This is a genomic window from Pseudomonas proteolytica (assembly GCF_007858275.1).
Lineage (GTDB): Bacteria > Pseudomonadota > Gammaproteobacteria > Pseudomonadales > Pseudomonadaceae > Aquipseudomonas > Aquipseudomonas proteolytica.
Genome location: NZ_VFEV01000020.1, coordinates 1 through 114395 on the forward strand (window position 1 = coordinate 1; position 114395 = coordinate 114395).

Genomic DNA, 114395 nt, shown 5'->3' on the forward strand with positions numbered 1-114395 from the left:
CGAAGCAGCCCCAAAACCAGCCGCTGCGGTGTATCTGGTACAACGCATTCGGCTTATTGGGGCTGCTTCGCAGCCCAGCGCGGGGCAAGCCCGCTCGCCACAACTGCGCTATCTGCCTGGATTTAGGTGTTGCGGCAAAGTTGTGTAGATACCGATGCTGCGATAGCGGTACATCGGCCACCCAAGCAGTGACTGAACCAGCGCTTTCGCGGGCAAGTCGCACCGCCGCTCCCACAGGGGGTATGCAGATTCAGACCTGGTTCACGTTGACCCAGCGCTCTTCCCGCGCAGCGAGGCGAATGGCTGTCGCCAGCCGTTCCACTGCCCACGCCTCCTCGAAATCAGTACCCGTCGCGCCTTGCCCAGCCAGTGCCATGATCAACTCCTGCACCTCCAGGGTCTTCAACTCGTTGTACCCCAACTGATGCCCCGCCGCCGGGCTGAACGCGGCATAGCCGGGCAGGGCGGGGCCGGCCAGTAAACGCTGGAAACTGTCTGCGCCAGCCCGGCATACCCGCAGTTCATTCAAGCGCTCCTGGTCGAAGGCCAGCGTGCCTTGTGTACCACTGATCTCGAAACTCAAATGGTTCTTGTAGCCACGCTTTAGCCAACTGCTGCTGACGGTCCCGCGCGCGCCGTTGGCAAAGCGCAGCAAGCCATGCACTTGGTCGTCGATCTCGATCGGCCGCCTCTCGCTACTACCAGGGCTGGCAGGTCGTTGACCGTGGACCGTCTGGCTGTCGGCACAAACGTGCGTGATATCGCCCACCAGATACCGCGCCATCGCCAGCAGATGACTACCGAGGTCCGCCAGGGCGCCGCCAGCATGTCCCACCTCACAGCGCCATGACCACGGCGAGGCCGGGTCGGCCATGAAGTCTTCACTGAACTCGCCCTGGAAACTGATGATCTGCCCCAATTCGCCCGCTTCAATCATCTGCCGCGCCAGGACGATCATCGGGTTGTGCTGGTAGTTGTAGCCGACCCGCGTCACCACCCCGGCCTCACGGGCGGCGCAGCGCATGGCGTCGGCCTGTTCCAGGCTCACGGCCAGGGGCTTTTCGCAATACACCGCCTTGCCCGCCGCCAGTGCAGCCATGGCCATGGGGTAGTGCAGGTGATTGGGGGTGGTGATGGCCACCAGGTCCACTTGCGGGTCATCGATCAGTTGTTGCCAGTCGCCATGGGCCTTGGCGAACCCCCAGGCGCTGGCGCAGCGTTGCGCGCGCTCGGTGTCGGCATCGGCCAGGGCCGCCAGCGTCAGGTCGAAGGGCAAATCAAATACCGTACGGGCGTTATTGAACGCCAGTGCGTGGGCACGGCCCATGAAGCCTGTACCGATCAGGCCGATTCCAAGTGCGCGCATGGCGATGGTCCTTTTGATTGTTATTTTCAGGAAGGCAATTAATAGAATAAAAATTCTTAATCATCAATACGTGGAATATAAATATTATTCCTTGTAGGAGCGAGCTTGCTCGCGAAGGTCGCCAACGATGACGCGGGGCTCCAGGCCCCCCGAGGTGCTCTGAGGGTTTTCGCGAGCAAGCTCGCTCCTACAGAGAAATGTACGAAGTCATCATTTCGGCGAATGCGGCTATATTCAGCCAGCAGGCAAAAGGCCTTCAGTTAACAAAAGATAACGTAGCGCCGATTGTCAGACGATTCGAAAGCCCGATAGGATGGCCCCTGCTTCCTCAAGGGGCTCTAGATTGCAGGTTTGCGCACTGCGAACACCCTGGAAGGTGTTACGACCTAACAATAATAAATGGGAGAAAGGTCTATGAGTGAGCCTGTCATGGGTGTGGGTTTTTGCCGCCCGCTCGCATCGCGCAAGGTCGCGGTGCTGGCTACAGCGCTCTCGCTGCTGGGGGTTGTCGCGTTGTCGACGGCTGCCCAGGCTGCAACCGAAGCCGCAGAACCTGCGGTATTTGCCATTGAATCGCCAAGGGCCGAAAAAGGCCTGATGATCGACGTCGTGCACGCCGGCAAACGCCTGGTGGCGGTCGGTGATCGCGGGCATATCCTTTATTCCGATGATCAGGGCGCCACCTGGGTGCAAGCCAAGGTGCCGACCCGGCAACTGCTCACGGCCGTGTTTTTTATCGACGAGCAGCACGGTTGGGCGGTGGGGCATGACGCCAAGATCCTCGCCAGCACCGATGCCGGGGCCACCTGGACTGAGCAGTTCAAAGACCTCAGCCGTGAAGCGCCGCTGCTGGACGTACTCTTCAACGACCCCAACCACGGCTTTGCGGTGGGCGCCTACGGTGCGCTGATCGAGACCACCGACGCGGGCAAGACCTGGACCGATGTCAGCGATCGCCTCGACAACGAAGACCAGTACCACCTCAACGCCATCGCCCAGGTCAAGGATGCCGGCCTGTTCATCGTCGGTGAGCAGGGCAGCATGTTCCGCTCCAGCGACGAGGGGCAGACCTGGGAAAAACTCGAAGGCCCCTACGAGGGTTCGCTGTTTGGCGTGATCGGCACCGCGCAGCCCAAAACCCTGCTGGCCTATGGCTTGCGCGGCAACCTGTTCCGCTCCACCGACTTTGGCGACACCTGGGAACCGGTGGCGCTCAAGGCCGACCGTGGCGCCCTGGAGTTTGGCTTGTCGGGCGCGACCTTGCTCGATGACGGCACCCTGGTGGTGGTCGGCAACGGTGGCAGCGTGGTGGTCAGCCACGACGATGGCCTGACGTTCAACGTATTCAACCGCCCGGACCGTATTTCACTGTCGGCGGTGACGGCGGCGGGCAACGGCGACTTGATTCTGGTGGGGCAGGGTGGCGTACGCGTCGCCGAGCCAACTGGCGCCGAACGCAAAAAACAATAAGAAGGCGGGGATAGAATGAGCAGTCATCACAACGATAAAGCGACCTTTCTTGAGCGCCTGATCTTCAACAACCGCCCGGCAGTGATCGTGATCTGCCTGCTGGTGAGCATTTTCCTGTTCTGGCAGGCCACCTTGATCCGGCCTTCCACCAGCTTCGAAAAAATGATCCCGCTGCAGCACCCTTTCATCGAAAAGATGATGGAACACCGCAACGACCTGGCAAACCTGGGCAACACCGTGCGTATCTCGGTGGAGGCCAAGGACGGTGACATCTTCAGCAAGGAGTACATGGAGACCCTGCGTCAGATCAACGACGAGGTGTTCTACATCTCCGGTGTTGACCGCTCCGGCCTCAAGTCCCTGTGGAGCCCCAGCGTGCGCTGGACTGAAGTGACCGAAGAAGGCTTTGCCGGCGGTGAAGTGATCCCGCAGAGCTACAACGGCTCGCCGGAAAGCCTCGACCAGTTGCGCAACAACGTGCTCAAGTCCGGCCAGGTCGGGCGCCTGGTGGCCAACGACTTCAAGTCGAGCATCGTCGATATCCCGTTGCTGGAGTCCTACCCGGACCCGCAGGACCAGGGCAAGTTGCTGGCCTTGGACTACCAGAAGTTTTCCCACGAACTGGAAGACAAGATCCGCACCAAGTTCCAGGAGCAGAACCCCAACGTCCAGATCCATATCGTTGGCTTTGCCAAGAAAGTCGGTGACCTGATCGACGGCCTGATCATGGTGGTGCTGTTCTTCGGTATCGCGTTCGTGATCACCCTGGTGCTGCTGCTGTGGTTCACCAACTGCCTGCGCAGCACGGTCGCGGTGTTGATCACGACGCTGGTGGCCGTGGTCTGGCAACTGGGGTTGATGCACTTCTTCGGGTTCGGCCTGGATCCGTATTCCATGCTGGTGCCGTTCCTGATCTTCGCCATCGGCATTTCCCACGGCGTACAGAAGATCAACGGCATCGCCCTGCAATCCAGCGAGGCCGACAACGCCCTGACGGCGGCGCGGCGCACGTTCCGGCAACTGTTCCTGCCGGGGATGATCGCGATTCTTGCGGATGCGGTGGGCTTCATCACCCTGCTGATCATCGATATCGGCGTGATCCGTGAATTGGCCATCGGCGCTTCCATCGGTGTGGCGGTGATCGTGTTCACCAACCTGATCCTGCTGCCGGTAGCGATTTCCTATGTGGGCATCAGCAAGCGTGCGATCGCCAAGAGCAAGAAAGACGCCAACCGCGACCATCCGTTCTGGCGCCTGTTGTCGAACTTCGCCAGCCCCAAAGTTGCACCCATCTCCATTGCCCTGGCCCTGGTCGCCTTCGGTGGCGGCCTGTGGTACAGCCAGAACCTGAAGATCGGCGACCTCGACCAGGGTGCCCCGGAACTGCGTCCGGACTCGCGCTACAACAAAGACAACAACTTCATCATCAACAACTACTCCACCAGCTCCGATGTGCTGGTGGTGATGGTCAAGACCAAGGCGGAAGGCTGTTCGCGCTACGAAGCCATGGCGCCCATCGACCAACTGATGTGGAAGATGCAGAACACCGAGGGCGTGCAGTCGGCGATCTCCCTGGTGACCGTGTCCAAGCAGATGATCAAGGGCATGAACGAGGGCAACCTGAAATGGGAAACCCTGTCGCGCAACCCGGATGTGCTGAACAACTCCATCGCCCGTGCCGACGGCCTGTACAACAACAATTGCTCCCTGGCGCCGGTGCTGGTGTTCCTCAACGACCACAAGGCCGAGACCCTCGACCGCGCGGTGCATGCGGTGCAGGAGTTTGCCAAGGAAAACAACAAGGACGGCCTGGAGTTTATCCTCGCCGCCGGTAACGCCGGGATCGAAGCGGCCACCAATGAGGTGATCAAGGAAGCCGAGCTGACCATCCTGATCCTGGTCTACCTGTGCGTGGCGACCATGTGCATGATCACCTTCCGCTCCTGGGCGGCGACCTTGTGCATCGTGCTGCCGCTGGTGCTGACCTCGGTGCTGGGCAACGCGCTGATGGCGTTCATGGGCATCGGCGTCAAGGTCGCGACCTTGCCGGTGGTGGCGCTGGGCGTGGGGATTGGTGTGGACTACGGCATCTATATCTACAGCCGCCTGGAAAGTTTCCTGCGTGCCGGCCTACCGTTGCAGGAAGCCTACTACCAGACGCTCAAGTCCACCGGTAAAGCCGTGTTGTTCACCGGCCTGTGCCTGGCAATCGGCGTGTGCACCTGGATCTTCTCGGCGATCAAGTTCCAGGCTGACATGGGCCTGATGCTGACCTTCATGCTGCTGTGGAACATGTTTGGCGCACTGTGGCTGTTGCCGGCACTGGCGCGGTTCCTGATCAAACCCGAGAAACTCGCGGGCCAGAAAGGCAACTCGTTGTTCGCCCACTGATCAGCAGCCCCCTGGGTCCCATAAACTGTGGCGAGCGGGCTTGCCCCGCGCTGGGCTGCGCAGCAGCCCTAAAACCCAGCGCTGCGGTGTATCTGTCATACCGCATTTGACCTACTGGGGCTGCTTTGCAGCCCAGCGCGGGGCAAGCCCGCTCGCCACGGCGGCCCTATGCGACTGCATAGCCAGGGTTTATCGCTCGAACGACAGAAACCAACGCTCAGCCAACGCCTTGCCAATCAACCCACGGTGTATGTCTACCACCGCCTGGGTGCCTTGCGCTTTGTCCAGCAGGGTGTAGTAGTTTTGCCGGCGTTGCTCGCGGGTTTTCAAGTGCGCGGTGCTGTACTCGGTCTTGGGGGTAGTCGCGGCGGGGTAGTGAAAGTGCGCGTACCACACCGGGTAACCTGCATTGTCGTTGATCGCGTATTCCTGGATGAAGTCCCGTCGCTCACCGCTCAATTGAAGACGCTCGCCCAGTTTCGTCACGCTGACCTGGCCTTGCGTGATCAGGTACTCCAGGTTGCCGTGGTTCGGCGGCAGTTCCAGGCATAATTGGCGGCGCAGCGCCTGGCCTCGGGTGCTCAAGCGCGCTGACGCCAGGTGCAGGTCGCTGGCCAGCTTCTGGTCGGCGGCGATGCGCGCGCTTTCGGCCTGGGCCTGGATCGCCCGGTCCAGCTCGCTGGCCAGTTTGTCGTAGCGCGAAGCCTCGTACTGCAGCACCTCTTCCACCTCTTGCGGATGCCGGGAGATTTTCCGGTAGTCCTCGGCCCGGCGCAGGTGGTCGTCCAGCATTGTCAGTAACTTGCGCGCCTCGCCCTTGACGACGCTGACGGCACGGGTGGTAAGGGCCGGCGCCGGCGGTGGGGCCTCGATAAACTCGACCCATTCGTCGCCACGCTGCGAGTACATGCCCAGCAACTGGTTGCTGACCTCGTCTCGTACCTCCACCACTTCCAGGCTGCCGACGGAGCTGACCTGGCCGATAAACGTGCCTTTTCTCTGGGTTTTTATGACCCGTTTCACCGGCCTTCCGGCGCTGACGGGGGGACGCTTGGGTGGGCGCCTTGCAGGTTGCGCAATGGGTTTGACTTCGTTGGCCAGGCGCTGGGCGGCGTTCTGGTAAAGCGCCTCGATCACCCCGATGAGCTTGCCGGTGTACATCGGGTCGAGCACTTCGGCATCGACAATGTTCAACCCCCGCAGGCCGTCCAGTGCACTGCCGTAGTGCTCCATCAGGCTCTCCAGCACACTCAGGCGATCGCCCGCTGAAAGCTCCAGGCTGTTGAGCTCACCGTGGGTGCGTACATGTTGCTGCAAGGGCGAGACGATACTGTCTAGGGCGTTGAACAACGGGTGGGCAAAGTCCTTGACGATCATGCGCTTCAAACCGCGGATCTGCAGGTCCTTGACGGCCAGGGCGGTGATTTCGTTCGGCCGGCCCTCGGTCAGGCGCTCGTACACGGCAGCGCCACTGGTGCCCAGGCCGAATAATTGCTCCAGCAAACGCTCCTGCAGTTCGAGCCAATGGATGGTGCGCTCGTTGATCTCCAGCAAGTGCACGAGGAACTGCTGATAGCCCGCTTGATCGCGCAGCACTGCCAGCGACAACGCGGGGCCCTCGATACCGAAACGCTGATAGGTGCGGTACAACGCCAGCCGGTCCTTTTCCGCGATGATCACGTGTTTACGGCTATTTTTGATGGTGTTTTCCAGGAGCGCCAGGGTGTCTTTGAGCGGTGGCGAGATGCGCAGCTCCTCCCGTTCCTTGAGGCTATCGAGGATCTGTTGGTACTCGGTGGTTTCCTCGTTGAGTGTGGCGTCGAAGTGCCGGCGGGCATTGGCCAATTGCACCTCGTTGGGCCGGGGCAGTTGTTCCAGGTTCAGCATGGCCTGCTGCGCCTGGTCCGTGGCGGCGATCAAGGCCCGCTGGCGCAACTGCATGCGCTGATAAGCAGCGGTCAGCGCCTCGATGCGCTGCGCCTTGCGCTGGCGTTCGGCAGCGATGCGTTTGGGCGGCATGCCGCCGCGCAGGCGCAACCGCGTATCGACTGTCCAGGCCCCGCGTTCATCGACCTACAGATAAGGGCCGCGCCGCGTGCTGTCGGCAGCATCGACAAGCACCACGCTGGCGTCATCCTCCAGGCTGACCCGATACAGGTCGCCATTGACCACGGCGTACCAGCGGTCCTCGACCGTATACAAGCCTTTGTATGGCCCGCTCGATTGCGGCGCCGGCAGTTTGGGAGGCGCGTCAACTTTGAAGGCCTGCAGGCGTGACAGCTGGTTGGGGGTGAGGCGATGACGGGCCTGGGTGAAGCTGAAATCCAGCGCGGCATTGTCGCCGCGTGCCATTTCCCCCGACAGTCCTACCGTGCCCTGGCGCACCTGCGCTGCAGGCGGCACGGGCCATGCGTCACTTTCACGGCGCCGCAGCGATGTGCTCAGGGCTTGCTGCCTGAGCGTCAGATCGAGGCTTGACCAAGCCTTTGCCGGCGCAAAGTCCAGCAGCAACATCGCGACGTTGAGCAACAGATCGATCGTTGCCTGCTCCTTGGCGCTGGTGTCGCCGCTGACGATGGTCTGGATGGCCTGGGTGAAGCTGGCAGTCATCGTCAGCAACCAACCCACGAGCATCGCCGGGCCGCGCAAGCCTTGCAGCAGGCTGCCGAACAACAGGCTGGCGCCCTCCATCAACACTTGCCAACGGCTCTCACGGTTGGAGGTCGATTCACGTTCGGCCTGGTCGACCAGGGCGCGGCTATGCTCGCTGAACAGGTACTGCATCAGCCGCCCGGTCACCAGGCACTGTCGCAACTCGTCGTTGATCCCATCACTGCCCAGGGTTGCCGGCGGTGGCGTGCGCACCGGGGCGAACTCGCTGCCCAGGCCAAACCGCAGATAGTGGGGCTCGCGGAACCCTCCGTGATCGTAGATCGGTCGCGCACTGTCCGACAGCCACGTCAGCACGCTGGCCTGCAATGCGCCGGGCTGCGCCATGGCCTCGAACAGCGCCGCGCGGCTGGGGTATTGCTGCAAGGACGTGGCGTAGAGCGGCCGGTACAGCAACAGCGGGCCTGGGGAAATGTTCTGGTATTCGATCAGGTACATGTTCTCGACTTTGTCTGCTGCCGCATTGGGACTGCGCAGCAGGGCCAGGTGCCGGATCACCACGGGGCGCTGGTCGACGTGCTGGTTGCTGGGGTCGGGCTGCATCAGCGCGGCGACCATGCGTGCGCCTTCTGCGCTGATGCCGAGCTCGTGCTTGAGGCTCAGCTCCAGGGCCAGCAGCGGCAATTGCAGCACCTGTTGCTCGCTGAACAGCCGTTCGCGCCGCAGCGCCTCGGGGCTGTCGCTCAGCAGTGCGTCCTTGAGCAGCAGGGGATAGTGCTTGCCAATGTCGACCCGCTCGATCAGGCCATCACTGCCCATCACCGCATCGGTGGTCAGCCAGGCCGGCAGGGTGTGTGCCAGGCGGTGAGTGAGCGCCACCTGGCCGCTGGGGCGTGCGGCGAGGTTGCGGATCGCCAGGTCTGTGAGGCTGATGGGCAGCCGTTCGACAATGCCGGCCCCACCGGGATAGCCCGCGGCGACGGTAAAGGTCAGCATCACCTCATCGGGGTGGGGCAGGGTGGTCAAGGTGGCCTGCGCCTGGGCGGCCAGTCGCCGTAACTCACGCTGCAAAGCGTTGACCGTATAGGTGCGCAGGTCGTCGATGCCGCTCAGGTAAGTTTCATCGCCGGCGCGCTGCTGCGCGCTGGCCAGCTCCAGGCTCAATTGCCTATAGCGGTAACGCTCCGAAGGCGTGGCGCGGCGCAAAGGCTCCGGTACGTGCGCGCGCAGGCTGTCCAGGTGGGCGTAGGGGGTTTGGTCGGTATCAAGGAAGTAGAGCGCCGGCTCCGTGAGTTCGGTGTGCAGGTTTTGCAGGCTGCGCCAGTCCTTGCCCAGGGGCAGCTTGAGGGCGGCGAGGTGTTCCAGTTGTTGATTGAGCAGCAGGCTGGCCTGATGCTCGAAGATCGAACCCTGCGGCTCGTAGCGGTGGGTGGTGAGAGTCTGCGCCACAAAGCGTGCATCCAGGCGCTGGCTCCAGGCGGTATTGAACTCGCCCATGGAGGCAAAGCACTCGACATGCCCGTTGGGCGCACACAGCAGCACCGGGGCGCGGCCATTGATGGGGCGCGTCAGGAGCAGATACTCCGACAACAGGCGGGTGGTTTGCCCGTTGTGTTCCACCACCGTCTCCAGGCTGTAGGCAATCACCGCCTGCTCACCGTGGCGGGCGATGCGCTGGGCGCGTTCGGGAAAGCTCACGAGCTGGTCGAGGGTTTGCCGCGAGGCCGCGTCCAGTCCCGACTGCTTCAGGCCGCTGGTGCGCAGGGTGTTCATCAGCCAGTCGCCGAGCCAGCGCCAGCGGGTGACGCCACTGGGGCCACTGGCATTCCAGTCATCGACCAGCGCGTCTTGCAAGGCGATGGGCAGCAGGGCGGGCAGCTCGCGGATCAGCCCTTCGATCACCTGCATGTCGATGTTCTGATTGAGTTCGGGCAGCTTCAAGCGCTTGGGTGGCGTCTGCGAGAGGTAAGGCAACAGCCCGTGACGTTCGCTGAAGTCCAGGTCCGCGCCACGGCCCAAATAGTCCTGAACCACGCTCATCAGTGGCTTGAACTGCCAGCTGCGGCTGGGTTGTGGCTCGGCAAGTTGGATTTGCTGCAGATCAAAGACCAGGTTGGGGTAACGCTCGCTGAGGTTGCGCTGCAACAGTGCCTGGACGGCGGTGGCGAGCGGCTGACGGCTGGCAAATTGCTGGCTGACCGCCTGGGCGGCCAGGGAAACAGGGGGCATGGCAGATTCCGTTCTGTGGGGTTGATAGACCCCAACAGTGGCGGTTGTCGTCGGGGCAGAGGTGGTAGCGGGCTACCCCAACCCCACGTGGAACGAGAAAGAAGCCAGGGATTGGCCTATCATCTGTTTTTTTCCAACAGATGACTGATTGTGATGACTGCCGTTAACCTGCCCACCGCCCTTGAAACCTGCAACATGCTCGAAATCGATGGCCTGTATACCTTTGATTTCAAGCTGGAAGGGTGCTTGCACATTGAGTGCATAGATGGCCGGGACAAGAAGCACTGGCGCTTTACTCCAGAACAGGTACTGGCCGCCGTCTTCGATGAAACCTTGCAAAGCTGGACCCTCACTAGCGACTCGGGCCAGCACCGCCTGGTGTGCATGAGTGGGATCAGTGGCAGCAACCACGACGAGGATGAAGACGATGCTGATGCGTAAATTCTGGCCTTTGCTGATGGCCGGCAGTGTGGGGGCGATGTCAGTCCAGGCCGCGCCGGCCCAGACCCACGAACTGCTGGTGGGCAGCTACACCGCAGGTGCCAGCGAAGGTATCTATCGGGTGCAGTTCGACAGCCGCACCGGGCACTTCGCCGGCCCTGCGGTGCTGGCCGCGAAGACGCAAAACCCGTCGTGGCTGACGGTGTCCAGCGACCGCAAGCGCCTGTTCGTGGTCAATGAAAACGGCCCCGGCCAGCAGGACACGGTCGGGCGCGTGAGCAGCTACCGCATCGACCCGGACAGCCGCCAGTTGCACCTTATCAATCAGGTGCAGAGCCTGGGCAACGAACCGACTCACTCCAGCCTGGCAGCCGATGGCCGGTTTCTGTTCGTGGCCAACTACAGCGTGCTGGAAGATCCGGGTGGCAGCCTGGCGATCCTGCCCGTAGATGCCGAGGGCAGGCTGGCGGCACCGGTGCAACTGAGTGCCCATCCCGCCAGTGGGGTCAACCCCGAGCGCCAGGCGTCCAACCATGTGCATTCAGTGGTGTCTTCGCCCGATGGCAAGTATGTGTTTGCCAATGATCTGGGGGCCGACAAGACCTTTGTCTATCGCTATGACCCCAAGGCCAATCCCGAGCGCCCACTGGTGCCGGCGGCCGTGGTAGAGCTGCCGGCGGGCAGCGGTCCACGTCACCTGCTGTTCAGCGCCGACGGCAAACACGCCTGGCTGACCATGGAGATGAGCGCGCAGATTGCCGTCTTCGACTATCAGGACGGCCAACTGACCCGAACCCAACTGGTGGACATGGCTGCCGGGCAACCGACGTCGGACAAGGCCGGCGCGGCGTTGCATGCCTCTGCCGACGGCAAGTTCCTGTATGTCAGCAACCGGGGCACGGCCAACACGTTGCTGGTCTACAGCATCGACCCGGCGACAGCCCGGTTGAAGGAAATCCAGCGCCGCTCCGTGGAAGGCGATCACCCCCGTGAATTCAGCCTCGATCCAAGCGGCAAGTTCCTGTTGGTCGCCAACCAGAAAAGCAACCAGATCGTGGTAATCGAACGCGATACCCAGACCGGCCTGTTGGGTAAAACCGTGCAGAAACTGGCGATCGATGCGCCCAGCGACCTCAAGTTCCTGATGTGACAATCCGCCACAGGCTCCGTGGTTCGGGGCCTGTGGTGTTGTATTAATCGTGGTGATAACAGCTACTGTTTCAAAGCATTTCTGCGTTCAACCCCCTCGGCGTAAGTTGGGTTCCAAGGCCTCCACGGGCCACCTGACCAACCGAACACAAGGGTTACCGCCATGAACTTCAATCTCTTCTCGATCATCGCCGCTTCCGCCGTTTCCGCCACCGTTGCCTTGCCAGCCAGCGCCAGCGTGGAAATCAGCAGCAAAAAATCCAGCACCAGCGCCTACACCCAGAAATACCTGCAGCAAAGTGCCAACTTCTATGCGGCTCTGGACCACAAGGTCCAGTCCTGAGTTGTGGCGAGGGGGCTTTTTGTGGCGAGGGGGCTTGTCCCCCGCTGGGCTGCGCAGCAGCCCCAGTAAGGACTGCCGAGTAGTATCAGGCACACCGAGGGGGCTGGTTTTGGGGCTGCTTTGCAGCCCAGCGGGGGACAAGCCCCCTCGCCACAAAAAGCCCTCTAGCCACAAAAGGCCCCATCACCACAAAAAGCTCTCCTGACCACAGGCTCAGCCCTTGGCCATGACCCCGGTAAACAGTGCCGACGCCAAAAACCGCTCCAGCCACTGTTGTAAACGCGGATAAGGCGCGCCAGCAAACCACTCCCGATCCACATGGGCAAACTGCCGCACAAACGGTGCCAGCGCCACATCGGCCAGGCTCAGGTGATCGGCCAGCAAGTAGTCGCGCTGCGCCAGCAACGCCTCCAGCCTGCGCAAAAATACTTCGCCCTCGGCGCGATAGTGTTCCATCGGCTGCGCTGGATAACGCTCGGCGTATTTATAGCGATTCAAGTGCACCTTGAAGACCAGGTCATTTTCTTCAATCAACCCTGCCATCAGCCCCTGCGCCGCGGGATCATCCTTGAGCAACCAGTCCTCGGGGTCGTTCTGCGCCAGCGCCCAGCGCATGATCGCCAGGCTCTCGTCGATCACCTGGCCGCCCACATTCAACACCGGCACCGTGCCCTTGGGTGAGAGCGCCAACATTTGGGCCGGCTTGGCCTTGAGGCTGACCTCGACAATCTCTACCGCCACCGCGCAATAGCGCAGCGCCATGCGTGCGCGCATGGCGTACGGGCAGCGGCGAAACGAATACAGCAGTGCCTCGCTCACTTCACCTCCAGGGTGCTCAAGCCATTGCCTTGGCGCTTGACCTGGATCTGCACGGGGATGCGCTCGTGCATTTCCTGCACGTGGGAGATCACCGCCACCTTGCGCCCCTGGGCCTGCAGGCCGTCCAGGGCGTCCATCGCCAGTTGCAAGGATTCGGGATCCAGGCTGCCGAAGCCTTCATCGATAAACAACGACTCGATCTTCAAGGTGCTGGAGGCCATCGACGCCAACCCCAGCGCCAGGGCCAGGGAGACCAGGAACGTCTCGCCACCGGACAGCGAGTGCACCGAGCGCAGTTCATCGCCCATCTCCGTGTCCAGCACCAGCAGGCCCAGCATGCTGCCGCCGCGCTTGAGGCGGTAGCGGCGCACCAGTTGACGCAGTTGCACGTTGGCGTGGTGCACCAGCAGGTCGAGGTTGTAGGCCTGGGCAAACTTGCGGAACTTGTCGCCGGTGGCCGAACCGATCAGCGCATCGAGCCGGGCCCAGCGCTGCCACTCTTCATAGGCCTTGGCGGTGGTGAGCGCCAGTGTCTGGTTGGCGTCCTGGCGTCGCTGGTCTTCGGCTTGTTGGGCGCGCAGTTCGGCGCAGTGTTTTTCGCCGCTGTCCAATTGCTGGTTGAGATCGGCCAGGGCACTGTCCAGCTGTTCGGCGTCGAGGTTGCCATTGTGCAAGGCCTGGTGGTCCTTGAGGCGTTGCTCGCGTTCCTGCAGGAGGACCTTGGCCTGTTCGATGGCCTTTTCGCTGTGCTGCACCTGTTGGCGCAGTTGGTTGACGCCGGCCTCGTCGAAGGCCAACAGATGGGCCAGGCCCGTGTCGTCCAACTCCGGATGCTGGCCACGCCAGTCGCTGATACGCGCTTGCAGCGCCTGCAGTTCGGTGTCCAGGGCTTGCTGGCGTTCCTGGCGGGACTTGAGGTCGGCGGCCAGTTGGATCAGCTCGTTGCGGGTTTCCTGCAACTGTTGATTGGCCTGGGTCTCGCTGTGGCGGGCCTGCTCCACGGCCTGCTCGAGTTGCTGCTGCCAGTGCTCAGCGCTGCTATGTGTGCCCAGCAGCGCGCTGAGTTTTTCCTGGGCGGCCTGCTGTTGGCGGGTCAGCTCGGTCAACTGCTGCTGCAGCACGGCCAACTGTTGCTGGCGATGTTGCTGGCGGTCCTGTTCTTTTTCGATGGCTTGCTGGCGTTGTTGTTGCTCGGCCAGTTCATCCTTCTGGTAGCCAAGCTGCTCCAGGCGCTGGCTGATCTGCTGGTCCAGCAGCATGAACGTTGCCGCTGGCTCCGTGCGCAGGCCGGCCAGGGTCTCGGCCGGTAGCAGGCTGGTGAAGGCATTGAGTTCTTCGTCCAGGCGTTCGCGGTCGCTGGCCAGTTCCCGTTGCTGGTCGATCAGTTGTTGGCGGGCTTGCTGGCTGGCGTCCTGGGCGGCTTGCAACTGCTGCTGCAGGCGCCCGGCATTTTGTTGCAGGTTGAGCAGGGCGCCCTGGCGCTGTTCGTCCTGGGTGATGCTCTGGTTGAGCTGGCCCAGTTGCTGCGCCAGCCAGGCGCTGCGTTTGCCGCTGTCCTGGTTGAACAGGGCGGCGCTCAACGGATGGGCCTCGAGGCTCGGCGCCAGGGCCTGGAGCTGGCTCGTCAGTTGTTCCTGTTGTTGCAGGAACTCCTTTTGCTGGGCGATCAAACCGCCGACTTCACCGCGCAACTCGGTGAGCTTTTCCTTGAGGCTATCGACGGCTTGCTGCGCACGGGCTTCTTCGTTTTCATCATGGCGCGTGAGGCTGTGCAGCAGGGCTTCGGGCTGGTGATACGGATGCTCGACGCTGCCGCACACCGGGCAGGGCTGCTCATCCTGCAATTGCCCACGCAACTCTTCGACACTGGCACTGCGCGCCAGGCGCTGGCGTTCCAGCAACTGCTTGGTCACGCTCAGGGTCTGCTCGGCCACCGCCAGCTCGGCCTTGGCTTGCAGGCCGGTCTGGTTCAGTTGCTCGCGCTGTTGTTGGGCGGTGGCTTGCTTGCGGGCCAGTTCCTGCTGTTGCTGGTCCAATTGCTGCTGGCTGTCCCAGAGCCGCGTCAACTCCTCGAAGGCCCGTTGTTGCTTGCGATTGTCCTTGAGCAGGCTGTCGAGCAATTGGATCTGCTCGGCCACGGCCTGGGGTTCGGCGCCGGCCTCCTGGTACAGCAGGTCCAGGGCAGTGCGCTGTTGGGTCCATTGCTCGCTGGCGCGGTTGGCCCGTTCCTCAAGCTGCGGCAGTTCGGCCTGGCCTTTGTTCAGGCGATTGCCGATCAGCATCAGTTGCTGCAGGCGATCGCGGTAGGCGTTCCAGGCATCGCTCAAGGGCGCGAGGGCGGCGCTGCTTTCAAGCTGTGCGGCCAGTTGTTGCAGGCGGCTGGCAACCTGCTGTTGCTGGGTGTGCAGGGCATCCAGGCTGGCCTGGCCCTCGGTGCAGGCGGTTTGTCCAAGCTGCAGTTGCTCGCTGCTTTGGGCCAGCTCGCGGGTCAGGCGGGCGAGGGTGCTGTGTTCCTCGAAGGCCTGGCGCAGCAACGGCGCAGCCTCGGTCTGTTGCTGCAGGGCCACGGCCAAGGCGCCGTGCGCGCTGGCTTGTTGCTGCTGCAGTTGTTCCTGACGCGCGTGCAGGGCTGTCTGCTGCTCTAGGTGCTGGCGGATCTGCGCGGCCAGGGGCTCCAACTGGCCGGTCAACTCGCTGTGCCGCGCAAAATGATGACGCTGCGGCGCCAGTTGCTCCAGGCGGCTCAAGTCCAGGCGTTGCGGGCCCTGGCTGTGCCACGCCTGTTCGGCCTGTTGCAGTTGCTCGACCGCACTGTGCTGGCGCTCTTGCCACTCGCGCAGTTCCTTGAGCCAGGTGTGTTGCTGTTCCAGCTGCTTGAACTGGGCCTGCTGGGTCTTGAGCTGTTGTTGAGCCGCGCTCAACTGTTGATCCAGCTCGGCGCGGGCCTCGGCCGGCAGCGGCGTGACACCTGTGGCCTGGTCCTGCAGCAGCTTGTGGGCGTCCTTGGCCTCCCGGGCCTTGACGAACGCGCGCTGCCCCAGTTGGGTGTAGAGCGCGGTGTCGGTGAGTTTTTCCAGCAGTTCGCTGCGCTCGTTGTCGTTGGCCTTGAGAAACGCGCTGAACTCACTTTGCGCCAGCAGCACAGCCCGGGTGAACTGCTCGAAATTCAGGCCCAGGGCCAGTTCCAGCTGGGTCTTGTATTCGGTTTTCTGGCTGGCCAGCAGTTGTTCGCTGTCCAGGTCGATCAGGCTCTGGCGGCTGTGTTGCAACTTGCCGCTGGCCTTGTCCCGGGCGCGGTTGGCTTCCCAGCGCGCACGGTAGCGGCGCCCGTTGACGCCGATAAAGTCGACCTCGGCATAACCTCCACCGGTGCCACGCCGGATCAGGGTGCGTGGGTCGCCAATGGAGATATCGGTATCGGCATCGGGCATTTTCGCCTGGCCGGTATCGCCCAGGCGTGGCACGGCGCCAAACAGCGCCAGGCAGAGGGCGTCGAGCAAGGTGCTTTTACCGGCGCCGGTGGGCCCGGTAATCGCAAACAACCCGGCGCTGGCCAGGGGCTCGGCGGTAAAGTCGATCTCGAATGGCCCGGCCAGCGAGGCGAGGTTTTTCAGGCGGATGGCGAGGATCTTCATGGCTGTTCGCCCTCCTGTTGCACGTCCTGGAGCAGCACGGCGAAATCCTTCAGGGTCTGTTCATCCACTTCACTGCCATAGCTGTCTTGCCAGGCGCGGCTGAACAGTTCCTGGGGGGTGAGCTGGTCGAGTTCGATCAGGGTGTCTTCGTCACTGCCATCGCTGCCGCGTTGACCGGCGTACTCGGCGGCGATGCGCACCAGGCGCACCGCCTTGCCCAGCAGGGCCGTTTCGATTTGCTGGCGCAGGTCCGGTTGCGGTTCGTCGAGGCGCACCCGCACTTCGAGCCAAGGGTGGCGCTGGGTTTCGGCGAGCAGGTCGATATCCGGCAGATCGGCCAGGGCCTTGAGGATATCGGCCAAAGGCGCGGCTTCCAGGCGTTGCAGGTTGACCGCGCGCGGAATCAGGAGAGGTTCGACGCTGACCAGCATTTGGCCCTGGAATGTCACGTCGAGAACCTGGTGCTTGTAGCCGATTTCGGAGAACGACAGCGGAATCGGTGAGCCGCTGTAGCGAATCCGCTCTTCGCCATTCACCTTTTGCGGCTTGTGCAAATGGCCGAGGGCAACATAGCCGACACTCTTGTCGAACAGGTTGGCCGGCAGCGCCTCGGCATTGCCGATGATCAGGCTGCGCTCAGAGTCTTCCGATACCGAACCACCGGCCATATGCGCATGGCTGATGGCAATCAGCGCCTGGCCTTTTTTGCGTTTGGCGTTGGCGGCGGCAATCAGCCATTCATGGACCTGGCCGATGCCGCGCAGGTAGTCATCACCCAGGTGCGCACCGGTCACTTCTGCCGGGCGCAAGAACGGTAACGCCAGGCACCACGCGGCGATCTTGCCTTTGGCATCCGGCAACGGGATCAGCAGGCGCTCGGCATCCAATTGCCCATCGTCCAGCCACAACACGCGGCCCAGCGCATGGGTACGCAAACGACGCATCAACGGCGCAGGCAGTTCGATACGCGAGCCGGAATCGTGGTTGCCGGCGATCATCACGATGGTCAGCGTCGGGTTTTGTTCATGGGCGCTGATGATGAAGTCATACAGGCGCTCCTGAGCCTTGAGCGGCGGGTTGACCGTGTCGAAGATGTCGCCGGCGATCAGCAGCGCATCGGGGCCATGCAGTTTCAGTTGGCCCAGCAGCCAATCGAGGAAACAGGCGTGCTCGAAGTCGCGTTCCTGGCCGTGGAGGTTTTGGCCAAGGTGCCAGTCGGAGGTGTGGAACAGACGCAAGGCGAACTCCGTGGGGAAGAGGTAAAGAGGGGAGGAGTTTACCTGTGTAGGCGCTGGCGTGCCTGAGAAGGCGGTGGGTCAGTTGAAAAAACTGCCAGCTGACACACCGCCTTGTCTTCAGGGCTACACAAAGCAAATGTGGGAGGCCCCACTACTTCTTCGAAGTAGTGCCGTCGCGCATCAAACTGGATACCCTGAGGCGAGCGGGCTTGTCGGAACGCCGCATCGCCCGCTCGCCACAGGGAGTTCGTCAGTGCCTGAAAGTTGTGTAGATACCGATGCTGCGATGGCGGCGTGTCAGTCGAATTTTGGTGTGTCTAATGAAGTGAAAACGGGACAGGTCTTTTAAATAGATCTGTCCCGTTTTTTTGCGTTTTTTTGACGTTGGCGGCGGCAATGAACCATTCATGTGCCTGGCCGATACCACGCAGGTAGTCGTCACTCAGGCGTGCTTGAAGTCGCGTCCCTGGCCGTGGAGGATTTGGCCCAGGTGCCAGCCCTATCTTTTTATAGGCACAGTGCGGCGTTTTTTCGAATGAGCTCATTTATTGAAGACTCCGATTATCAGACGAGTGGTCGACTTACCTGTCAGATATGACAGTAGACAGTGATTTTTCGGCAGCGCTTACTGTTAGTACTTGCCTACACCACGACGTGATTTAGCTTCATTACGAATGGAGCGGGCAAAGGCTAGTTCTTGAGCGTTGATACTAGCTATTTATTCACGCGACCACTGAGTCCGGTTGCTGATTGTAGATATTCTAATGTCTGGAGGTCTATCTTATGTCAATTCCTGTGGCAACTCATGTAACGATTATCGGTGAGGCCGTTGCGGGTGCAGTGGTCCGCGGTAGTTACTTTTACGTTAATGATATTCCCGAGCAGAACTCTATATATAGATGGTATATAGATGGAGCTTCCTTTATAGAGGCTAAAAGCCTTGACTTTCAAATACAGGCATCCCTCAGTGGAGCAAAAATCAGGTTTTCGGTAACACCAATGGATGAGAGTGGTGACATTGGTATAGAAACCTTCTCGCCGGAGATAGAGATCTCTGATGGTTATCAGAATATTACCGACGAAGAGCATCGTAATAGCTTTGTTTCCCAGCGGGGTCATTGTTCTTATTATGTGCCAGATCCTAAAGATAGAGTGTTTGTCGCTAGCGCACAGGCCTTTTCACTGACTGACGGGAAAACGCAAAGTGTTCATATCAGAGGGCGTGCTGATCATGCGGGTGATCCCCCGCAAGAAATACGCCAATACCTGAAAAATAATCCAGCCACGCGTATGTTTTCGACCGAGCGAGACTTTGGTGCACTGGTACCCGTGTTGGGCAGTACTAAGCGCCTGTTGTTGTGGGGGACTAATATGGCTAATATTCCCCCGCAGCTGGACTTGAATAATATTAAGTATGTGTATAGCAATCGTACGGCGGTCGCCTTTATTTATGACAATCCGGCGCCTGGAAAAAATACGATCGGCGCATTTGGCAATGCCGCGAACGGCGGAGTGGTCCCAGATGATATTCAGAGGAATCTGCTGTTCGATCCGCCTAAGGCAATCTATGCGACGGAAACCGCGTTTGCGGTATTGACTTACAGGGGAACTGTCTATGCTTGGGGTCAGGCTGCGGGCGGAGGAGTTATTTCTTTAAATGCTCAGAATTACTTAAGGACGATGAAGGTTGAGCGGATTATCAGCACAGCCGGTGCGTTTTGCGCGATTGGTCCGCAAGTCATCAATGACCCTGAAATCAAGCACGTCGTGACTTGGGGCGACGCGGCTAACGGCGGGGAAATTTCTGCCCAGGACCTGACTTACATTCTTGATCAGGATGGTGTTGAACAGGTCGTTGCCAATCGCAATGCTTTCTGCGCTGTGACGAAATTGCGCAGAAGAGCGATAAGTTGGGGGGCGGCAAGCTACGGAGGAACCATGACCGAAGCTGCACGAAGACTCGCTGCCGGAGGCAATATTCTTTTATGCCAAGGCTCTGCGTGGGCCTTTACCATGTTCAATAACTCCGGGCTGTCTGAATCTTGGGGCGCATCGGGTTATGGTGGACTTTCCGGTCACGAGTGTTCTGACGACGAAAACGACGCTGGGAAAGTATTTGAAAAAAGCGTTGAAAAGAATCGCATTGAAGCACTCTTCAAAGATATGCGGATCAATGATTGGTATCAACAACAACGGTCACCGACGCGCCACAGAGCAGAATGTGATCCAAGTGCTACCCCTGGTGCCAATTTAGGTGAAATTGTCACACCTAATGGCATCATCAATCTTTACTCTAATGACTCCAGCTTTTTCATGGTTGCGAAGGAGTCCGATGGGCGAACCAAGGACCTGTTTTCTTGGGGCCAAACCCTAGGAGGTGGAGCTATTCCACCGGCTACCCGGCAAGTCCTGATGGCCAGTCAAATAACGGATGTGCGCTGCACGAATGGAGCCTATGGCGTAATTAGCACACAAGGTTTTGTTGGTGGGGTGGTTTCCGTATTTGGTGGTGGTAATGCTTATCTGGATGCAGGGGAAGTTCCGGAAGCGCTTCAGGAATATTTGAGAGGTGATGTGAGTGGACTTTACGCTCTGAAGTTTATGCCGCCCTATTATCCTACCGGCTCAAGATCGCCCTCAGCATTTGCAGCCAGGCGAACAAATGGAACGTATGTTGTCTGGGGCGGCGGAGCGAATGTAACAGATGAGTTGTATGACCCGGCCGGTTAAGGGGGTGTATGTTTTGGACGGCGCTCTACGGCTTCCGTTATTTGAAGCCGTTGTAGAGAGTTGCCAACAGTTTGGATTGCTGTGATTGGAGAATTCAACATGAGCAATGTTAAGGAAAAGGCTGTTATTCGTGCTGTCCCCAGTGCAAGTGACGTAGAAATTGTGGGGGATATATTTGTAGGCGCCACTGTGCACGGCCTATATAAGTATGATGCTAATGGTGCCAGCCACGAAGGATTGTCACGCTTCTATTGGCATCTCAATGGTGAACGTTTATCTGATGAAGGGCAGTTGGATTTAAAACTCAGGCCTTCAGATGACGGTAAGTTTTTGCAGTTTTCGGTTGTGCCGGTGGACTCGGCAGGGACAACAGGTAGTGAGTATTTCTCACAGTTTTACGAGGTTCGCTCAGGTTTTCAGGGCATATCTGACGAGGAAAACGAGTGGTGTTATCTAAAACAGCGCGGTAATTTTTCATTCCACGTCCCGGAGCCCTCAGATAGAATATTCGTTTCCTCAGGCGGGGCATTTGCGTTGCTTGAGCCAACCAGTGGCGACGTTCATTTGGAAGGGCAGACCGGCTGGGGGTTACCCGTACCTCCTGAGATAGTTAACTTTCTAAAGAATAACAAGGCGATAAAATTATTTTCGGCAGAGTTTAGTTTTGCCGCGTTGGTGAATGTCGGCAGTACCAATCAATTGTTATGCTGGGGTAATACAATTCCATCCACTGCGCCTATTCTTCAAGGGGTAAAGTCGGTTTACAGCACTCGAAGTGCGTTTGCCGTCATTCTCGACAATCCTGCTCCCGGCGCAGACAGTATTCGTGCGATTGGCCCTGTTAATAATCCGGTCTCCACGGTTCCTGCGGAGATCCAGCGAGAATTGTGGTTCGATCCTCCCAAGGTCATTTATGCCGCAGATGATGCATTTGCTGTTTTAACTCAAAACGGCAGGGTTTACGCATGGGGGCAACCCAACAATGGCGGCAACATACCGCCAGACGTGCGGGCGCATTTGAATTCGATGTTTGTTACTCGGATAGTTGCATCGGCGATTTCCTTCTGCGCTATAGGGAGAGATGGCGACATTGCTGTCTGGGGGGCCGCTACCGGTGGCGGAAGCATTCCCACAGACCGATTGACGAGTATTCTGGACGATGGTGGCGTGCAATCCGTCATTGCCGCGACGGCGTCGTTCTGCGCCATCACGCGAAATAGGCGTAGAGCGGTCAGTTGGGGCAGGGCAGCTGAAGGGGGCGATATGAGCGCCAGTGCCGCTCAACTTGCCGCGCGCGGTAATATCATTTTGTGTCGGTCCGCCCGGTGGGCGTTTCTGATGGCTAACAGTAGCGGTCAGGCGGAGGCTTGGGGAGCCCCTCAATATGGTGGGGCTCCCTTGACTGTTCAAGAGAAGCGTCAATTCAGGCAGGTGTTGAAGGGGGCGAAAGCTGTACCGGGCTATGCCAGCCGGCGCGGCGAAAGCAGTCAGTCGCCAAGACTGCGCAGGAATGTTTCGTCCTCAGCCATTATTGTCGACGGGAATCTCAGCTTGTATGCCAACGACGTCAGCTTCTTTTTGCTGAGCCGTCATGATGACGGACGGACCAATGCAATCGTGTTGACAGGGTTGAACACTCATGGCGGCACGATGAATCCGGCGTTGCGGCAGACTCTGATGGCTAGCCTGATTCGTGACGTTTACTGTACAAATGGTGCGTACGGTGTAATCACTACGCAGGGCGGCACGGATGGGGCGGTATCAGTTTGGGGGGCCACACTGGCGATGGAAGATGCCGGTGAGATTCCTCCGGAGTTGGCTGAGTACCTGCGCAGCAACGTAACGGAGTTGTACTCGATCAAGCGTTTTCCCTACGTGGTCCTTCCACCGCCGCCGCCTCCCATCCCACCGCATACTGACCCTTCCTTTGCGGCACGTCGCACCGATGGCACTTACGTATTATGGGGTGGCAATGTAAGGAATCAGTATTTTGATCCGAGGGCAGCACAATAGCTGTGCTCTTCACCTAACAGTTATATAAACAACCCGCGGATGTCGCGGGTTGTTTATGTTCGTCAGTTGAGCATTTCACCTAGTTGGCAGGTTGCACAAATTGCATGCGGGGCATTTCCCGTATTTGGATCTGGTCGAGGGAAAAGGTGCTTGTCGCATTGATCGAGAAAGTTATTCTTACCTGGTGAGCTTGTGTGGGTGGTGTTGCAGGCGTTGTAAAGGTATGGCTTAACCTATCCCAATTTCGGTCCGGGGCCACAGCCCTGGTAACCGTCGTGTTGCCAAAGCTGATTTTGGCTGTCGTTTGTGAGGTACTACCGGTGGTTTTGCAGTAGAAGCTGACCTCGTATTGAGTGTTTGCCTTCAAATCGACGAAGGTTTTCTGCACGCCGGGTTCTATGGCCTCGAAGCTGTTTTTGGTTGCTTGCCAAATGACGTTTTCGGCGCCTTCAATCGTCAGGGCACCTTTGCCGTTAACGCTGTTCACCCATCCGTTCCAGTTGAAATTGTAGAAGTCGGTCAGGTCCCGGAAGTAATCGACACGTACGTTGTAGGTTCTCGTCGGAAAGGCTACGGCCAATGCTTTACTCAAGCTTTGACCGAAGCCTACCCACAGCTGAATGGTCAGTGTTGAACCGTCCATGAGCCGCTGGAGAGACTCAATGGGTGTGGGTGGCTGTAGTCCTCCGATAGCGTCAACCTCACCCAGGCGGTGAGAGATGTAGGTCATCTCATGATAGGCGTCGCCGTTGTTATAGATTCCCTGATATTCCATCCAGACACGGCTGTCGGGATGAATGAACGGCCAGACTGGTGTCAGGGTGCGAGCCCCTATTACCAACTGCGAGAGTGTCAGGTCTGCGGCGTCTCCTACGCCTTGGATAAATGGGGTGGGTAAGCCGGTAAGGGGCAGCAGTTCCAGATCTACGATTTCCGATGCATAGGGGAACGTGCCGCGGGTGAAGTGATATTGCACGCTGATACGATTGCCCCCTTCGCGAATGCCCTTGGCAATAATCTCCGGCGAAATGAAGGCGCGCACTTCATGGGTGTCGGGATTACCCTGTACTTGGATGGCATCGCTGCCAATCCCGTCGCTGCTCAACCACTCGAGCAGACTCTTATCGGTCGCGAGCATGGGCCGGAACTTAATAGTGACCCAGGTGCCCGCCAAGGCGGCCAGGGGATTGAGCCGATCCGGGTGCAGGGACGCACCTTCGATGATGGGCCGATCCAGCGTCACACCCTTGCCGACGGTGAGCGCCAGAACTTCTGAACGCAGCACCACCCGTGGTGGCCCGGGGCGCTCCAGGCTGTAGGAGATGCGCAGGCTACCGTTGTTGTTCTTATCGAGAATGTCACGGCTGACGGGATAGGGCAGTTCCTTGCCCTGCGTTGCGCCGTTGATCTCCAGGCTGCCGCTGGCGGAACCGCCAGGGCCGGAACCAATGCACGACCAATGCAGCGTATCGCCAGCGACAGTGTCGAGGAAAGTAAAGGTGACCAACACCTCGTTGCCGGGCACGTCAGTGGGGTCGACGTTGTTACCGATAGCCCCCTGCAGCCGTGGCTCCGGCATGTCCACCGTCCGCTCCCCGATCTGGACACCCAGCATCGCCGATTGACGGATCGCCAGCGCATTGCCGCCCAACAAATGAACGGCGCCATCGTTGGTTTCGTAATGAATCGTCGTGTGGCCCTTGCCGGTGAACGGCGCGAGCTCGGCCGCGGTGACTGTGTATGTGCCGCCCTGGGCACCGGCCAATTGCTCCTTGCGGTAGATAATGGCCTCGCCCCCACCCGCAGGTACGTGGGTGATTTTCAGCTCTTCCAGCCAGCCCGGATTATGCGGCTCGTAAACCGGAATGGTGACGGTGATGTTCTGACCTGCCGGAATCAAGCCAAGCTCAATAGGGCTGACGCTGGGGGGCGGCATCAGAACCGGGGTACCGACCACGGTAATCGTGATACTGCCGGATTGCCCGAGGAATACCCCGGCGTCAGTTTCCCAGCGGAATGACACCCGGAATGAACCACCGACCAATTGGCTAATGATGCTGGCATCGATGGAAATATAGGTAAATCCCAAGTTCTTGTCGGTCTCAGGCGCCTGCACGAAGGTCTGAGGAGTACCGTCGGCTAGTGTGCCGAACAGGGTAACGATGATCTTATGCCTGGGGTTGGGTGTCGGAACCGACCGCGCTGTATAGGCGATGACTTCGAAGATCGCGCCACTTTGGGTGTCGAAGTCGATTTGTCGCGATTCGAGTACGGCGCCATCCACCAGGAAAGTCGGAGCCTCCAACAGACTGGGGTCCAACTCGGCCTTCAGCAAATACGGCTTGGAGTACTGGTATTTTTCTCCGGAGAAGTTTTCTACCACATCCCGCACGCGAAAACGCAAGGTCAACTCGCCCTGTTGTCCGCCCTTATCGATGACCGACTTGGGTACAAAAACCCGTATCGGTCCCGTCCCTGCGGCTTCGGCAGGGCTCACGGTATGCAATATGAAAATGCCATCCCAGGACAATTCGATCACATCGTTTTGGCGAATGTACTGGTACAAGTAAATCAGGCACCACACGCCGGCAGCGACATCGCCTGCGCCAATGGTCGACCCGTATGCAAACCCTTCGACAGCCATGACCAGCCCGGTATGCCATTCGTTGCCAGGATCGGTATCGATTCCGCCAGGCCGGTTGATCTTGATCAGATAGCGTTCAGGTGGAGAGGTACTTTCGTTACCGCTGCCGGCCCGTCGCACGAGGCCGCTGCCCAGCACCTCGCCTATAGGCACTTTCTCCTCGGGTATTGCCAGGTTATGACGGGGCTGAGTCAGGTCGGTGACTACACCGTCGAATAACTTGTCTCCAAGAAAAAGGGCGTAATAATCGTTGATGTTCTGACTGGCCCAATTTTCAAACGCGAACAGCGCGTAGGGACGCACATGGCGAATGCCAAGGCCATGGATAGCGTTTTCAGGATGTGCGGTAAACTGCAGTGGCACCGAAGGGTAGACGGAATAAGGTCGGTCCAGGTCTTCCAGCCGTTGCGGCTCGGGGGTGGGGGGCGGTGGCCCGTCCGTTGTGCAGACGGCGGGACGCGAATGACCGGTAGGAAACCTTGAATGCTTGGGCATGATGAGCTCTCCTGGCTGAGGGGGAACGCGCCCTGGCTGGACGCGTTGGTGGCGAGGAAGATCAAACACCCGGAGGATAGGGATGGGTAACTGTCAGAAATGACAGTGACGACGAATGGTCACTGGTAGTGGCCTCCCTGGGGGTAGAGCGGTGGCACGTTAGTAGTGTGGCGGCGAATGGTTCGTCTATGGAGAAGAGGAAAAGGATCGGCGTTTACCTGTATTGCAGAACATTCTGCCCCAGATGATGCAGGTCCTATGTGGAAAGAGGCGTGCGTGCGATAGCGGTGGTCAGTCTGTTGACCCACTATTATCGGGGACAAGCCGCCTCCCGAAGGGCTTAAGCGGTGTGCGGTCGAGGATTTTGCGGCCATCGTGGTTTAGCGGGATGAGTGAGGTCAACATCAAAAGCTAGGAGTCCTGACCGCCGACCTGACTTTTGAAGCCTGTGCATACCCCTGTAGGAGCAAGCTTGAACTCGCGAACAAACGTCAACGATAACGCGTGGCTTCTGGATGCACGCGGCGTTCTTGCTGACACCATCGCCGGCAAGCCAGCGCCCATAGGGGTTGTAGTGTTGGCACAAAATTGTGGTTACTTCGGATACAGCGGCGGCAAGCTGGTGCTGTCTGCCACCGGCGCCTGTTCGCGTTCGGCCATGGGGATGGCCTTGACCGCGCGCCATAACTCTTCGCCCTGCCAATACTGGCCGCTTTCGCTGTAGAGCGCGCCATTCAACCCATCCAGCGCATCGGACAAGGGCACGAACCGCGCCGCCATGTCCGCCAGGGTTTCCGGTTGCTGGCGGGCCCAGGCATCCAGGGCCTGGCGCGTGGCCTGGGGGTCGTTGGCCTGGCTGGCGCGCTTGAGGTCGTCGAGCAAAGTCCGAGGGCTAGGGCCGGTCTGGGCGGCGCGCAGGATCGCCGGCCGTGAGCGGGCCCGCCACCACAGGCCGAAGCCGAGCAGGGTGGTGCAGGCGAAGAGCAGGCTGGTGAGCTGCCAGATCCACAGGCGGCCATCATCCGGTGCCGTGATGACCGTAGGCGTGGCCGGTGTGTCGACCACCAGGCTGGGGTTGACCGCCACTTGCAGGGTGCGGGCCGGCAGGCTGGTGCGTTCCAGATGGTCTTCGTGGGTGTTCCACCACACCACTTCCACGGCGGGCAATTCCAGGGCGCCGGCGCGGTTGGGCACCAGGGCCTCGCGGTCTTCGCGGCTGCCGATCACTCCGCGTTCGCTGTTCTGGTTGCTCAGTACCGGCTGGTCGGGGTAACGCCGCAGGCCGGCGATTTCGGTGCTCGGCAGCGCCGGCAACTGGGCGCTGGCCAGGCCTTCGGCCTTGAGGGTAAGGATGCGGGTCAGGGAGTCGCCGACCTGTACGTTCGCAGGTTCCGGGTTCCAGCTTTCCCCCAGGCTCAGGCTGCGGGCCGGCAGCCAGGGCGCGTCCGCTGGATACAGGGCCGGCTTGGGCTTGACCGTCAGGGGGATCTCGGTGGAATTGACATGCAGCAGCTTGCCAGGCCTTGGTGCCTGGGGCGCAGTGCCCTGGGCCGGGCGCGGTTCGACCATGGTGGCGCTGAACATCTGTGCGGGGATCAGCAATTGCCCGCTGTGTTGCGGGTAAATCCCGTAGCGCATTTCGATCACGCCATGGCGCACGCCGTTGATGACTTTCTCATAGGTGCGTGAATCGCCCACTTGCTCGACCCGGGCATCGGCCAACTGCAAAGGGGCCAGGCTGCTGTCGTCATACAGCGCCACCGAATGGTAGATGCGCACGGTCAACAGGGCCTGGGCCTGCACGTAGACCGTGTCCTGGTCGAGGCTGGCTTCGATGAACACCGGTTGCAGTTGGTTGTCGCTGTCCTGGCCCAGGGTTTCGTCCACTTGCAGGCTGATCGCCTGGGTCTTGAGTTCGCCCAGTTGCAGCGGTGGGATCACCACCGTGCCGGTGCTCTTGGGTTGCAAGGTGATGATCCAGCGGGTCGTCGCGTGGTTGCTACCGTCGAGGGTGGTGAGCTGGTTGATCTGGCGGGTGCCGCGTACGTCGAACAGCGGATCCAGGGGTGACAGGTCCGGCTTGCCGAACTGGGTGACGTCGTTGGACTCGATGGTCAGCTCCACCGTTTCCCCGGAATTGACGCGGCTGCGGTCGATACTGGCGGCCAGGTCGGCCGCCTGGGCGTGAGCGGCCCACAGCGCTAGCAATAAGACAAATGGGGTGCAGCGGCTCATCGAGTCTTGTCCTGATGTTGTTGCTGTTCGTACCAGAATTTGCGTCGCAACAACTCGCCGGGGTTGTCCGGGATCTGTCGCAGCCATTGTTCCAGGGCCTGGCGGTGCTCCTCGTCGAGGCTGTCGTTCGTCGGGCGCAGAGGGGGCGTGGTGGTCTGTTCATCGCCCAGTTCGCTGCCGGGTACTTCGTTATTGCCCGCAGGCGGCGGGGTGCCGGGCTGTTTTTCGCCGGTGCCCGCCTGGCCCGCGCCCTGGGGCGATTGCTCGCCGCCGCTGGTTTGCTGGCCATCGTCGCCTGGTTGCGCAGTTTGGCCGGGTTGGGTGGATTCGTCATCCTCGTTTTTTTCGGGGGCTGGAGGCTCGGGTTCCGGTTCTTCCAGCAACAGGCTTTCGACGAGGGCTTTGTTTTTAAGGGCCGGCTGCAAGTCCGGCTGGGCCTCCAGGGACTGTTCATACGCGTCTATCGCCGCTTCCAGCTCGCCAGCGCGGGCGAGGGCATTGCCCCGATTGTAGTGGGAGTAGGCATCACTGCCTTCGGCAAAGCGCCGGGCGGCCTCGGCGTAGTTGCCCGCTTCATACAGGGCCACACCTTGCCATTGCGGGTTCTCGAAGTGTTCGGCGGCTTCGGCCGGGCGTTTGTGCTTGAGCAGGTATTGGCCCTGTTGGTCGGGGCGCAGCCACAGGTCATCAAAGCTGAACGCGTAGCTGGGTTGCGGTGCGGCCAGCAGCAGTAGCGGCAGGCAGAACAGCCAGCCCCGGCGACCGGCGCAGGCGGCGAGCAGCAGCAGGGGCAGCAATAGCCAGTAGCCTTGGTCGGCCCAGGTGTCCAGCTGCAGGCGCTGGCCGTCGTCGCGCAGGGTTTGCGGGCCGTCCAGCAGGCCAAGGTTGCGCAAGTCTTTGTCGTCCAGGCGCGCCTGGCGATAGCGGCCGCCCATTTCACTGGCGAAGGCCTTGAGCGTCGGGCTGTCCAGGCGCGGGATCAGGATCGCGCCTTGCTCATCCTTGAGGAACTCGCCGCTTTCCTGGGTGACCGGCGTGCCTTCACGGCTACCAATGCCGAGGATCGACAGGCTCGGCGCCTGGCCTTGGAGCAGCAGGCGAATGCCCTGGCGCTCCTGCTTGGACAGCGACGAGCCAATCAACAGCAAGCGGCCTTGGCCGAGGCCGCCGTGCTTGAGCAGGTCCAGGGCTTTTTCCACCGCCAGGTCGGCACGATGGCCGGCCTGCGGCATGATCGAGGGACGCAGGGCATCCAACAGGTTGCGGCTGGTGGCCAGGTCATCGGAGAGCGGCACCAGCGTATGAGCGCTCCCGGCATACACGACGATGGCGGTCTGCGCATCGCTGCGCGCCTGCAGCAGATCCACCAGCTTGCGCCGCGCCTGCTCCAGGCGGTTGGGTGGGCTGTCGGTGGCGAGCATCTCGGGGGTCAGTTCCAGCAGTACCACCAGCGGGTCGGCGGGTTTCTGGCTGATCTGTTCAACCCGTTGCCAGCCGGGGCCGAGCAAGGCCAGCACGGCCAGCAACCAGGCCAGGCCCAGCAACAACCACGGCGACTTGCTTTCCCGACCATTGCCGCCACTGAGCAGGGCGGCATGGAAGGCGGGTGGCAGGATCATCTGCCAGCGCCCGGCGCGCTTTTGTCGATGCCACAGTTGCCACAGCAACCAGCCAAGCACGGGCAGCAGCAACAGCCACCAGGGACGAAACCAGTGCGGCCATAAAGCGATCATCGACGCCTCCGCAAGCGCAGGCGTTGAAGGCGTTGGCGCCATTGTGGGTGCTGTTGCAGGAAGTGGCCCTTGGTCGACAGTTTATTGAGCAGGCGTTGCAGGGCGTTGTCCGGCCAGCGCTCCTGGATCACCAGCAACAGGCTCAGAAACAGCGCCAGGGCCAGTGGCCCGCTGTACAGTGCCTGGGTCGGGCGGGCCTGGGTCGGTTGTTGCGCCACCGGCTCCAACTGGTCAAGGGTTTCCTTGATCGCTTGCAGCTCTGCACCGTCGTGGGCGCGGAAATACTGCCCACCGGTGGTTTGGGCGATGGCCTTGAGCGCCGGCTCATCCAGATCCAGGCTGGGGTTGAGGCCGAGCATGCCCAGGGTGCCGGTCTGCTCCGGGTTGGCGCCGATGCCGATGGGGTAGATCTTCACGCCTTCTTCGGCGGCCAGGCGCGCGGCAGTCAGCGGGTCGATTTCGCCGCCATTGTTGGCACCGTCGGTCACCAGGATCAGCACCCGGCTTTGTGCCGGGCGCTGCCGCAGGCGCTTGAGGGCCAGGCCGATGGCATCGCCAATCGCCGTGTTTTTACCGGCAATGCCGATGCGCGCCTCATCCAGCCAGGTGCGCACGGTGCGCCGGTCGAAGGTCAGCGGCGCCTGCAGGTAGGCCTGGCTGCCAAACAGGATCAGGCCGACGCGATCACCCTCGCGGCTCTCCAGAAAGTCCCCCAGCAGGTGTTTGACCAGGCTCAGGCGGCTGACGTCTTCGTCCTGCCACTGCATATCGGGGAAGTCCATGGAACCTGACACATCCACCGCCACCAGCAGGTCGCGGCCGCTGGCGGCAATGGGCAGCGGCTCGCCGAGCCATTCCGGGCGCGCGGCGGCGGTCAGCAGCAACAGCCACAGGACCACGAACGGTGCTTGTTGGCGCCAACCCGGCAGGTTGATGCGCGCGCGGCGCCGGGCCAGGCCTTCGAGGTCGCCGAGGAAGCTGACCTTCAAGGCCGGCTCGCCACTGTCGGCTACCGGCAGGATCAGGCGCATCACCCACGGCAGGGGCAACAGGGCAAAGATCCACGGCCAGGCGAACTCAAACATGCTTGCGAATCCACGTGTCGACGGCTTGCGTCAGGCCGGCGATGGCCTTGTCGTCGAGTTTGCATTCGGGTTTGTAGGTGCCTTCCACCAGCACCATCCACCGCGTCAGGCCGGCCGCCGGGCAGCGGTTGTCGAGAAACGCCAGCCATTTGCGCCCATTGAGGGTGTGGCTCTGGCTGTAGGGGTAGTCGTTGCGGCACAGGCGCTTGAGCAGGCCGTTGAGCTGCTGCAGCCAGGCGCCGGCCGGCGCGCCATCGTAGGGTTTGGGCATCAGCGCCAGTTCCGCGAGGGCGGCGATGCGCACGGGGTCCAGGGGTTGTTCGGCCCGGGCCAGCGGGCGTTTGCCCGGCAGAAAACGGCGCAGCCACCACAGGCCCCAACCCAGCAGGGGGATCAACCCCAGCAACAGCCACCAGCCGGGCGCCGGAGGCCAGAACCCAATGGCCGGCGGGGCAATCAGCGGTTGCAGTTGGTCCAGGCTGCTCATGGCTTTTTCACCGGGCGTTGCGGGTTGAGGTATTCGCGCAGTTGCTCGACCATTTCGCTCTGGGTGCTCAAGGGCATCAGCAATACCCGTAGCTTTTGCGCGAGCAGTTCCCAGCGGGCGATGCGCGCTTCGGCCTGGGCCTTGTAGGCTTGGCGCAGCTCGAAGTTCAAGGTGTCGATTTCCAGTTGTGCGCCCCGTTCGGCAAAGCGCAGCAGGCCGGCGGCGGGCAGGGCGTGGTCCAACGGGTCCGAGACGGGCAGCAGCAACAGGTCGCAATGGCGCGACAACAAACTCAGTTGTTGTTCAGCACCTTCGGTCAGGGCACGTTCATCGCAGATCACAATCACCAGGCTGCCGGGGCGCAGTACTTCGCGGCCACGGCGCAGGGCCATGCCCAGGGCATCGGCTTCGGGCCGGCTCTCGGTGTCGAGGCTCTGGTTGACCCGTACCAGGCGGTTGAGCAGTTGCAGCAGGCTTTGTTTGCTGCGTCGTGGCTTGATTTCATAGTGCTCGTTATCACCGAACACCAGGCCGCCGACCCGGTCGTTGTGCCCCAGCGCGGCCCAGCCGATCAGGCTGGCGGCTTGCGCTGCGAGAACCGACTTGAACATCAGCCCGGAGCCGAAGAACAGCCGGCAGCTTTGTTCGACCATGATAAAGATCGGCCGCTCGCGCTCTTCATGGAACAGCTTGGTGTGGGGCTCCTGGGTACGCGCCGTGACCCGCCAGTCGATGGTGCGCACATCGTCACCCGCCTGGTACACCCGCACCTGATCGAAGTCGACCCCGCGCCCGCGCAGCTTGGAGTGGTGCAGGCCGATCAACGGGCTGCGCTGGCTCGGCGTCGAAAACAGCTGCACCTCCCGCACGCGATGACGCATCTCGATCAACTCGCTGAGGGAAATACGGATTCCATCGCCGGCGTTCATGGGGCTCAAGCGACGGCAACGACGTCGAGAATGCGTTGCACCACACGGTCCTGGTCGATACCGGCCGCTTCGGCTTCAAAGGACAGGATGATGCGGTGGCGCAACACGTCGAACAGCACCGCCTGGATATCTTCGGGGCTGACAAAGTCGCGCCCGGCCAGCCAGGCGTGGGCCCGGGCGCAGCGGTCGAGGGCGATCGAGCCCCGAGGGCTGGCGCCGTAGGCGATCCACTCGGCCATCTCCGGGTCGAACTTGGCCGGGGTGCGGGTGGCCATGACCAGTTGCACCAGGTATTCCTCCACGGCATCGGCCATGTACAGGCCGAGGATTTCCTTGCGCGCGGCAAAAATCGCCTGCTGGCTGACCCGCCGCTCGGGCTTGGTCTCGCCATTGAGGGCTTCGCCACGGGCCTGTTGCAGGATGCGGCGCTCCACGGCAGCGTCGGGGAAGCCGATCTTGACGTGCATCAGGAAGCGGTCGAGCTGGGCTTCAGGCAGGGGGTAGGTGCCTTCCTGCTCGATGGGGTTTTGCGTGGCCATCACCAAAAACAGCGGCGACAGTTCGTAGGTACTGCGCCCGACGCTGACCTGGCGCTCGGCCATGGCTTCGAGCAGGGCCGATTGCACTTTGGCCGGGGCACGGTTGATCTCGTCCGCCAGCACCAGGTTGTGGAAGATCGGCCCTTGCTGGAACACGAAGCTGCCGGTTTCCGGGCGATAGATTTCGGTGCCGGTGATGTCGGCGGGCAACAGGTCGGGGGTGAACTGGATGCGATGGAACTGTGCTTCGATGCCTTCGGCGAGCTCTTTGATGGCCTTGGTCTTGGCCAGGCCGGGAGCGCCTTCTACCAGCATATGGCCGTCGGCGAGCAGGGCAATGAGCAGGCGCTCGATGAGTTTTTCCTGGCCGAGAATCTGCGTAGAAAGAAAGGTTCGCAGCGCGAGCAGCGCTTCACGATGTTCCATCGATGACGGTTCCTGGAAAGATGAGCCTGGGGCGTGTGAAAAATGCCAGGGCCTGGGGGGCTTACTTTAATGCATTGGAGGGGCTGGCGACTAACGAACCGGGGGGTATTTTTTGGGGTTTGTGGGAAAGGTCTGAGGTTTTTGGCGTCGATGAGGGCCTCATCGCGGGCAAGCCCGCTCCCACATTTGGATTGTGGCGCGTTCAAATGTGGGAGTGGGCTTGCCCGCGATGGCGATTTTGCAGCCGCCAATCAAGGCGTGCGGATGTAAGTGCCGGTGCCCTTGAGAATGTTCTGCAAGGTTTCTTCTACCTCGGCCAGGTCCGATTCCGGCGTGCTGTGCTTGATCTGCAGGTGATCGCTGCCGCCCAGCGCGTCCTTATCTGCCGCGCCAATCTCTACCAGCAAGGTGGTCGCGCCCAGGGTGATCTTCAAACCGTCCAGGGTCGAAGGTTCGTAGTCCCAGGTCAGCTCCACCTCGTCCTCATCCGGATAACGGGACAGCATGAACATCTCGCCATTGGTGCCGTGGCAGCAGAGCATGGCCATGTTGTCTTCTTCGTCATCGCACGGGGTGGCGAGCAGGTGGGCGGTGGTCAGTTGCATGGGGAATCCTGTGTGGGAGAGGGCGCAGCGTGGCAATTGTGCCATTGCGGCCGATTTTGTGCTGCATGCTGTTATGACCTCAGGGCCCGGATCAGTCATTTCTGGCACTCGCGGGCTGGAAAATAGCCTGTTTTGCTACCGGTTATTTCAGGTTGCACAAATTGCAACCGGTGCGCTGCGTGCTGATGACCGAATATGTCGCAGCATCGCAAGCAGGCCGCTTCCCACACTCGTTAAGCTGCGCAACGTATGTGCCTGCAGCGTGACGCTGACCTGCCCGTTGTACCGTCATCCGCCAGCGGCATGTGACCTCATTGTCTTGTCCAGCTTCACCCACCTGTCACCCTGATTCGTTTATGGTTACCGACGAACAGAAATGACGGTCTCCCCGCAAGGGGATAACACGCGACGCTTCCATCAATAACAAGCCCAAGCGGAGTACCACAGATGGCGTTCTTCACCGCAGCCAGCAAAGCCGACTTCCAGCATCAACTGCAAGCGGCACTGGCGCAGCACATCAGTGAACAGGCACTGCCACAAGTGGCGCTGTTCGCTGAACAATTCTTCGGCATCATTTCCCTGGACGAGTTGACCCAGCGTCGCATGTCCGACCTGGCCGGTTGCTCCCTGTCTGCCTGGCGCCTGCTTGAGCGCTTTGATCACACCCAGCCGCAAGTGCGCGTCTACAACCCCGATTACGAACGCCACGGCTGGCAATCGACCCACACCGCGGTCGAGGTCTTGCACCATGACCTGCCGTTCCTCGTCGATTCGGTACGTACCGAACTGAACCGCCGCGGCTACAGCATCCACACCCTGCAAACCACCGTACTCAGCGTGCGCCGTGGCAAGAAGGGCGAGCTGCTGGAAATCCTGCCCAAAGGCACCCAGGGCGAAGACGTCCTGCAAGAATCGCTGATGTACCTGGAGATCGACCGCTGCGCCAATGCCGCCGAGCTGAACGTGCTGAGCACGGAGCTTCAGCAGGTATTGGGCGAAGTGCGCGTGGCCGTGGCTGATTTCGAGCCGATGAAGGCCAAGGTCCAGGAACTGCTGGACGGTATCGACAACAGCCAGTTCGCCATCGAGGGCGAAGAAAAGGCCGAGATCAAGAGCTTCCTGGAATGGCTGGTGGGCAACCACTTCACCTTCCTGGGCTATGAAGAATTTGTGGTACGCGACGAGCAGGACGGCGGTCATCTGGAGTATGACGCCGATTCCTTCCTCGGCCTGACCAAGCTGCTGCGCGCCGGCCTCACTGCCGAAGACCTGCGCATCGAAGACTACGCCGTGGCCTACCTGCGCGAACCGACAGTATTGTCGTTCGCCAAGGCTGCGCACCCAAGCCGTGTACACCGTCCGGCTTACCCCGACTACGTGTCGATCCGCCAGATCGATGCCAGCGGCAAGGTCATCAAGGAATGCCGTTTCATGGGCCTCTACACCTCCTCGGTGTACGGCGAAAGCGTGCGGGTGATTCCGTATATCCGCCGCAAGGTCGCGGAGATCGAACGCCGTTCGGGCTTCCAGGCCAAGGCGCACCTGGGCAAGGAACTGGCCCAGGTGGTCGAAGTACTGCCCCGCGACGATCTGTTCCAGACCCCGGTGGACGAGCTGTTCAGCACCGTGATGTCGATCGTGCAGATCCAGGAACGCAACAAGATCCGCGTGTTCCTGCGCAAAGACCCATACGGCCGCTTCTGCTACTGCCTGGCCTACGTGCCGCGTGATATCTACTCCACCGAAGTGCGCCAGAAGATCCAGCAAGTGCTGATGGATCGCCTGAAGGCCTCGGACTGCGAATTCTGGACCTTCTTCTCCGAATCCGTGCTGGCCCGTGTACAGCTGATCCTGCGGGTTGACCCGAAGAATCGCCTGGATATCGACCCGCTGCTGCTGGAAAAAGAAGTGGTGCAGGCCTGCCGCAGCTGGCAGGACGACTACGCGAGCCTGGTGGTCGAAAGCTTCGGCGAAGCCCACGGCACCAACGTGCTGGCGGACTTCCCCAAGGGCTTCCCCGCCGGCTACCGCGAGCGCTTTGCCGCGCACTCGGCCGTGGTCGACATGCAGCACCTGCTGAACCTGACCGAAGCCAAGCCGCTGGTCATGAGCTTCTATCAGCCGCTGGGCCATGTGACCGGCCAGCAGGAGCTGCACTGCAAGCTGTATCACGCCGATACCCCGCTGGCGCTGTCCGACGTGCTGCCGATCCTGGAAAACCTCGGCCTGCGCGTGCTGGGTGAGTTCCCGTACCGCCTGCGCCATGCCAATGGCCGCGAGTTCTGGATCCACGACTTTGCGTTCACCGCCGCCGAAGGCCTGAACCTCGATATCCAACAGCTCAACGACACCCTGCAGGACGCGTTCGTGCATATCGTCAACGGCGATGCCGAGAACGATGCGTTCAACCGCCTGGTACTGACCGCCGGCCTGCCATGGCGTGACGTGGCGCTGCTGCGTGCCTACGCCCGTTACCTCAAGCAGATCCGCCTGGGCTTTGACTTGGGCTATATCGCCAGCACCCTGAACAACCACACCGACATCGCTCGCGAGTTGACCCGGTTGTTCAAGACCCGCTTCTACCTGGCGCGCAAGCTCACCGCCGACGACCTGGAAGACAAGCAGCAACGCCTGGAACAAGCGATCCTCACCGCCCTGGATGACGTTCAGGTGCTCAATGAAGACCGGATCCTGCGGCGCTACCTGGACCTGATCAAGGCCACCCTGCGTACCAACTTCTACCAGGCTGACGCCAACGGCCAGAACAAGTCGTACTTCAGCTTCAAGTTCAACCCGCACGCCATTCCCGAGTTGCCCAAGCCGGTGCCGAAGTTTGAAATCTTCGTCTACTCGCCGCGCGTCGAAGGCGTGCACCTGCGCTTTGGCAACGTCGCCCGTGGCGGCCTGCGCTGGTCCGACCGTGAAGAAGACTTCCGTACCGAAGTGCTGGGCCTGGTAAAAGCCCAGCAGGTGAAGAACTCGGTGATCGTGCCGGTCGGCGCCAAGGGCGGCTTCCTGCCGCGTCGCCTGCCATTGGGCGGCAGCCGGGACGAGATCGCGGCCGAGGGCATTGCCTGCTACCGCATCTTCATTTCCGGCCTGTTGGACATTACCGACAACCTGAAAGACGGCGCCCTGGTGCCTCCGTTGAACGTGGTGCGCCACGACAACGATGACCCGTACCTGGTAGTGGCGGCCGACAAAGGCACCGCGACCTTCTCCGATATCGCCAACGGCATCGCCATCGACTACGGCTTCTGGCTGGGCGATGCGTTCGCTTCCGGCGGTTCGGCCGGTTACGACCACAAGAAGATGGGCATCACCGCCAAGGGCGCATGGGTCGGTGTGCAGCGGCACTTCCGTGAGCGCGGCATCAACGTGCAGGAAGACAGCATCACGGTGGTGGGCGTCGGTGATATGGCCGGTGACGTGTTCGGCAACGGCTTGCTCATGTCCGACAAGCTGCAACTGGTCGCCGCCTTCAACCATCTGCACATCTTCATCGATCCAAACCCGAACCCGGCCACCAGCTTCGTCGAGCGCCAGCGCATGTTCGAGCTGCCGCGTTCGGCCTGGAGCGACTACGACACCAGCATCATGTCTGAAGGCGGCGGGATCTTCTCGCGCAGTGCCAAAAGCATCGCCATCTCGCCACAGATGAAAGAACGCTTCGACATCCAGGCCGACAAACTGACCCCGACCGAACTGCTGAACGCCTTGCTCAAGGCCCCGGTGGACCTGTTGTGGAACGGCGGGATCGGCACCTACGTCAAGGCCAGCACCGAGAGCCACGCCGATGTGGGCGACAAGGCCAACGACGCGCTGCGCGTCAACGGCAACGAACTGCGCTGCAAGGTCGTGGGCGAGGGCGGTAACCTGGGCATGACCCAACTGGGTCGTGTGGAATTCGGCCTCAATGGCGGCGGCTCCAACACCGACTTCATCGACAACGCCGGTGGCGTGGACTGCTCCGACCACGAAGTGAACATCAAGATCCTGCTCAACGAAGTGGTGCAGGCTGGCGACATGACCGACAAGCAACGCAACCAGTTGCTGGCGAGCATGACCGATGAAGTCGGCAACCTGGTGTTGGGCAACAACTACAAGCAGACCCAGGCCCTGTCCCTGGCCGCACGCAAAGCCTACGAGCGTGCTGCCGAGTACAAGCGCCTGATGAGCGACCTGGAAGGCCGTGGCAAGCTGGACCGCGCCATCGAGTACCTGCCGACCGAGGAGCAGCTCGTCGAGCGCGCCACCACCGGCAAGGGCCTGACCCGTCCAGAGCTGTCGGTGCTGATCTCGTACAGCAAGATCGACCTCAAGGAAGCGCTGCTCAAGTCCCTGGTCCCGGATGACGACTACCTGACCCGTGACATGGAGACCGCGTTCCCGCCGAGCCTGGTGGCCAAGTTCTCCGAGGCCATGCGTCGCCATCGCCTCAAGCGCGAGATCGTCAGCACCCAGATCGCCAACGACCTGGTCAACCACATGGGCATCACTTTCGTGCAGCGGCTCAAAGAGTCGACTGGCATGAGCCCGGCCAACGTGGCCGGCGCCTATGTGATCGTGCGTGACATCTTCCACCTCCCGCACTGGTTCCGTCAGATCGAAGCCCTGGACCACCAGGTGTCGGCTGAAGTGCAACTGGCGCTGATGGATGAGCTTATGCGCCTGGGTCGCCGTGCCACGCGCTGGTTCCTGCGCAGCCGTCGCAATGAGCAGGATGCGGCGCGTGATGTGGCGCACTTCGGCCCGCATCTGGCAGCGTTGGGCCTCAAGCTTGACGAACTGCTGGAAGGCCCGACCCGCGAAGGCTGGCAGAACCGTTACCAGGCGTATGTTCAAGCCGGTGTTCCGGAGTTGCTGGCGCGCATGGTGGCGGGTACCACGCACCTGTACACCCTGCTGCCGATCATCGAAGCCGCCGACGTGACCGGCCAGAGCGCCGCCGATGTGGCCAAGGCCTACTTCGCCGTGGGCAGCGCCCTGGACTTGCCATGGTACCTGCAGCAGATCAGCGATCTGCCGGTGGGCAACAACTGGCAGGCCCAGGCCCGCGAAGCCTTCCGCGATGACGTGGACTGGCAGCAACGGGCGATCACCATCAAGGTTCTGCAAATGGCCGATGCGCCAGAAGACATGGAAGCCCGCGTGGCCCTGTGGCTTGAGCAGAATGCGAGCATGGTCGAACGCTGGCGCGCGATGATGGTGGAAATCCGTGCTGCGGTGGGTACGGACTACGCCATGTACGCGGTAGCCAACCGTGAACTGCTGGACCTGGCAATGAGCGGTCAGGCGGTGCTGTAATCAGCCGCTAGAGCGCTAAAAACAAAAGCCCCGTATCGCGAGATACGGGGCTTTTTGTTTTCACCCGGTTCAATGTAGGAACCCAAAATGCGGGAGCGGGCTTGCTCGCGAAGGCGTCCGTTCAGGCAGAGATGTATCAACTGACCCACCGCCATCGTTGGCAAGCCAACTCCCACCTTTGATTTGTGGTGCGACCAAAATACTCTGCCCAACAAAGACCCCCTGTGGGAGCGGGCTTGCTCGCGAAGGCGGTAGTCCAGCCACATATACATCGACTGACCCACCGCCATCGCAGCGGTGCGGCGATCCGACAAGCCAGCTCCCACATTTGCTCTGTGGTGTGGCCAAAATACTCTGCCCGACAAAGACCCCCTGTGGGAGCGGGCTTGCTCGCGAAGGCGGTAGTCCAGCCACATATGCATCGACTGACCCACCGCTATCGCAGGCCAGTTCCCACATGTTGATCGTCACGGGCTTACGAAAGCTTCGACTCCAGGTGATCCAGATACCGGCTCATCAATCCTGCGGCCGTGCCCGCATCCCTGCGCTCCACCGCTTCGACAATCTCTGTCTGCTCACGCCAGGTGCCGGAGAACGCCCCCTGCCGGGCAATGACCAGCGAGGTCAATGGCACCAGGCTATTAAGGAACTGCGCCAATGGCCGGTTCCCCGCAATGGCCGCCAGCAACAGGTGAAACTCCCCACACAGGCGGATGGCCGGGCCTTGCTGGCCTTGTTCCACGCATGCCCGCTGGCGGGCCACCAGTTCGCGTAGGCGCCGCACTTGCCCTGGGTTGGTCTGCGCGCACGCCAGTTGCACCACGGTCACTTCCATCAAGCGCCGCGCTTCAAGAATATGTTTCACCTGCTCGGCATCCGGCGCCGCCACTTGGGCGCGCAGGTTGGGGCGCAGGATGATCACTTGTTGTTCTGCCAGGCGTGCCAGGACCCGGCGCAGTACGCTGCGGCTGACACCAAATTCCTGGGCCAGGCCTTCTTCGGTAAAGCGGCTGGTGGGTACGATGCGCTGTTCCAGGATGGCATCGAACAGGCGCGGGTAGAGGTCTTCCACCGACGGCCGCTTGCCGGGCACTAGGCGCATGGCGGGCGGGGCGGTGACAACGATGTTGCGTTGCAAGGCGTGAGCGCTCATGGCCAGTCTCCAAAGTCAGCTGCCGAGATGATCGTCGGGAATGTTCAGGGCGGTGCCCATGCGCTGGCCCTCGTTGAGGATGTGGCGGCGCATTTCGGCGCTGGCCAGGGCGCTGTTCTTGTTGCGGATGGCGCGCACCACCGCTTCGTTTTCCTGCAGGCGCTCGGCCAGGTGCTCGGGGGAGTTGCGCAACACCTGGGCGCTTTGCTTGAGGGCGTTGCTGGTCTGTTGCACCACGTTCTGGAAGATGGGGTTGGAGGTCAGGGCGAACAGCTCTTCGTGGAAGGCAATGTAGGCGTTCATCCCCGCTTCACTGTCGTTGGCTTCCAGGGCTTCGCGCATGTCCATCAAGGTCAGGCGCAGTTGCCCGATTTCCTTGCTGGTGATGGACTGGGCCACCAGGCCGACGATAAACGGCTCCAGGGTGTAGCGCAGTTGCAGGATATCGGCGAGGCTGGCATCGGCCACCGCGTCATGGGCCTGGGGGTCGTTGACACTGGTTTCCAGTACGACCACGCCTTTGCCGGGCATCGAGCGTACCAGGCCGAGGGTTTCCAGCACGATCACTGCCTCGCGCAGGCTAGGGCGGCTGATGCCCAGTTGTTCGGCCAATTCGCGCTGGCCGGGCAGCATCTCCCCGCGCCGCCACTGGCCGCGGGCCAGGGCAGCGCGCAGTTTTTCTACGACTGAATTGACGACGGTTGAGGTGCTGATCACGTCGTGGGCTCCTTGAATTTAAATAACCCTTCAACGGTAGGAGCGAGCTTGCTCGCGAAGACCGTCAACGATAACGCGGGCAGACTGGGTGCGCGCGGTGCCTTGAAGTTTTTCGCGAACAAGCTCGCTCCTACAGTGTGTGGGGAAGGTTCAGAACTCCTGATGAACCGGCAGCACCGGTTTCTTGGCCTGGAACGCATACCCTTGCTGCCCATCGAGCACCTTGTTGGCCCGTTGGATATCAATGTCCTTTTCCCAGCGGGCAATGGCGACGGTGGCCACGCAGTTGCCGATCAGGTTGGTCAGCGCCCGGCCGATCCCCATGAACCAGTCCACCGCCAACACCAGCACCAGGCCCACCACCGGGATGGCGGGGATGGCAGTGAGGGTTGCCGCCAGAATCACCAGGGCCGAGCCCGGTATGCCGTGGGCGCCCTTGGAGGTAATCAGCGATACCAGCAGGATGGTCAGCAGGTCGGTCATCGACAACGGCGTACCGGTGGCGTTGGCGATAAACACGATGGCCAGGGTCAGGTAGATCGAAAAACCATCGAGGTTGAACGAGTAACCGGTGGGGATCACCAGGCCGACGGTGGAACTGCCAATGCCCAGGTGCTCCAGTTTACGCATGATCTGTGGCAGCACGGCGTCGGACGAGGCGGTGCCCATCACGATCAGCAGTTCTTCGCGCAGGTATTTGAGCAGCGGCAACATCCGCAGGCCCGAAAACCGCATCACGGCGCCGAGGATTATGGCGACGAAGGCCATGCACGTGAGGTAGAACAAACCCACCAGGCTGCCCAGGTGTTGCAGCGAGTCCAGGCCGTAAGTGCTGGTGGTAAAGGCGATGGCACCAAATACACCAATCGGCGCCAGGCGCACGATCATGCCCATGATGCGGAAGATCACATGGCTCAACTCATTGATCAGTCGCGAAATGCCCGAGGCTGCTTCACCCACCAGGTTCAGCGCGCTGCCAAACAGCACCGAGAACAACAGCACCTGCAACACGTTGTTGTCGGCAAAGGCGCCGATCACCGAGTTGGGGATCAGGTCCATCAGGAACTGGCTGGTGCCCTTGATATGTTGGCCGCGATCCGCCAATTCATTGAGGCCGGCAGATGACAACTGCTCCAGGTGGATATTGGCCCCGCTGCCGATCCCGGTACTGAAGGCCAGCACCAGGCCAAGCACCAGAGCGATAGTGGTGAGGATTTCAAAGTAGATCACCGACTTGAGGCCGATGCGCCCGACCTTCTTCAGGTCGCCGGCCCCGGAGATGCCGCTGACCACCACACAGAACACGATCAGGCCGATCAGCATCTTGATCAGCTTGATAAAGCCGTCACCCAGGGGTTTGAGTTGTGAGGAGAATTCGGGAAGGGCCAGGCCACAAGCGATGCCGAGCATCAGGCCTATGACGACTTGCAGGAAAATCGAACGCGAGCACCATCTGAGCATGGGAAGGATCTCTATTCGGTGCCCTGGTGGGTCCAGGGCTTAATTGTTGTGGTCTGACCGGTAAGTCCAGTGCGTGGCCAGTCTACGCCCGGTTTTTTGCAAACTACAAGGGGGAAGTGGGGTGTTTGGGATGTCCGGTCTTACCAGTTGCTCGGTAAGCGTGATGCTTGAGCGGTTGGCGGCGTGGAATTTTTTTCGCTTATCATGCGGCGCTTGGCCGTTGAGGTGATAAATGGATAAGCCAGGACTGACGACGGATGAAACGGGGCTGACCCGTTGTACATGGCGCACGGCCGCCGCCCAATACCCCGATTATCACGATCACGAGTGGGGCGTGCCGGTTGCCGATGATATTGCGTTGTACGAGAAGATCTGCCTGGAAGGCTTCCAGGCCGGCTTGGCGTGGATCACCATCCTGCGCAAACGCGAGCACTTTCGCCGGGCGTTCGAGGGTTTTGATTTTCGCCATGTGGCGCAGTATACCGAGCGGGATGTTGAGCGCTTGATGGCTGACCCGGGCATCGTGCGTAACCGCGCCAAGATCGTCTCGGCCATCAACAACGCACGCCGGGCGTGTGAGTTGGTGGCGCAAAGCGGTTCGCTGGCGGCCTGGTTATGGGCCTTTGAACCGACTGCCGATGAGCGGCCAGCGGTGGTGGACCTGGCTTATTGGACGGGCAATCCCACCTCGCCAGCTTCGGTGCGTTTGTCCAAGGCCTTGAAGAAACGCGGCTGGACATTCGTGGGGCCGACGACGATGTACGCGTTCATGCAGGCCATGGGAATGGTCAATGACCACCTGGAAGGCTGCGCCTGCCGGCAGCCGATCGAAGACCTGCGGCGCCAGTTCAAGCGCCCCTGACAAGCCCCAGTGGCGAGCGGGCTTGCCCCGCGCTGGGCTGCAAAGCAGCCCCAAAACCAGCCGCTACGGACTATCTGATACACCACATTCGGCTTACTGGGGCTGCTTCGCCGCCCAGCGCGGGGCAAGCCCGCTCGCCACAGTGGCTCTGGGGCCTAGCAATCAGTTCTGCGCTGGCAGGGGCGTCAGCACATCAGCCTTGTCATCCATAACCATCACCACCAGCAACCTGGCCGGCTGGGTCTGGCTGGCATTGCTGGATTCGAAGTGGCGCGAGCCGGCCGGTTCGTAGAACGATTGCCCGGCCTTGTAGGTAATGGCCGGTTCATCGTTGACCCGCGAGGTGATTTCACCTTCCAGCACATAAGCCACCGCCGTGCCGGTGTGGCTGTGGGGGACGGTGGCCTGGCCCGGTGCGTAGTCCACGGTGAGCATGATGGTTTTTTTGCCAGGCACGTTACTCAAGGCATGCTCTTGCAGGACCTTGATCGATTCCTGGTTGTAGACCGGCTCATGGGCAAAGGCGCTTAGCGAAGCCAGCAGGAGGGTAGTGCCGAACAGTATTTTCATGGTGCAGTTCTCCAGGGTTGCAGACCCCATCACCCTACGCCCGGCACCGTGGCGCACCTATAGCCAATCCTCTGGAAAACCCCTTAGCCAATCTGCTGGAGGATATCGCGCACCTTGTCCAGCGATGGGTCGATATCCAGGGTCTCGATGGCCCCAAAGCCGATAATCAGGCCGCACCGCACCGGTGCTTCATGAAAAAACACGTCCAGTGGGTACAGCCCGACTTCCACTTGGCGCGCCAGTTCGATCAGCAAGGGAATGTTTACTGCCCCCTTGCACAGCGCCGCCAGGTGGAACCCGGCCACGCTGGGCACGGCTTCGAACCAGGGAGACAAGTCGCCGGCCAGGCGGCTGAGGATGCGCTCGCGGCGGGTAGCGTAGACGGTGTGACAGCGCCGAATGTGCTTGAGCAGGTAGCCTTCGCTGATGAACTTGGCGAGTGCCCATTGCGGCAGTGTCGAGGTGTGCTGGTCGGTCAGTTGCTTGGCCTTGACCACCGCGCCATGGATCGCCGGCGGCAGTACTGCATAACCCAGGCGCAGGTCCGGCAGCAGGGTTTTGGAGAAGGTCCCGACGTAGGCCACAATGCCGCGCTCGTCCATGCTTTGCAGGGAGTGGGTGGGTCGGCCTTCGTAGCGGAAATCACTGTCGTAGTCGTCTTCGATGATGATCGCGCCCAATTCCAGCGCGCGTGCCAGCAGCGCCTCGCGACGTGCCTGGCTCATGGGCATGCCAAGGGGGAACTGGTGGGAAGGCGTCACGTAGATCAGCCGTGTGCCCTGGGGAATCTGCGTGACCTGGATACCTTCGGCATCCACCGGCACGCTGGCCACCGTTGCCCCTACGGCCTCGAACATCAAGCGGGCGGGGGTGTAGCCGGGGTCTTCCATGGCCACCAGGCTGCCCGGTTCAAGTACCACCCGGGCGATCAGGTCCAAGGCTTGCTGGGCGCCATTGCACACCACAATGTCGGTGTCGCGGCAGTTGACCCCCCGGGAAAATGCGATGTGCCCGGCGATCGCGCTACGCAGGGCCGGCAGGCCTTCGGGTTGGCTATAGAACCCGCTGTTCTGGGCGGTGCGGCGCAAGGCGTCGAGGGTGCAGCGCCGCCATTCGTCCTGGGGGAACAGGCTGCGGGTGGTGGCGCCGCCGATGAACTCGCACCGCAAGGTGCCGTCGCGGGTCGGGTGGCGCATGGGCGAGGGCAGCGCCTGCCATTTGGCCAAGTGCGCGGCGCAGGCCAGGTCGGCAGCGTCCTGGCGCCGGGCAGGGCGGTTTGCCTGACTGTTGACGAAGGTGCCACGGCCAATCTTCCCCACCAGCAGCCCTTCATAGGTCAGCAGCGCATAGGTGTCGGAGACGGTCTTGCGCGACACCCCCAACTGCTCGGCCAGCAGGCGGCTGGGCGGCAGCTGCGCACCCGAGGCCAGGCGCCCGGACTGGATGGCCGCGAGCAATTGCCGATACAGCTGTTCGGCCAGATCCTTGCGGCCATTGATGACGACGTGCAGTTCCATGGAGCATCCCGAGGCGGTCAGACTGCGCCCAGATTACCCGCAACCGTGGGGCGCGCCTACGGCCAAGGCGGTCTAGGCATAAAGCGCAACTTTGGCTATAGGGCACAGGCCGGCGCGGTCTTAAGCTGGCGGCCATCGTCTTTGCCCATCGAGGCCGCCCCTATGCAACCGCGTCTGGATTACTACACGGCTTCGCCCCAAGCGCTTAAAGGCATGATGGTGCTTGAGGCAACGTTGTTCGAGCTGGCCATCGACAGGCCTTTGCTTGACCTGATAAGGATCCGCGTCTCGCAACTGAACCACTGTGGGTTTTGCAGTGACATGCATGCCATGGCGGCGTTGGCGCGGGGCGAAAGCACGCGGCGTCTTTTGGCGTTGTGCGTGTGGCGTGATTCGCCGCTGTTCACTCGCCGCGAACAACTTGCCCTGGCGTGGAGCGAGGCCACGGCGTTGCTGGGGTGTGCAGGCGTGCCGGATGCGCTGTTCGCCGCCGCCCGTGCCGAGTTCGGCGAGCAGGCCCTGGTGGACCTGACCATGGCGGTTACGACCATCAGCGGCTGGAACCGCCTGGCCGTCGCCTTTGGCCAGTTGCCGCCAGAATAAGCCCACCCGGATAAAGATCTACCGCTGCGGCGCTTGTGGCCCGTAGCACCATCGCCCTATGCCAAGGCATTTGTTGCCGGCAAACCATGTGACCCACGTCATGGCATAGGGAGCGACTCATGACTCAACCTGATACACCCGCAGTGGACGCACCTTTGGCGCTGGCCGATCTGGATGCCCGGCTGGGGGATCTGCTGGTCGGTGTTTTACCGGTTCGCCGTACCGTGCTGGCTCAAATGGGCGCGCAGATAAACGGCAAGCCCATCAACGTGCACCACCTGGGTGGGCGCGAGGCCGACCAGGCGCTGCTCGATTCGATCCGCTTTGCGGCGCCGCAGCTCAAGGCATTCCTGGGCACGGACGCCACCGTCAGTGATGGTAGCGCCAACCTGCTGTTCGAGTTCGCCGCATTACGCTCAACCCCGGCCAAGCCGCTGCTTGAGGGGGCGTCGATGCAGGACAGCAGTGACACGATGACCCGGCTCGATGACTTGCTGCGCGCCGTGCAGAACACCAACCTCAACCAGACCCAGCAGCGTGAAGGCTTGCCCGCCTGGGTCGACACTCCCCGAAGCCGAACCCTGGAAGCGATGGGGACTGGCTTGCAGGTCTATGGCTATTACAGCGCGATCAACGCCTTGGCCCAGGCCATCAAGACCGGTGATATTCGCCAGACCCTGGCCGCCGGTGGCGAATTGCTCGCCGAGCTGACATCCAGCGCCCTGGAGTTGGCCCTGGAGCGCCTGGGCAAGGGCATGCTGGAGAACGGCGGGCGTGTGTTCAAGGGGTTTTGTGCGAGCAGCGTAGGCCAGTTGTTGCGGCGCGGCGCGGGCCTGTTTGCCCAGGTGTTGACCCTGCCGTTCGACATCTTCAGTGCAGTGCAGTCACTCAAAGACGCGGCGAAGGCCCAGGGCAAGGAGGCGTTGGACCACTACGTCAATGCCGGCTTCAGCCTGGCCAGTGCAGCCCTGGGCGTGGTGCTGGGGATCGCCGCCCTGGCGGGTTTCAGCTATGCCGGGCCATTGGGGATTGCCGCGGCCGTGGTGCTGATTCTCGGGGCGCAGATCTACAGCGCAGTGCGTCAGGTGGATGACATTGACGATTACATCGAACTGACCGTGTCCGAGCGCATGAGGGCCGGCTGGCTGTCGTTTGCAGGCCGGGAGCTGGACGAGGATGTGCGCGATCGCTACCTGGTGGCGAGGATGGAAAAGCAGCACGCAACCTACCTTACCGGCGTGGCCGAAAAGTGGCTGCGCGGTGCGCTCAAGAACACCGTACACGCGGTGGTCAATGGGCGGTTCGAAGTGCGCATGATCCCCGTGCGGGAGTGGAAGCACCGTTGGGACGAAGCGGCGGGAGAGCAGCCCTACCGCGATACCACTGGGCCGGCCATCCATGACGGTGATGATGTGGTCGATGCCTCCCATGCCGGCGTCAGCCAACTGCCCGGGGTGGTGCTGGGCAAGCCGTTTGCCCACGCTGCGATCCTCTGGCGCCTGGGCGATGGGAACGACAACGTCCAGGGCCAGCTGGAGATGCGCAATATCTTTCAGTTCGGGGCGGGGCACAAACGACTCACGGGTGGCATCCGCGATGACCAGTTCATATTTGAGCTGCCACCAGATACGTTTGAGGCCGTTGCCACCCCGGGCGCGGCAAGTGAGCTGCACGGTGGCAGCGGCAGCGATACGCTGCATTTTGGCTACCGCTCCCCTTACGTCGAGGGCATTGAGGGGCTTGCCATCGATCTGCAGGCCGGCAGCGTCACACGGCGCAAGGATGCCGGCCGCAGCGGGCTGTCGAACCAGATAACCCTGGACTCGATCGAGAACGTTGCGACGCCAGCGGGCGTAGCCAGTCACGTCAAGGGTACGGCGCAGGCCAATATCCTGATTGCCGAAGGCAACAACGACCGGATTGAGGCCGGAGCCGGCAATGACACGATCTTCGTCAACGGTACCGATGCCTGGGTCGACGGTGGAACGGGTAGCGACCGCTACGTCATTGCCAACAACCGGGGCACCGTCACGCTGCACGAGCAGCACTGGCAGGAAGACACGCTGATTGAGCTGGGGTGGGAGCTGTCCAGCATTGCTGACTGGGTGATCCAGGAATGTGCGTTGGTGATCCGCTCCCTGCGCGGCCTCGACGGCGAGTTGCCGGAGCGCTTGGTCAGGATTGAAAACCTCTACCTGCATGAATCCGGCGAGCGGCGCCTGGCCGGTCATAATCTGCGTTTACTGACGGCGGACGGTTACACGTTGGAGCCGGTTCTCCCGCCGTTGCTGAGCGCGCAAGGCGACCAGCCGATCAAGGTGGCTGCCCGCTCGATGAGCCCTGTGCCGGCGTTTCAGCGCGTGTTGGCGGGCGGCGAATGGGTGCTGCCATTCGGCCTGTCGACCCGCTGCTTTATCGAGCGCGGCGCGGCTGAAAAGCGTGTGCGGGTTCGAATCGCGGGCGGCGCCACGGCCTGTACCCTGTACCTGGACTACCGCACCGAGGAACTGATCGATGTGGTGGCCGGGTATCGCGTGACCCTGCGCAGCCAAGGCCCGGTCGACACGCTGACTTACAGCGATGTGACCTTGACCCTGACTTTCGCGGACGGCGGCCGCCTGGTCCTGGCCGAGTTCGCCAGCGACCGTGGTGCGCTGCGCGCCGATGTCGCCGCCAATATCCGGGCGGCCAGCCTGAAGCCCGACTGCGCGTGTGTGCTGGTCTTCAACGATGGCATGTCTTATCGGGTTCAACCGTTGCAGCAATCCTACCTGCAAGACCGTGCCCAGCCGGGCTTCAGAGTCTTTGACGGCCGTTCGGCACTGTTGGCGCGGGTTGGCAGCCATGGGTTTTTCCGGCCGCTGAGTGCCAAGGGCGTGTGGCTGCAGGCGCTGCCGCAGACCCTGCGGATCCCGGCTGGGGCCCATCGTCAGACCTATGCGCTGGTGGGGCGCGGGTCGGTGTATGAGGTGCACCCCAGCAGCGGCGCCACCATTGCCCTGTCTACCCCAGGAGCCCTGGCCAAGACCTCGGATGCCTCCACCTGGCGGATCAACACCAGCGGCCTGGATGAGCTCATCGACCACAAGCAGATCACCCTGGCCGAGCACCGGCTCAAGGTGGGCAGCGTGACGCTGATCCTGCCCGTCGTCACAGACCCGCAGGTGCCGCTGGAGCAACTGTACGTGCAGACCCTTGAAGGCGATCGATACGAGATCCGCCTGGATCTGGGCAGCGTTTACCTGGTGCAACTGGATGCCTCGAGTTACCTGACCATAGCCGAGGTCTGGCAGCAATTGCGCCGCATGCGTCAGCACTCAAGGTTGATGGCGCGCCGCTTGCGGGTGCTCGGTGTGCAGTTGGCGGATGGCACTGACAGCGCGATTGATTACGACGCGCTGCTCGATCGGTGGGTCGCCCACGGTGACCCCGCGCGTAGCGTGGCCTCGGCAGACCTGATGCGCGTAAACGTGTCACTCAACTAATACTGGAAAGGGATTTCTATGCAACAGACACCTCATTCACCCCGGCCGGGGCCCTCCAGGCCTGCCCCTCGCGTCGAGGCAGGGATCGCTGGCGGCCTGGTCAGGGATTTTGGTCCTCAGGGCCGTAGCCCTTTTGCCGAGCGTCAGGCGAGCCGCCCGCTGGTACGCGGCCACGATGCGTCGCTTACAGTGCCGCAAATCAGCGACCTGGACGTGCCGGGACCCATGCCGCCGATGGCCGTGCTGGTCACCAGATCGCTGCTGCCGGCGCCGAGCGCCGAGGGCGTGTATACCCACAACGGTCGCACTTATCTGGACCTGGAAACCGGTGAGACGGTACTGGTAGTGCGTGACCCGCACACCGGTGAGTGGCGCGAACGCGCGCCTCATCAATTGGCCGCCACGGGCGCGCCGGTGCAGCGGGTTGCGGGCAGTTCGTTGTGGGCCAGGCGCACCGCTGCGGCGCAGGCCCCGGTCTCGTTGCCGACAGCGGTCCCGGCCAGAGGGCGCTTGGACCCGGTGTGGGACCTGCAGCGGTATGACGTCAGCCAAGCGAGCAATGTGCCGCTGTTTCCGATGGCGGGAATGAACGACTTTGTGGTCCAGGGCACGCGTTACTACGTGAATGCGCAGTTCAACTTGAAGGCCTTCAGGATCAAGGAAAGCCATATCCAGCAGCGCGGGCCTAACGGCAACTTGCGCCCCAGTGGCTCGTTTGCCGAGGACGGGATTATCCGGCTTTCAGGGCGCGAGCCCCTGACCTATCTGTATGTCGGGGGGGTTACCAGCCGTATCGAACTCGATAACGTGCGCCAGAAATGGCGGCTGCTCGGCAATGGCGTCGAGGCGATTTACCTGGATACGGGCGGCCATTTGAGTTCGTGGGTGCCGCAGCTTCAATTGCGCGATATCGGCGATATTATTTCGCAGGCGCGCAGGGTGTTGGGCTACACCGGCGTCAGCAGCGACATGAGCCTGGGAGTCATGTCGACCATGGACAAGAACACCTATGTCTATATGCAGCAATATGCCCGGCAACTGATCGGGTTCGAGACGACGGCTATACGCCAGGCGCCGGTACGGGATCGGGATCGCATGATTGACGAGCATATCTGGCGCCATGGTTATCCCTATGACCGTTTGCGCCAGGCGATCAGTGCCCAGGCGGATGGTCGCGCCTTGCCGGTGGGCATCGCGCAGTTTGATCCGCTCCAGGGTATGGCAACCGTCAGCGCGCGTGAGGGCGGCAGCTTCAACGTTCAAAGCGTCAGCAGCAACGCCCAGCTTCACTACCCCAGGCGGCGCCGAAGTGATGAACAGCAAAGGTTGTTCGTGCTATGGGGTTCTATTGACAGCCACGCCACCAGTCAGCGTGGTGAGGCCAATGAGCGTATGTATCGTCAGATGTTGGTCGATGATGGCTACCAGATTATTCCTGGAGGCACCTATGGTATGGGGCTGCACGGCTTTGATTTGGTGTTCCGAGGGCCTACGGGTGCGGTTTATCTGCTGGAAATCAAACATATCCCACCGAGTAACACTCACCGTTTGTCCAGTGTCAGCATGGCGAAGGGGTTGGGGTACTGGCAGATGGAAGACCGCTGGGTAAGCGCGGTATTGGCCCATTCGGAGGCTGCGAATTCACTGGCTGGGGCTGCTGTGGGACAGGCGTTGAGCAGTGGACAGTTATTCAAGCTGATCGGCGCCACGGCACCCGATGGCACTCAGTATGTGTTCAAGATTGATATGAGCCCGGTGCGTTAGAGGGGAGGTGGTGGTGGGGAGAGCGCTGTTGTGGCAAAGGCGGCTATGGAGAAGGGGGGGCTTGCTGTGGCGAGGGGGCACCCCCGCTGGGCTGCGCAGCAGCCCCAAAACCTGCACCCTCGGTTGGTCTGACACGTTGCGGTGATCCTATTAGGGCTGCTGCGCAGCCCAGCGGGGGACAAGCCCCCTTGCCACATACGCTCCACCTCGCCGCACGAGCCGCCGGTGTCAGGACAGGAAGCCGCCATCGACGTTCAGCGACACACCGGTGGTGTAGGTCGAGGCGTCGCTGGCCAGGTAGAGCACGGCGCCGGCCATTTCGCTTGGGGCGGCCACGCGCTTGAGTGGGATCTGCGCCAGGGCCATGTTGAGGATCGATTCGTTCTTGACCAGTGCCGAGGCAAATTTGGTGTCGGTCAGGCCCGGCAGCAGGGCGTTGCAGCGAATACCGAACTGCGCACATTCCTTGGCGAAGACCTTGGTCATATTGATCACGGCGGCCTTGGTCACCGAGTAGATACCCTGGAAATGCCCGGGGGAAATACCGTTGATCGAGGCCACGTTGATGATGCTGCCACCCCCGTTTTCACGCATCAGCTTGCCGGCTTCCACCGACATGAAGAAATAACCACGGATGTTCACGTCGACGGTTTTCTGGAAGGCGCCCAGGTCGGTGTCCAGTACGTTGCAGAACTGCGGGTTGGTCGCGGCATTGTTGACCAGGATGTCCAAACGCCCGAATTGCTCGCGGATGCCGGCAAACACCTGGGTGATCTGCTCCATCTCACCGATGTGGCAGGCAATGGCCGTAGCCTTGCCACCGGCGGCGATGATCGCGTCGGCCACGTGTTGGCAGCCATCGATCTTGCGGCTCGACACAATCACATGGGCGCCTTGCTGGGCCAGCAACTTGGCAATGGCCTCACCGATGCCACGGCTGGCGCCGGAGACAAAAGCAATCTTGCCGTCGAGGTCGAACAGGTGGGTCTTGGACATGGTGGTTCCTTGTCGGTCAAAGCGTGGATTTGTGGATGACGTTCAGGCTCATCTGCTCCAGCAGCTTGTTCATCTGGATGAACTGCGCAAAGCGTTTGTCCTGGGTCTGGCCATGGAAGAAGCGGTAGTAGATCTGCTGCACGATGCCGGCCAGGCGAAACAGGCCGTAGGTGTAGTAGAAGTCGAAATTGTCGATCTGGATGCCGGCGCGCTCGGCGTAATAATCGACAAACTGGCGGCGGGTGAGCATGCCGGGCGCGTTGCTCGGCTGGCGGCGCATCAGTTGCACGGGCGCAGGGTCGGCGGCTTCGATCCAATAGGCGAGGCTGTTGCCCAGGTCCATCAGCGGATCACCGAGGGTGGTCAGTTCCCAGTCCAGCACGCCGATGATCTGCATCGGGTTGTTGGGGTCGAGGATCACGTTGTCGAAGCGATAGTCGTTGTGCACGATGCTGGAGGTCGGATGATCAGCCGGCATCTTGTCGTTGAGCCAGGCGCGCACGGCTTCCCATTTCGGGGCGTCGGGGGTCAGGGCTTTTTCGTAGCGATCGCTCCACCCGCTGATCTGGCGTGCCACATAACCTTCGGGTTTGCCCAGGTCGGCCAGGCCGCAGGCGTGATAGTCGACTTGGTGCAGTTCGACGAACTTGTCGATGAAGCTTTTGCACAGGGCTTCGGTGCGCCCGGCGTCCAGACCCAGCTCCGGCGGCAGGTCCGAGCGCAGGATGATGCCCTTGACCCGCTCCATCACATAGAACTCGGCGCCGATCACCGATTCGTCGGTGCAGTGCAGGTAGGCCTTGGGGCAGTAGGGGAAACCGTCCTTGAGTTGGTTCAGGATGCGGAATTCGCGGCCCATGTCATGGGCGGACTTGGCCTTGTGGCCAAAGGGCGGGCGACGCAGGACGAACTCCTGATCAGGGTACTCAAGCAGGTAGGTCAGGTTGGAGGCGCCCCCCGGAAACTGGCTGACTTTTGCGCTGCCGGTCAGGCCTGGGATATGGGCCTTGAGGTAGGGGTCGATGAGGCTGGCATCCAGTTCTTCGCCAGGGCGAATCTGGGTGGATTGGTCATTGAGCGCCATGCTTATCCCTTCTGCTTATTCTTGAGGCCTTTGACTATTGGCTAATCTAATGCGCACAGCCGACCCGCCACAAGGCTGGCACGGCTTAATAGGTTAGCGTGTTGGATGATAATCAGCGTGCCTGATCGGTCACTTTTCGGGCGCCGGCAAGGCGACTGGCGTGAGTACCGGGCGCCCGGCGAAGTACTCCACCAGATTGTCCGCCACCCGTTGCACGGTGTCATGGGCCGCTTCCGGCGACAGCCCGGCCACATGCGGGGTGAGGACTGTGTTGTTGAGGCGCTTGAGGCCGTCCGGCACGTTGGGCTCGTCATCGAACACATCCAGCGCCGCGCCGCCGATGCGTCGTTGTTCCAGGGCGTTGATGAGGTCGGCGGTGACAATCACGCTGCCGCGGGCAATGTTCACCAAAAAACCGTGGGGCCCGAGGGCGTCCAGCGCTTGGCGGTCGATCAAGTGACGGGTGCCCGGCCCGCCGGGCGTGGCAATCACCAGGAAGTCCGAGTTGCGCGCCAGTTCTACCGGTGTGGCGCAGTAGGTGTAGTCCACATCGCTGCGGGGCTGGCGGCTGTGGTAACTGATCTGCATGTCAAAACCCAGCGCCGCGCGCTGGGCGATCGCCATGCCGACCGCGCCCAGGCCCAGGATCCCCAGTTGCTTGCCCGAAAGGGACGGGCGCATGACCTTCGGCCATTCACTGCGCCGTACCGCTGCGTCGGCGCGGGGGATGTCACGTACCAGTGACAGCAGCAGCGCCATGGCGTGGTCCGCCACCGAAGGGGCGTTCACGCCGGCACCGTTGGTGACGACGATGCCCCGGTTGCTCGCAGCCTGCAGGTCGACCTGCTCATAGCCAGCGCCGATCACGCAAATGATTTCCAGCAGCGGCAGGGCGGCGATTTCCTCGGCATGCAACCCCAAAGGGCCACGGGTCAGCACAGCCTTGATCTGCGTGCCATGGGCCTTGATGGCCTGGGCGCGTTCGGCGGGCGTCGGCGCGAGGATCACATGAAAGTCATTGCTCTCGATGATGTGCAGGTATTCGTTGATGGTTTCAACCAGGACCAGAACAGTGGCGGACATGGGGCAGCTCTTGTTGTGGGGTTTGAGACCGGGATTATGCGGCATTTTTTAAGTACGAAATGCCAGCGGGTGGAAGATCTTTATTTGATGGGAGCTCTTGAGAAGGGGATGACAGCGCCTGAAGACGCTGTGCATCGATTCCGGTGCTACTGGGCTTGCCTCACCTTGTTCTGTTCCGCCTGGGCGATTGCCTTGAAATCATAGGTAGGGAAAAACTCGGTCCGGTAGGGGCCCCATGCGGTGTTTTCCAATGCCAGGTTGACCGCCGACAGGCGAGAGGCGGGCAGGCGCAGGACGATGACTTGTCCGATACCCATGGTGATGTTCCAACTGACGACCTCTACCCCCTCCGGTGGGAAGACTTTATAGAACTCCTGCTTGGCGAGTTGCGCTCTTAGTTCGCTTAATGGTCGCGATTGATCATGCTTTAGAAATACCGTCAGCATGATTGCATTGTCTTTTGTAGCAACAGGTGCGCTTGCGGCCGGGGTGGCTGTGGGTTGTGCATTGGCGCAGCCGATAAGTAGAGCACAAACCCCTACTGTGGATATTAAGAGTGACTTGAGTTGGGTTTTCATAAATGGGGTCTTTTTGTTGTTTTCGGAAGTTGTTGGAAAGTGCATTCAATGGGTGAAGAGTGTTCAGTGGGATGTGGTGGTTTTTATGGGGCCTTTGTAAGGCGCGTGAACCACATAGATGCGGACTTTCTCGTTGGTCTCGACCATGTCGCGCGGCACCTCCCGCGAATAGGTGAACTCTTCGTTATTCAGGGCCTCGAGTCGCCTGACCACTGTTCTGGTCGGGCCTTTGTCAGGGATCAGGATATGAGTCTTTTTGTCGCCCGTAACAAGGAAGTACCCGCCACCGCCATTATCATATTTTGACAACCCGGTGTCGGCGTAGAAGAACTCGTAGCGATTGCGCTCGGGGTCCCACATGGATATGCCTACTACGCCTGGGTACTTGTCCTTGACGTCAACCTGGGGGGTACCTTCTATATAAACTTTGGTGGTCAGCCACTGAGGGGACGAAGCGAATGCGCGGATATCGGCGTTTGTCGGTTGTGCTTGGCTGGCGACTGGGGTGAGCAGGGTCACGAGAAAAAGCCCGGTAAATATACAATTGTATTTTTTCATTGAATTATTCCTGTATGGAGTTGAGGGTGCTGCCGGCGATGCACTGCTTGGAAGCAGTAGTGGAGGAATATAGGTCTGCTGAGAATGTCTATCAATACTTAAGTATATGTTTGTAACAAATTCAGCGATGTTAAAAAGTTGATCTTTGGTTTGTTACTTAGTTGTGTGTAGGAGATCTCCTAAAGTTAAGTTGTCGTTTCCTGGGGTTTGGCTTTTGGATATGACTTATGTTTAAGGCGGGAAGTGCGCCGCGGGCTGACGCGCCGCGACGTCACTTGATGAGACTCAGCCTATTCTTGGAAAGGGAATCAGGGAGTTGCGTGGTTTGTGCGCCTGAAACTCGGCCCCATTGAAGCTGAAGGTGTTGGGGTCAGTTTGTGGGTGCTCAGGCTTGGGCTGTTGGTCGGGTTGGTGTAATGCGACGAATTGGCTGATGGTGTCCGTCAGCAGGCCAGCATCGAAGAAGAAGTTCTGATTGCTTGAAGCAATTGAAGTCATTTTGAGTTCTCCAATTAAGAGGGAAGGTTGTGGACGTGACACGCCTTTTATAGCGCTCAGCGTTGTGTGGCGGTGCTGGTGCACCGCGTTCCCGAAAGAACAAACCGAGACATAAAAAAGCGCATCGTTAGCAGTCTTCAGGCGGGCTGCATATGGGTGCTGGAGGGGCCGCCTCAGAGGCTGAAGTTGTCGGCGCGACTTTTTTGCAGGCTCTGCATTCGTCAGCTAAGTCTTTGCTTATGCAGGCGAATCCCGGACAATCGCGCCCCTGTTACGGTCGTGGCGCTGCCTGTCAGGTTTTTCTGACTCGTCGCGATCGTATGAAAGCGGAGAACCGAGCGGATGAATGATCAGGCCAATAGCGTCGATGAACGCTACGCAACGACACCTGTAAGCCTCACGGGCTGGAGCCGCCAGGACACGACCTGGATGCTTGGCCTGTTCGGCACGGCGATTGGCGCCGGTACTTTGTTTCTACCCATCAACGCTGGCCTGGGCGGCTTCTGGCCGTTGCTGATCCTCGCGCTGCTGGCGTTCCCGATGACTTATTACGCGCACCGTGGCCTGACGCGCTTTGTATTGTCGGGCCGTGCAGGCTCGGATATCACCGAGGTGGTTGAAGAACACTTCGGCATCAAGGCCGGGGCGTTGATCACCTTGCTGTACTTCTTCGCGATCTTCCCGATCCTGCTGATCTACAGCGTGGCGTTGACCAATACGGTTGGCAGCTTCATGTCGCACCAACTGCACATTGAGCCGCCGCCACGGGCGCTGTTGTCGTTTGTGTTGATCCTGGGCCTGCTGGGCGTGGTGCGTTGCGGCGAACAGGTGATCGTCAAGGCCATGAGCCTGATGGTGTATCCGTTTATTGTCGCCTTGCTGTTTCTGGCGGTGTACCTGGTGCCGCACTGGAACGGCGGCATCCTCAGCACCGCCAGCACTGTGCCGGCACCGTCGGCGCTGCTGCATACGATGTGGCTGGCGATTCCGGTGATGGTGTTCTCGTTCAACCACTCGCCGATCATCTCGGCCTTCGCCGTTGACCAGAAACGCCAGTACGGCGCCCACGCCGAAGAGCGCAGCTCGCAGATCCTGTCCCGCGCCCATCTGTTGATGGTGGCGATGGTGATGTTCTTCGTATTCAGTTGCGTACTGACCTTGTCGCCGGGCCAACTGGCCGAAGCCAAGGCGCAGAACCTGTCGATCCTGTCCTACCTGGCCAACCACTTCGATAACCCGACCATTGCCTTTGCGGCGCCATTGATTGCGTTCGTGGCAATTGCCAAGTCGTTCCTGGGCCACTACATCGGCGCCAGCGAAGGCCTCAAGGGCCTGATCGTCAAGAGCGGCCGCCGCCCGGGTGCCAAGGCCCTGGACCGCATGACTGCGGGCTTCATGCTGGTGGTGTGCTGGATCGTGGCCACCCTGAACCCAAGCATCCTGGGAATGATCGAGGCCCTGGGTGGGCCGATCATCGCCTCGATCCTGTTCCTGATGCCGATGTACGCGATTCGCAAGGTACCAGCCATGGCCAAATACCGTGGGCAGGCGTCCAATGTGTTTGTTACGGCGGTAGGTCTGGTGGCGATCACAGCGGTGGTTTACTCGCTGTTGGCCTAAGGCCCAAGGCGGTACAGCGCTAAAAGGTGGTTTTGTGTGGGAGCGGGCTTGCCCGCGATAGCGGTGGGTCAGTTAGACGTATAGGTGATTGACCCACCGCTATCGCAGGCAAGCCAGCTCCCACATTCGTTTTGTGGCGTGTCCAAAATTCCCTGCCTCGCCGCGATCCCCAGCGGTGGGTCAGTTAGACGCATAGGTGATTGACCCACCGCTATCGCAGGCAAGCCAGCTCCCACATTTGTTTTGTGGCGTGTCCAAAATTCCCTGCCTCGCCGAGACCCCCTGTGGGAGCGGGCTTGCCCGCGATAGCGGTGGGTCAGTTAGACGTATAGGTGATTGACCCACTATCGCAGGCAAGCCAGCTCCCACATTCGTTTTGTGGCGCGTCCAAAATTCCCTGCCTCGCCGCGATCCCCTGTGGGAGCGGGCTTGCCCGCGATGAGGCCACAACAGACGCCACATTTCTCCAGGCATAAAAAACGCCGCGTACCTTGCGATACGCGGCGTTTTTTGTGTCAGTAGACCTTAGGCTTGAACCACCGGAATGTTGGCACTTGCAGCGATTTTACGGAACTCGGCGATCTGGTCGAAGTTCAGGTAGCGGTAGACATCACTGGCCATGGTGTCCAGTTTGGCCGCGTAGCCCATGTACTCTTCGACGGTCGGCAGGCGACCCAGCGTGGAAGCGACTGCCGCCAGCTCAGCCGAGGCCAGGTAGACGTTCGCGCCATCACCCAGACGGTTCGGGAAGTTACGGGTCGAAGTCGACACTACGGTGGAGTTCGGCTCTACACGTGCCTGGTTACCCATGCACAGCGAGCAGCCCGGCATTTCCATGCGCGCGCCAGCCTTGCCGTAGATGCCGTAGTAGCCTTCTTCGGTCAGTTGGTGAGCGTCCATCTTGGTCGGCGGCGACAGCCACAGACGGGTTGGCAGCTGGCCCTTGACCTGCTCCAGCAACTTACCGGCAGCGCGGAAGTGACCGATGTTGGTCATGCACGAACCGATGAACACTTCGTCGATCTTCTCGCCAGCAACGCTGGACAGCAGACGGGCGTCATCCGGGTCGTTCGGCGCGCAGAGGATTGGCTCGTTGATTTCGGCCAGGTCGATCTCGATGACTTCGGCGTATTCGGCGTCGGCATCGGCTTCCATCAGCTCAGGGTTGGCAACCCAGGCTTCCATCGCTTGGGCACGACGTTCCAGGGTACGCGCATCACCGTAGCCTTCACCGATCATCCAGCGCAGCAGGGTGATGTTGGAGTTCAGGTACTCGGTGACGGAGTCTTTCGACAGCTTGATGGTGCAACCGGCAGCCGAACGTTCGGCCGAGGCGTCGGACAGCTCGAAAGCCTGCTCCAGCGTCAGGTCGTTCAGGCCTTCGATTTCCAGGATGCGACCAGAGAAGGCGTTTTTCTTGCCTTTTTTCTCAACGGTCAGCAGGCCGGACTGGATCGCGTAGTAAGGAATGGCATGAACCAGGTCACGCAGGGTGATGCCAGGTTTCATTTTGCCTTTGAAGCGCACCAGGATCGATTCCGGCATGTCCAGTGGCATTACGCCAGTGGCTGCGGCGAACGCGACCAGGCCAGAACCGGCCGGGAACGAGATGCCCATCGGGAAACGGGTGTGGGAGTCACCACCGGTACCTACGGTGTCCGGCAGCAGCATGCGGTTCAGCCAGCTGTGGATGATGCCGTCGCCTGGACGCAGCGATACACCGCCACGGGTCATGATGAAGTCAGGCAGGGTGTGGTGGGTGGTCACGTCGATCGGCTTTGGATAGGCCGCGGTGTGGCAGAAGGACTGCATCACCAGATCGGTGGAGAAGCCCAGGCACGCCAGGTCTTTGAGTTCGTCACGGGTCATAGGACCGGTGGTGTCCTGGGAACCGACGGTGGTCATCTTCGGTTCGCAGTACGTACCTGGACGAACGCCTTTGCCTTCTGGCAGGCCACAGGCCTTGCCGACCATCTTCTGGGCCAGGGTGAAACCCTTGCCAGTGTCGACAGGTGCTTCAGGCAGCTTGAACAGGTCGGTAGGGCCCAGGCCCAGCTCGGCGCGGGCCTTGTCGGTCAGGCCACGGCCGATGATCAGTGGGATACGGCCGCCGGCACGTACTTCGTCCAACAGGACCGGGGTCTTCATTTCGAAGGTGGTCAGGACTTCATCGGTGCCGTGTTTGCAGACTTTGCCAGCATGCGGGTACAGGTCGATCACGTCGCCCATGTGCATGTTGGTAACGTCGAATTCGATTGGCAGTGCGCCAGCATCTTCCATGGTGTTGTAGAAGATTGGAGCGATCTTGCTGCCGAAGCAGAAGCCGCCAGCGCGCTTGTTAGGCACGTAGGGAACGTCGTCGCCGAAGAACCACAGTACCGAGTTGGTTGCCGACTTACGGGACGAACCGGTACCGACTACGTCACCGACGTAGGCGATCGGGAAGCCCTGGCCGCGCATTTCTTCGATCTGCTTCATCGGGCCGGTCTTGCCTTGCTCGTCCGGCACGATGCCTTCACGGGCCATTTTCAGCATGGCCAGGGCGTGCAGCGGGATGTCAGGACGGGACCAGGCATCGGGAGCAGGGGACAGGTCGTCGGTGTTGGTTTCGCCAGTGACCTTGAATACACGCAGGCTGATCTTGTCGGCCAGGGTCGGGCGGTTCTTGAACCACTCGCCGTCGGCCCAGGACTGGATCACTTCCTTGGCGTGCTGGTTGCCGTTCTTGGCTTTTTCCGCGACGTCGTGGAAAGCATCGAACATCAGCAGGGTGTGCTTGAGCTGGGCAGCTGCAACGGCGGCCAGTTCGGCGTCGTCCAACAGCTCGACCAGGGTCACGATGTTGTAGCCGCCTTGCATGGTGCCGAGCAGTTCAACAGCGCGCTTTTTGTCGATCAGGGGAGAAGAAACTTCGCCCTTGGCCAGGGCAGACAGGAAACCGGCCTTGACGTAGGCAGCTTCGTCAACGCCTGGTGGAATGCGGTTGGTGATCAGGTCAACGAGGAACTCTTCTTCGCCAGCCGGGGGATTTTTCAGCAGCTCGACCAGGCCTGCGGTTTGTTCGGCGTTTAGCGGCTGGGGAACGATACCCAGGGCTGCACGCTCTTCGATATGTTTGCGGTAGGCTTCAAGCACAGTTATTACCCTCATCAGTGGTCCCACGGGACGCTCATCCAGACATGCACGGCACGCATGCGCTCGAGGGCTTTTTGGGCCGTAGAGCCAGCGCTGCCGGCATTTCTCACAGAAGCTGCTTTCAAAGTTTTACGCCTGCAGAACGGAGCTGATGAGGGTTGGTGCTGGTTATTTAAAGGTTAAACAACCAGCGCCAACACCGTTCTGAAGGAACGACTGTGCTCGTGACGCTTTGAAAACAGCTTCCAACGGATTATTTGGCGCCTTACAAGGCCGGATGATTCTACGGCAAAAATTTTCTAAAGGTAAGTTGCCGCAGCAAGTTTGCAGGGTGATGAACCTTAGACAAAGGGCTAACATGGGCCACTGTTTCGCTGATTTGTGCGCTGCCACCCATGTCCAACCAAACCATCAAGACCCCTTGCATCGGCCTGTGCTCCACGGTTTACGGCGATCTCGTGTGCCGGGGCTGCAAGCGTTTCCACCACGAAGTGATCCAGTGGAACGGCTACGGCGAGGAAGAAAAACGTGCCGTATGGCTGCGGCTTGAGCAACTGCTGGTGCAGGTGATGGCGGGCAAACTGGAGGTTTTCGATCCCAAGCAGCTGCGTTGGCAGTTGGAGCAGCGCAAAATCCGCTTTGTGCCGCACCAATCCGAATACTGCTGGGCTTACCAGTTGATCGCCCGGGGCGCGCGGGTGATCAACAACCTGGAAGCCTATGGGATGGTGCTGATGCCGGAGTTTCGCGACTGGAACCTGCCGGAACTGCGCGATGCCATTGATCGGGAATTTTTTATCCTGTCCGAGGCGCATTACCAGCGCTACATCGCCCCTGGGTTCCTCAAGGATGCACTTTCTGGCTGACGATACCGATCAAAATGTGGGAGCGGGCTTGCCCGCGATGGCGCCCGTTCAGGCAGAGATGTATCAGATGACCCACCGCCATCGCAGCGGTGCGGCGATCCGACAAGCCAGCCCCTACAATTGATTTTCATTGGCCGAGGGATGGGTATCAGCGCTTGTTGGCCGGTTTCTCCAGGTGATCGATGATGCTCTGGGGGTTGAGTACCAGCACATCGCTCTCCAGCGCATCCAGCACCACTTCCGCCGTGTTGCCGATCAGCGCCCCGGAAATCCCGGTACGCGCCACGGTGCCAATGATTGTGACCGCCGCGCGCAATTTATGGGCGGCATGGGGAATCAGTACATCGGCCGGGCCTTCTTCGATATGCATGTGGCTGTCGTCGATGTCGAATTTGGCCTGGAACGCCTTGCACTGCTCGCGATAGCGGGCTTCGATGGTTTCTTTGAGTTGGAACACCGGATCAGCGGCCGACAGCATGGGCGACGGATGGGCGCTGATCACATGCAATTGGCCCTTGGCCAGGCTGGCAATGTCAAAACCATGATCGACAATGGCGGCGTGCAGGGCGTTATGCTCGTTGTCTTCGTTGCCCACGTCGACGGCCGCCAGGATCACCCCGTCGGTCCACGGGGTCGCGGTCTTGACCAACAGCACTGCCGCCGGGCACAAGCGCAGCAGCTTCCAGTCATCCGGCGTCAGCAGGGCCCTTTTCAACGGGCTGTCGGGGTAGTGCTGCTTGATCACCAGTGCACACCCTTCGGCTTGCTGCACGGCGATGATGGTTTCGTGCCGATTGTTGTTCCAGGCCTGCTCGGTGCTGACGCTGTAGCCGTCTGCCAACAGTTGTTCCTTCAGCAGGCTCAACAATGCCGAATGCTCATGTTTTTTATCGCATACCAGCAAATGCAGGTGTGCGCCGGTCGCCTTGGCGACCAGCTTGGCGCGCTTGAGGGCCAGGCTCTCCGAGTGTTCGGGCTCGATGATCACGAGGATTCTGCCAATATCGTTCATGAGCGGGATCTCCAAGGGTGGAAAGGACAGGACTTGGAACAACTATAGTTGTTGCCCGCCGTAGGGCATGTTGATGCACATCAAGGCCCGTGACTGGTGGTCTGCAGCGGGGTCGGTATAATCGGCGGCCTTTTGTGATCCTTTGCCCGTGAGCCCGATGAACCTGCCCGAAATCCATGAATTCCTCGGTTGCCGCACCCCCGATGCCTGGGTCCAGGCCGCACTGGCCGACCAGGAAACCCTGCTGATCGACCACAAGAACTGCGAGTTCAAGGCCGCCAGCACCGCCCTGAGCCTGATTGCCAAGTACCACTCCCATGTCGACCTGATCAACATGATGTCGCGCCTGGCCCGCGAAGAACTGGTGCACCATGAGCAAGTCATGCGCCTGATGAAAAAGCGCAAGATCGAGCTGCGCCAGTTGCATGCCAGCCGCTATGCCTCGGGTCTACGCAAGGTGGTGCGCAGTCACGAACCGGTCAAGCTGGTGGACACCCTGGTGGTAGGCGCTTTTATCGAAGCGCGCAGTTGCGAGCGTTTCGAAGCACTGGTGCCACATTTGGACGAAGAACTCGGCAAGTTCTACTTTGGCCTGCTGAAAAGCGAGGCGCGGCATTTTCAGGGTTATCTGAAGCTGGCTTATCAGTATGGTGATGCCAAGGACGTTGCCCAGGTGATCGAGCGGGTCCGCGCCGCCGAGCAGGAACTGATCGAATCGCCGGACGTCGAGTTCCGTTTCCACAGCGGCGTACCGGCCTGATCGTGAAAGACTGCGGGCTATTTGTAAAAAACTCTTAAAAACATGAAGTTTGCGTCGAAGCCCCGCAGTAAGGGGCTCTGCATGCGCTTGTGGAGCGCGGTTGCCCACTATAATGCGCGCACTTCAATCGGCGCGCGCAGTGGAAACTTATGGAAAACTTGGGTCTGGGCAAGGTCTTGCTCGTTGAGGACGATGAGAAGCTGGCAGGGCTGATCGAGCATTTCCTGGCACAGCATGGCTTTGACGTGCGCGTGGTGCACCGGGGCGATGAAGCCTTGGCGGCGTTCCTGGCCTTCAAGCCGAAGATCGTCGTGCTCGACCTGATGCTGCCGGGCCAGAGTGGCCTGCATGTGTGCCGCGAGATCCGCAATGTGTCCGACACACCCATCGTGATCCTCACCGCCAAGGAGGATGACCTGGACCATATCCTCGGCCTGGAATCCGGCGCCGATGACTACGTGATCAAACCGATCAAGCCGCCGGTACTGCTGGCACGCCTCCGCGCCTTGCAGCGCCGTCATCTGCCGGAGCCGACGGTGCGCGGCTCGCTGGCGTTCGGCCAACTGGCGATTGACCGCAGTTGCCGGGGCGTGAGCCTGGGTGATGAGAAGATCGACCTGACCACCATGGAGTTCGAGCTGCTGTGGTTGCTGGCCAGCAGTGCGGGGAAGATCCTCTCGCGCGACGATATCCTTAACCGTATGCGCGGGATTGCCTTTGATGGGCTCAACCGCAGTGTTGATGTGTATATCAGCAAGCTGCGCAGCAAACTCAACGACAACCCCCGAGAACCCGTGTGCATCAAGACCATCTGGGGCAAGGGCTATTTGTTCAATCCGTTTGCCTGGGAGGTCTAGCCAGATGCTGCGCCTGTTTCTGCGCCTGTACATCATCCTGGCCCTGGGGTTGGCGGGGGCGATCTGGCTGGTGAACTACACCTTCGACGAATTGCTGCCCGAAGCCAACGAAACCTACAACCGTGAAGCCATGCGCGGCCCGGCCTACGGCCTGGTGGAGCAGTTGCGCCCGTTGCCGCCCGGCCCGGCCCGCGAGGCGCGGCTGGCCGAGCTGCAAAAGCACTATGGCTTGCGCCTGGGGTTTATTGACCGCGACGCAGCCGGCCTTGACCCCCGGGAGCAACAGTTGCTGGCTGATGGCAAGTTGGTGGTGCGCGGCGATTTCATGGAGTTCATCACTGAAATCGACGGCGGCGCGCAGTTGCTTGAGGTCAAGCTGCCGGTGGAGCCACGCTGGCTGTATCTGTGGGCCTACAGCTTGTTGGGCTTGTGCCTGGCCATCGTCCTGTATTTCTGGGTGCGCCCGCACTGGCGTGACCTTGAGCACATCCGCCTGGCGGCCCAGCGTTTTGGTGACAATGACCTGGGCTCGCGCATCCTGTTGCCGCGTCGCTCCACCGTGCGTGAGTTGGCCGGGCACTTCAACCAGATGGCCGAGCGCATCGAGCATTTGATCGCCAACCAGCGTGAGCTGACCAACGCGGTGTCCCATGAATTGCGCACACCGATTGCGCGCTTGTCGTTTGAGCTCGATCAACTCAAGCAGGAAGCGGACCCGCGCCAGAGCCGCGCGCTGATCGGCGACATGTACGCCGACCTTGGCGAGCTGGAAGACATGGTTTCCGAGCTGTTGACCTACGCCAGCCTGGAGCGTGGTGCCACCCAAGTCACCCGCGAGAACATCGAGGCCCAAAGCTGGCTCGACAGTGTGATCGGCAGCGTCGCCCTGGAAGCGGAAGCGGAAGGCGTGCAGTTGTCACTGCGTACCTGTGAAGTGGAGTTCATCCAGATCGAGCCACGGTTTATGGCGCGCGCCGTGATCAACCTGCTGCGCAATGCCATTCGTTACGCCGAGCATCGGGTGGAGGTGTCGTTGGTCAAATTCGGCAGCGGCTATGAGGTACGCGTCTGCGATGACGGCCCCGGCGTACCCGAGGACGGCCGCGAGAGAATCTTCCAGCCGTTTACGCGCCTGGACGCCAGCCGCGACCGCCGCACCGGCGGCTTTGGCCTGGGCCTGGCGTTGGTCCAGCGGGTCAGCCAGTGGCATGGCGGGCAGGTGCAGGTGCTTGACTCGCAGTGGGGCGGGGCGTCGTTTCGCATGACTTGGGCCTACGCCGATCTGTAGATGCCGACCGGCCGATTGTGGCAAACGGGCTGTTGTGGCGAGCGGGCTGTTGTGGCGAGCGGGCTTGCCCCGCGCTGGGCTGCGGAGCAGCCCCAATAAGTCCGCCGCGTTTCTTCAGATATACGGCGGTGGCTGGGTTTGGGGCTGCTCCGCAGCCCAGCGCGGGCGATGCGGCGTTCCGACAAGCCCGCTCGCCACAACTGCGCACTCTCCCCAGCCATCCGCTCCGTCAAAAGGTGTAGTTCAGCACGCCCATCACCGAAGTCTGCATCCTGCGCTCCACAATCGGGCTTTTACCCGCATCACCCGACAAGTACTGCACATCCAGCAAGGTCGAGAATGTGGTGTGCTCGCCAAGGGGCACGCTCCAATCGAGGTTCAGCCCCCGGCTGACCATCCCACCCTTGGCGTCATACGCGCGAAAGCGGCTGCGCTGGGCTTGGCCGCTGGTCACGCCATACCACGTCTGTACATAGTTGCTATCGCCAAAGCGGCTGTTGAGGCTGGCGTCTACCGTGCCGTAGTCGCCGTCATACAGGTTGGTGCCGATGCTCAACTCCAATGAGGTGAAGGCCTTGCCGCTGTCTTTTTTATCGTCTTGCTCCAAGGCATGTTCCAGGGTCGCGCCCAGGATCGCGCTGCCCAGGGTATAGCTGGCACTCACCCCAAACTGTGGCCGCGACTTGATGTCGCCCATGCCCTTGAGCCGGTCGGAACCCAGGTGGGTGCTTTTCTTCTGGTCCTTGCGCGCGGTGCTGGCGCCGACATAGGCGCTGAAGCTCAGTTGGTCATCTTCATAACCCCAGCCCAGCCCCCTGTTGGTATCGAGAAAAATCCCCCATGGGCTGATGACGTTTACGCCCAGCAGGGGCGCGGTCATCCGTTCATTGCTGCCGCTGTAGCGCGGCAGGTTGGCCGCCCCGGCTTGCAGGCTGTATTGCCAGTCGGTGGCGACTGACAGTTGGGTGCAGGTGAGCAGGCACACAGAGGTGGCAGCGAGGTAGATCGTTCTTGAACGCATGATGGCCTTCGTCGTTCCATGGGAGGCTCGAATCCTAGGGACGGCGTGGGCAGGGGTCTTTGACAGCTTTGTCGGGAAACTGTCAAAGACTGTTAAGCCGGGGCTGCCTGCCCAGCGCCCAAACGCCGCACCGCCCCCAGACTTGATTTCAATCAAGGGCTCACTGGCCACCTGCCACCTACCATCGGCTGCATATTCCGGCCGTTGAAGTCAGTGAGCCCATGAACCGCACCAAGCCCTCGACCCTCGCTACCTTGGCGGCAAGTCCCGTCACCTGGCTGGTTGTCCTGGTTTTACTGTTCAGCCTGGCCGGCCCGGCCCAGGCCAAGTCCTACGGCGCGATTGAACAGCAGCGCATCGACAAGATCTTCCCCCAGGCAGACGCCATTTCCGCCCCTGAAGGCAAGTTCAAGGTGCGCACGCTGTCGGCCAAAGGCGCGGTGATCGGCTACGTGTTCCAGAGCCTGGATGTGGTGGATATCCCGGCTTACTCCGGCAAACCGATCAACACCCAAGTGATCCTCGACCCGGCCGGGGTGATCCGTGATGCCTATGTGCTGGAGCACCACGAGCCGATCCTGCTGATTGGCATTCCCGAGGCCAAGTTGCATGACTTCACGGCGCGCTACAGTGGGATCAACGTCAGGCAGCGGGTAGTAGTGGGGCACTCCAGCGACAGCCAGGCGGTGACTGTGGATGCGGTGGCCGGTGCCACCGTTACGGCCATGGTGGTCAATGAAGTGATCATGCGTGCCGCCCATGAAGTGGCGGTGTCGCTCAAATTGATCGAGGACAAGGCCAGCACCGCGCAGAAAGTCGCGCTGGTGCGCCCTGATCTGTTCGAGCCCGCCAACTGGGCGCAATTGACCGGTAATGGCGCAGTGCGTCGCCTGCACCTGACACGCGGCCAGGTGGACGCTGCCTTCAAGGGCACCGAGGCCGAAGGTGTGGAAGTGGCGGGGCCGGGGCAGGCCGACGAGACATTTATCGACTTGTATGTGGCGGATCTCAACGCGCCGACCATCGGTCGCAACCTGTTGGGCGAGGCGCAGTACCGGGTGCTGATGCACGGCCTCAAGCCTGGCGAACAGGCCATTGCGGTGCTGGGTCGCGGGGTGTTTTCGTTCAAGGGCTCGGGCTACGTGCGCGGCGGGATTTTTGATCGGGTGCAGTTGCGCCAGTTCGGCAACGTCATCAGCTTTCGCGATATGGACCACCAGCGCCTGTATGACGTATTCGCCGAGGGCATGCCCGAGTTCGAGGAAATGTCGGTGTTTATCGTGCGCCCCCAGGCCGCGTTCGACCCAGGCTCGGCGTGGACCCTGGAGTTGCTGGTGCGGCGCCAGACCGGCCCGGTCAGCGGCACCTTCACCAGCTTTGAACTGCCTTACCAGATGCCCGAGGCCTACCTGGAACGACCCCTGCCGACCGCCGCGGAACAGGCCGCCATCGACGAAGCCAAGCGGCCGATGTGGCTGACGATCTGGTACCAGAAACAGGTGCAGGTCCTGGTGCTGGGCGCCGCCCTGGTGCTGTTGACGGTGATTCTGTTTTTGCAGGACAGCCTGGCCCGGCGCCCGCGTCTGCTGCACTGGGTGCGTCGCGGTTACCTGCTGTTTACCGTGGTGTTTATCGGCTGGTACGCCCTGGGCCAGTTGTCGGTGGTCAATGTGCTGACTTTCGTGCATGCGCTGTTCCAGCAGTTCCGCTGGGAGCTGTTCCTCACCGACCCGCTGATCTTCATGCTCTGGGTATTCACCGCCGCCAGCATCCTGCTGTGGGGGCGTGGGGTGTTCTGTGGTTGGTTGTGCCCGTTCGGGGCGCTGCAGGAGTTGATCAACGAGGCGGCTCGCAAGCTCAAGGTGCGCCAGTTCGAACTGCCGTTTGCCGTGCATGAGCGGCTGTGGGCGATCAAGTACCTGATCCTGCTAGGGCTGTTTGGCCTGTCCCTGGAGTCGATGGCCACTGCCGAACGGTTTGCCGAAGTGGAACCGTTCAAGACCGCCATCACCCTGCATTTCGACCGCCAGTGGTGGTTCGTCGCCTATGCCTTGGTGCTGCTGGTGATCAACATTTTCACGCGCAAGGTCTATTGCCGCTATCTCTGCCCGCTGGGCGCGGCGCTGGCAATCCCGAGCAAGTTCCGCCTGTTCGACTGGCTCAAGCGGCGCAAGGAATGTGGCGATCCGTGCCAATTGTGCGCCAAGGAATGCGAGATCCAGGCGATCCACCCCGATGGCCATATCAACGCCAATGAATGCCACTACTGCCTCGATTGCCAGATGACCTGGCACAACGACCACAAATGCCCGCCACTGATCAACAAACGCAAGAAACGCAACAAGGCCGCACCCACCCCTGGGCAATTGATCCCGGTGGTGCAGGTGGCGGTGCCTGAATGACGGCCTTGGGCACCCACTTTTCCCATCTGGAGCACATCATGAACGACAGCGAATCGAAAAAAACCGGGGCCACACCGCAACCCGAAGGCATGAGCCGGCGTGGCTTCCTCGGCACCGGCGCCGTGACCGGCGCGGTGCTGGCAGGCGCCTCGGCCATCGGCGGTACGGTGTTTACCCGCGAGTCCTTTGCGGCGGCGGCCAAGGAAGCGAAGTCGAAGATCCATGTGGGCCCGGGTGAGCTGGACCAGTACTACGGTTTCTGGAGCGGCGGCCACCAAGGCGAAGTGCGGGTGCTGGGTGTGCCGTCGATGCGCGAGCTGATGCGCATCCCGGTATTCAACGTCGACTCGGCCACCGGCTGGGGCCTGACCAACGAGAGCAAGCGCATCCTCGGCGAGGGCGCCAAGTACCAGAACGGTGATTGCCATCACCCGCACTTGTCCACCACCGATGGCCGCTACGACGGCAAATACCTGTTTATCAACGACAAGGCCAACACCCGCGTCGCGCGGATCCGCCTGGACATCATGAAGTGCGACAAGATCGTCACCGTGCCCAACGCCCAGGCGATCCACGGTCTGCGCCTGCAAAAGGTGCCGTACACCAAGTACGTGTTCTGCAACGCCGAGTTCATCATTCCGCACCCCAATGACGGCCACACCTTCGACCTGCAAGACAAAAACAGCTTCACCATGTTCAACGCCATCGACGCGGAAAAAATGGAAATGGCCTTCCAGGTCATCGTCGATGGCAACCTCGACAACGCCGACATGGATTACACCGGGAAATACGCGGCGGCCACTTGCTACAACTCCGAGAAGGCCTCCGACCTGGGCGGCATGATGCGCAACGAGCGCGACTGGGTGGTAGTGTTCAACATCCCGCGCATCGAGGCGGCGATCAAGGCCGGCAAGTTCATCAACCTCGACGGCGTCAAGGTGCCGGTGGTGGACGGGCGCAAGGGCGACGATGGCAAGGACAGTGAATTCACCCGCTATATCCCGGTGCCGAAGAACCCCCATGGCTGCAACACCTCGCCGGACGGCAAGTACTTTATCGCCAACGGCAAGCTGTCGCCGACCTGCACCATCATCGCCATCGACAAGCTCGACGACCTGTTCAGCGACAAGATCAAAGACCCGCGCGGCGTGGTCGTCGGCGAGCCGGAGCTGGGCCTGGGCCCGTTGCACACCACCTACGATGGCCGGGGTTTTGCCTACACCACGCTGTTTATCGACAGCCAGGTGGTGAAGTGGAACATCGCCGAAGCCATCCGCGCCTACGGCGGCGAGAAGGTCAACTACATCAAGCAGAAGCTCGATGTGCACTACCAACCGGGCCACAACCACGCCTCGCTCACCGAAACCCGGGACGCCGACGGCCAATGGCTGGTGGTGCTCAGCAAATTCTCCAAGGACCGCTTCCTGCCCACCGGCCCGTTGCACCCGGAAAACGATCAATTGATCGATATCTCGGGCGATGAAATGAAACTGGTCCACGACGGCCCGACCTTCGCCGAACCTCATGACTGCGTGATGGCGCGGCGCGACCAGATCAAGACCAAGAAAATCTGGGAGCGCAACGACCCGTTCTTTGCCGAAACCGTGGCCATCGCTGCCAAGGACGGCATCAAGCTGGAGACCGATAACAAGGTGATCCGCGACGGCAAGAAAGTGCGGGTGTACATGACCTCCATGGCGCCGACCTATGGCCTCACGGAATTTACCGTCAAGCAGGGCGATGAGGTCACGGTGACCATTACCAACATCGACCAGATCGAGGACGTGACCCACGGCTTTGTCATGACCAACCATGGAGTGAGCATGGAAATCAGCCCGCAGCAAACGTCTTCCATCACCTTCATCGCCGACAAGCCGGGGCTGCATTGGTACTACTGCAGCTGGTTCTGCCATGCGCTGCATATGGAGATGGTAGGGCGCATGTTGGTCGAGCGCGCTTAACGGCGAGCACCAACCAATGTGGGAGCGGGCTTGCCCGCGATAGCGGCGGTTCAGCCACTATTTTTGGCGGCTGGTATACCGCCATCGCAGGCAAGCCAGCTCTCACACTAGATCTGTGTCGCTCCACAGATTGGGTTTTGATCAAAAGGAATACTCCGTGGTTCAACCCCGCACGTTATTGATCGGGTGTGTGTGGCTGCTATTTTCGGCCACCGCCAGCGCCGCAGTACTGCCCATCACCGACTTGCCGTTGGTAGCCGCAGGCCCGCAGCACTGGCGCCTGCCCGCCGGCGACTACCAGGGCTCCTTCAGCATCGACCAACCTTTGCAACTCACCTGCGAACCCGGTGCGGTGATCCACAGCCAGGGCTTGGGCAATGGCTTGCTGATCAGCGCTGCCGACGTCACCGTCGAGGGCTGCACCTTCCTCGACTGGGGCCATGACCTCACCGCGATGAACGCGGCGATCTTCATCCAACCCAAGGCCCACGGCACCTTGATCAAGGGCAACCACATGCGCGGCCAGGGTTTTGGCGTGTGGGTCGATGGCACGGCGGACGTGAGCGTGATCGACAACCAGATCCAGGGCGACCCCACCCTGCGCTCCCAGGACCGGGGCAATGGCATCCACCTGTACGCGGTCAAGGGCGCGCGAGTGATCGGCAACCACGTGCGCGACGCCCGCGACGGCATCTACATCGACACCTCCAACGGCAACCTGCTGCAAGGCAACACCCTGGAAGATCTGCGCTATGGCATCCACTACATGTTCGCCAACGACAACCAGGTGCTCGACAACATCACCCGCCGCACCCGTACCGGCTACGCCTTGATGCAAAGCCGCAAGCTGACGGTGATCGGCAATCGCTCGGAAGAGGATCAGAACTACGGGATCCTGATGAACTACATCACCTATTCCACCCTGCGCGACAACGTGGTCAACGATGTGCGCGACGGCACCACGGGCGACACCATGATCACCGGTGCCGAAGGCAAGGCACTGTTTATCTACAACTCGCTGTTCAACAGCATCGAACACAACCACTTCGGGCGCAGTGCGGTGGGCATTCACCTCACGGCCGGCTCCGAAGACAACCGGATTGCCGGCAACGCCTTTGTCGGCAACCAGCGCCAGGTCAAGTACGTGGCCACACGTTTGCAGGAGTGGTCGGCGGATGGCCGGGGCAATTACTGGAGCGACTACCTGGGCTGGGACCGCAACAGCGATGGCCTGGGGGATGTGGCCTACGAGCCCAACGATAACGTCGACCGCCTGCTGTGGCTGTACCCCCAAGTGCGCCTGTTGATGAACAGCCCCGGCATCGAGTTGCTGCGCTGGGTGCAGCGGGCGTTTCCGGTGATCAAGTCGCCGGGAGTGATGGACAGCCATCCGCTGATGAAAGACCCCACGCTTTCCCTGCTCAAGGAGCCCGCATGATGCCTGTCGTCGAAATCCAAGGCGTGACCCAGCGTTATGGGCACGCCACTGTGCTGCATGACCTGAACCTGAGCCTGGCGCCCGGCGAGGTGCTGGGCCTGTTCGGCCATAACGGCGCGGGCAAGACCACCAGCATGAAGCTGATCCTCGGTCTGTTGCAGGCAAGCAGCGGCCAGGTGCGGGTGTTCGGCCGGGCGCCCAGCGACCCCCAGGTACGGCAGATGCTCGGGTACCTGCCGGAAAACGTGACCTTCTACCCACAACTCAGCGGCCTCGAGACCCTGCAGCATTTTGCCCGGCTCAAGGGCGCGCCGATGAGCCAGGTCGCGACGTTGCTCGAAGACGTCGGCCTGACCGCGGCAGCGCGGCGGCGAGTCAAGACCTATTCCAAGGGCATGCGCCAGCGCCTCGGCCTGGCCCAGGCCCTGCTTGGCGAGCCGCGCCTGCTGCTGCTCGACGAGCCCACCGTGGGCCTCGACCCGATTGCCACCCAGGATTTGTATCGCTTGCTCGACCGCCTGCGCGGGCAGGGCACCAGCATCATCCTTTGCTCCCATGTGCTGCCGGGGGTGGAAGCCCATATCAACCGCGCCGCGATCCTCACCCAGGGCCGCCTGCTGGCCCTCGGCACCCTGGCGGCGTTGCGCGAAGAAGCCGGGCTGCCGACCCTGATCCGCAGCAGTGGCCTGCAACGCGCGGCGCTCTTGCAAAAACGCTGGAGCGAGGCCGGCCACGTGACCCGGCGCTGGGGCGCGCAGGGCCTGCAAGTGGCTGCGTTCAATGGCAACAAGCTGGACCTGCTGCGTCAGTTGCTCGACCAGGAAAACCCCAGCGATGTGGAAATCGTCGTGCCGTCCCTGGAGGACCTGTACCGCCATTACATGGACAGCCCTGCGGAGCGTGCCCTATGACGCCGATCTGGAACATGGCCCGCAAGGAATTCAGCGATGGCCTGCGCAATCGCTGGTTGTTAGCGATCAGCCTGTTGTTCGCGGTGCTGGCCATCGGCATCGCCTGGCTGGGTGCGGCGGCGTCGGGGCAACTGGGTTTCACCTCGATCCCGGCGACCATCGCCAGCCTGGCCAGCCTTGCGACCTTCCTGATGCCGTTGATTGCGCTGTTGCTGGCCTATGACGCGATTGTGGGCGAGGACGAAAGCGGCACCTTGCTGCTGTTGCTCACTTATCCCCTGGGGCGCGGGCAGATCCTGCTGGGCAAGTTCGTGGGGCACGGGTTGATCCTGGCTCTGGCGACCTTCATTGGCTTTGGCTGCGCCATGCTCGCCATTGCGCTGCTGGTGGATGACGTCGAGTTCAGCCTGCTGCTGTGGGCGTTTGGTCGATTCATGCTGACGTCGACTTTGCTCGGCTGGGGCTTTCTGGGGCTGGCGTATGTGTTGAGCGCCGTCTCGGCAGAGAAGTCCACGGCGGCCGGGCTGGCCTTGGGCGTGTGGTTCTTTTTTGTCCTGGTGTTCGACCTGGCGTTGCTGGCGCTGCTGGTCATCAGCGAGGGCCAGTTCAGCCCGACGCTGCTGCCCTGGCTGTTGCTGTTCAACCCGGCGGATGTGTACCGGCTGATCAACCTGTCGGGCTTCGATACCGGCCCGGCGTCGGTGGGCGTGATGGCATTGGCGGGCGACCTGGCAGTGCCGACGGCGGTGTTGTGGCTATGCCTGGCTTTATGGGTCGTAGGGCCACTGGCCTGGGCCTATTGGCTGTTTGGGCGGCGCGCAGCCTGAGTTTTTATTAGTGGAGCGGATGAGCATGAAAATCGGGTTGGTATTGCTGTTGAGCCTGCTGTTGGTCGGGTGTGACAAACCGGTGGCGGCGGGCGTGGGTGATGGGCCGGTGGCGTTTCATCCAGCCGATGAATGCCATGTGTGCGGCATGGTGATCAGCGAATTCCCGGGGCCCAAGGGCCAGGTGGTGGAGCAGGGCGCGGCGAAGAAGTTTTGCTCGACCGCAGAAATGCTCGGCTGGTGGTTGCAGCCGGAAAACCATCATGCCCAGTCAAAGCTGTATGTGCATGACATGGGACGCAGTCATTGGGACACCCCGGATGATGCCCATCTGATCGACGCCAAGACGGCGTACTACGTGCTGGGCACCGGGCTCAAGGGCGCCATGGGCGTGGTGCTGGCCTCGTTTGCCGAGCAGGCGGTGGCACAGAAAGTCGCGGCGGACACCGGCGGGCGGGTGTTGCGTTTCGAGGAGATCGACCTGGCGCTGCTACAACAGCCGGCAGGTATGTCCCATAGCGGCCATTGATAACCCAAGCAAATACCGCTGTCGTGGCGAGCGGGCTTGTCGGAACGCCGCATCGCCCGCGCTGGGCTGAGCAGCAGCCCTAAACCTGGCCATCGCGGTTTGTCTGTAGAAACGCGGCGGGCTTATTGGGGCTGCTGCGCAGCCCAGCGCGGGGCAAGCCCGCTCGCCACAGGGGGAGTTGTGCGGTACGGCCTTTAACGGTTGACCAACCTCGCCGGTAAGTTCGATGGCCAGACCCATCAACGAGTTACTGAACAAACCGGCGATATCAAGCAGACACGGCTGTTGTGGCGAGCGGGCTTGTCGGAACGCCGCATCGCCCGCGCTGGGCTGCGAAGCAGCCCTAAACCTGGCCATCGCGGTTTATCTGTAGAAACGCGGCGGGCTTATTGGGGCTGCTTTGCAGCCCAGCGCGGGACAAGCCCGCTCGCCACAGGGGGAGTTGTGCGGTACTGCCCTTAACGGTTGACCAACTTCGCCGGCAAGGCGATCACCAGCAAGCAACTGAGCAGCAGGCTCCCGGCAAAGAACCACATCGCCCCGGCACTGCTGCCGGTCAGGTCGATGGCCAGGCCCATCAGCGAGTTGCTGACCAAGCCGGCGATGTTCGCCAGGGAGCAGGCCAGGGCAAAGCCAGTGGCTGCCGCCGTGCCGGTGAGGAAGGTCGCTGGCAGGCTGAAAAACACCGGCACTGCGCCAAGGATCGCCGCCGAAGCCACGGCAAACAGGGCCACGGTGGCGACCACGTTATGGGTGAAGAAGGTGCTGCTGGCCATGGCCACGGCGCCCACCAGAAAGGGCACGATAATATGCCAGCGGCGCTCACGGTATTTGTCGGAGCTGGCGCCGATCAGCAGCATGCCGGCCAGCGCGGCGACGCTGGGCAGGGCGGTGAGCAGGCCGATATGGAAGGTGTCGCTGATCCCCGCGTTACGAATCAGGGTCGGCATCCAGAAACCCATGGCATAGGCACTGAGCAGGATCGAAAAATCGATCCCGCCGAGCATCCACACCTTAATGTTGAAGAACCCATCACGAAAGCGCCGCGGGCTGTGGCTGGCCTGGCTGGCGTCGGCGTGCAATTGCTGTTGCAGCAGGACCTTTTCGTCGGCAGACAACCATTTGGCCTGGTGATAGGTATTGGGCAGCGCCCAGAACGCCAGCACCCCCAACAGCACGCTGGGCAATGCTTCAAGCAGGAACAGCCATTGCCAGCCGCGCAGGCCGGCCAGCTGGTCGAAGTGGCTCATGATCCAGCCAGACAACGGCCCACCAATCACACTGGACAGCGGCAGGCCGATCATGAACAGCGCAATCACCCGCCCCCGGCGATGGGTGGGGAACCAAGTGGTCAGGTAGTACAACACCCCCGGCAGGAACCCCGCCTCGGCAACGCCGAGCAAAAAGCGCAGGACATAGAACTGGGTAGTGGAAGTGACCAGCAGCGTGCAGGCCGAGAGCAGGCCCCAGGTGATCATGATGCGGGCAATCCAGATCCGCGCGCCGACACGCTCCAGGATCAGGTTGCTCGGCACTTCAAACAGGATATAGCCGACAAAAAACAGGCCGGCGCCCAGGCCGAACGCGGTTTCGCTGAACTGCAACTGGTCTTGCATCTGCAGCTTGGCAAAACCGATGTTGATCCGGTCCAGATAGGCGGCCAGGTAGCAGAAACACAGGAAGGGAATCAGCTTCCAGGTGATCTTGTGGTACAGCGCATGGATCGGGTCGGCGACCGTGGGCATCGGTGAGTCTCATGGGCAAGGAGTGGGGCGGGGCGAATATAGCATTCCGACACCGACAAGCTCTGTCTGAAACGCGCCACCTGACTGGGGTTGGCGTGCGAAAGCAGCTACGTTTAATGCTTCTAATAAAACAGAGTATCCACGGATGAACTACCAACCCTTTACCCGAACCTTGATCGCGACGGCCCTGGTCCTGACATTCAGCGGTGTGCAGGCGGCCTCCCAGGCCCCGGTGGCCGGTGAAAACGGCATGGTGGTGACGGCCCAGCATTTGGCGACCCATGTGGGCGTCGATGTGTTGAAGGCCGGCGGCAACGCCGTGGATGCGGCTGTCGCCGTGGGTTACGCCCTGGCGGTGGTTTATCCGGCGGCGGGTAACCTGGGGGGCGGTGGGTTCATGACCGTGCAACTGGCGGACGGGCGCAAGACCTTCCTCGACTTCCGCGAAAAAGCCCCATTGGCGGCCACCGCCGACATGTACCTGGACAAGGACGGCAACGTCGTCCCCGGCCTCAGCGCCAAGGGCCACCTGGCCGTCGGCGTACCCGGCACCGTCTCCGGCATGGAGCTGGCCCTGAGCAAATACGGCACCCTCAAGCGCGCCCAAGTCATCGCGCCGGCAATCAAGCTCGCAGAAAACGGCTTCGCCCTCGACCAGGGCGATATCGACATGCTGCATAGCGCCACCGAAGAGTTCAAAAAAGATCAGGACCTGCGCGGCATCTTCCTCAACAAGGGTGAGCCACTGCAGGTCGGGCAGAAACTGGTGCAAAAAGACCTGGCCCGCACCCTGCGGGAAATCTCCGCCAAGGGCACCGATGGCTTCTACAAAGGCTGGGTGGCCAAGGCCATTGTCGATTCCAGTCAGGCCGGCAAGGGCATCATCGCCCAGGCCGACCTGGACAAATACCAGACCCGCGAACTGGCGCCCATCGAGTGCGATTATCGCGGCTACCACGTAGTCTCGGCGCCACCACCCAGCTCGGGCGGCTTGGTGATTTGCCAGATCATGAACATCCTCGAAGGCTACCCCATGGCCGAACTGGGCTACGGCTCGGCCCAGGGCACCCATTACCAGATCGAAGCCATGCGCCACGCCTACGTCGACCGCAACAGCTATCTGGGCGACCCGGACTTTGTACAGAACCCGGTGGAGCACCTGCTGGACAAGAACTACGCCGCCAAACTGCGCGCCGCCATCGAGCCGCAAAAGGCTGGCGACTCCATGGCCATCAAGCCCGGCGTCGCGCCCCATGAAGGCAGCAACACCACCCATTACTCCATCGTCGACAAATGGGGCAACGCAGTCTCGGTGACCTACACCCTCAACGACTGGTTCGGCGCCGGCGTCATGGCCAGCAAGACCGGGGTGATCTTGAACGACGAGATGGACGACTTCACCGTCAAGGTCGGCGTGCCCAACATGTACGGCCTGGTCCAGGGCGAAGCCAACGCCATCGCCCCAGGCAAGGCGCCACTGTCGTCCATGAGCCCGACCATCGTCACCAAGGACGGCAAGGCCGTGATGGTCATCGGCACACCGGGCGGCAGCCGCATCATCACCGCCACCTTGCTGACCATCCTCAACGTCATCGACTACAAGATGAACATCCAGGAAGCCGTCAACGCCCCACGCTTCCACCAACAGTGGATGCCCGACAGCACCAACCTCGAAACCTTCGCCCTGAGCCCCGACACCCAGAAAATCCTCGAAAGCTGGGGCCACAAATTCGCCGCCCCCCAAGACGCCAACCACCTGGCCGCCATCCTCGTCGGCGCCCCATCCCTGGACGGCAAACCCGTGGGCAACAACCGCTTCTACGGCGCCAACGACCCACGGCGCAACACCGGGCTGTCATTGGGCTACTAACCCCAGGCAGGGCAGGGGCCTGCCGCCCTTGCTCTGCTTCACAGAAGAATATTTTTTGAAATCAAGGGGTTGCCAGTCCCGGCAAATCAGTACATAATTGCCGCCATCGAACGCACTGAGGCATAAAAAACTTCAATGTTTTCAATGAGATAGAGTAGAGGCTAGCTTCACATAGCCCACTCAAGTTTATATGCGGTGAATGTCGGTTATTTTGGCATTGATCGTTTGAGGCCGAGTAGCAAAATGGTTATGCAGCGGATTGCAAATCCGCCTACGCCGGTTCGATTCCGACCTCGGCCTCCACTCTTGAAAGCCCCGTAGATTAACGTCTACGGGGTTTTTTATTGCCTGCAGGAAAGTGCTGGAGTTCCGAAACTTTAGAGGGTGGAGTTCCGAAACTATCTCATTTTGAAGGTGTAAGCGCGCGTCGGATTTGGCACCGCGTTGCACGATGATTGGCACGGCCTATTCGGGGTCAACCTGCTGAGTTTTGCGGGATGATTGGCACCTCAGGCCACTCGATTTTCAGGGGATAACCCTGTTGCTCATGCACTCGGTTCAGGGCCACCCGATACTTCTTCCAGGCTTTGAGTGCTGCAACCTCTGAATCGGTCGCATCATCAATATCTACGGCGTCCTGAAACGGCCTGATTGCGTAATCAGCAATGGCGCGTCGGCTGGCGATTACGTTTTGAGCTTCCTCAGCCGGAGTGGGCATTGGAACAACTCGTTCCTGATATTCCGTGACAGGCTCACCCGCTTCAATCTTTGCAAGGACTTGCTCGTAAACCTCGGGGGTCTCTAGCCTTGTGGCGTGATATGGAAGGCCCTTGTAAATGACAACGTAGCTTCCATCAGTTCGGCTTTGGATATTCTCAATCGTCGGCTCTGGCACGGAAGGCTTCAATTCATCAGAAGTACTCGACCCCAGATATTTTTCGACTTTCGCCCCAGCCTCTATGCTCGCAAGGACCAGGGTGTATAGCTCGGGTGACTCCAGTTCTACGACATGATGGGGCGCCCCGTTATAGGTCACCATATAGCTCCCATCGGACACCCTCTGGATATTCTCGATAGTAGGCTCTGCTGGGACTCCCACCAGATCGCGGGCGATGGTTACATTTGACGACCCTACAATCGCCACTTTCTTAGTCGTCATTATGCAATCCTCCATGCAAAACCATTTGAACTGTTTGTGAATCCGACAGTTGTTCCACCTGTCGTCACCCCAGCACCACTTTGAGCAATCACCCCGACGTTGTTGTAGCTAACGACAAAGTAAGCCCATGTCCCACCCGCTGGAATAGCTCCCGACCCGCTCAGGCCCACCCACTGCCCAGTGACAGGCTTCATGAACGAAGTGAGCGTGTGAACATCTGTGAGACCGTAACCAGCAGCGGTTGATGCCCTGTCTGCCTTGAAAACGAGTTTGTAATCAACATCAACGGCACGATACGAGTCCGTGATTCGATAGTCGGCCAGAGTGGTTCCCCAATTGGCCTTGGCATCCAGCCTGTAGTCCACGTCGACTACACGATAACAGTCAGTAATTCCATAGCCTTGTATGGTCGTTGCTTTGTCGGCCTTGCCGGACAGACCATTAATTACGTCAGTCGCAAAATTTGGGTTGTTGTTGAGCGACTTAGCAAGCTCTTCAATCGTATCTACAGCACCGGGAGCGGCACCGATCAGTCGAGCAACCTCTCCGTTGATAAGTGCTTCGACCTGCGTTTTAGTAAAGGCATCGTAGATGCCATGCCCCGCTAGCGTGGTTGGTATTCCAGTCAGACTCGAAAAGGAGTGGCCGTGATTTGCAGGTGCCAAGAGGAAATTGGTGCCGGTCGATGTCTGGCGCATGTAGGGTTGTGCTGGGTTGTCGCCAGCAAACCCAATGGTATCGGCCCAATCCCCATTAATCTTGCCATTCAGCTTGTGGTCGATATCGACGGCACGATAGGTATCAGTAATGCCATAGCCACCAAGCGTGGTTGGCTTGTTCAGCAGCTTATTAAAGTCAGCTGCTGACCCTGCCAACGCGCTGACAGCCTTGGACAGTTGGGTGTCATCGTTTTTATTGAGATTCAGCCCAGCAGCGAGAATAACCGCCACAATCTCTCGCTGAATGGCGTTCAGCCAAGCTGCCTTGATCAGTGTCGCGTCTGCCCCAGCTTGTGGGTTGCCCTCGGTAAACTCGCCATCAGCATTCGCGGTGCTGGTGCTGTCGCTGATCTTCTGCATTAGTTGTCTCCGTAACCGAACAGCAAAATGGACTCGGCGGGCTTCATCTGGCCCAGCCGACACTCCAGGGCTCTGTTGCCCCAGACGGATAAAGGATCGCCAGCGCCCGTAGCACCGGCCCTGGCATAACTCACCGTTACGGCCGGAGCGTTAACCCGCCAGGTGAAGTCCCAGTCAGCACCGTTGATGGGGTCGCCAGCTCGCGCTATGCCAACTCGCGCTGGTCGGAATGTGGTGATGGTGATGTCGTAGCCCAAAGACTTAGCCAGGGCGATAAAGAAGGATTTACTTTGGCCTGCACGGCCAGGCAGCTTGCTAACAACGGCCTTTACACGTTGGCCGACAGTCTGGGCTTGGCCGAGCAGGCAGGGGTCGGGCAAGGCCAGCACCCGCTCCCAATCGGCAAGCCCTTCGCCGGAATCGGGAAAAATTGTGTTGTAAACCACGTTTGCCTGGGCGTCGGCCAGGTCCATGGCATTGGCTTCGGCCTCAATGGTGGCTGACAGGTAAGGCGCCGACCCGTCATAGGAAACAGGCGGCAGCAGCAACCGGAGCTGATCGGCGAGCGTGGTCATTCCAGCAGGCCCAAAATGATGGTGCCGGGGCGAATCCAGCCAATAAGCGCCGGGTCATCGGACGCTTTGACGTTCCCGGCTGGAGCAGTGACAGCACGGTCCAGGACGCCAGCCAGGTTGTTGATCATGGCTTCGATCTGTGAGCGTTTGAGGGGCTCGCGGGGCTTTAACGCGCCCAGAAGGACGTTGTAAGCCTTTTGCGCTGCGGCCTGCACTTCGGCCAGAGTGAAGCCTGGGGCTAGTTCAATTTTGGCGGCGGCGTTGACTACGCGGATAGTTGGCGCGTAGACCCATAGGTCGGCGATCACTGAGCACTGGTCTTGTATATGTGCCAGGCATGCCGCAATGACCTCGGCCGAAGGGTTACCAGAGCTGGCGGTGATGACTACATCAACGGTGCCGCCCCCTCTACGCAGGGGGATAGGCAGCGCGTCGGCTACTCCATCGACCTCCAACGCCCAACGACGGTAGTCATAGGCCGCACCACCGGCCGGGGGCGACTGGATGATGTCCAGGTAACGGGCCAGCAGGGATTCAACTGTCTCCCGTTCTTCGCCGCCCGTAGTCTTGCCGATGAAAGTAGCGGCCGCGTCCATGCCCAACGGCGGGCTGGTTAGCACCAGGGCGCCCGTCAGATCGTTGAGTGCAACACCGACGGTTTGGGCTTCGACCAGGACCGAGGCAGTGCCATCGGTGCCAATGTTCGCGCTAGCTTTGGCGGTGAACAGTTCGCCCGTGACAACGTGTTTTAAGGTGGCACCAAGCAGCAACGGTACGCCGGGCGTGCCTTTGAGTGCAGCCGTACCGGTGGCCGCTACGGGGTCTTTTTGTAGCACCCCCCTAAGCGCGGCCGCGTGGACCAGTTCCTCTTCGTCGGCAGTGTCCGGGAAAATCTGGCGGTATACCCAGGCCAGCTTCTGATATAGCCCCTCAATAGCCGAGGCCACAGCGGCCGAGCGTACATAGTTGTCGCTGTCGGGGCCGATATCGGCTTCGGTTTGAAGGTTGCGAATGTCGCGCAGGATGCCGCGCAGAATCTCGTCCAGGCCGGGGGCGGTATAAGCCATGTCAATTCACCCTTACAGGTTGGCGAAACACCTGCGGATTGCCGGTGGCGTCGGTGATGTCGATTTGCAAGTGAAGCCAGCCGTTGTGGGGCTGCTCGACGGTGATGGTGATGTCTTGGGCACGGCCGTCATCGAGCAGCGGCTGGAGCGCCTGCTCGGCGTATTGTTTGGCGAGCTTGCCGACCCGTGGCAGGTCTTTGGAGCGTTTCAGCTCATGCAGGCGGGAGCCCACGGTGGTGTCTTTCCACCAGGTGCCGATGGGTGTCATGAGGCGGATATAAACGGCGTTGCCCAGCGTATTGATACGCTGGCCCGTCAAGTCGCCAGTGGTTGGGTTTATGCCTGCGTCCATAGGCTGGCATAGTGGCGCGCAGTCTTAGAAAACTGAGTATCAGCGGGGTTTAAGAAAGGGCCGCATCTAGGAAAGAATGCGGCCAGCAAGCAGTCAGTTAATTTAGCCGGAGGTGGAGTTGTTCTGTGACATTAAGCTGCTCCTGCAAGCAGTACCTTCCACCATCAGGCGCAGGCACTAGTTTGGCGTTGGGTTGAGCCCTTCCTGCCGCACTCACAGGTACCAAACCTACGACTTCGCCATTCTCTAAAACAGCCCAGGAAGCGACGCGATGGATGTTTAGATCACCATCCGCTCCCGAAACATGCACCCAGCCCGAACACGGTGAAATTTGCACAATTTTTGACATGACGAATCTCCATTGCTGTGAACATTCGACGTTAGCACAGCTTATTGCTGTTGACCTGGTACTGGCCCGCCGCCGTGGTTATGACCGTTGTAGATAAGTCGATCCGCCTGCATGGTCCGGGTATGGTCCGCAATTTCTCCCGTCGCCTTAACGTCCTCGCTCATTTCGACCAGGGGCGTTTCAAAGCGAACCTTGGTCGTGGCCTTGACCACCAGCGTGTCGGTTTCAATCTCGATCAACCGGCCGCGCTTCATGTGGATGTAGTCACCTTCATCGGTGTAGAGCGCAACTTCGCCGTCCTTGAGTACGACGCGATATCGCCCATCTTCGCTGGCGATGACAACCACATGTTTACTGTTTCCACCAATGGGGAGAGCGATAAATTCAGCGCCAGGCAGCGGGGCCGAGGTAAACCCGTAGTACTGCATCTGCTCGCCGGAAACCGACTCGCCCGCTAGGCCTTCCATTTCGATGCCAATCAACTTGCCATGGGTGTTGCGTGCTGCCGTGCCACGGAAGGCCTGGCGTACGCTGCTCATCACTCTACTAACCTGCTCGCGCACCAGGCGCGCCATATTGCTCATCATGCGTTCCTGATAATTTCGACCAACTCAGCGTCCGGGTCAGCCTTCTTACCCTTGCCCTTGCGCTTCTTGGTCGGGTTGCCATCCAGCACCCACAACTTATCCTCGCGCAACCGCAACTCAGTGATGCGCCCTTCACTACGGGTCAGACGCAATGTGCGCGACATCAAAAAGTAGGTCGCATCCAATCCATGAGGTTCGCTACGAACAATGACGCGCTGGCCTGGGCTCCAGACCTGGCCGTTATCGGCACGGTGGCCCATCACCACTGCGCGGATCTCGAAACCTTCCAGGCGACTGTCGGCTAGCAGCTTACGACCGCGAGTGGTCGCCATGTCCTGGTTCTCGCTGGAGCTATCAATGACCACCTTCGGCCGGAAGATCCCACGACGGGCCAGGGTTTCGTCCTGGATGACCGAACGTAGGTGGGCGCGCTTGCTGTCCAGGCCGTCATTGTCGTACTGCCCATGCTGGCCCAGGACGGTGATCTGGCTGTACCGATTGGCGATGGAACGCCGCACACTAAGGCGCTGCACGTTATTGCCGACACCGTCTTCGCGCATGATCAGTGTTCCTACTGGCGCCGCGTTGTAATCCGGCCCGCCAATGATCAAACGCCCGTCAGGCTCGACCCACGGCCACAGTCCATTGGCCTCGGCAACCTGGAGCAACGCCTCCCACGCACTCTGGCCCGGTTCGATCTGCACACGGCGCCGGGTCTTGGCCTGAGCGGCGCGGATCTCGACCTTGGTAATGCCCAGCGGTTTGACGACCTGGTCCAGGATCTGTGCGAGTGTGGCTTCGCGCATCGAGACGAACGGCGCCGAACAGTCGACCAGGGGCGCCGCACGGTCTCGGCCGGTGATACGCATCGAGATACCCTGACGGGAGATGTCGTGTTCAAACTCGTCTATTTGTCCCGTCAGCACGCGATCCTTACCCAAGGTCAGCGAGCATGGCGCGCCCTCGGCCAACACGCTGGGTAAGCGTGTGGCGTCCTTGGTATATAGCTCCAGCTCGAAACCATCAGACGCGATCAACAGGTCGGATTCAATCGACCAGCCATCCCATTCTTCATGGGCCAGGCCACCAATTGATAAGCGTATGGATTCTTCCAGAGCTTTATTTGGCGTAGGCACGCAGTACCTCCCCGGCTTCGATGTTGTGGGGCGTTTTCAGGCCGGGATTGAGGCGGATCAACTCGGAGGCACGGGTATGGTCGCCGTACCAGCGATGGGCCAGCAGGCGCAGGCTCGCTGGGGTTTCAACCACACGCTCGATCATGGGCGGGCTTTGCAGGATGACCTGGCGGGCGCGGGCTTGGATCAATGCGGCGACGTTACGCAACGCCTCAATGATCGGCCGGGCGGTCTCCACGTCGTATAGGTGACGTTGCAACAGTATGGATGACTGCACCAGGGAGCGCACCAGGTTAACCAATCCCTCCAGTTCCAGTGGGCTCAAGGTCGGTGTGTCGGCTTCGTCCTCGATGACGGAGGCGACCGCCTGCGCGTGGGCCAATGCCAGTTCAGTGATGACCAGGACGACCAGGGCGAAACCGCTGGCGATCACCGGATCATCCGGCATGCCGATTGGCAGTAGTACCAAACCGGTGCCGGTGTTACCTGGCACGCCTTCGACCAGCAGCTCGACGGTCGGCGCTACGCCTTGGCGGGCACCGATCAAAAAGCCGCTGCCTGCACGGGCGGCGTCGGCCGTCAGGCTGGCACTGCCAGGCAATGCGGCGGGCACGCCAGATCTGGCAAGCAGTGCTGTCGACGAACTGGGGGTACTGCCCTGGATCGCTGCGCGGATCTCTGAGGGCGTGCGCATCAGGTCCACCAGCGGATCAAAGGCCCCCGACGGCCGTTTAGCCATCGACCCAATGCCAGACACCACACCGAGGATCTGCGAGCGCAATTGTTGCAGACGCAGACCAATGCCTGGCAGGCCCAGAGCCTTTTCGATCAGGCCAACCCAGCCGCCACCGATCCACGATTGAATCTCGCCGACCAGGGAGTCAATGCGCCCGAACAGATCAAAGATGCCATCCTGCCAGGTGTATTCGTCCTCAAGCCCCAGCACGCCGATATCGACGAACTCAAATTGCCGCTCAAAAAACGGTGCATCGGGCGTGTCCTCGACAAACAGGATGCTGATCTCAGCATAGTCGGGACGCTCGGCGTGGTGTTTAACCTCGCCGGTATTGCTTACGACATTTAGGCTGCCATAGATCGGGTGGATCAGTTCGCCCGTACCTGGAGTGTTTAGGGTACGGAGGATGTTCTGGAGTTCGATCTCGTAATTGACACCGAACACCACCACTTGCATGGGAAAGCGTCGGGCGCCACGGCCCAAGTCTTTGACCCGGTCGCCGTCCTTGAACGGCGTCCCATGCTCTGACAGCGCACGCTGCCATTGCATGCTTTCGCTTTCGATCTGGAGCGGAACGCCGCGAAAAGAGGCGTCCAGCAGGTTCTCTGCCCAGCTCATCCGCCGCGCCTCATCTGAACACTGGTTCGGCGCTCGACCTCGGCCTGGAACATGTGCGAGTCAGTGCGAACTTCAATGACCAATGGTTGAGCGAGCAAGGCACGCAACCGCTCCTCGGCGGCTTGTGCGGCAGGATTGGCACCGGCTGCACCAGGTGCAGCGCCATTGGGACCAAAACCCGGCATACCAGGAGCATTACCGCCTGACAGTGGAGTAGCCAGGCGCTGGGCCTGGGCAGCCAACCAGTTGGACGGCTGGCTGGTGCCAGATTGCGACATCATGTCCCGCAGTTGTTGTTGGGCGGTGAAGGTTTCGGCGCCCGCTGCCAGGGCTCTATTGGCGATACCTTGCGCCCAGGTGTTGGCGCCGTTGACGGGCAAACCCGATGCTGTCAGGCCAGTTTCATGGTGCGCCAGGCGCTGGGCTTCCGTGGACAGCCAGCCTTGTGACTGGTCGGGATTCTGTTCCGCAAGGGCAATACGGTTGCGGTAAAAAGAAGTTTCATAGACGCGCTGGTCATCATTGATCAGCTTGTTACGGGGCACCATGGCTAGCCGGTCTGCATCGGTGTTCTGGCCGGTTGAGCCTCCGAGTTGGGTCGCCGTAACCCCTAATGCAAGTGGTGCCAGCCATGGGGTGATAAAGCCACCGGGCTTGCCCTTGGTTTTATCCGAGTTAGAACCGCTCGGCAGATCTGGCCCGCCAATGCCACCCAGAGAAGCAGCAGGCCAGTTGGTGACAAATACAGATGTAACGCCCGTGGCTTCTTCCAGCACCTTACCCACAGCAATACCTTTTAAGGTTTCGGGACCGCCCATGAACTTGTTGAGCAACGCACCTGCACCCGCTTTGGCACCGCGACCGGCGTAGTAGCCTCCAACACCAAGTGCAGCACCACCGGCAAGCATTTGCTCGCCAGAAAGGTTCAAATCATCGAGCAGATACGTACCCATATCGGCAAACCCTTTATTCAAGGGTGTTGCCATCCGGTCGATAGCTTCGGCCAACGTTGCTTTCACTCGCGCCGCCGTACCGCTTGCGCTTTCGGTGTTCTCCTTCAAATCCTGATTGAATATCGGAGCAGACTTATCAATCGTTCTTGAACCGGATTTGAAGTCTTCAAGGCGCTCACCGGTCAACATACTGCGCCAACCGCGAACCGTGTCTTGATCCATACCTTTGAATACAATCCCCATGAACTTTGCGCGCTGCTCATCAGTTTTCATGGCTTCATACTTGCGCTTCACGTCGCCGAAAACATCTTCGGGGTTACGGGTGCTTTGATCCTTATTAAAAAACTTTACGCCTGTTGACTTAGTAACTTGATCTCGATACTGCTTATTCCCGAAGACCCGCAAAGTAGACTCGGCCAAAGTGCCCAGGCGTTCGGGTTGTTTTTCAACCTTGGATAAACTCTCTGTAAATGCCAAGGCCTGAGATAGCGACATACCTGCGGCATTGGCAGCACCACCGAGCTTTGGAAACAGGCTGGCAAGGTTCTCCAGTTCAGCGCTACCCAACCGACCAGCCACAGTCATCTTTTGCAGTAAGTCGAGCGCAGCATCTTTCTTGTTCAAGTCGATGTTGAATGCCGATGCCCCCGTCATAAGAGCATCCCCTAGCACAGCCGGGTCGGCATTAGTAACAGCAGTGGCTTTGCCAATGGCATCGGCGGCGTCTTTGGCAGCATCGTAATTAACTCCTGATGCAATCAACGTATTGAAACCGATGTCTACGCCAGTACGCTCTACTCCATAGTCCTTGGCAATCCTGAAGCCTTCGGTTTTCCATTCGTTTTTTTGTGAACCTGACATATCTGCAGTTTGCTTAGTTTGAATCAGCATACGTTCCAGCACAGCGTTAGCCTTGAGGCCGGAGACCACACCAATACCAACACCCAAGCCAGCCAGTTGCCCCTGCATACTGCCACCCAACCCCTTGATGCGGTCGAACTCTTGGCGCACACCCATCGCAATGGTTTTCAACGTGCGAAGGCTACGCCCGCTGTTCTGAGCCATGCGTCGGAAGGACGTTTCCGTCCGATCAACACTCTGGCGCAGTGGCTGCACACCTTGACGATCAGCACCCATAAGTTCGGTTTTGGCATCACGCGCAGCCTTACGGGCGGCGGTGGCCATCTCCTTGAGTTCGGCGGATGTCTTGCTGACCTCGATGCGCGTGCCGGAACCTGCCTTCGCGGTTTCACGCATGGCACTACGGATGGTCTTATAACTGTTGGCCCCGACCTGACCCACTTTGGTGATGGCCGAGGATGCCTTCCAGCTTTCATCGGCCAGGGATTTCGCTCCCTCTTTACCGGCTTTGCGTAAGTCGCGGTTGATCTGCTCGATCTCACGCCGACTGTTGCCCGCATGGGCCTGGAAACGGAGCGCGACGCGCAGATCGGACATGGGAAACTCCCGGAAAGGGTCTTACTAGAATAGGAAAGGCCCGGTATCGAGCCTATCTTTTGGGTTTTGGCAACGCCTTGCGCTGGCGCTGGCTGACGTAGCGGGTGCCTTTGACCTTGCCGATGATCAGATCAATACGTGCGTCGATCTCGGCCCTGGTCATCTGGCGCAGCTCTTCTAGTCGGTAGCCGTGCCGGACGAAGGCGTGTTCGATTCGTCGCCAGTCGGTGTTGCCGCGCTCGGCGGCGCGAGCTTTTTTTCCAACTCGGCATCGGCGTCGGCGATGATGGCCAAGTCGCTTTCGGTCAACTCGCCCAGGAGCAATTCAGTTGTCAGCGCCTCGACGGGGATTTCGCCCAGGGACAACAATTGACGGCGGTAGACCTCCAGGGTAATCAGTTGAAAAGGCGCGCCTGGATGCAGCTCCTGTGCCGCGACTAGGTCGCCCGCAACAGGAACGCGCAAGGTAAAGGTCTTGTGGCGCAAACCAGCGTAATAAACGCCCATTCTCAACTCGCCGGTAATGCACAGGCCTTCCCAGCGCTTGCTCGGTTGCTCGGTCATTGGGTTATTCCGTGTAGTAGTTGAGAGCCGCGATGGTCAGGTCGCGGGTGGCTTCACCCTCTACTTGGTACTTACTGCCAAGGTCGATCAATGAGCAACCAGTCCAGGTCTCACGCTTACCGCCGCCATCCTGGGGATAGATCGTCAGCTTGGCATCCAACAGGGCACGCCAGTCCGGCTCACCATTTTTAGGAATAGCCACCGAGACTTTCAGCTCGTGATCTTCAATGCCCTTTGCCGTGCCGGTTGGACGGCCGCTGCGATTCATTGTCTTGACGATCTTGCGCCCGGTCTTGAGGCTCGGCTCGACGCTCACCACCTCATAGTCGGTGCCGTTGATCTCCAGGACGATCTGCCCTACATAGTTATCAGCCATCTAAAATCACCTCTTACAGGAGCAGGTCGATGCGACCGGCGAATACATGCAGGCCGTTGACGACGTCGACAGGAATGGTGCAGTTAAGGCGGTTTACGTCCTGGGAAGATCGCTCGACCACCAGCCCGGCCGCATTGGCCTCGACTTCTTCGACGATCTCCAGCTCCTGCGCCTTTAGCAGCACGTCCAGCAGCTCGCCGCGCACTGCTGCCGGGGTCTTTTTCGACAACTTTGAGCGCGGGAAGCGCAAGCGGATGCGATCACGGCACGCCATACGGATGTAATACAGGGTACGGATGGTTGTCAGATCCAACAGCGACACATCTGTGGCTCCCGCCGCAGACTTGGTGTAAGTGGTCACTGCACGGACGATCTGGATAATCTCACCAGGGCCAACTTCAAGTGGAGTCACACCGTTAGCTAAGGCGGTTTCCTGCTCAGCGCGGCCAAGTCGTTTACCCATAGGCGGAACTTTAATTCCTGCAACCTCCAGGGTATTTAGTGGCCGCGCAGGATCTTCCTCGGAGGCGATCACAGCAGCGTATGCTGCGGCGACCTGACGGGCAGTCGATTCCGTGCCAGGCAACGACGCCAGGCTGATAGCGCCAGAGTTCAAGGACGTAGCCAGCGTAGTGGCTGCGGACAAACTGACGGTATTGGCTGCCACACCAATGATGCCTTGCTGCTCCATCGAGCTGGTCCAGGTCTGAATATGCGTTCGCAATGCAGTGAGCGCAGTCTGGCTGTACCAAGCAGGAACCAGAATGGTAAAGCCCCCCATGGCCGTAGCGTCCAGCGCCGCCTTGATATCGGGCTCGGCGTCACCTTCAACTACCACACCCACGGCGGAGATAGAGGCGTAACGGTAGGCTCTGATAAAGGCTTCGGCCATTTCTTCGGCCACAGTTCCACCGAACAAGTCTTTGGCCTCTGGCGAGCTGTAGAACGGCCTCGGGACATTTGCCTCAACTGTCGCCCCCTCGCCAAGCGGCACGATTAGGCACACGTTCTGTTTGTTAGTCGGCAGGTTGCGTACAGCCAGGCGGAGGTTGAACTCCATGTAAACGCCCGGCTTGCGAATCGACGCCGGGATTGTTTCGAATTCGATGCTCATTCAGCGGATTCCTTTGCAGGTTGTTTGGCACCAGCACCTAGTTTGTCGCCGGGCATCAATTCACCCGCCGCCATCCGGCGTCGGTAGTAGGAGGTATCCGGCACATCAACAGCCTTGGCTGTTTCGATGTACTTGTACGGATCGTCTTCCAGGGGCACCCGATGACCAGGTGCAGCTTTAACTTGCATCACACGTCCCTCAGTTCAATGTTGTCGGTAGCGACCGGGTTGGGGTTGTCCGATGGGGTGTGGTAGTTCAGATCAACGCCCAGTAAATCGGGCAAGGCCTCTTTCGGCTTTTCCCAGTCCAGTTCGATGTTGAATGACTGCCCCAGGACAGACAGGTGGTCGCTGGCAAACTTGCCGTTGACCAGGTTGGAAAGCTCCATCGGTTTGATGGCTGCGCGGCCCTCCCAAGGTTGCCAGTCAACCAGTTGGTGCATGCAGGCCTCCCATAGCGCATAGGTGCCAACATCCTTGTCAGTTGTGCCGCGCCGCGTTTCCTTCTCCCCGCGAGGGTGGCGAGCCGCAATCACCAGGCGGAAAGTGATACTTATGCTGTAGCGACCCTGGGCCTTGGGCCTGATCATGGCCTTGGGCACCATCAGCAAAATCGACGGGCAACGCTTGAGCAATTCCGGCAACAGATCAGGGTCGCCTAATTCGCCGCCGTAGCTCGCCACGCGCAAGCGCGGCAGGCTTTTGCTCAACTCGTTGAGTCGGCCTTCGATCAAGTCTTCCAGGTCGCCCAGCATCACAAGTCCCTCAAAGTCCTGCGAGTCATCAGCCGAGGCTGGTGGCTGATCTGGAAACCAGACTGCCCACCATCCGAAGCCCCACGCTCCTTGTCTTCCCTGGCAAGGGTCTCCAGGCGCTTGATCACGTCCTTGTAAAGCACCCGCACGGTCGACTCTTCCTTGCCTGCGTCGTCGTACAGGTGATAGCGGGCGATCTCGGCCAGGTCATCCGTGACCCATGCAGGAGCATCCTCGCCAGCCGCACGGAACCGCAGGTAAAACGACACTTCGCTACGCGCCCGTGTGACGGCGTCGGCGATCCTTGCCAACGTCGCAACAGCAGTAGCTACGTCCTCGGACGGCCATTCGTCCAGGGGCTGACCAGCCGCCGCCGCTACCAGCAACTCAGAGGCGATTACCCGATCTGTATCCGGGACGGCAACCTGTGCGATATCGCGGGCGCCAAATCGGACAATGAGCTGGCTGGCGGACGGTAGCGAGAGGTTCATTTATCTTTGTTCTCGGCCTTGTTGCCATTGGGTTTCCGGGGTTTCGCTGGAGGTTTCGGGGCCTCTGCCTTGGCCGCTTCACGCGCCAGCTCTTCCAGGTTGGCCTCTTCCCAGAGAGCGTCGAGTTCGATGTCGGCCGCGTTCAGTGTCTCTATGTCGTGCTCGATCACAGGGGAAGTTGCCCCTGGTGCCGGACCGTTGAATACAAGCCGACCTCCGACAACGGGCGCGCTGCCGGATAGAACCACTGCATCACCCAGAGCTGTAGCGTTTGCTTCAGTCGCCTGCGACTGGGTGTTTTGTACGGCGTTGGACGTTTTCTGTAGGTCGGCTTCCTGGAGGTTTTCATCGCGGCGGTCCTGTACCTGGTCGAATTCGTCCTCCACATAAGCGAGGACCAATTGAGGCTCTTTGCTGAGAGCCTTTAACTGTTCTTCCGTGAAGAAGTCGTCCGGATATGGGGTTGGCTGGCTGGAGTGCGCGATACCGCAACGACGGAAGCCGTCGCGCTTTGAGGTGATAACGATCGTCATAACGCCCCCTTATCCCAGCCAGCTCGGCGCCAGGATTTCGGCGGTGCCTGCCCATTCGTTGCCGCTGTTGGCATCCTTCACCAGGAGCTTGCGCGCAGCGCCTTCCAGCGGGGACGGCACCACCAACAGGCCGGGGTTTACGCCGAGTGGGCGACCACCGTCAGCATGGAAACCCTTCATCGCTGCACGCGCTGCGGCGTAGTTCTCTGCGTTGAGGGGTGCCTTTGAGCAGAACGCGAACTGCCAGAAACCGAAACCGACGTTCGCACGAGCATCGACGCCATAGCGGTATTCATCGCGCATAAAGACATTTTCGTCGTCCATGCTGGTCATGGCTTTGAGGTCATACTTACGGCGCAGTTGGAAGATGATGGGCTTGATCGCCCGGCTGACATCGAGCAGATACCAGGCTGGGCCTTCACCGTCCTGGTAGTTGCTGACGGAGATTGCAGTGCCGGTGCCGTCAGTGTTCGGGTAGACCGGATGATCGGTGTCGAAGAAGTTCTGGCCGTCATAGCACAGGGTGGTCAAGCCAGCTTTCAACAGACTGAACACCAACTCGTCCGGGTGCGCAGTAGACGCCCGGCCCATCTCGGCAAACAACGGCTTATAGACGCCGATCTGGTCATCTTCGATGGCGTCACGCGGCACGCCCACGGACGACTCATACTTCTTGTTGGTGATCGAATAGCTGTGCGCCGCCATGTTTTTGAGAACACGGTCGCCGATCCACTCGCGAAAGTTCGGGAACTGCCCCAACCAACCATAGGTGTTGCTGGCCGACGTCGACGGCACGGTCGTGGCAATGCGCGCCCAATCGGTCGGCGTGGCTGCCTGGGCATTTTGGAACTCGGCCCGGTACGCGGTGAACAACGCGGCCAAGGTGCCAGAAGTAATGATCATGAATCGCTTCCTTTATATAGAGGGCGTTACGCCTTGCCCTTGATGAAGTCCGCTTCGCTCATGTCCAGCAGCTTGGCGACGTGTTGCTCTTCGGAGTTGAGCGCAGTGGTGGTTTTATCGTGCTTGCGCTCGTCCAGGTTGGAGGGGGCAGCAACGACTGGCGCCGCGTCCACGAATGCCTTAAAACGCGCCAAACCGGTTTCGTCCTGGCAAGCGGCGCGGTGATAGTCGGCCGTTGCCGGGGTTATTTTTCCGGCCTGGGTGGCCGAGGTGATCAGCGCATCAACTTGCTTGTTGTGTTCGGTTTTCTTCTGATCGGCCAAGGCTTGCTCGGCATTGGTGGCTCGTAGCAAAACGCTGTCGTAGTCCGCCCGTGGCATGAACTGCTCAAGGTTGGGTTTTTCGGTGTTCGTCGCTTGCGCGGTTGCTTTGAGTTGAGCCGTGGCCGCAAGGGCCTGTTCTTCGGTCGCCGTAGCAGGCAGGCCGAGTGCAGTCAGAAGCGCAGGTGAAAGCGTCACAGGCGTGACCTCCGTGTTTTCTTGATTGAGGGCGGTCAGCAGGAAGTTGGGTTTATTCGTCAGGCCCGCGCTGACCAGGCGAGCAATACGGGTGGTGTCGGGATCGAAGTCAAAGACGGGGGAAAGAAAGCGGTACTCGCGGTTGATGACTTGCTCGGAGGCACGAGGGGTCCAATCGACCAAGCCCCACAGGGCGCCGTTACGCAGCTCCAATTGCTTGATCCAGCCAGCCGCTGGTGCGGACTCGCCCTTGCTGGCGCGGTGCTGGGTGGCGTGTTCCCAGTCAATGGGCAGGTCAATAGCGCGACCGTGGAAACTGGACTGGACCAACGTCCCGGCTTGTTCGTCGAACAGCCATTGCCGACCATCGCGGCCGGTGACGTTGGGACCAGGGGGGATTAGTTCGACCCACTCCGGGGCCTTGCCGTCAGAGACGGTGGCGGAAAGGTCGGTGTTTAGTGCGAGTTGGGTTTTCATGCCGCCAGTGTGTGAGAACTGGCGGCATGAGTGAGTATCAGCGGGGTTTAAGACTTTCGGGAGAAGGAGTAGCTAAAAGCTACTCCTTGAAAAAGGAAAATGGTTTGAGTTTTCTAAGAAGTCTCATGCGCAATGACTTAATTCTCTTCTCTAGAAAAGATGCGCCAACTGTTAACTCGCTCCGCAATCTTGAATGCTTGACCCAAGCGTCATTGGTAAGCAGATGACTGAGCATTCTTAGTGTTTGTGGGTCATATCGTGGATAAAATCTAAGTTCGAAGATTACCGCGCATTGCCGGTCAACATACATTATGTCGCCTAGATCTTGAGGTTTCACCAGGTCGCGTATTAGTCCGTGGTATGTCTCAAATTCTCGTAGGCGCGCTTCTCGACCCTTCTCAAAAACATACCGGCCAACACCCCACATGAAAGTAACGGCGGCGCCGAACATCCCCAATGGAACCACATTGTCTTTCAGAAGCGTAAAAAACGCCTCAAGGGTGAACCACTCCATTTTACCTTCCTTGCTTAGCTATTTGCTGCGAAGGCGTCATTCTATACACGACCCGGAAAAATCGTCTCACTGTCATAGCCTGTACATGGGGCCTCCAGCCAATCTAACGCAGGTCTAACGCACAATCGCCCCACCACAAGCGGCGGATGTACCCGTGAGACGAGTTCGCCTCGCCTGTGGGATTTGGCGGGATCAGTCTGTTACTGGCTCCAACAGGTACTCTTGAATGATCAATAGCACCTCTGTTTCGTCGTCTGCCGAAAGGCCCAGATACTCCCGCGCCGGGATGTCACCCCAGGGAATAGACTGACCTTTACCTGTCTTACCTGACGCTCCTTTCCTCTGCCCAAACTGGTGGACCGCGCCATAGGGACGGTCTGTACCGAAGGCCAGCTCCGTGCTGGTGACTTGTTTGCGCAGCGTGTCCTGGAGCGTGCCTTTCTCTCGCAGGATTCCGGGGCCTTTCTTTCTGGCGAGGGTGACGGGCGAGAGTGGCGCCCAGGGCGAGCCATCCGGGGCCACCTTCTGTCTAAACCGCTCATCGGTGGATATCTGAAGGTATTCACCTATGTCATTGAGCGGGGTTGTCAGGTCGCCCAGGCGGTCGGCCAAATCGTCCAGGACCTTGCCGACCTGGCTGGTATCTAAGGTGACATCGAGCATTGCACCTGCCACGGTTCTCTCCTACTATCAGTACATCCCATCGGATGAGCAGCCCCTGTCAGGGCCTCCATGCCTACATCCGGGGCGGCCCCGGCGTGACAGCGTCGGGGCTTTTTATTGGGGGCGGCGATACAACCTAACGCCGAGGCGCAGATCATCCAGGTAGTCTTCGCTGTCAGCAACAAAGCCCGTTACGCCATCCCAGCCATCATCGCCTACTTCAAACACAGCAAGCGCAGGTGCTGGGTTGCCCTCGACTTCAAAGCGCGCAAGGTAACGGCGGCGAACTACCGCTTTTTGCTGTGCATAGAGCCATTCCAAGCGAACCCAAATTTCATCAGGTTCTCGCAATGCCTGAGCAACAAGAAGTAGCGTGCGCTCGCGGCCACGCTTTTGTACCTTCAAGGCCCCTGTGCGCTTGACTGTGAACATATCGCGACCAATCACCACAGAGTCACCGGTCACATCCTTGAACAATGCTGGCGCGCTTTGTTTGGCACCGAACTCGGCCAGGAAGCGATCCACGTATACATCGTCGGTCAAACCCGATGGCAGCAACTGACTGGCAGGAACGGAGCGTGGTGCTGGCAGTGCATCGCTAGCGCGGCGATTAGGCAGGCCTGCCGCGTGAGCGCTGGCGGGCTTGCCCTCAATTTCAGGCAGTGGATCATGTGCCCGCAAAGGAGGGACCGCGCCGGAAAGTTTCGACTGACCTGGTGCATATTCGAAGCCTGGGTCAATTCCCTTTGGCACACGAACAGTTCGCGGTCCTTCGGGGCTGTTCTTGCCAATGACCCTGTCTTCCCACTCGATGGCGGGCGCCGAGCCAACTGTAAGCCCCATCCGCTCTACATCTCTGGCTGAGACCATGAACTTTTTGCACTTGCAGCCCCAACCATTTTGCGGGGTATGGGTTGCCCACCACGGATCATCAAGCGGGAGGGTTGTACCGTTCCAGGACAAGTGCATCGGCCGAGGGTGAGCGCTGTCGCCGTGGCGATAAACAGCATATGGGCGACGCTTGCGCAGTTCAGGATCAGCCATCTGCGCTTCGCGCCCGGCGTTATAGGACTGCCGCAAGTTTGTTTCCCAAATGACATTAGTGCGCCATCCACGACCGCCGTTGTACTGCCAGCCATGTTTGCCGACTACCTGGTCGAAATCTTTTCTGAACTGTTCCAGGGTGGTTCCGCTGGCGATAGACTTCTCTACAGCGCCCCGCAAGTCGGTCAGCAGATCTCTTTTTACTGCACCGGCTACAACAAAGGCATAGTCATGTTCAGTGGTATAGATATCCGTCCAGGAGCGAGTTGGCAGATTAACTTTGTTGCGGAAGTAGTCGATCTGCTCTTTGAATGGCAATGAGCCATGAGAGACGGCCACTGTTATAACCCTCTCAAAATATCATTACGTCCAGCCAAACTAGCCGCCATCATTCCATCGGCCATGGCGTCGGCCAGTTGATTGGTGGTCATAGTTGGATAGGTCTCTATCAACCTATCCCGGAACTCTTCCAGGCTGCTGACGGAGTCGAGCAGCTCCTTGACCTGGTCGACCATATCATCCAGATATGTCCCGGCTGTTCGCTCCAACGTCTGCACCTGGTTGTCCACGATGTCCGGTATCGCTATCGGTTTTTTGGGCACTTGCTCGCTATTGGTCGCCTGCGCCAGTACTGGTGCAGCGACTGGCGCAGCTATACCGAGCAGATCGGCACCTGCGGCCGGTGCCGGGATATTGAGCTTGTCGCGTATAACTGATTGCTCGGCCTTCAAACCTAGAGGCACCAGTTCCTTTAGCGCCTCGATCAGGATTTTGGTGTTTTCTGGCTTCGGTACATCAATGATTAACCGGGGATATGGCCGACCAGGTGCAAAGTTCAGTTCGCACCAGGGCCGCACAAAGTAGCGGTTCAAAGTGTTCGATTCGGCCTTGGCGTCAGCTTGCAACAGATCCAGGCGGACTTCGTTATGGATCGTTGCCTGGGCCTGGCTAGAGCCGTCATCGGTGGACATGGTCTGGCCGACCACCGCTTTGCTGATCTGCTTGTCCCACCACTCGGCGAGGCCTTTAAAGAAGTCGCCTGCGCCGGTTACGTTCGCCGCCTGGGTGAAGTCGATACGCATGCTGTCCGGGATCACCGCTGCTGCATCGCTGCCCAGGTTGGCTACGGCTGACATCAGGGTATTGATATCGTCTTTGCTCGCGCCTGGACCATAGCGGCCCACACGCATAGGCATGCCGAAGATATCCGCGAAGCCCATCCAGTCCTTCCAGGTCCAGGCTTTGCACATGTAGCCAACCGCCGCCAAACGCGCCAGACCACCCCTGATCGGCAAGCCCGAACGGATGCGCGGCAGGTGGACAATGAACTTGTACGGCGTCAAGGCAATGCCATTGACCATATCGGCCTCATCGAGCAGGCGCAGCTCCCGGCCGGTGTCGCGGTCGAACTGGAAAAACCGCTGATCCCGTGGTTCAAAGCGCGATGGGTTCCAGGTCTTGCCGCTACGGTCCCACATGATTTCGGAGACGGCATAGCCCTTGCCCATGGCATCGGTGAGGTCGGCTTGCAGTTCCCCGAACTCTGGAGACTCCACAATTTCCTTGAGTTGGTCGGCGCGCCTTACGTCCTCGGCGTCGTCGCTGGCAGCTTCTACCCGGATAGCAAGGCCAGACACCGCCAACTTACGTGTGCCTAACACCGAGGCGTAATGCAGATCCCGTTCTTCCATCTCCTCGGCAAGGGTCAGGTAGTCATGGGCCGACCCTTCGGCGGCGGCTTGCAGGATGGCGGCAAGACGACCAGGCGTCAGACCGCTGGCTACCGACTGGTGCCAAACTTGGCGAATGCCGGTGGTGCGGGCTGCGGCCAGTTCTTCGGTGAGCTTGTCGTATTGGATCGGGCGACCGTATTGGTCCACGATTTTGGATTGAGCCATTACCAAATGCCTTTAGTGGAGCGCCAGCCGGCGCCGATCTGGATCTCGCGATCATGCTGGGACGCGGGCAGGACTCGGTGATATTCGATGATCTCGACTTCCTGGCGAGAGGCGTAGTCGGCCAACACAGCAGCGATACCCGCGTCGCCATGGCGCTTGGGGCCGGACTTTTCGCCTTTCTCGTTGGTGCGCTTTTCTGGAATACGGGCCACGCCCTTGACCATCCGAAAGGCGCGCACGTCGCTAACCACGTCCTTGTCGGCCGGGATGTCGTAGAAGGTGTCGTCTTCAAGGGCAGCCTTGAACGGCGGCATGTTGTCGCGATACCAACCTTCGGTGAGCATCACCCGCTCAATACGGTTAAAACCGAACTCAACGGCAGTGTCTTCCGATAATTGCGAACCGTTGCCTCTGGCGTCATCGGCGCCATTGAGGAAATTGGGTAAGCGACGAATGATGTAAAACTTGATTTGCAGTTGCTGCTTGAATGGGACGTTACGCAGCTCAACCACAAAGGGTGTGCGTTTGCGTAGGTTCTGTTCCTTGAGCAACGGCCAGAAGACTGAGAGGTCGCCAGAGCGTCCGAAGTCCATACCGTAAAAACTTTGCACGTCCAGTGGAATGGCTGACAGAAGCGGGAGCAAATGCTCTTCGCACCATTCCAGGGACTCGGCCAGGCGCAGATGTTCAGCGATGGTTTCATAACCCTGCGGATAGGCCAGGCGCAGAACCGGCACGTTACGGTTACTACGCTGCTCGACCAGGGCCATACTGAGAAAGGCACCGCCGCCTTGGGACGGCACGCAGTCCAGTTCCTCGTCGGCTGCATCGCCGTAGAATCCGTATACATCCTTCACCCAGGCAAGTTCGTCCTCAAGCCTGTACTCAATTCCCTTACGCAAGCAGACACGTTTGTACAGCCCGTCAGCTACCGCTTCACCGAACGTGCAGCGGAACACTTCGCCATTGCGCTTGCCTGCCCGAATCTCGTTGACCAGGTCATTAAAGGGATTTTCGGTTCCATCGTGGGTGCTGATCACATGGACTTCACCACCCCAAATCAGAAGAGCCATGGCCGCTTTCAGCAACTCGGCCAAGTCCGCATGGAATGCAGCTTCGTCGATCACCACAACACCCTGGCGGCCGCGCAGGTTGGATGGTCGGCTGGTCAGCGCCACGATGCGGTGGCCGCTGGGAAACGCGATGGTGTAGGTTTTGATGTGTTTGTCGGGGTCGCTATCGGGCCAAATGCCTTCTTCTATTTGCTCGGCCGCGTAGTTGTAGGCCCGCGCCCACATGGCGCAGGCCTGGATATATTCGACTGTCATGTCCTGGTTGTAGCCCAGGTAGTAGACCGTCTGGCCGCCCGCCGATTTTTCTGAGGCTGCCACCAGGACGTTATCTGCTGCTTCGGCCCAGGTGAGGCCAATACGCCGGGACTTCTCGCCCACCTTGAGCGGGGCGCGGATACCGATCCATTCCTTCTGATAGTCGAGTAGCACGGCCGGTGCGAGCAAGGTGGCGGTGCTGTCCAGGATAAGGGGGAGGCTCACGATGCCATCCCCAGAATCTCGCGGCGGATTTCGTCGGCCGTTGCCTGAGTCATCCCACCTTTCTTGGCAATTTTATCAACGCGAGCCGCTGCTGTTTCGACCTTCTCCCGCCACTCGGCTTGCCATTTCTTCTGCACCACCGAAGCCTTGCCCAGCTCGGCCACAGCTTTGGCTACCTTCGGCAAGTCCATCTGATCACCATCAGTCATCAGCAATTTGAATAGGTGCTCCTGGACCAGGCGCATCAACGCTTCGTTGACCGCGCCTTCTTCATCCGGCGCAGCGGCCACCACGGCGCGAGCCTGTTCGCTTGCCATTTTCAAGGCCGAGAGTTTGGACTCGAAGTCCTGACCATAACGATGCAGCGCAGACTTGCTGATTGAAAAACCCTGGGTCGACAGCTCGTTAGCCAGGGCTTCGTAATCGCTGAAGTTGTTTTCGGCCAAGGCTTTGTCGAGCCAGTTTTTAACTGACTTGGGCAGACTGGCGACTTTGCTGCGCGGGGGCATGGCGTCAGCTCCAGTATTTTTCTGGGCGGGCAATACCAGGATTGCAGTCGATGGTGTACTCGGCCACGTCGACACCGTAGTGGGTCAATCCGCAGATCCACGCACCGCTAGACTGTTTCTTCAGGGTTGTCAGGCTGCGGTCGGCCAGGTAGTCCAGTTCGCGCCGTAGTTCCAGGCTGGTGGCATCGGGGAAGATGCCCTGGATGGTCGACAGCACCACCGCTTCGTGGGGGTCAACGGGGCGCGATGTGTTGAGGGTAAGGATGATGTACCAACGCAGGGATTCCCGGCGGGCCTTGGCTGGATCAATGTTCATGGGCGTAGTCCTTTGAGCTGAACGTTTTCTAACTTGAGTGCCAGGCCGTCGAGCTTGGCTTCGATAATGGATTGATTGCGTGCCCAGTCTTCTCGGCGGACGTAGTGCAAAGGCATCTCGCCACGCAGGCGCTCCATGCCGATCTCCATCTCGCGCAGGCGCTCACTGTCCTTGTCCACCACGGCAAAGCGTTGATCCAGGCGCCGTTCCATTTGCACCAGGAGCATTTTCATAACGCCGACAAATGCGCCGAGGATGGTCACGGCGATACTGATCATTTGCCACACCGGCATTTCGAGTGTCGCCATTAGTGCTTGCTCCTTTCGCGACGGGTTTGGCACTGCGCGCAACGCTGCACACCGGGGATGGCTTGGCGCCGTTCTTCGGGTATCGGCATGTCGCAATCAGCCACCTGGCAGAACTCGGCCGAGGGGCCGATCAAAATTTCTTGCTGTGCCAAATGAGTCGCTAAAGCGCTTTCGTTGTGCAGGGCTTCCAGGACGCTGGCGTAGTCACTTGCTTTCATTGCGGGTCCAATTGATCAGGTCTTTGAGCTGCGCCCGGCAGATTCCATACAGCTCGCCATTGCGTACCTGGTTGGTCAGGAGTTGTTCCTGGGTGACGCCTGAGTCGAGGTCGTCAGCGTTTCCGGTTCCGCTGGCAGGCGCAGGAGTTCGGCCGGAGCCGTTCGGGGTTGGCATTGCGGAACTGGGGGTAATACCGTTTGCGGCGTTCCACACGCGGACAAAGCCAGTAGTGAACACAGCAGCAGGCAGTGGCTCAGGCTTCGCATCCAAGGCGCGGCGATAGAGTTTGGTAACACGGGCAACATCTCCTGTGAGTCGGTCAGTGGTCTGACGCAGGGTTTCTTTGGTGTCTGCAAGCTGGCTAACCAGTTGATTATTTTTGCCTTGCTCGATGCGTAGCCGCGCCAGATCTGCATCGGCGGCGAGCTGCTTTTCCACGGCGTGTTCTTTACGCAGAACCTCTACAGCGGTTTCCCCTTCGGACTTAGCCAGGCTGTAGCCTTCGTCGTAGCCGTCCTGGCGGTTCAAGTGAAAGCCGTACACCACGACGCTGATAACAGCCACGTACCAGAGCAGCGGCTTGACCAGGTCAAACAGGCTTTTCATTGGCAGACCCCCTGGCCCCAGCCATCAGCGACATACAGGGCTTCCCAGCGCAGGAGGATCAGGCGCGGGTATTGGCGGTTTTCCTTGAATGCAGCGGCCGAGCGGCCGTTGTTGAACCGCTCGACAGAGTTGAACCAGGTCAGCGGATCGGCCCCTTTAGCCGATGCCAACTTGCGATCTTTGATGACCCAGCCCAAACCGCCGTTGTAGGCAGAAAGGATCAGCGCCCCTTGTTCGCAGGGGCCACGCGCCTGGATGCGGTTCGCCAGCCAACGGTCATAGCTGACAAGCGCTTGCATGGACCAAACCGGGTTATACGGCTCGACCTTGCCAAGGGCTTTGGGGAACAGCCCTGCGAGCCAGGTGGCGGTCGAGGGCATCACTTGGCCCAAGCCTTGCGCACCGACGGGCGACCGGGCGTCGAACCTCCAGCGGCTTTCCTGGTGGATCTGGGCGGCGAAGGTGGACACCGGGGCGTCCAAGCCCCATTCGGCTTGGGCGATACGGGTTAGGTCGCGGCGGTAGCGTTCGGCCTGGTCTGGGATTTCGGCTCTGGCTGTTGAGCAAGCGCTCACAACTACGAGCAATACCAGGCAAGCCGCCGCAAGGTTGAGTAGATGTTGTCGCATCGTTAAAGCCCCAGCGTCAGGCCAAGGACGCAGCCCAGTACGACCAGGGCGCGGCGGATGCCCGCCATGGGGCGGTCGCAAGCGGGGACCGTATCTGGTCGTGCATAGGGGAACAGAGCCCGGTCGAGCCAATAGCCCAACACACAACCCAGTGTGACCAGGCCACATTTATAGAGGACAACGGGCAATTTGGTTGGGGCGACAATTGCCAGACAGAACAGCAAGGCGATGGTGATCAACGCCCAAAAGGTCATGCGAGGCGTGCGGGGTTTCCGTTTCGATACGGTGCTAGTCATTGGGATACTCGCGGTGAATGCATGGTGGCACGCAGTGCGGCCAGTTGTTGAGCGGCCACAGAGGCATTGCCGCGCACGTAGGTGGGGGCTTGGTATTCGGCAAAGGTTGGTGTGATGGTTCTTACAGGGGGGCGTAACTTTTCCTGTTCCCGGACGTGTTGCTCGGTGCGGGCTTCGGCTTGTGAGATATGCGACTGCACCAACTCCCGCCAGTCGGCCGGAACCTTGGCCCACAGCACCGCACGCGCTGCATCATCACCTGCGGCTTGAATAAGCTGGGCGAACTGGCGCGGCCGTTGGGGCCGGGAAACTTTGGGGGGAGCGGAATGCATAGCGCGAACCTGCCGTTGAGGGAACGGTGCCAGCTTCGCGTATAGAAGGTATTGGTTGAGTATCAGCGGGGTTTAAGAAAAACCCCGCTCGGTGGCGGGGATGGAGACTTACGAACTGCGAATTTTCTTCATAAAAGCAATGTCCTCATCGGATACGCCTTCTTTCTTTCTTTCCGCCTCCCACTCCGCTTCTGTCTGCTCTTTAACTGGTTCAGCGCGTGTCAGATCTGGATTTGCAATCTCAGCATCACAACTCAGTGAGTCTTCTTTCCAGACTCTATTTGAATAATCAATCTCATGCTGTGTAGGTGGCTTGCTAAGGCAAGCACCATTAATGAAAGACACATTGAGAAGCATCTGTCTGCAACTGGAATGAACAAATCGAGCACTGTACGTCAAATTATTTGTCGGTTGCTCTTTAAGTCGTTCGTTAATCACCTGCATGACAGCAGACTGTTTTTGCCTGTCTTTTATCATGCACGCCTGTTGAGCATGAGCCCGTAGGACATTTGCAAACTCACGATTTTCTAAAGCCTCTGTAGTCGCTTGTTCAATTGAAACGCTTCCCGGATTAGCGGCAAGGCAGCATCCGGTAAAGCCGATGAGCAATGCCATAGTGCTGATTGCGGCTAGTCCTTTCATCAGTGCATCGTCCCTTCGTCAAATCCAAATAGGTCAGGCTCGTTCTTGCGATGCAGCGCCCGTTGTCGGCGAATGATGTCATAAATGGTCTGGTTCGCAAGGTCGTACTTGCTGACCAGGTCCGGGATCTTAATGTCGTTATCCTTCCAGTCCCGATAAATCATGGCATCGCGTAGCGCCCGTTTGAGTGCATCCCCGCGTGGCAAGTACACCACTCGCCCCCCCATCACGGAGCAAATCGCAAAAACAACATGCCGAGCCAATTCCGCGGCTTCCACACCCGGTTTGATCTCGACCAGGAGCTTGGCCTCGGCGATTTCCACCATTTCACGCAATGAGCCCTCCCAGCGGGATATAACCGTAGGGTCTTGCATGTTCGCCAGTACTTTCTTGGCGTCCAGTTGATCAATGTCATCCGGGAACAGTTCTTCGTTCATCGCTCAGGCCTCCCGTGTCGGCGGGCATCGTAGGTCAATGCCGCAACCAGTTTTTGCAGTTGTCCAGGGTCGAGCCATTCAACGCGCTCAACCTTGAACATGCGCAAGGCCATACCATCGGCATACGCCCAGGAGCGTTTCGCCTCGGCGAGAAAGGCCTTAATTTTACCCACCAGCTTCTCCCGGTCTGGCGCAGGTTTCGGCGTTTTGCGGCCATGCTTTTTAGCCGGTGCTGACGCCCAGCCCAACCGGGCGAACTCGGCTAGTACTGCGCCGGTCTGGCGTGGAGTCAGGTCTTTGGCCGAACGCACACCAGCCACACGGACCAGTAAGGCGCGGTAGGTTTCGTCATCTAGCCCCAGATCTTTTTTGGCGATATGGATTTTGCTCAGTTGCATGTTTCGCGTGCTCATTGTCTTCCTCCTTTGATCAGGGCCTGGAACGCGGCCGGGTCGTTTCGGGACAGTGCGGCGACACCATGAATAGCCATGGTGAGCGCATGTTCTGTTTCATCGAACGCCCCGGCGCTGCGGATCTGTTCCACTTCGCTCCTGGTGCCGCTATAGATTTCCATCTTGAGTTTGCTAGCGCCCATAGCCAGGCGCTTATCCTTGTCGCGCTTGCGCTGGGCGCGTTTACGCTCGCGAGCCAGGCGGGTTTTGCGCTGTGTGGGTGATTCGTCTGTCATGGGTGGCTGCTCATCAGTACCGGACAACCACGTCCGGCAGACCGCCCCAGCAAGTCGGGACGGTTTCGCTTAGTGCAGGGCAAGCTGTTCCTGACCGTTAACCCCATGGTTTAAGCGCACATCACCCGCTGCAAGAATGCCGTGCAGGGCGTCGGTCATCGCACGCACGCCATTGCCCTTGCTGGCGTTGCGGTCGCGACAGCCGAGCTTTTCCGTTTCTGCGTGATGCTTGAGCATGTACGCCGAAGTCGCCGGGGATGGTTCATCGTTACCGGCAAAAGCCATGACCTGCTTTCGTACCGCCGATACCCAGGCCGCACAGAACACGTCGGCGCGCTTCGTCTTGGTCGCGGTCTTGCAACGCTTCAACTGAGTGTTGATAAAGTCGCGTCGAGACTGCCGAACCTGGCGCAGCAATAGCGTCATGGTGTAGCTGGCCAACTCCGCCAGTTCGCCGATAAAACGCCACTCACCGATACCAGCCATGAACAGGACTTTGCAGGCGTAGGCTTGAGTAACGGCTCCAACCAGGTTGGCTTCCCATTGCGGCGGGGTCATCTTTGAACCACTACGGGCGGCACATTCGTAGACTTCGGATAGCTGGATATCCGATTCTTCTAAGCGATACTTTTCCATCAAGGCACGGGCCTGGCGCATGGCAGCGGCGGCTTCGTGCGGGTTGTCGCTTGCTGCCAGGCGCAGCAGTTTTTTGATCTTGTCTAAGGCTTTGCTGTGATCCATGTCTTCCTCGGCTGCTCATCAGTACCAGGCAACCACGCCTGGCAGACCGCCCCCAGCAAGCCGGGACGGTTTCGCTTATTGAAGGGTCGTGGTGCTCGGTTGCCAGCGGCAGGCAGGAATGGCACCCAACATCTTTTCGCTGGCGACCAGGTCGAATAGCTTGTTGGAAAGTCGCACGGCTTCCGTCTGCCGGGGTGCGCCCAGGGGGCTGGTCGGTACGCCTGTCATATCGACGGTGACGGAGGGCTTGCCGTTGCCTTCGGTGCGGTCCTCCAGGGTGATTGTGATCTTTGCCATGGGGCTTCCTATCGTTGAGTGTGGAAATTGATGTGGTAGTCGCGAGCCACCTGGCGCACGTACTTTTCGGTCATGTGGTGCTTACGTGCGATCCACTTGGGTGAGTTGCCCAGTGCTGCATCTGCCATGATCAACGTGGCGTGCTTGCGGGTATCCGGCACGACTTCCTCAAGCTCGGCAGATACAGAGGGCGAAGTTGCGGCCACAGAGACAAACAAGTGGGCATAGACCGGTGTCCGCTCTGGGTTAATAGTGAAGGTCGCAGGGGCGCTGCTCATCTGGTGGCCTACCTTCTGAATTTTTCCGCCGCGTCCCAAAAATTGCTCAGTCAGGCGGTCGAGGTTGGCGCGTTCAACATCGTGTTGCGGCGAGTGAATGGGCAGAGGATCGCTGCGGGTGTCGTGATAGCGCTGCATGGTCAGGCCCCCGATGCTCTGAAACCTGATTGGTTGCGTTTACCCAGCCACTGGATAAAGCGCGCCACGGCGGTCATACCTTCACGCGGGTTTTGTGCCTCAGGAACACCGGGAACAAAGAGCGTTTCGTTGTCCAGTCGAGATAATCGAGCGCACGCGGTGAGGATGTCGCGGACCATTTTTTCTTCGCCGGTGGCTAGCGCAATGGCACCCTCTGGGAGGGTGACGCCGAAGTCGATATGGCCGGATGAAAAACAATAGGCGGTGATGGTTTTTTTCATTTCAAACTCCCGCGATATCGAGGCTGATAGCTTCGTACTGGTCAGTATCACCAACACGCTGATACACACGGATGTAGGACTTGGAGCCAACCACCTGACAGGCGTCACCAATGGCCTGCATGGCGCTCTGCCAGCGTTCATCTGTGATTTCCATACGGCGCAACGCCAACACACGGGCCGTGCGAATGTCGCCTTTCTGGTCAGTCCGAAAGGCGTCATTCACCAGCGTGACAATTTCGGGGCGTGCCCCGGTGGTCCAGTCGCGTAGGCATTCATCAATCAATGCCCGCGCTGCCTGGAGGCGTTCGTCGAAGGCGATGCTTTCCTGGACGGCGCGCATGATCTTGTAGCGACCATCAAAACTAATCAGGCTGACATTGCCCTTCTTGCCGCCGATCTGAGCCCCGTACTGCTCGGCGCTCAACTCGACGAAGGCTTCGATATCGCCAAATGCCGCCGCTTTGAACTGCGACAGTACGGCGCTGGCTGCTCGGGCTTTTTCAACCAGTGCGAGAACCAGGGCGTCACGTTCCAGGTCGATAGGCTTGATCAGAATTTCGGGAATCAGCCGCTTTTGAGCGTCAACGCGGTAGCCTTCGGGAATGGTTTGTTGTTGTGTCATTGCAAGGTTCCTCAGTGGAGAGTCGGGCGCGACCAGTCAGCAGGACGGGCGGCGCTAATGGGTTCGCGCCATTCCAGGGTCACGCCCTGAAACTGCACGTTGTAACGAGTGCTGCCGGCCGTGCCGTGGCGTTGGTAGCCGTCGGTATGGCCGAGGTTGATCAGGCGCTGACCTGATTCGGGAGTGATCACCAGGAGATTGTTTGCAGGGTGAAACGCCTGCACGCGGATGCCATGCGCCTGCAAATTGCGGGCGGCGGCGTTAAACACCCGCAGACGGTCTGCCAGGGTCGGGGTCAGGACTTTCAATGGCGTGCGGTTAGTGGAGGCGAGCATGGGCGTTCTCCTGGTTGCAGCAGTCGGGGTTGATTGGGCAGTGTTGGCAGGCGCGCCAGTGCTGCATCGCCTGCGGGTTGTGAGTCGGTGCCGGTTTTTCGCGGTAGCTTTGGCACTGGTCAGAGGTGATGGTCTCGTCCAGAGCGACGCATTCAATACGGCCCAGGGTTTCCATCACACGCCGCTCCACGCCCGCAGTGCTGGGGGATGCGTAGCGGTTGGATAGAATCAGACTGACGGCCGTGCGGCTCATACCAATGCGCTGGCTGGCCTTGGTTTTGTTGGTGGCTGCGACCTCGGCGGCAAGCAGGCGCACGAACAGCGGCGCTTCGCTACCCCAAGCGGACAGGTTGACGTTCATAGGTCAGCCTCCGCAGGTGCAGGCTGACGGAACACGACCTTGCCCAGGTTCGGGTCAAACACCTGCCCGATTTTCTGAATCATCGGCGGACGGGGTCCGGTGTATTTGCCAGGGGCCAAGCGATAGCGAGCCTTTTGTTTCTGGCTGCCGGGCTGAACCTCAATCACATAGCCCGCACGCTTGAGCCAAACCAGATAAGAGCCAGCGGTTGAGACAGTTGTCGGCGTTACGGTTGAGGCCTGGGCCGCTAACTCGTTGGCGTCCAGTTCCCCAAGAATGCGCAGCGTGCGCCACATTGCTTCGGTGCCTTTGCCCGAATTGCTTGGTTTGCCTTCCTTGGTGAGGGAAGGGGCTTCAGCACCTACGTCCTTGATCAACCGCAGTGTTTGCGCTTTAAACAGCTCACCGGAAACTACCTCGACAAAGTCACCACGTATCAGCGACTGCACGTAGGTATTGACGACAGTTCGGTCTGTTTTGGAACGCTGGGTAATTTCGGCAATTTTGAAGCCGTCACGGCCTGCACGGATGGCTTCCCAGATGCGCTGGCGATTGCTTTTGCTGCCGCGCATTTCCAGATCAATGGATTTACGACCACGACCGCCAGCCATCACGCGCCCCTCCGTACAGGAGCCTCGCCGGTAAACCAGCCCCGTGAGCCCCAGCCAGCGAGGTCGATGCTGTCGATGCACATGGCTTGGGTTTCGCTATAAACCTTGTAGAGATTGACAGCGACACGACGCAGGCAGCCGCGCACCTTGACGCGCAGATCTTCCAGCAGGTCATCGGCAAAACTCAGTTTCGGATAGCTGGCCTGGGCCAGGGCGCGCAGATCGTCGAGGGTCGCGGGTTGAGCGGGCACCCACTCCAACACCCGGTTATGCAGGCGCTCCAGTTTGGCCAGGCTACCCGGCACACGTTCTTCCCCGATCAGCACAATGGTGCCCTGACTGGCGTTATAGATGTCGGTCAACACGTTGGCGACGGCCTTTTCCAGCAGGTATTGCACGTCGTCTATTAGCAGGGGGCGACCACTGCGGGACAGTTGCTCGGCAACCTGATCAACCATCACCGACAGAGTCAGACCAGGTGCGATACCCATCTCGCGCAGGATGGCTTGCAGAAAGGCTTTTTTGCTCCAGGTGTCGCGACACTCGACGTAATAGGCACGGTGCTGGTTGGCTGCGAAGGCCGCACCAACGCTTTTACCCAGCCCACTCGCGCCATACATCACCACTAGCCCAGGCAACCCCGCAGGGCGTGCATGGGCACGGGCAATGGCGGCAGACAACAGGCCGACATTTGTCAGGGGAACAATCTTGGTAACACTCATAATTCGACTCCTAAAGGTCTTGGGTTAAGCGCGGGCCTGGTCGGCGAACGCGAACATTTGCTGAATGGATTTGAAGTCCGGGTGTTGCGGGTAGCGGGCATGCCACTGCATTTCCTCGGCCGTCGGCGATTCGCCGCTAGTGATGCGGCCATCGATCAGGAGCCAGAGGCGGTATCGGGCGGTTGGGTCGGCTGGCAATTCAAAGGCCGAGGCCTGCGGTGCAGCCAATTGAGCGAAGCGCTGGGCCTCGGCGAGTTGGTCAGGCGACAGGTCGTACTGGCTCGACTGCGAAGCAATGACGCGCATTTCCACGTCTTGCCCGGTAATGGTTTTGGCTTTTTTGACCAAGCGGGACAACTGGCCGCGCTCGCGCTTCTCGCTGGCTTTTTCCAGCATTGTTTTCGGCATGGCAGGGCTAGCGTTGCCGTCGAGCAGCGCCTCGCCGATCAGATCGCCCTCCAGGGAGTGGACCCAAACACGGCTGGCGTCACGGAAGTCATAGGCCACGCGGACCTGTTCCCCGTGGAAACCGTCCAGGTCTTTAAGGAAGTAGGTGCCGCTGTTCCATTGCACCTGGCAACGGTGAACGGTGCGCTCGACCTGTGGCCGGGTCAGGCTCTCGACGATGTTGCTGTCAGCCAACAATGGTTCCCAGCCCTCGGCCTCTGCCGACTTCCAAGACTCCATTGGGCTTTGGTGGCGCTTGCGCATGGTCGCAAGGTCGCGGAATTTCGGCAGACCGCGATGTGGGCGGCGGTTGTAGTCATCGAGTGCTTCTTGCAGGGCCGCGAAGAACACCGAAAATTCAGGCACAACTGTCGGCGCGATACCCAGGGCGAGCTGTTTACGGGACAGCTTGTGGGTCTTGGTAGCGGCCTCTTTATCCATGTCGGCGCCGATGTAACTGTCGAACGTCTTGGCGAGCCGAACCAGAATGGTTTTATGGGGGCGCTCAATTACGCCGCGAGCCTGGGAGTTGTAGGGCAGCGAGTGCGTGATAGTGCCGCCCAGGCGGTCGTTGACCTCATAAACAACGGCGTTGTCAAAGCCGCTGCCGTTGTCCACGTAAAACACCTTGTACATGCCGCAACGACTTACGCCGTCACGTAAGGTGTCCAATGTGGCTAGGGTTGACTCGGCCAGGTTGACGGAGAAACCGACGATACGGCGGGTGCCCCAATCAATGACCATGGTGATTTCCGGGCGGAAAATCTGCCCCGTCAATGGATTGATCACTTCGGCGTCAAAGGTGTGGCCGTCAGCCACCCACACGTCATTCGGCCAGAGCATGTCGGCCTGACGGCGGTTATAGGCTTTTAAGGCGTTCAGTTCGTGCGGACCCATGCGCCCATGCTCACGCACCGACGGGCTGAGTTTTTTCAGCCAGCGGCGTACCGCGTGAATGCTGGGGCAAACACTGGAATTGATGTTCTGGTGCAATTGCTTGAACTGTTCATAAGCGGCTTCAACGCTTGGTTTCTGCGGGCGTTGGTAGTGCTTGAGGAATGCTTGCGCCCAGGACGGGACGCTCATGTCTTTTTGACGACGGGCCGGAGCCAGGCCTATTTCGCCGTGGGCGCGGTAGTCCGCCAGCCAACGCTTGAGGGTGCGCTCAGACAGGGTGCGGTCTTCGGTCTTGCGGTCGTTGGCGCGGATTACTCGGTCATTCAGATACGGACTGAGGTCGCCGGTTTTCGCCAACCCAACCAGGGTAAGAATGGCGCGGTTTTGGCTGACTACCTTGCTCATGCGTTCGATTTCACGCACGAACGCAAGGCGCGCAGTCATTACAGAAGACTGTGAGTCGTTCAAGCGTGACGCTTTTTCTGAGTCACGCCCGGCTATTACTATGTGTGAATCAACTGCTGGCTCAGGTGTATTACTGACGACAGCCGCTGTTATGAGCGCAGCTTGGGTTTCCTTCGGCAAGACAGCAAATGCATATTCAGTGGCCTTGCTGCCAAGACGTCGCTGACCTTCCCAGCACTCACGCAAGGCAAGCTTACGGATACCCTGCACCGTGCCTGGCATGCTGGGCAGCCCAGCCAGCTCTTGGGGCGAGTACCAACTACGCATGGTCGTCACCGAGCATTTTTTTCAGGTCACGGACTTTTCGCGTTGCATCGTGCGCCACGCGCGATAGCCGTCCGATCTCCGCGTCCAAAGCCTCGCGTCCGTATGCAACACGGCCACCGCGCAGGTGTACCTGCCAATTAGTCAGGACATGGCTTGCACAAACTTCTTCCAGCAACGCTGCTCTATATAGAGGAAGGTTGTGATCTGTACGGGCAGGACTCGACCAAGCGTCTAACATGTTCTTACTTACGTCGTCGCCAGAGAGGCGGGACATGCGAGCCGCAATCTCATAGCGGTCTAGATCAGACTCTTTGAGGACTTCGCTCACAAGCTCGCTGACCTGAGCGCCGTAGTTGCCAAGGCCTGGTATAGAAAGCACAGGCTGCGGAACAGAGAAGATGTCTAAGGTTCTGTCGTCTTTTTGGTTACGCATGTTCAGGCACTCCTTGCCGCTTTACAGTGTCCAACCGGCTGTAGTCCGGTATCCTTGCTGTAGGAAGTGTTTACTTCTGCACGGCTAGGTCGCTGCCGGTGCGGAGTGCCATCAGCGTTCCAGCGCTCCGGCCAAATGTCCGCAGGCTCTAGGCTCAGGACGATGGCAAGTGAGCGTTCAATGCGCGGATATGGGGTGTTTTTGGCGTTACGGATTGCGCGGTCGGTTACGTCTAGCTGGCGCGCAAGCTCAGCCATGGACGTGCCACGAACACGGAGTTGATATTTGATCCACTCCCATCTGCTGGCAGGGTCGGTGGGCATGACGATATCGCTCATAGTTTTGAACCATCTTCACGGGTGGTTTTTTTGGGACGTCTAACGTCCTGTTGCGGATAAACATATCTCGAAAACAGGATTCGGTAAACTGTTTTCGAGAGTTTCTATTCCCTTTTTCGGTTTCCGATCCCGAAAAATAGATTTAGAGCATAGGATTCAATGCCTTACGACGAAAAGAAACAAAAGAAACTCGCTGGAAAAGATGTTTCTTTTCCATATTCGGGATTGGAAACTCGAATTGCGGCTGTTGCCGACCTTTACGAGTCTCGAAAACAGGCTGCGCTGACAGCCGATGCCGCGCTGTCTTCACTCCAGCGCTGGATCGCAGGCGAAGGTATGCCCGCGTTTGACTCCGTAGCGTTGCTGGCTACCGCCAAGGGCGTCTCTCTGGACTGGATTGCTACGGGCAAGGGGGAGATGTTTGTGGGGGCGGCCAAAAAGGAGGCTGTGGCAGACACTGAGGGTGTCTATTCTCACGTACCGCTTTACGACGCCCGCTGTAGTGCGGGCCATGGCTCTTGGACCGACGGGACTAAGGTGCTCACGCACCTGGCTTTCACGACGTACTCACTGCGTAAGAAGGGCCTTGAGCCATCTAAGCTGTCAGCTATCCGTGTGGATGGTGATTCAATGGAAGGGCTGTTAAGCGATGGCGACACCGTCATGATTGACCATGGCCGCAATTCGCTTGAGGGTGAGGCGGTCTACGTGATTCGTCTCGATGACCACCTCTACGCAAAGCGCCTGCAACGGCAGTTTGACGGTTCGGTTAGCATCATCAGTCAGAACAAGGAATACCAGCCAATGGTCGTCCCCAAGGAACGCTTGGGAGACCTGGAAATAATCGGCCGTGTGGTATGGGCTGGTGGCTGGATCTAAGTAATGCACCTATGTCAAAGAGCCCGCTAAATCTGGGCTCTATGACTAATTTCGATTGTTTACCCGCTTGCATTGCTTTGGCACCGTTTTTTCTGGTTTGCAGGACCATCCTTGCCTGCAACGTCCCGGTTTGCCTGGCTTGTCACGAGTTGTCCTGTTTTATCCAGCTTCTTCCCACCAGATCCTCCCCAGTGCCAAAGCTGCCACTAACCCACAGAAGGCTGCGCAACCGCACCGATGCGCCTGTAAACGCGCTTGGTGATCTCCTGCTCCGAGTGCCCGAGAAGGAGGCTGGCGTCTGCGATATCTGTAATTTCGGATGCCGCCTTCGGTCGGATATCCTTGAACTGAAACTGTTGGATCTTCTCCGCGTCATCAACTCGTCCCTCACTGGCGGCCAAAGAGCGAGCAGCTTCTCGGGCGTCGTCCCACCGGTTACGCAGCATTTGTTGAGACACGCGCATCCCCGTTCTGCTGAGGATGAAGTGCTGCGAGTTGTGCTGGCTGTTCCTGGCAATGATGTCCTCAATGAGTAGGCCGAGGGTGTTCTTCACACCGCCTGCCTGCATTTGAATCCTGAGACGCTTGCCTGTTTTTCCCTGCTGCACGGTTAGGTAATCCCCCTCGATATCCCCCCGCCTCATTGCGATTACGTCTGCCGGGCGCTGGCCGGTCAGATAGGCCAAGTCCATCGCGTCCCTAAGCTCTTGTGGAGCCTTGCCATACACAGCGGTCCAAACCATTTCATTGGCGTAGTAGTCGCGGACCTTCTCTTTATTCTTCCGGACACCGGCGCAAGGGTTTTCCCGATCCGTAAAGCCCCATTCTCGGGCCATGTTGTAGACGTGGGAGAGCAGGGCGATCTCTCTGTTTGCCCTAGTCTTCGCCGTTCTGGCGTCCCGGTACTGCGCAACCATGGAAGGGGTGATTGCATCGATGGGCGCCCCCTCGAACCCTTTGCGTAGGTGCTTGAGCTCTGCCTTGTTGTCTTTCTGCGTCCGCGGCGCTTTCTTCGGGATGATGTCCCGCTCGTACCTGTCAAAAATTCCCTTCATGATCTTCAGGTCTGCCGGCTTTGCCTTGGACTCAAGTTCGGCCCACTTGAGCCTGGCTTTGTCCAAATCTCCACCGAGAGACAATTCCTTTCCATTTGCATCTCGGTAGTAATAGCCGACCCACGCTGTACCGTTCTTGCGTGGGCGCTTGCGCCGAACCATCCCGGGGGGCAAGTCCCTATTCTCTGTCTTGCGGGGGCGCATATCAGTTCACTCTTGAAAAGTCTGGCGTCCAAGCCGGTCGTGCCGGAGGCGGATTGTTCTCGACTATGCTGGGGCTGACCATGCCCAGCTTCATGCGCGCGAACATGCGGCCCACCAGGGGGCGACCACCACGGCTTTCGACGTAGACCCAGTTGCGGTCTTTGAGCCACTTTCGTTGGTGGGCTCGGTGTTTGTAACCGGTCAGGTCGGCGAGCTCGTCGTCCGACAGGATCTCTGCCTCCATTACTACCTCCCGCCGCCCGCTGTAGGCCGCGCTGTCTTGATGATGTGGATGATGAAACCGAAGGTGAGCAGCATCCAGGCGACGGTGCCGGCGAATGCTGCGATCAGGGGTTGTTCGGTACCGGTGGAGAGCAGCTCCGGCACCTGCCAGAAAAACCAGAAGGTGGACCCCGCCACGTACAACACGATGGCTGTCAAGAGCAGGGTGAGTTTCGTTGCGTACATGGGGTGTCCTTGC

General features: G+C 60.1%; 104 protein-coding genes, 1 tRNA gene and 2 other RNA genes. 26 read left to right on the top strand and 81 right to left on the bottom strand.

Translation table 11 applies throughout. The annotated features are described in order from the left end of the window. Positions 1 to 250: 250 nt before the first annotated feature. The gene (locus FIV38_RS15745) at positions 251 to 1366 is read right to left on the bottom strand and encodes a Gfo/Idh/MocA family protein (RefSeq protein ID WP_092235736.1); all 1116 of its coding nucleotides are present in this window, start codon (positions 1364 to 1366) and stop codon (positions 251 to 253) included. A 429-nt stretch (positions 1367 to 1795) separates the two neighbouring features. Between FIV38_RS15745 and FIV38_RS15755 the strand changes: the two genes are divergently transcribed. Further along, positions 1796 to 2836, top strand: a complete 1041-nt coding sequence (locus FIV38_RS15755; protein WP_208602589.1) for a WD40/YVTN/BNR-like repeat-containing protein — start codon at positions 1796 to 1798, stop codon at positions 2834 to 2836. 15 nt (positions 2837 to 2851) lie between these two features. After that, positions 2852 to 5227 (top strand): efflux RND transporter permease subunit, encoded by a 2376-nt coding sequence (locus FIV38_RS15760; RefSeq protein ID WP_029292848.1) that lies wholly within the window; start codon positions 2852 to 2854, stop codon positions 5225 to 5227. 189 nt (positions 5228 to 5416) lie between these two features. On the opposite strand, the gene FIV38_RS15770 is transcribed toward FIV38_RS15760, so the two are convergent. Both FIV38_RS15770 and FIV38_RS15775 read right to left on the bottom strand, forming a co-directional pair. Further along, a complete protein-coding gene (locus FIV38_RS15770) occupies positions 5417 to 7246 on the bottom strand; it encodes a hypothetical protein (protein WP_139273573.1) in 1830 nt (609 codons plus the stop codon). A gap of 54 nt (positions 7247 to 7300) precedes the next feature. Then, positions 7301 to 10066 (bottom strand): hypothetical protein, encoded by a 2766-nt coding sequence (locus FIV38_RS15775; protein WP_092235754.1) that lies wholly within the window; start codon positions 10064 to 10066, stop codon positions 7301 to 7303. A 153-nt stretch (positions 10067 to 10219) separates the two neighbouring features. Between FIV38_RS15775 and FIV38_RS15780 the strand changes: the two genes are divergently transcribed. From FIV38_RS15780 to FIV38_RS15790, 3 genes are all read left to right on the top strand, one after another. Beyond that, positions 10220 to 10507 (top strand): DUF5629 family protein, encoded by a 288-nt coding sequence (locus tag FIV38_RS15780; protein ID WP_092235756.1) that lies wholly within the window; start codon positions 10220 to 10222, stop codon positions 10505 to 10507. Continuing rightward, positions 10494 to 11657 carry a lactonase family protein gene (locus tag FIV38_RS15785; protein ID WP_092235759.1) on the top strand — a complete coding sequence of 388 codons (1164 nt, stop codon included), beginning with the start codon at positions 10494 to 10496 and terminating at the stop codon, positions 11655 to 11657. The genes FIV38_RS15780 and FIV38_RS15785 overlap by 14 nt, the downstream gene beginning before the upstream one ends. A 162-nt stretch (positions 11658 to 11819) precedes the next feature. Further along, positions 11820 to 11999 (top strand): hypothetical protein, encoded by a 180-nt coding sequence (locus FIV38_RS15790; protein ID WP_092235762.1) that lies wholly within the window; start codon positions 11820 to 11822, stop codon positions 11997 to 11999. A gap of 213 nt (positions 12000 to 12212) precedes the next feature. Here the strand turns inward: FIV38_RS15790 and FIV38_RS15795 are convergent, their stop codons facing one another. The 3 genes from FIV38_RS15795 to FIV38_RS15805 are packed head-to-tail and all read right to left on the bottom strand — an operon-like array spanning position 12213 to position 17691. Next, entirely contained in the window at positions 12213 to 12818 is a 606-nt protein-coding gene (locus FIV38_RS15795; protein WP_092235765.1) for a glutathione S-transferase, read from the bottom strand. Next, positions 12815 to 16453, bottom strand: a complete 3639-nt coding sequence (locus FIV38_RS15800) for an AAA family ATPase (RefSeq protein ID WP_092235768.1) — start codon at positions 16451 to 16453, stop codon at positions 12815 to 12817. The genes FIV38_RS15795 and FIV38_RS15800 overlap by 4 nt, the downstream gene beginning before the upstream one ends. Beyond that, positions 16450 to 17691, bottom strand: a complete 1242-nt coding sequence (locus FIV38_RS15805; protein WP_029294773.1) for an exonuclease SbcCD subunit D C-terminal domain-containing protein — start codon at positions 17689 to 17691, stop codon at positions 16450 to 16452. Before FIV38_RS15805 ends, FIV38_RS15800 begins: the two co-directional genes overlap by 4 nt. 783 nt (positions 17692 to 18474) lie before the next feature. Here FIV38_RS15805 and FIV38_RS15815 point away from each other — a divergent pair. Next, positions 18475 to 20421 carry a hypothetical protein gene (locus FIV38_RS15815; protein ID WP_092235772.1) on the top strand — a complete coding sequence of 649 codons (1947 nt, stop codon included), beginning with the start codon at positions 18475 to 18477 and terminating at the stop codon, positions 20419 to 20421. Between the two features lie 99 nt (positions 20422 to 20520). Continuing rightward, positions 20521 to 22434, top strand: a complete 1914-nt coding sequence (locus FIV38_RS15820) for an RCC1 domain-containing protein (protein WP_092235775.1) — start codon at positions 20521 to 20523, stop codon at positions 22432 to 22434. A 79-nt stretch (positions 22435 to 22513) separates the two neighbouring features. Here the strand turns inward: FIV38_RS15820 and FIV38_RS15825 are convergent, their stop codons facing one another. The 8 genes from FIV38_RS15825 to FIV38_RS15860 all read right to left on the bottom strand — a co-directional run bounded on the left by FIV38_RS15825 (position 22514) and on the right by FIV38_RS15860 (position 33612). After that, a complete protein-coding gene (locus tag FIV38_RS15825; RefSeq protein ID WP_139273575.1) occupies positions 22514 to 25573 on the bottom strand; it encodes a hypothetical protein in 3060 nt (1019 codons plus the stop codon). Between the two features lie 594 nt (positions 25574 to 26167). Next, positions 26168 to 27808 (bottom strand): BatD family protein, encoded by a 1641-nt coding sequence (locus tag FIV38_RS15830; protein WP_092235780.1) that lies wholly within the window; start codon positions 27806 to 27808, stop codon positions 26168 to 26170. Then, positions 27805 to 29541 carry a VWA domain-containing protein gene (locus FIV38_RS15835; protein WP_092235783.1) on the bottom strand — a complete coding sequence of 579 codons (1737 nt, stop codon included), beginning with the start codon at positions 29539 to 29541 and terminating at the stop codon, positions 27805 to 27807. The genes FIV38_RS15830 and FIV38_RS15835 overlap by 4 nt, the downstream gene beginning before the upstream one ends. Further along, on the bottom strand, positions 29538 to 30626 hold the full coding sequence (locus tag FIV38_RS15840) for a vWA domain-containing protein (RefSeq protein WP_029294785.1): 1089 nt from the start codon (positions 30624 to 30626) through the stop codon (positions 29538 to 29540). Before FIV38_RS15840 ends, FIV38_RS15835 begins: the two co-directional genes overlap by 4 nt. Beyond that, the gene (locus FIV38_RS15845) at positions 30619 to 31113 is read right to left on the bottom strand and encodes a DUF4381 domain-containing protein (RefSeq protein WP_029294787.1); all 495 of its coding nucleotides are present in this window, start codon (positions 31111 to 31113) and stop codon (positions 30619 to 30621) included. Before FIV38_RS15845 ends, FIV38_RS15840 begins: the two co-directional genes overlap by 8 nt. Further along, a complete protein-coding gene (locus tag FIV38_RS15850; RefSeq protein WP_029294789.1) occupies positions 31110 to 32042 on the bottom strand; it encodes a DUF58 domain-containing protein in 933 nt (310 codons plus the stop codon). The genes FIV38_RS15845 and FIV38_RS15850 overlap by 4 nt, the downstream gene beginning before the upstream one ends. 5 nt (positions 32043 to 32047) lie before the next feature. Next, positions 32048 to 33007, bottom strand: a complete 960-nt coding sequence (locus tag FIV38_RS15855; RefSeq protein WP_003218556.1) for an AAA family ATPase — start codon at positions 33005 to 33007, stop codon at positions 32048 to 32050. Between the two features lie 251 nt (positions 33008 to 33258). Next, the gene (locus tag FIV38_RS15860; RefSeq protein WP_092235787.1) at positions 33259 to 33612 is read right to left on the bottom strand and encodes a hypothetical protein; all 354 of its coding nucleotides are present in this window, start codon (positions 33610 to 33612) and stop codon (positions 33259 to 33261) included. Positions 33613 to 34059: 447 nt separating this feature from the next. Here FIV38_RS15860 and FIV38_RS15865 point away from each other — a divergent pair, with 447 nt between their 5' ends. After that, a complete protein-coding gene (locus FIV38_RS15865) occupies positions 34060 to 38919 on the top strand; it encodes an NAD-glutamate dehydrogenase (RefSeq protein ID WP_029294799.1) in 4860 nt (1619 codons plus the stop codon). 475 nt (positions 38920 to 39394) lie between these two features. Here FIV38_RS15865 and FIV38_RS15870 read toward each other — a convergent pair whose 3' ends face one another. The 3 genes from FIV38_RS15870 to FIV38_RS15885 form a co-directional block, all read right to left on the bottom strand. After that, positions 39395 to 40072: a GntR family transcriptional regulator gene (locus FIV38_RS15870; protein ID WP_092235791.1), complete on the bottom strand. Its 678-nt coding sequence runs from the start codon at positions 40070 to 40072 to the stop codon at positions 39395 to 39397. 15 nt (positions 40073 to 40087) lie between these two features. Beyond that, positions 40088 to 40789: a FadR/GntR family transcriptional regulator gene (locus FIV38_RS15875; RefSeq protein WP_029294803.1), complete on the bottom strand. Its 702-nt coding sequence runs from the start codon at positions 40787 to 40789 to the stop codon at positions 40088 to 40090. A 150-nt stretch (positions 40790 to 40939) separates the two neighbouring features. Further along, complete coding sequence (locus tag FIV38_RS15885; protein ID WP_029294804.1) at positions 40940 to 42250, bottom strand: C4-dicarboxylate transporter DctA; 1311 nt, start codon at positions 42248 to 42250, stop codon at positions 40940 to 40942. Positions 42251 to 42482: 232 nt separating this feature from the next. On the opposite strand from FIV38_RS15885, the gene FIV38_RS15890 reads away from it, so the two are divergent. Next, positions 42483 to 43112 (top strand): DNA-3-methyladenine glycosylase I, encoded by a 630-nt coding sequence (locus FIV38_RS15890; protein WP_092235794.1) that lies wholly within the window; start codon positions 42483 to 42485, stop codon positions 43110 to 43112. Between the two features lie 162 nt (positions 43113 to 43274). Here the strand turns inward: FIV38_RS15890 and FIV38_RS15895 are convergent, their stop codons facing one another. Both FIV38_RS15895 and pdxR read right to left on the bottom strand, forming a co-directional pair. Continuing rightward, on the bottom strand, positions 43275 to 43682 hold the full coding sequence (locus FIV38_RS15895; RefSeq protein WP_092235797.1) for a cupin domain-containing protein: 408 nt from the start codon (positions 43680 to 43682) through the stop codon (positions 43275 to 43277). Positions 43683 to 43765: 83 nt separating this feature from the next. Next, complete coding sequence (gene pdxR, locus FIV38_RS15900; RefSeq protein WP_029294810.1) at positions 43766 to 45199, bottom strand: MocR-like pyridoxine biosynthesis transcription factor PdxR; 1434 nt, start codon at positions 45197 to 45199, stop codon at positions 43766 to 43768. Positions 45200 to 45361: 162 nt separating this feature from the next. On the opposite strand from pdxR, the gene FIV38_RS15905 reads away from it, so the two are divergent. The 3 genes from FIV38_RS15905 to FIV38_RS15915 all read left to right on the top strand — a co-directional run bounded on the left by FIV38_RS15905 (position 45362) and on the right by FIV38_RS15915 (position 51051). Continuing rightward, positions 45362 to 45802, top strand: coding sequence for a carboxymuconolactone decarboxylase family protein (locus FIV38_RS15905; protein WP_092235800.1), 441 nt, complete (start codon positions 45362 to 45364; stop codon positions 45800 to 45802). A 119-nt stretch (positions 45803 to 45921) separates the two neighbouring features. Beyond that, a complete protein-coding gene (locus tag FIV38_RS15910; RefSeq protein ID WP_092235803.1) occupies positions 45922 to 49287 on the top strand; it encodes a calcium-binding protein in 3366 nt (1121 codons plus the stop codon). Between the two features lie 18 nt (positions 49288 to 49305). Then, positions 49306 to 51051, top strand: a complete 1746-nt coding sequence (locus tag FIV38_RS15915; RefSeq protein WP_170228388.1) for a hypothetical protein — start codon at positions 49306 to 49308, stop codon at positions 51049 to 51051. Between the two features lie 228 nt (positions 51052 to 51279). On the opposite strand, the gene FIV38_RS15920 is transcribed toward FIV38_RS15915, so the two are convergent. The 6 genes from FIV38_RS15920 to FIV38_RS15945 form a co-directional block, all read right to left on the bottom strand. Next, positions 51280 to 52047 carry an SDR family oxidoreductase gene (locus FIV38_RS15920; RefSeq protein ID WP_092235807.1) on the bottom strand — a complete coding sequence of 256 codons (768 nt, stop codon included), beginning with the start codon at positions 52045 to 52047 and terminating at the stop codon, positions 51280 to 51282. 16 nt (positions 52048 to 52063) lie between these two features. After that, positions 52064 to 53131 carry a phosphotransferase family protein gene (locus FIV38_RS15925; RefSeq protein WP_029294820.1) on the bottom strand — a complete coding sequence of 356 codons (1068 nt, stop codon included), beginning with the start codon at positions 53129 to 53131 and terminating at the stop codon, positions 52064 to 52066. 129 nt (positions 53132 to 53260) lie between these two features. Continuing rightward, positions 53261 to 54214, bottom strand: a complete 954-nt coding sequence (locus FIV38_RS15930; RefSeq protein WP_029294822.1) for a 2-hydroxyacid dehydrogenase — start codon at positions 54212 to 54214, stop codon at positions 53261 to 53263. A gap of 146 nt (positions 54215 to 54360) precedes the next feature. Continuing rightward, the gene (locus FIV38_RS15935; protein WP_092235811.1) at positions 54361 to 54792 is read right to left on the bottom strand and encodes a hypothetical protein; all 432 of its coding nucleotides are present in this window, start codon (positions 54790 to 54792) and stop codon (positions 54361 to 54363) included. A gap of 63 nt (positions 54793 to 54855) precedes the next feature. Next, complete coding sequence (locus FIV38_RS15940; protein WP_092235814.1) at positions 54856 to 55350, bottom strand: DUF4822 domain-containing protein; 495 nt, start codon at positions 55348 to 55350, stop codon at positions 54856 to 54858. 285 nt (positions 55351 to 55635) lie between these two features. Next, positions 55636 to 55848 carry a hypothetical protein gene (locus FIV38_RS15945; protein ID WP_092235817.1) on the bottom strand — a complete coding sequence of 71 codons (213 nt, stop codon included), beginning with the start codon at positions 55846 to 55848 and terminating at the stop codon, positions 55636 to 55638. A gap of 342 nt (positions 55849 to 56190) precedes the next feature. On the opposite strand from FIV38_RS15945, the gene FIV38_RS15950 reads away from it, so the two are divergent. Next, complete coding sequence (locus FIV38_RS15950; RefSeq protein ID WP_070995931.1) at positions 56191 to 57468, top strand: HAAAP family serine/threonine permease; 1278 nt, start codon at positions 56191 to 56193, stop codon at positions 57466 to 57468. 525 nt (positions 57469 to 57993) lie between these two features. Here the strand turns inward: FIV38_RS15950 and acnB are convergent. Beyond that, the gene (gene acnB / locus FIV38_RS15955) at positions 57994 to 60603 is read right to left on the bottom strand and encodes a bifunctional aconitate hydratase 2/2-methylisocitrate dehydratase (protein ID WP_029294832.1); all 2610 of its coding nucleotides are present in this window, start codon (positions 60601 to 60603) and stop codon (positions 57994 to 57996) included. A 395-nt stretch (positions 60604 to 60998) separates the two neighbouring features. Here acnB and FIV38_RS15960 point away from each other — a divergent pair, with 395 nt between their 5' ends. Further along, positions 60999 to 61469, top strand: coding sequence for a DUF1289 domain-containing protein (locus tag FIV38_RS15960; RefSeq protein WP_029294834.1), 471 nt, complete (start codon positions 60999 to 61001; stop codon positions 61467 to 61469). A 148-nt stretch (positions 61470 to 61617) separates the two neighbouring features. Here the strand turns inward: FIV38_RS15960 and FIV38_RS15965 are convergent, their stop codons facing one another. Beyond that, the gene (locus tag FIV38_RS15965; RefSeq protein WP_092235820.1) at positions 61618 to 62481 is read right to left on the bottom strand and encodes a universal stress protein; all 864 of its coding nucleotides are present in this window, start codon (positions 62479 to 62481) and stop codon (positions 61618 to 61620) included. 157 nt (positions 62482 to 62638) lie between these two features. Here FIV38_RS15965 and FIV38_RS15970 point away from each other — a divergent pair, with 157 nt between their 5' ends. From FIV38_RS15970 to FIV38_RS15980, 3 genes are all read left to right on the top strand, one after another. Next, positions 62639 to 63241, top strand: a complete 603-nt coding sequence (locus tag FIV38_RS15970) for a MiaE family protein (RefSeq protein WP_029294839.1) — start codon at positions 62639 to 62641, stop codon at positions 63239 to 63241. A gap of 149 nt (positions 63242 to 63390) precedes the next feature. Further along, entirely contained in the window at positions 63391 to 64098 is a 708-nt protein-coding gene (locus FIV38_RS15975; protein WP_029294841.1) for a winged helix-turn-helix domain-containing protein, read from the top strand. Between the two features lie 4 nt (positions 64099 to 64102). After that, on the top strand, positions 64103 to 65386 hold the full coding sequence (locus FIV38_RS15980) for an ATP-binding protein (RefSeq protein ID WP_029294843.1): 1284 nt from the start codon (positions 64103 to 64105) through the stop codon (positions 65384 to 65386). 229 nt (positions 65387 to 65615) lie between these two features. Here the strand turns inward: FIV38_RS15980 and FIV38_RS15990 are convergent, their stop codons facing one another. After that, entirely contained in the window at positions 65616 to 66407 is a 792-nt protein-coding gene (locus FIV38_RS15990) for a MipA/OmpV family protein (protein WP_092235823.1), read from the bottom strand. Positions 66408 to 66628: 221 nt separating this feature from the next. Between FIV38_RS15990 and nosR the strand changes: the two genes are divergently transcribed. The 6 genes from nosR to FIV38_RS16020 all read left to right on the top strand — a co-directional run bounded on the left by nosR (position 66629) and on the right by FIV38_RS16020 (position 74475). After that, positions 66629 to 68809, top strand: coding sequence for a transcriptional regulator NosR (gene nosR, locus FIV38_RS15995; protein ID WP_092235826.1), 2181 nt, complete (start codon positions 66629 to 66631; stop codon positions 68807 to 68809). A 38-nt stretch (positions 68810 to 68847) separates the two neighbouring features. Then, positions 68848 to 70770, top strand: coding sequence for a TAT-dependent nitrous-oxide reductase (gene nosZ / locus FIV38_RS16000; protein WP_029294848.1), 1923 nt, complete (start codon positions 68848 to 68850; stop codon positions 70768 to 70770). A 178-nt stretch (positions 70771 to 70948) separates the two neighbouring features. Next, positions 70949 to 72208: a nitrous oxide reductase family maturation protein NosD gene (locus FIV38_RS16005; RefSeq protein ID WP_268969302.1), complete on the top strand. Its 1260-nt coding sequence runs from the start codon at positions 70949 to 70951 to the stop codon at positions 72206 to 72208. Then, positions 72208 to 73119, top strand: a complete 912-nt coding sequence (locus FIV38_RS16010; protein ID WP_092237407.1) for an ABC transporter ATP-binding protein — start codon at positions 72208 to 72210, stop codon at positions 73117 to 73119. The genes FIV38_RS16005 and FIV38_RS16010 overlap by 1 nt, the downstream gene beginning before the upstream one ends. Then, positions 73116 to 73946: an ABC transporter permease gene (locus tag FIV38_RS16015; protein WP_029294854.1), complete on the top strand. Its 831-nt coding sequence runs from the start codon at positions 73116 to 73118 to the stop codon at positions 73944 to 73946. The genes FIV38_RS16010 and FIV38_RS16015 overlap by 4 nt, the downstream gene beginning before the upstream one ends. Positions 73947 to 73971: 25 nt before the next feature. Beyond that, the gene (locus FIV38_RS16020; RefSeq protein ID WP_235861022.1) at positions 73972 to 74475 is read left to right on the top strand and encodes a nitrous oxide reductase accessory protein NosL; all 504 of its coding nucleotides are present in this window, start codon (positions 73972 to 73974) and stop codon (positions 74473 to 74475) included. 458 nt (positions 74476 to 74933) lie between these two features. Here the strand turns inward: FIV38_RS16020 and FIV38_RS16025 are convergent, their stop codons facing one another. Continuing rightward, positions 74934 to 76220, bottom strand: coding sequence for an MFS transporter (locus FIV38_RS16025; protein ID WP_092235836.1), 1287 nt, complete (start codon positions 76218 to 76220; stop codon positions 74934 to 74936). A 145-nt stretch (positions 76221 to 76365) separates the two neighbouring features. Here FIV38_RS16025 and ggt point away from each other — a divergent pair, with 145 nt between their 5' ends. Together ggt and FIV38_RS16035 are read left to right on the top strand one after the other, a co-directional pair. Further along, complete coding sequence (gene ggt, locus FIV38_RS16030; RefSeq protein WP_092235839.1) at positions 76366 to 78090, top strand: gamma-glutamyltransferase; 1725 nt, start codon at positions 76366 to 76368, stop codon at positions 78088 to 78090. 229 nt (positions 78091 to 78319) lie between these two features. Beyond that, positions 78320 to 78393, top strand: a tRNA-Cys gene (locus FIV38_RS16035). 172 nt (positions 78394 to 78565) lie between these two features. Here the strand turns inward: FIV38_RS16035 and FIV38_RS16040 are convergent. From FIV38_RS16040 to FIV38_RS16280, 49 genes are all read right to left on the bottom strand, one after another. After that, on the bottom strand, positions 78566 to 79249 hold the full coding sequence (locus FIV38_RS16040; protein WP_235861023.1) for a tail fiber assembly protein: 684 nt from the start codon (positions 79247 to 79249) through the stop codon (positions 78566 to 78568). Continuing rightward, complete coding sequence (locus FIV38_RS16045; protein WP_092235842.1) at positions 79249 to 80328, bottom strand: hypothetical protein; 1080 nt, start codon at positions 80326 to 80328, stop codon at positions 79249 to 79251. Before FIV38_RS16045 ends, FIV38_RS16040 begins: the two co-directional genes overlap by 1 nt. Further along, complete coding sequence (locus tag FIV38_RS16050; RefSeq protein WP_092235845.1) at positions 80328 to 80903, bottom strand: YmfQ family protein; 576 nt, start codon at positions 80901 to 80903, stop codon at positions 80328 to 80330. Before FIV38_RS16050 ends, FIV38_RS16045 begins: the two co-directional genes overlap by 1 nt. Beyond that, entirely contained in the window at positions 80900 to 81970 is a 1071-nt protein-coding gene (locus FIV38_RS16055) for a baseplate J/gp47 family protein (protein ID WP_092235848.1), read from the bottom strand. Before FIV38_RS16055 ends, FIV38_RS16050 begins: the two co-directional genes overlap by 4 nt. 1 nt (position 81971) lies before the next feature. Continuing rightward, positions 81972 to 82322 carry a phage GP46 family protein gene (locus FIV38_RS16060; protein WP_092235851.1) on the bottom strand — a complete coding sequence of 117 codons (351 nt, stop codon included), beginning with the start codon at positions 82320 to 82322 and terminating at the stop codon, positions 81972 to 81974. 390 nt (positions 82323 to 82712) lie between these two features. Next, a complete protein-coding gene (locus tag FIV38_RS16065; protein ID WP_092235854.1) occupies positions 82713 to 83255 on the bottom strand; it encodes a phage baseplate assembly protein domain-containing protein in 543 nt (180 codons plus the stop codon). Then, positions 83255 to 84394 (bottom strand): phage baseplate assembly protein, encoded by a 1140-nt coding sequence (locus FIV38_RS16070; RefSeq protein ID WP_235861026.1) that lies wholly within the window; start codon positions 84392 to 84394, stop codon positions 83255 to 83257. Before FIV38_RS16070 ends, FIV38_RS16065 begins: the two co-directional genes overlap by 1 nt. Continuing rightward, positions 84378 to 85748, bottom strand: coding sequence for a DNA circularization protein (locus FIV38_RS16075; RefSeq protein WP_092235857.1), 1371 nt, complete (start codon positions 85746 to 85748; stop codon positions 84378 to 84380). The genes FIV38_RS16070 and FIV38_RS16075 overlap by 17 nt, the downstream gene beginning before the upstream one ends. Further along, positions 85745 to 88159: a phage tail tape measure protein gene (locus FIV38_RS16080; RefSeq protein WP_092235859.1), complete on the bottom strand. Its 2415-nt coding sequence runs from the start codon at positions 88157 to 88159 to the stop codon at positions 85745 to 85747. The genes FIV38_RS16075 and FIV38_RS16080 overlap by 4 nt, the downstream gene beginning before the upstream one ends. Positions 88160 to 88336: 177 nt before the next feature. After that, positions 88337 to 88723: a hypothetical protein gene (locus FIV38_RS16085; RefSeq protein WP_092235861.1), complete on the bottom strand. Its 387-nt coding sequence runs from the start codon at positions 88721 to 88723 to the stop codon at positions 88337 to 88339. A gap of 4 nt (positions 88724 to 88727) precedes the next feature. Next, on the bottom strand, positions 88728 to 89099 hold the full coding sequence (locus tag FIV38_RS16090) for a phage tail protein (RefSeq protein ID WP_092235864.1): 372 nt from the start codon (positions 89097 to 89099) through the stop codon (positions 88728 to 88730). Positions 89100 to 89112: 13 nt separating this feature from the next. Continuing rightward, positions 89113 to 90213 (bottom strand): phage tail sheath C-terminal domain-containing protein, encoded by a 1101-nt coding sequence (locus FIV38_RS16095; RefSeq protein ID WP_092235867.1) that lies wholly within the window; start codon positions 90211 to 90213, stop codon positions 89113 to 89115. Continuing rightward, the gene (locus tag FIV38_RS16100) at positions 90210 to 90401 is read right to left on the bottom strand and encodes a hypothetical protein (RefSeq protein WP_092235870.1); all 192 of its coding nucleotides are present in this window, start codon (positions 90399 to 90401) and stop codon (positions 90210 to 90212) included. The genes FIV38_RS16095 and FIV38_RS16100 overlap by 4 nt, the downstream gene beginning before the upstream one ends. Next, on the bottom strand, positions 90401 to 90967 hold the full coding sequence (locus tag FIV38_RS16105; RefSeq protein ID WP_092235873.1) for a phage protein Gp37: 567 nt from the start codon (positions 90965 to 90967) through the stop codon (positions 90401 to 90403). Before FIV38_RS16105 ends, FIV38_RS16100 begins: the two co-directional genes overlap by 1 nt. Then, positions 90967 to 91458, bottom strand: coding sequence for a phage protein Gp36 family protein (locus FIV38_RS16110; RefSeq protein ID WP_092235876.1), 492 nt, complete (start codon positions 91456 to 91458; stop codon positions 90967 to 90969). Before FIV38_RS16110 ends, FIV38_RS16105 begins: the two co-directional genes overlap by 1 nt. Next, positions 91455 to 91991: an HI1506-related protein gene (locus tag FIV38_RS16115; protein WP_092235879.1), complete on the bottom strand. Its 537-nt coding sequence runs from the start codon at positions 91989 to 91991 to the stop codon at positions 91455 to 91457. Before FIV38_RS16115 ends, FIV38_RS16110 begins: the two co-directional genes overlap by 4 nt. Positions 91992 to 92000: 9 nt before the next feature. Further along, positions 92001 to 92894: a Mu-like prophage major head subunit gpT family protein gene (locus tag FIV38_RS16120; protein ID WP_092235882.1), complete on the bottom strand. Its 894-nt coding sequence runs from the start codon at positions 92892 to 92894 to the stop codon at positions 92001 to 92003. A gap of 26 nt (positions 92895 to 92920) precedes the next feature. Continuing rightward, positions 92921 to 93889: a phage protease gene (locus FIV38_RS16125; RefSeq protein WP_092235884.1), complete on the bottom strand. Its 969-nt coding sequence runs from the start codon at positions 93887 to 93889 to the stop codon at positions 92921 to 92923. 79 nt (positions 93890 to 93968) lie between these two features. Further along, positions 93969 to 94403, bottom strand: coding sequence for a hypothetical protein (locus FIV38_RS16130; RefSeq protein ID WP_092235887.1), 435 nt, complete (start codon positions 94401 to 94403; stop codon positions 93969 to 93971). A gap of 192 nt (positions 94404 to 94595) precedes the next feature. Then, entirely contained in the window at positions 94596 to 95078 is a 483-nt protein-coding gene (locus FIV38_RS16135; protein WP_092235890.1) for a phage virion morphogenesis protein, read from the bottom strand. Between the two features lie 102 nt (positions 95079 to 95180). Next, on the bottom strand, positions 95181 to 96449 hold the full coding sequence (locus tag FIV38_RS16140) for a PBECR2 nuclease fold domain-containing protein (RefSeq protein WP_092235893.1): 1269 nt from the start codon (positions 96447 to 96449) through the stop codon (positions 95181 to 95183). A 2-nt stretch (positions 96450 to 96451) separates the two neighbouring features. Then, positions 96452 to 98008 (bottom strand): DUF935 domain-containing protein, encoded by a 1557-nt coding sequence (locus FIV38_RS16145; protein WP_092235896.1) that lies wholly within the window; start codon positions 98006 to 98008, stop codon positions 96452 to 96454. Further along, positions 98008 to 99561 (bottom strand): hypothetical protein, encoded by a 1554-nt coding sequence (locus FIV38_RS16150; protein WP_092235899.1) that lies wholly within the window; start codon positions 99559 to 99561, stop codon positions 98008 to 98010. Before FIV38_RS16150 ends, FIV38_RS16145 begins: the two co-directional genes overlap by 1 nt. Then, on the bottom strand, positions 99558 to 100070 hold the full coding sequence (locus tag FIV38_RS16155) for a DUF3486 family protein (RefSeq protein ID WP_092235901.1): 513 nt from the start codon (positions 100068 to 100070) through the stop codon (positions 99558 to 99560). The genes FIV38_RS16150 and FIV38_RS16155 overlap by 4 nt, the downstream gene beginning before the upstream one ends. 4 nt (positions 100071 to 100074) lie before the next feature. After that, a complete protein-coding gene (locus FIV38_RS16160) occupies positions 100075 to 100386 on the bottom strand; it encodes a hypothetical protein (RefSeq protein WP_092235904.1) in 312 nt (103 codons plus the stop codon). Continuing rightward, entirely contained in the window at positions 100383 to 100694 is a 312-nt protein-coding gene (locus FIV38_RS16165; protein WP_092235906.1) for a hypothetical protein, read from the bottom strand. The genes FIV38_RS16160 and FIV38_RS16165 overlap by 4 nt, the downstream gene beginning before the upstream one ends. Next, complete coding sequence (locus tag FIV38_RS16170; protein WP_092235908.1) at positions 100694 to 100912, bottom strand: TraR/DksA C4-type zinc finger protein; 219 nt, start codon at positions 100910 to 100912, stop codon at positions 100694 to 100696. Before FIV38_RS16170 ends, FIV38_RS16165 begins: the two co-directional genes overlap by 1 nt. Then, positions 100899 to 101519 carry a DNA-packaging protein gene (locus tag FIV38_RS16175; RefSeq protein WP_092235911.1) on the bottom strand — a complete coding sequence of 207 codons (621 nt, stop codon included), beginning with the start codon at positions 101517 to 101519 and terminating at the stop codon, positions 100899 to 100901. Before FIV38_RS16175 ends, FIV38_RS16170 begins: the two co-directional genes overlap by 14 nt. Beyond that, positions 101516 to 102148 (bottom strand): transglycosylase SLT domain-containing protein, encoded by a 633-nt coding sequence (locus tag FIV38_RS16180; protein ID WP_167362632.1) that lies wholly within the window; start codon positions 102146 to 102148, stop codon positions 101516 to 101518. Before FIV38_RS16180 ends, FIV38_RS16175 begins: the two co-directional genes overlap by 4 nt. A gap of 2 nt (positions 102149 to 102150) precedes the next feature. Beyond that, positions 102151 to 102444, bottom strand: coding sequence for a putative holin (locus FIV38_RS16185; protein WP_338110268.1), 294 nt, complete (start codon positions 102442 to 102444; stop codon positions 102151 to 102153). Further along, positions 102441 to 102776, bottom strand: a complete 336-nt coding sequence (locus FIV38_RS16190; protein WP_092235918.1) for a hypothetical protein — start codon at positions 102774 to 102776, stop codon at positions 102441 to 102443. The genes FIV38_RS16185 and FIV38_RS16190 overlap by 4 nt, the downstream gene beginning before the upstream one ends. Positions 102777 to 102884: 108 nt before the next feature. Next, positions 102885 to 103418, bottom strand: coding sequence for a hypothetical protein (locus FIV38_RS16195; RefSeq protein WP_092235923.1), 534 nt, complete (start codon positions 103416 to 103418; stop codon positions 102885 to 102887). Then, the gene (locus tag FIV38_RS16200; protein WP_092235926.1) at positions 103418 to 103855 is read right to left on the bottom strand and encodes a Mor transcription activator family protein; all 438 of its coding nucleotides are present in this window, start codon (positions 103853 to 103855) and stop codon (positions 103418 to 103420) included. Before FIV38_RS16200 ends, FIV38_RS16195 begins: the two co-directional genes overlap by 1 nt. Beyond that, positions 103852 to 104268, bottom strand: a complete 417-nt coding sequence (locus tag FIV38_RS16205) for a gp16 family protein (protein WP_092235929.1) — start codon at positions 104266 to 104268, stop codon at positions 103852 to 103854. The genes FIV38_RS16200 and FIV38_RS16205 overlap by 4 nt, the downstream gene beginning before the upstream one ends. Beyond that, positions 104265 to 104543: a hypothetical protein gene (locus FIV38_RS16210; protein ID WP_092235932.1), complete on the bottom strand. Its 279-nt coding sequence runs from the start codon at positions 104541 to 104543 to the stop codon at positions 104265 to 104267. Before FIV38_RS16210 ends, FIV38_RS16205 begins: the two co-directional genes overlap by 4 nt. After that, positions 104544 to 104614: hammerhead ribozyme type II (locus FIV38_RS16215), an RNA gene on the bottom strand. Then, a complete protein-coding gene (locus FIV38_RS16220; protein WP_092235935.1) occupies positions 104613 to 105284 on the bottom strand; it encodes a DUF2786 domain-containing protein in 672 nt (223 codons plus the stop codon). The genes FIV38_RS16215 and FIV38_RS16220 overlap by 2 nt, the downstream gene beginning before the upstream one ends. Before the next feature lie 5 nt (positions 105285 to 105289). Next, an RNA gene (locus FIV38_RS16225) (hammerhead ribozyme type II) lies at positions 105290 to 105361 on the bottom strand. Further along, positions 105360 to 105581, bottom strand: a complete 222-nt coding sequence (locus FIV38_RS16230) for a hypothetical protein (protein WP_092235938.1) — start codon at positions 105579 to 105581, stop codon at positions 105360 to 105362. Before FIV38_RS16230 ends, FIV38_RS16225 begins: the two co-directional genes overlap by 2 nt. An 8-nt stretch (positions 105582 to 105589) precedes the next feature. Then, entirely contained in the window at positions 105590 to 105997 is a 408-nt protein-coding gene (locus FIV38_RS16235) for a hypothetical protein (protein ID WP_092235941.1), read from the bottom strand. A 2-nt stretch (positions 105998 to 105999) separates the two neighbouring features. Next, positions 106000 to 106278: a host nuclease inhibitor protein gene (locus FIV38_RS16240; RefSeq protein WP_092235944.1), complete on the bottom strand. Its 279-nt coding sequence runs from the start codon at positions 106276 to 106278 to the stop codon at positions 106000 to 106002. A 1-nt stretch (position 106279) separates the two neighbouring features. Beyond that, entirely contained in the window at positions 106280 to 106900 is a 621-nt protein-coding gene (locus FIV38_RS16245; RefSeq protein ID WP_092235947.1) for a DUF3164 family protein, read from the bottom strand. Between the two features lie 11 nt (positions 106901 to 106911). Next, on the bottom strand, positions 106912 to 107235 hold the full coding sequence (locus FIV38_RS16250; protein WP_092235950.1) for a hypothetical protein: 324 nt from the start codon (positions 107233 to 107235) through the stop codon (positions 106912 to 106914). Then, positions 107219 to 107596, bottom strand: coding sequence for a hypothetical protein (locus tag FIV38_RS16255; RefSeq protein WP_092235953.1), 378 nt, complete (start codon positions 107594 to 107596; stop codon positions 107219 to 107221). The genes FIV38_RS16250 and FIV38_RS16255 overlap by 17 nt, the downstream gene beginning before the upstream one ends. Continuing rightward, positions 107593 to 108207 (bottom strand): hypothetical protein, encoded by a 615-nt coding sequence (locus FIV38_RS16260; protein ID WP_092235956.1) that lies wholly within the window; start codon positions 108205 to 108207, stop codon positions 107593 to 107595. Before FIV38_RS16260 ends, FIV38_RS16255 begins: the two co-directional genes overlap by 4 nt. After that, positions 108207 to 108929 carry an AAA family ATPase gene (locus FIV38_RS16265; protein ID WP_092235959.1) on the bottom strand — a complete coding sequence of 241 codons (723 nt, stop codon included), beginning with the start codon at positions 108927 to 108929 and terminating at the stop codon, positions 108207 to 108209. The genes FIV38_RS16260 and FIV38_RS16265 overlap by 1 nt, the downstream gene beginning before the upstream one ends. A 24-nt stretch (positions 108930 to 108953) precedes the next feature. Next, positions 108954 to 111005, bottom strand: coding sequence for a Mu transposase C-terminal domain-containing protein (locus tag FIV38_RS16270; RefSeq protein ID WP_092235962.1), 2052 nt, complete (start codon positions 111003 to 111005; stop codon positions 108954 to 108956). Continuing rightward, positions 110998 to 111438, bottom strand: coding sequence for a hypothetical protein (locus tag FIV38_RS16275; RefSeq protein ID WP_092235964.1), 441 nt, complete (start codon positions 111436 to 111438; stop codon positions 110998 to 111000). The genes FIV38_RS16270 and FIV38_RS16275 overlap by 8 nt, the downstream gene beginning before the upstream one ends. A 2-nt stretch (positions 111439 to 111440) precedes the next feature. After that, entirely contained in the window at positions 111441 to 111776 is a 336-nt protein-coding gene (locus tag FIV38_RS16280) for a helix-turn-helix domain-containing protein (RefSeq protein ID WP_092235966.1), read from the bottom strand. 159 nt (positions 111777 to 111935) lie between these two features. On the opposite strand from FIV38_RS16280, the gene FIV38_RS16285 reads away from it, so the two are divergent. Next, positions 111936 to 112655 carry a LexA family transcriptional regulator gene (locus FIV38_RS16285; RefSeq protein ID WP_092235968.1) on the top strand — a complete coding sequence of 240 codons (720 nt, stop codon included), beginning with the start codon at positions 111936 to 111938 and terminating at the stop codon, positions 112653 to 112655. Positions 112656 to 112861: 206 nt separating this feature from the next. Here the strand turns inward: FIV38_RS16285 and FIV38_RS16290 are convergent, their stop codons facing one another. From FIV38_RS16290 to FIV38_RS16300, 3 genes are all read right to left on the bottom strand, one after another. Further along, positions 112862 to 113914: a tyrosine-type recombinase/integrase gene (locus tag FIV38_RS16290; protein ID WP_092235971.1), complete on the bottom strand. Its 1053-nt coding sequence runs from the start codon at positions 113912 to 113914 to the stop codon at positions 112862 to 112864. 1 nt (position 113915) lies between these two features. After that, positions 113916 to 114158, bottom strand: a complete 243-nt coding sequence (locus FIV38_RS16295; RefSeq protein ID WP_092235975.1) for a DUF4224 domain-containing protein — start codon at positions 114156 to 114158, stop codon at positions 113916 to 113918. A gap of 2 nt (positions 114159 to 114160) precedes the next feature. Then, on the bottom strand, positions 114161 to 114395 hold a 235-nt coding region (locus FIV38_RS16300; protein ID WP_338110269.1), incomplete at its 5' end, for a hypothetical protein.

Bases quoted from the DNA above. Each gene is read 5' to 3' on its own strand.
- FIV38_RS15960 (WP_029294834.1), top strand. From the start codon at position 60,999: ATGTCCAACCAAACCATCAAGACCCCTTGCATCGGCCTGTGCTCCACG.
- FIV38_RS15905 (WP_092235800.1), top strand. From the start codon at position 45,362: ATGCAACCGCGTCTGGATTACTACACGGCTTCGCCCCAAGCGCTTAAA.
- FIV38_RS15820 (WP_092235775.1), top strand. From the start codon at position 20,521: ATGAGCAATGTTAAGGAAAAGGCTGTTATTCGTGCTGTCCCCAGTGCA.
- FIV38_RS15980 (WP_029294843.1), top strand. From the start codon at position 64,103: ATGCTGCGCCTGTTTCTGCGCCTGTACATCATCCTGGCCCTGGGGTTG.
- FIV38_RS15775 (WP_092235754.1), bottom strand. From the start codon at position 10,066: ATGCCCCCTGTTTCCCTGGCCGCCCAGGCGGTCAGCCAGCAATTTGCC.
- FIV38_RS15845 (WP_029294787.1), bottom strand. From the start codon at position 31,113: ATGAGCAGCCTGGACCAACTGCAACCGCTGATTGCCCCGCCGGCCATT.
- FIV38_RS16270 (WP_092235962.1), bottom strand. From the start codon at position 111,005: ATGCGTAGTTGGTACTCGCCCCAAGAGCTGGCTGGGCTGCCCAGCATG.
- FIV38_RS16060 (WP_092235851.1), bottom strand. From the start codon at position 82,322: ATGGACGCAGGCATAAACCCAACCACTGGCGACTTGACGGGCCAGCGT.
- FIV38_RS16170 (WP_092235908.1), bottom strand. From the start codon at position 100,912: ATGAAAGCAAGTGACTACGCCAGCGTCCTGGAAGCCCTGCACAACGAA.
- FIV38_RS16040 (WP_235861023.1), bottom strand. From the start codon at position 79,249: ATGACGACTAAGAAAGTGGCGATTGTAGGGTCGTCAAATGTAACCATC.
- FIV38_RS15870 (WP_092235791.1), bottom strand. From the start codon at position 40,072: ATGAGCGCTCACGCCTTGCAACGCAACATCGTTGTCACCGCCCCGCCC.
- FIV38_RS16205 (WP_092235929.1), bottom strand. From the start codon at position 104,268: ATGAGCACGCGAAACATGCAACTGAGCAAAATCCATATCGCCAAAAAA.
- FIV38_RS16245 (WP_092235947.1), bottom strand. From the start codon at position 106,900: ATGACACAACAACAAACCATTCCCGAAGGCTACCGCGTTGACGCTCAA.
- FIV38_RS16095 (WP_092235867.1), bottom strand. From the start codon at position 90,213: ATGAGCATCGAATTCGAAACAATCCCGGCGTCGATTCGCAAGCCGGGC.
- FIV38_RS16285 (WP_092235968.1), top strand. From the start codon at position 111,936: ATGCCTTACGACGAAAAGAAACAAAAGAAACTCGCTGGAAAAGATGTT.
- FIV38_RS16010 (WP_092237407.1), top strand. From the start codon at position 72,208: ATGCCTGTCGTCGAAATCCAAGGCGTGACCCAGCGTTATGGGCACGCC.
- FIV38_RS15885 (WP_029294804.1), bottom strand. From the start codon at position 42,250: ATGCTCAGATGGTGCTCGCGTTCGATTTTCCTGCAAGTCGTCATAGGC.
- FIV38_RS16125 (WP_092235884.1), bottom strand. From the start codon at position 93,889: ATGAAAACCCAACTCGCACTAAACACCGACCTTTCCGCCACCGTCTCT.
- FIV38_RS15940 (WP_092235814.1), bottom strand. From the start codon at position 55,350: ATGAAAAAATACAATTGTATATTTACCGGGCTTTTTCTCGTGACCCTG.
- FIV38_RS15915 (WP_170228388.1), top strand. From the start codon at position 49,306: ATGCAACAGACACCTCATTCACCCCGGCCGGGGCCCTCCAGGCCTGCC.
- FIV38_RS16155 (WP_092235901.1), bottom strand. From the start codon at position 100,070: ATGCCCCCGCGCAGCAAAGTCGCCAGTCTGCCCAAGTCAGTTAAAAAC.
- FIV38_RS16165 (WP_092235906.1), bottom strand. From the start codon at position 100,694: ATGGCGACACTCGAAATGCCGGTGTGGCAAATGATCAGTATCGCCGTG.
- FIV38_RS16200 (WP_092235926.1), bottom strand. From the start codon at position 103,855: ATGAACGAAGAACTGTTCCCGGATGACATTGATCAACTGGACGCCAAG.
- FIV38_RS16210 (WP_092235932.1), bottom strand. From the start codon at position 104,543: ATGACAGACGAATCACCCACACAGCGCAAAACCCGCCTGGCTCGCGAG.
- FIV38_RS16190 (WP_092235918.1), bottom strand. From the start codon at position 102,776: ATGCATTCCGCTCCCCCCAAAGTTTCCCGGCCCCAACGGCCGCGCCAG.
- FIV38_RS16295 (WP_092235975.1), bottom strand. From the start codon at position 114,158: ATGGAGGCAGAGATCCTGTCGGACGACGAGCTCGCCGACCTGACCGGT.
- FIV38_RS16025 (WP_092235836.1), bottom strand. From the start codon at position 76,220: ATGCCCACGGTCGCCGACCCGATCCATGCGCTGTACCACAAGATCACC.
- FIV38_RS15965 (WP_092235820.1), bottom strand. From the start codon at position 62,481: ATGAACGATATTGGCAGAATCCTCGTGATCATCGAGCCCGAACACTCG.
- FIV38_RS15975 (WP_029294841.1), top strand. From the start codon at position 63,391: ATGGAAAACTTGGGTCTGGGCAAGGTCTTGCTCGTTGAGGACGATGAG.
- FIV38_RS16235 (WP_092235941.1), bottom strand. From the start codon at position 105,997: ATGCAGCGCTATCACGACACCCGCAGCGATCCTCTGCCCATTCACTCG.
- FIV38_RS16120 (WP_092235882.1), bottom strand. From the start codon at position 92,894: ATGATCATTACTTCTGGCACCTTGGCCGCGTTGTTCACCGCGTACCGG.
- FIV38_RS16020 (WP_235861022.1), top strand. From the start codon at position 73,972: ATGAAAATCGGGTTGGTATTGCTGTTGAGCCTGCTGTTGGTCGGGTGT.
- FIV38_RS16195 (WP_092235923.1), bottom strand. From the start codon at position 103,418: ATGAAAGGACTAGCCGCAATCAGCACTATGGCATTGCTCATCGGCTTT.
- FIV38_RS16145 (WP_092235896.1), bottom strand. From the start codon at position 98,008: ATGGCTCAATCCAAAATCGTGGACCAATACGGTCGCCCGATCCAATAC.
- FIV38_RS16250 (WP_092235950.1), bottom strand. From the start codon at position 107,235: ATGCTCGCCTCCACTAACCGCACGCCATTGAAAGTCCTGACCCCGACC.
- FIV38_RS15890 (WP_092235794.1), top strand. From the start codon at position 42,483: ATGGATAAGCCAGGACTGACGACGGATGAAACGGGGCTGACCCGTTGT.
- FIV38_RS16080 (WP_092235859.1), bottom strand. From the start codon at position 88,159: ATGTCCGATCTGCGCGTCGCGCTCCGTTTCCAGGCCCATGCGGGCAAC.
- FIV38_RS15825 (WP_139273575.1), bottom strand. From the start codon at position 25,573: ATGCCCAAGCATTCAAGGTTTCCTACCGGTCATTCGCGTCCCGCCGTC.
- FIV38_RS15970 (WP_029294839.1), top strand. From the start codon at position 62,639: ATGAACCTGCCCGAAATCCATGAATTCCTCGGTTGCCGCACCCCCGAT.
- FIV38_RS16085 (WP_092235861.1), bottom strand. From the start codon at position 88,723: ATGACCGAGCAACCGAGCAAGCGCTGGGAAGGCCTGTGCATTACCGGC.
- FIV38_RS16065 (WP_092235854.1), bottom strand. From the start codon at position 83,255: ATGAGCAATATGGCGCGCCTGGTGCGCGAGCAGGTTAGTAGAGTGATG.
- FIV38_RS16220 (WP_092235935.1), bottom strand. From the start codon at position 105,284: ATGGATCACAGCAAAGCCTTAGACAAGATCAAAAAACTGCTGCGCCTG.
- nosR (WP_092235826.1), top strand. From the start codon at position 66,629: ATGAACCGCACCAAGCCCTCGACCCTCGCTACCTTGGCGGCAAGTCCC.
- FIV38_RS16105 (WP_092235873.1), bottom strand. From the start codon at position 90,967: ATGCTGGGCGACCTGGAAGACTTGATCGAAGGCCGACTCAACGAGTTG.
- FIV38_RS16280 (WP_092235966.1), bottom strand. From the start codon at position 111,776: ATGAGCGATATCGTCATGCCCACCGACCCTGCCAGCAGATGGGAGTGG.
- FIV38_RS16230 (WP_092235938.1), bottom strand. From the start codon at position 105,581: ATGGCAAAGATCACAATCACCCTGGAGGACCGCACCGAAGGCAACGGC.
- FIV38_RS16180 (WP_167362632.1), bottom strand. From the start codon at position 102,148: ATGCGACAACATCTACTCAACCTTGCGGCGGCTTGCCTGGTATTGCTC.
- FIV38_RS16015 (WP_029294854.1), top strand. From the start codon at position 73,116: ATGACGCCGATCTGGAACATGGCCCGCAAGGAATTCAGCGATGGCCTG.
- FIV38_RS16100 (WP_092235870.1), bottom strand. From the start codon at position 90,401: ATGCAAGTTAAAGCTGCACCTGGTCATCGGGTGCCCCTGGAAGACGAT.
- nosZ (WP_029294848.1), top strand. From the start codon at position 68,848: ATGAACGACAGCGAATCGAAAAAAACCGGGGCCACACCGCAACCCGAA.
- FIV38_RS15815 (WP_092235772.1), top strand. From the start codon at position 18,475: ATGTCAATTCCTGTGGCAACTCATGTAACGATTATCGGTGAGGCCGTT.
- FIV38_RS15770 (WP_139273573.1), bottom strand. From the start codon at position 7,246: ATGCCGCCCAAACGCATCGCTGCCGAACGCCAGCGCAAGGCGCAGCGC.
- pdxR (WP_029294810.1), bottom strand. From the start codon at position 45,199: ATGGAACTGCACGTCGTCATCAATGGCCGCAAGGATCTGGCCGAACAG.
- FIV38_RS16275 (WP_092235964.1), bottom strand. From the start codon at position 111,438: ATGCGTAACCAAAAAGACGACAGAACCTTAGACATCTTCTCTGTTCCG.
- FIV38_RS15945 (WP_092235817.1), bottom strand. From the start codon at position 55,848: ATGACTTCAATTGCTTCAAGCAATCAGAACTTCTTCTTCGATGCTGGC.
- ggt (WP_092235839.1), top strand. From the start codon at position 76,366: ATGAACTACCAACCCTTTACCCGAACCTTGATCGCGACGGCCCTGGTC.
- FIV38_RS15990 (WP_092235823.1), bottom strand. From the start codon at position 66,407: ATGCGTTCAAGAACGATCTACCTCGCTGCCACCTCTGTGTGCCTGCTC.
- FIV38_RS15800 (WP_092235768.1), bottom strand. From the start codon at position 16,453: ATGAAGATCCTCGCCATCCGCCTGAAAAACCTCGCCTCGCTGGCCGGG.
- FIV38_RS15920 (WP_092235807.1), bottom strand. From the start codon at position 52,047: ATGTCCAAGACCCACCTGTTCGACCTCGACGGCAAGATTGCTTTTGTC.
- FIV38_RS16175 (WP_092235911.1), bottom strand. From the start codon at position 101,519: ATGAAAAGCCTGTTTGACCTGGTCAAGCCGCTGCTCTGGTACGTGGCT.
- FIV38_RS16260 (WP_092235956.1), bottom strand. From the start codon at position 108,207: ATGGCTGGCGGTCGTGGTCGTAAATCCATTGATCTGGAAATGCGCGGC.
- FIV38_RS15755 (WP_208602589.1), top strand. From the start codon at position 1,796: ATGGGTGTGGGTTTTTGCCGCCCGCTCGCATCGCGCAAGGTCGCGGTG.
- FIV38_RS16290 (WP_092235971.1), bottom strand. From the start codon at position 113,914: ATGCGCCCCCGCAAGACAGAGAATAGGGACTTGCCCCCCGGGATGGTT.
- FIV38_RS15910 (WP_092235803.1), top strand. From the start codon at position 45,922: ATGACTCAACCTGATACACCCGCAGTGGACGCACCTTTGGCGCTGGCC.
- FIV38_RS15745 (WP_092235736.1), bottom strand. From the start codon at position 1,366: ATGCGCGCACTTGGAATCGGCCTGATCGGTACAGGCTTCATGGGCCGT.
- FIV38_RS15780 (WP_092235756.1), top strand. From the start codon at position 10,220: ATGACTGCCGTTAACCTGCCCACCGCCCTTGAAACCTGCAACATGCTC.
- FIV38_RS16265 (WP_092235959.1), bottom strand. From the start codon at position 108,929: ATGAGTGTTACCAAGATTGTTCCCCTGACAAATGTCGGCCTGTTGTCT.
- FIV38_RS15855 (WP_003218556.1), bottom strand. From the start codon at position 33,007: ATGGAACATCGTGAAGCGCTGCTCGCGCTGCGAACCTTTCTTTCTACG.
- FIV38_RS16240 (WP_092235944.1), bottom strand. From the start codon at position 106,278: ATGAAAAAAACCATCACCGCCTATTGTTTTTCATCCGGCCATATCGAC.
- FIV38_RS15950 (WP_070995931.1), top strand. From the start codon at position 56,191: ATGAATGATCAGGCCAATAGCGTCGATGAACGCTACGCAACGACACCT.
- FIV38_RS15865 (WP_029294799.1), top strand. From the start codon at position 34,060: ATGGCGTTCTTCACCGCAGCCAGCAAAGCCGACTTCCAGCATCAACTG.
- FIV38_RS16090 (WP_092235864.1), bottom strand. From the start codon at position 89,099: ATGGCTGATAACTATGTAGGGCAGATCGTCCTGGAGATCAACGGCACC.
- FIV38_RS15935 (WP_092235811.1), bottom strand. From the start codon at position 54,792: ATGAAAACCCAACTCAAGTCACTCTTAATATCCACAGTAGGGGTTTGT.
- FIV38_RS16075 (WP_092235857.1), bottom strand. From the start codon at position 85,748: ATGAGCTGGGCAGAGAACCTGCTGGACGCCTCTTTTCGCGGCGTTCCG.
- FIV38_RS16160 (WP_092235904.1), bottom strand. From the start codon at position 100,386: ATGAACATTGATCCAGCCAAGGCCCGCCGGGAATCCCTGCGTTGGTAC.
- FIV38_RS15840 (WP_029294785.1), bottom strand. From the start codon at position 30,626: ATGTTTGAGTTCGCCTGGCCGTGGATCTTTGCCCTGTTGCCCCTGCCG.
- FIV38_RS15925 (WP_029294820.1), bottom strand. From the start codon at position 53,131: ATGGCGCTCAATGACCAATCCACCCAGATTCGCCCTGGCGAAGAACTG.
- FIV38_RS15760 (WP_029292848.1), top strand. From the start codon at position 2,852: ATGAGCAGTCATCACAACGATAAAGCGACCTTTCTTGAGCGCCTGATC.
- FIV38_RS15895 (WP_092235797.1), bottom strand. From the start codon at position 43,682: ATGAAAATACTGTTCGGCACTACCCTCCTGCTGGCTTCGCTAAGCGCC.
- FIV38_RS15790 (WP_092235762.1), top strand. From the start codon at position 11,820: ATGAACTTCAATCTCTTCTCGATCATCGCCGCTTCCGCCGTTTCCGCC.
- FIV38_RS16255 (WP_092235953.1), bottom strand. From the start codon at position 107,596: ATGAACGTCAACCTGTCCGCTTGGGGTAGCGAAGCGCCGCTGTTCGTG.
- FIV38_RS16185 (WP_338110268.1), bottom strand. From the start codon at position 102,444: ATGACTAGCACCGTATCGAAACGGAAACCCCGCACGCCTCGCATGACC.
- FIV38_RS15785 (WP_092235759.1), top strand. From the start codon at position 10,494: ATGCTGATGCGTAAATTCTGGCCTTTGCTGATGGCCGGCAGTGTGGGG.
- FIV38_RS16130 (WP_092235887.1), bottom strand. From the start codon at position 94,403: ATGGAGTGGTTCACCCTTGAGGCGTTTTTTACGCTTCTGAAAGACAAT.
- FIV38_RS15850 (WP_029294789.1), bottom strand. From the start codon at position 32,042: ATGAACGCCGGCGATGGAATCCGTATTTCCCTCAGCGAGTTGATCGAG.
- FIV38_RS16055 (WP_092235848.1), bottom strand. From the start codon at position 81,970: ATGGCTTATACCGCCCCCGGCCTGGACGAGATTCTGCGCGGCATCCTG.
- FIV38_RS16110 (WP_092235876.1), bottom strand. From the start codon at position 91,458: ATGAACCTCTCGCTACCGTCCGCCAGCCAGCTCATTGTCCGATTTGGC.
- FIV38_RS15860 (WP_092235787.1), bottom strand. From the start codon at position 33,612: ATGCAACTGACCACCGCCCACCTGCTCGCCACCCCGTGCGATGACGAA.
- FIV38_RS16045 (WP_092235842.1), bottom strand. From the start codon at position 80,328: ATGCAGAAGATCAGCGACAGCACCAGCACCGCGAATGCTGATGGCGAG.
- FIV38_RS16115 (WP_092235879.1), bottom strand. From the start codon at position 91,991: ATGACGATCGTTATCACCTCAAAGCGCGACGGCTTCCGTCGTTGCGGT.
- FIV38_RS15835 (WP_092235783.1), bottom strand. From the start codon at position 29,541: ATGATCGCTTTATGGCCGCACTGGTTTCGTCCCTGGTGGCTGTTGCTG.
- FIV38_RS16050 (WP_092235845.1), bottom strand. From the start codon at position 80,903: ATGACCACGCTCGCCGATCAGCTCCGGTTGCTGCTGCCGCCTGTTTCC.
- FIV38_RS15930 (WP_029294822.1), bottom strand. From the start codon at position 54,214: ATGTCCGCCACTGTTCTGGTCCTGGTTGAAACCATCAACGAATACCTG.
- FIV38_RS15830 (WP_092235780.1), bottom strand. From the start codon at position 27,808: ATGAGCCGCTGCACCCCATTTGTCTTATTGCTAGCGCTGTGGGCCGCT.